A 113786-nucleotide genomic window follows, 5' to 3' on the forward strand; every position below is an offset into this window, starting at 1 on the left:
TTGCCGACAGAAACAGCGTGGCTGGCGTGGTGCGTGCGCATGTGGCGCTGCGTCAGGTGCGGGAGGATGCGGCCGAAGAAGGCGTGGAACTACCACCCTTTCACCTGATCGTCGGCGCGCGCTTGTGTTTTGTGGACGAGATGCCAGATATCATTGCTTATCCGGTAAACCGCAAAGGTTGGGGACGGCTGACGCGGCTGCTTTCCATCGGTAACTTGCGCACGGAGAAAGGCGCCTGCCATCTTATGCTCGGCGACCTTTTGAACCTTCATCAGGACATGCAGTTTATCGCCATGGCTGATGAAGGTGAACTAAAGCTTTTGCAGCCTTTGATGAATGTCGCACATGACCGGTTATGGGTTGGTGTGACAATGCCGCGTGATGGTGCAGATCGCCGCTATCTTGCGAGATTGCAACAAGAGGCGGCACGGCTGGACTTGCCCTTACTGGCCACCAACGCGCCCTTATTCGCGACGGCCGAGCAGCGCCCGTTGAGCGATATCCTGACCTGCATATCCGAAAAAACGACGATCAGCGAAGCCGGCCGCTTGCTTGCCAAAAATGCCGAATCCCATCTGAAACCACCGCAGGAAATGGCGCGGCTATTTGCCGATTGCCCGCAAGCCATAGAGGCAACACAGCGCTTTCTGTCTGGCATCCATTTCTCGCTTGATGAGCTCAGCTATCATTATCCCGATGAGCCCGTACCAGATGGATGGACACCGCAAGGATGGCTGGAGCATCTTACCCGAGAGGCAGCAGCAAAGGCACATCCAGACGGCATTCCTCATAAATTATCGGCCAAACTGAGCGAAGAATTAGAACTGATCAATAAGCTTGAATATGCGCCTTATTTTTTGACGGTTCATGATATTGTTCGCCATGCGCGGTCCAAAGATATACTCTGCCAAGGCCGCGGCAGTGCGGCCAATAGTGTGGTTTGCTATCTGCTTGGCATTACGTCGGTTGATCCGATGAAACATGACCTGTTATTTTCTCGCTTCATTTCGCAAGAGCGCAAGGAACCGCCCGATATCGATGTCGATTTTGAGCATGAGCGCCGGGAGGAAATCATCCAGTATATCTATGACCGCTATGGGCGCAGTCGCGCCGCCATCGCGGCCACGGTTGTGCATTATCGGTCGCGCAGCGCTATTCGGGAAGTGGGTAAGGCGCTGGGTCTGTCAGAAGATATTACCAGCCGCCTTTCCAGCACTGTTTGGGGAAGCTGGTCCACCAAAGACCCGGATAAGCGTTTCGGAGAAACCGGACTTGATCCCGAAAGTCCGGAAATAGCGCGCCTTGGTGCTTTGGTGCAGCAGATACTCGAATTTCCCCGGCATCTGTCCCAACATGTGGGTGGCTTTGTATTGACGCAGGACCGGCTCGACGAAACCGTACCTATCCATAATGCCGCGATGGAAGACCGCACCTTCATCGAATGGGACAAGAATGATATTGATGCGCTTGGCCTGATGAAGGTTGATGTCCTGGCGCTCGGCATGCTCACCTGTATCCGTAAATGTTTTGATATGATGCGGACATATGGCCTTGGCGATTATGCGCTTGCGACTGTCCCGACCGAAGATTCCGTCACCTATGACATGCTGTGCGAGGGGGACAGTGTCGGCGTGTTTCAGGTGGAAAGCCGGGCGCAGATAAATATGTTGCCGCGCCTTCGTCCGCGCGAATTTTATGATCTGGTCATTCAGGTCGCGATTGTGCGGCCCGGCCCGATAGAAGGCGACATGGTCCACCCCTATTTGCGCCGCCGTTCCGGTGTCGAGAAAACCGAATATCCATCACCTGCCCCGCCGCATGATCCTGATGAGCTAAGAGGCGTGTTGGGGCGTACTTTTGGCGTGCCGCTGTTTCAGGAGCAGGCGATGAAGCTTGCCATTGTCGCTGCCGATTTTTCACCTACCGATGCTAACAAGCTGCGCCGTGCGATGGCGACATTTCGCAATGTTGGCACCATCCATCATTTTCAGGCGAAGATGATCGAAGGCATGGTCGCACGCGGCTATGACCGCGAATTTGCCGAACGATGCTATAACCAGATACAGGGATTTGGCAGCTATGGCTTTCCGGAGAGCCATGCCCAGTCTTTTGCAATTCTCGTCTACATATCCTCGTGGATCAAATGTCACCATCCCGCCGTTTTCGCCGCCGCTTTGCTCAATTCACAGCCAATGGGCTTTTATGCGCCCGCACAAATCATCCGCGATGCACGGGAACATGATGTCGAGGTGCGCAGCATCGATATTAACCACAGCCAATGGGATAATATATTGGAAGCGAGCCGTGATGGTAGCCACGCGGTGCGTTTGGGCTTGCGGCAAATTGATGGTTTCCGGGAGGCATGGGCCGAGCAGATGATCGCTTGCCGACCTTTTGCATCGATTGAAGAGCTGTCCCATGGGGCGAAATTGCCGCAACGCGCCATGCAATTGCTGGCCGATGCGGATGCGTGCCGGTCGATCGGATTGGACCGCAGGCAGGCGCTATGGGAGGTCCGCCGCACGCCCAGCGGGACGCTGCCATTATTCGCTGCGGCCGATGCAAGAGAACTGGCTCAGGAGGAGGACGCACAGCTTCCCGACATGACCCGGCGTGAACATGTGATTACGGATTACCAGACAACGCGCCTGTCGCTGAAAGGCCATCCGATGGAATTTTTACGGGAAGCCTTCCATCGCCAGAAAGTGTTGTGCTGCGCTGATGTTGCCCATGCCAAAAACGGATCAATCGCAGAAGTTGCAGGCATCGTGTTAATCCGTCAGCGCCCCGGCAAAGGCAATGCGATTTTTGTGACGCTGGAAGATGAAACGGGGATTGCAAATATCCTCATCTGGGCACGCCTATTCGAACGCTATCGCCGCCCGATAATGGCAGCGCGCCTGATGAAGGTCCGCGGGGAGGTACAGAAAAGCAAAGAAGGCGTGATCCATATCATCGCCAGTCATGTGCAGGATTATACCGATCGTCTCGACCGGGTTGCTGCGGCCAGACCTGGTATCAAAGCCAGCGATACTGAACCCGCAGTCGCCGCCAATCGCGGCCACCCACGTAATGTCCGCATTTTGCCGGGATCACGCGATTTTCATTGAGAATGATTGCTGGGCTGAAGTGACCAACCTTTTGGTAGTGGGTCAGTTTGGAAATTAACGTCCGTTTTGCACCCAAAGCAGACACTAGCGTTGTGACTGGTATATCCCGAAAGCAGATATCAGAAATCTCTTGTAATATTTGAAGCTGGCCTGCGTGACTATTGTGTTGCTCACAAAACCGATTAATAAATGAATTATTCTCAACAGGATGATATACGCCTGAAGGAACAGGAGAGGCCCCGGTCATGTACATCAAACGTGCACTATCATTTACAATATCACTAGCGCTCTTTTCTGGAATCGCATCAGCGGAGGAAATGAGCCAGAAATCGCAAATTACGATGGGTAATGGAGCGGCCAATGCGATCCAGGTTGAAGGCTTAACCCGCCAAAATGAAAAATCCATCGTTTCCGAAGTTCGCGTCGACGGAATGAGCGTATCGACCTTGCGCGCAAACACCACGACGATCAATTTTCCTGAGGTCACGATTGAAAAGGCGGGTTGGCTGGTTCTTCACCCGGTCATCGATGGCCGTCCGGACGGTGATATCGTCTCTGGTTTCTCCTATCTGAACCCGGGTCAGACCAAGAATGTAACAATGAAAATTCAGCACCCCGCTGATGCCGGCGATAAATTTTTGGTCATGTTACACAGCGATGTTGATCAAGACCGCGTGTTTGATTTCGTCTTTGTGGAAGACGGAATCAATGTTGAAGATACTGCCGTTTTTGAAGACACCCGTATGATCGCTCACGTGATCGCTCTGCCCGAATAGGTAGACGAATAGTCATCTGGAAGGTCGCCAAAAACACTGAATAGCGAAAATTTCCATACCCCACGATGCAAGGTTATAGTGGCCAGTAAGCGCCAAGCCAGCGATCTAGAGCATCGGCCACTTTCAGCCATTGCTCGTTGTCCCACATTACCATCGCAGTGAATTGATAGAAGAGTAAAATACCGCAGCCGATTAAGGTGGCTGGAGATATTCTCCCCAGTTGCTTCCAGTCATAAATAAATAGCGGGATCAACATCAGGTCGAGATATATGTACTGCGCGTATATAAAGGTCGCATCGTCCACCAATCCCGGCAGGAAGGTTATCCGGCTGGCCGCTGCTTCGACAAGAAAAAACGTAAGCAGCAGCATATAGCGCATATGTTCCTGTGGAGCACGCCGCCGTTCGCGATAACCAAGCCAATAGAATAATGGTATCAGAACGAAAGTCCACAATTGCAGGAAAAAGATGCTGTCCAGACGCGCCTCAATCGGTTGCGGCAAGTCTTGCAGAAAGTTGGCAACAGAGAGCGTGACGCCGGAAGCCATGATCAATAGGAACAATATGAGGGATGCGGTTCCGAAATATTTGTGCAACCGGCTCGGTCCACCACTGGCAAGCACAGCCTGCACTATGAACAGTCCAAGCCAGCCGAACATAATGATAGCATGAACGAAAACGGCAGGCGGGAAATCAAAATTTCCACTCAAGAGCGGAAAGAGAAAAGACGGGCCGAACCCCGCCACCGAAACTGCTAGAAATAACAGGCCCATGATTGCGAAGAACAAGTAGGGCCGTCTTGAACGCAATGAATTCCCCCTCCGATTAACAAATGCGCTGATGACATTCGTTTCACTCGAAGCCAACTTACCACCTTGCAATATGCATTGTCCAATATGGTCGCTTACGCAGCAGTCACAGCGAAACTGTTTGAGAGAGTGGTACCGGATCGAAAGTGGAGCTACCGCCTTTGATCATTGGACTCCTGAGTTTATTAATCGGAGAATATCGATGTTGGTTTGAGCAGTGAAGATATGAAAGTGTATCTGGCCTTGCAACTTCGCCGCTTCGCCGCCAAATAACCATTATGACAGATGCACCTTTAAAGGCCGTGATCATTCCGGTTACGCCGCTCCAGCAAAATTGCACGCTTCTATGGTGCACCAAAACCAATAAAGCGGCGTTGAGCGACCCCGGGGGAGATCTCTCGCGGCTCAAGGCTGCGGTGGCGGAACATGGTGTGGATCTGGAGAAGATCATCATTACGCACGGCCATCTCGATCATTGCGGGCAGGCTGGTATGCTGGCGGAAGAATTGGGGCTACCGATAGAGGGGCCACATAAAGACGATTTATTCTGGATCGAACAGCTGGACGGCGACGGTGCGCGATACGGGATGGAGGCGAAAAGTTTTGAACCCGACCGGTGGTTGAATGACGGCGATCAGGTCACGGTGGGCGATCTGGTGCTCGATGTCATCCATTGCCCTGGTCACACGCCGGGACATGTGATTTTCTATCATCAACCTTCGAAACTCGCCGTTGTCGGTGACGTGATTTTTCAAGGTTCAATTGGCCGCACTGATTTTCCACGCGGCAATCATCAGGATTTGATTGATGCGATAACGCAAAAGCTCTGGCCGCTGGGCGATGATGTTACCTTCATCCCTGGCCATGGTCCGACCAGCCAATTTGGTTATGAACGCAAGACCAATGCTTTTGTCGCGGATGATGTGCTAGCTGCGCGATAAAGGCCAGTTCGCTAGCCCCTATTCATATACCGGTTATGCCGCCCGCGAGCTTTGTCGGTAGCCGAGATAAACAAATATCAGCGCGATGATGGCGGGAACTGTCTGCACGAACATGATTCTCTGCGACACCGTAACCGCTCCAAAAATCCCGGCAGCGGCAACAAACAGCAAGAAGCAAGTAGCTACCTTGAACCGCCATTCGGCGTTCCTGATAAACAGCGACCATAGCAGTCCGATGGCCAAGAATGCATTATACAAACCCTGATTTGCCGCCATGGATTTTGTCGGTTCGAATAAATCCACTGGAAAGGTCGAAAAAACCTGGGGCCCTCGTGTTGTCCAAGCAAATATTTCAAACCACGCGATATAGAGATGGAGCGCGGCAATCAGGCCGACCAATAGCATTGCAATTCTGTTCATTTACCTGCTCTCCTTATGACGGTGAAGGCTAGCAGCTTTAATGGTGTTTGTTAAACGGCACTTGGGTCTTTGTTCTGGTGATCCGCTGCAAAGATACGATCCTTGCCGGTTCAAGCTGGTTCGTTTCGCCGCCTCCACGTACCATTGGCACAGGATTAGCCGACATGTTGATCAATCAGGATCGCATTGCCGTCGGGATCAAGGACCGTCAAGCTCGCGGGGCCGCTTCCATCGGCATCCGCTTCGGTCGCAAGTTCCACGCCCTTTTCTTTCAATGCCTTTTGGAGGTCTCGAATATCAGTAAAGTTCTCCAGGGGCTCTGCATCGCTATTCCATCCAGGGTTGAAGGTGAGGATGTTGGTTGGAAACATGTCCTGAAACAGCCCAATTACCGTGTCGCCATTTTTCAGGATCAACCAGTTCTGGCTTTTGTCGCCGCCAAAGGATGCAAAGCCGAGCTTTTGGTAAAATTGCTCCGACGCCTCCAGATCCTTGACTGACAGGCTGATCGAGAAAGCGCCTAATTGCATAGATAATTCCTTTCGTTGAAATGGCGCTGGGATCAGTTTTTTGCGGGCAAGAGTTTGGGATTGCGCAAAAGACCAGCTGAAAGCAGGGATATGATCAGGCCAACCGGAAAAATCTCCAGGAAGGTCATTGGCAGGCGGATATAGGGCTTGGCATAATTGGCTTTCATATCCTCCATCTCGACAACCAGCTGATCCAGAGCGGCGCCGCTAAGCCCTTCGGCTTTTTTCGCCTCGACCATTGTCGATGTATATTCTTCAATGAACACATAATCGGTATTGAACAGGTAGATTTCCCAGACGCATACATAGACCATTGCGGCAATTGTAGCGATCGCAAGGCCAAATCCCAGCGCCGGCAGGAATTTGATGACCCCGCCTAATTCGAGATCGCGGTAGCGTTTGATGCCAACAAAAATCATAGACAGGGCAATCAGCATCATCAGATAACCGAAATATTCTGATGCGAAGAAACCCTGTCCTCCGCTGGAGAGCAGTCCGATCATCATTGTGCCGATAACAATTGCTCCGGATATGAGGCCGTAGATTATCGCGATTTTGAATTTGATCATGAAAACTTCCTCCCGTTATGAGAAGGTTATGACGCAAAAACCCCTCTGAGAATATCACCCTGATGGGTGATTGGAACAAAATCACCCGAGAATATTAGGGAATCAGGTGCAATGATTTGGCTTTTTCAATCGCCAATACACGCCGATCGACCGACAGTTTCTCGAACAGATGGGCGATATGGGTTTTGATAGTGTTGGGCGAGATGCCAAGACTACGCGCAATTTCTTTGTTGGATTGCCCCGTTGCCAAAGCCTCCAGCACTTCCAATTCCCGGCTTGAGATGCCGAGTGATCTCAAAGCCGGATCATTGCGTTCAAATGATGTGCTGGTCGTGCGGGCGGTCAATCGGTGTCCAACCCAGATACCAAGCGACACGAAAATAAGGGCGAGCAGAACAATATAGATATCGGTTGGAATAGTTTTGAGGAAAAACCTATATTCCAGCCATTGCAGGACAAAGGCCGCCAGTGCCAAGGCAAGAGCGTATAAAATTATCGTTTTGAAAACAGGTTTTCTCATCCACAGTCATGATCATGGATGACAGTAACCGCGTCAATCCCTTTCAAATACGATCTTGATGTCCGGATCCATCATAGCGTCTGCGGCTTGGGAAAAGGGAACGGAGCGGGTTATGACATCATCTGGATTAATCGTTCCGCAATGCGCGCAATCGAGGATATGGTCTATCTCGGTGCGGGCGTGGACGCGTCCGACGGTGTAGGTGATACCCTTCATATACATGGATCTTAGCGGGACTTTTGCCTGATTGCTCATGCCGGCGGATACACCGCTGCACGTGCCGCAGGGTTCGGTTGAACGGATCGCAAAGGTCAGGGCATCGGGCAGGCCAGCGGCTTCTACGACAATAGGGAATTCTTCTGCGGCTCTGAGATCGGGGCTATATTGGGTTTCGATCACTTCTGCGCCCAGAGCCTTGGCTTTGGCGAGTCGTCCAGCATCATAGTCGCGGTAAACTATCCGGCCAGCGCCCAAAGTGCGGGCTGCCTGAATGGCGAACAAGCCGACACTTTGCGCCAGCCCGCCGACAATCAATATGTCCGCGCCCGGCCGCTGAGCGAGCGGTTCTGCGACTGTGCGATAACCGTCGCCGGCATTGTCGGAAATCGCTGCTGCACCGGTAATGGAAACTCCATCAGGGATTTTGACCAGCATCGCATCGGCAAATGGCACGTTCATCAGATCACTCAATCCGCCGCCCCATTTGCGCTCACCTCTGGGCGCAAAACCATAAGCGGCAAAAGGCTCGACACTGGTGCAAGCATTGGTCCAGCCGCGCTGGCAATTATCGCATGATCCGCAGCTAATCTGGAATGGAACGATAACATGGTCGCCGGGCGCAAAGCCTTTTACACCATCGCCTACCTCAACCACTTCTCCGGCGATTTCATGGCCAAAGGCAAAGGGCCCTTCCATCGGATACATGCCGCTGGCCATATAAAGATCGAGGTCGCACCGGGTGACGGCGAGCGGCCGGACGATGGCTTCACCCGCGTTCTGAAGCGTCGGCGCAGGCACCTCGTGCCATTCAAATTGCTTGGGTTTAATGAAGGTCAGTTGATTGATGCTGGTCATGGTTCATTTTCCTTTGAACCAGATGGTCGGCCAATAGACTCTATATTGGAACTGCCAGATTTGAATAATAATTATTCATTTATGAAAATCATTTACTGATCTAAGGGATAGCTATGACAATCGATTGGGATACGGTGCGCTGCTTCATCGAAGTGGCTGAGAAACGGTCGTTAATGGCTGCTGCTGAGGCGCTTGGCATGTCCAATGCGACATTGGGGCGCAAAATCGATGCGCTGGAAATGGCGACGGGATTGCAGCTTATCCTGCGCGGCCCGGGCGGTGTGATCTTGACCGATCAAGGTACGGAAATGCTGGCCTTGGCCAAAACGGGCGGCGACCATCTGTTTCAGATGGAGCGGCTGGCTTTCTCGCTAAAATCCGATCGCCGGGCTTTGCCCGTTCGGATATCGACCACCGAAACAATGGTCTCTGCTGTACTGGCTCCAAACTTGCCGATGCTGTGGGACAGGCATCCGGGCCTTTTGGTGGACTTGATCATGTCGACGGAGCTCGCAGACCTTAACCGGCGCGAAGCGGATGTTGCAGTGCGGTTGGCACGCCCGAAAAATGAAGGGCTGATCGCCCGCAGGCTGCCCGAGGTAACAGCTGGTCTATATGCTTCGGCTGATTATCTCGACGGACGCGATCCGGGCAATCTCGACTTGGGTCAGGAAAAGCTGGCAGGGCTTGACGAGAAATTTGGCGATATCCCGGAATTGCTCTGGATGAACCAGCATGGCTTGCAGCAGGCTGTATCCGTTCAGACCAGCAGCATCTATGCGCTATTGGCAATAGCCAAATCCGGAGCCGCCATTGCCATGGTGCCTGACTTTCTGGCGCAACGCCAAGGATTGATTCCGATAACTGCACCGCGGGTTCCGGGTCGCAAGCCGTGGATCGTGTTCCACCGTGATAACCGGCGTAACCCTGAGATAAAAGCCGTCCGTGACTGGATTGTTGCGTGCTGCCAAACAAGCTTCGGGGCGATCTAACTCTCTGCCTTTGCTTCATCTGCCTTCATAACCTTGCCGTAGATCCAGCCGATGCCGATTAGTGCGATACCAAGGCCGAGGAAGGACAGGATACGCAATATGCCCTCCAGCTGTGCAGCATCAATTAGGAATACCTTGAACGTCACCAGTGTCAGCAGCAACAGCCCTGCGATCCGCAGCAACGCATTAGTGGTCTGGATGCCCCTTGCGAGCCACGCAATGGCAAGGACAAGCAGTCCGGCACTATAGAGATAAGTCTCGGTCGAGGTGAACGGCGGCGTGGCGATATCGGTGCCGTGGACGGCCTGACGCACGGTCACCATGACAGCGGCGATGGCGGCAAGCAGGCTTCCAATTTCCAATGGCCGAACCAGCTTGGGCAAGCTGGCCGCCAACGTCTCGGTTCGTGCATAAAGCCAAAGCCATAGCATCGCGGCGGTAAAGTGCAGCGTGCCGAGATTGGCAATCGGGGCAGGGCCCATGGCCTGTTTGACGCTCGTTGGGCTGAGCAACAACAGGTCGAAATAGACAAAGCGGAACAGGGCCAGGCCAGCCAATGCAAAGCCGAGAGATTTCAGCGGTGTCGCAAGCTTGTCATTCCAAGTCTGTCTGAGCAACAGCCAGCCAGCGAGGGCCAGTAAATGGGTGAAGACGGCGCGCTCCGCGAAGCCATAAGCAACAAAATCCTGGATCGGACCGATGGCGAGCGGCTGTTTGAGCAGGGAATAGACAAAGCCGCCGACCGCGATAAGGCCAAAGCCCGCGATGATCTTTGATATGACCTTACCGAAGCCATCCCGAAAGAAATAGGTTATGCCGACAATCGCTATGGCGGGAAGTAGCAGCTGGATGACGGACGGGCCCAAGTCCGGCAAATAAGGATAGAGGTCGGTATCACCAGCCAGCGACTCGAACAGACCCTCGATTAGACCAAAACCGTCGGCCAGCATGATCATCCCGCCTAGGGCAATGGCGACGACTGACTGTACGCTAATGGCTTTGCGCGTGATGAAGCGGGCCCAGAAAGCCAGTGCCGCAGCGATCAAGATTGCCACGAGTGCGCCCAAGCTTTGCGGGGTCCATATCCATAGCGCAATAGCGACTAATATCGCGGTTAGGCCACTGGCCAGGGGCGGTGGCAGAAACGCGCTTACAGCGCGCGTTCGCCATGCCATAAAAGCCGTGGTCGCCGCGGTGAGCAAGCAGGCAATAGCCCAACTATTTTGACTCCAGCCCAAATCGCCCAGGCCATAGATAAGCAGCAGCATGCCGGTCGGAGCAGCCAAGCCTACGGCAGCCCACATCCATCCGTCTTTTTCGCGTAAGGCAAAGACATGTCCGGCAGCGCCAAATAGCACAGCCAGGCCAATCGCAGCGGATAGCTGCATCTGATCTGCGCCGGTGTTGGAGAAAGCCGTTGCAACCATCGCCAAAGACAGGCCAAGAGCCCCGGCAACGGCTGGTGTCATATCCTTATCGCGCCAGGCGAGTGCAATGGCAAAGATTGCCAAGACGCCAAAGAACAGCCAGCTGACTAATGAGAACTCGATCAGGGGAGCAAGTGTGACCAGCTGCAACAGGCCGACACCCAGTGGGATGGCCTGCATGACCGGCTTGGGAATTCCAAAGCTGGTGCCGGTGCGCGACAGGGTCAGTACGCCGCCAATGGCCAGCAACACAATGAAGGCGCCTACAAAGGGCACATCACCGCTCAGGTCCATGAACAGAAGGGCTGTGGTCCACAGGACGCTGCCGCCGGTGGCAAGAAGCGCCAGCCAGGCCCATCCGCGATGGATCGCGAGGCCGAACAGGCCAGCGGTAAACACACCGAGATAGATGAGCAGCGGTGCGACCGATTCCGGTCCCAGTCCAGCGACATAAGGGGCCGCGAAACCGCCGAGCAATCCCATGATCGCTGTTGGCGGGCCGTGGCGCTGCGACAGCACGAAGGCCAATATAGTGACCGCTATGACGCCACCGAGGGCAGGATAGAGGCCAAGCAGACCATAGAGTTCGCTCGCCATATAGAGAGTCGCATAGAGAACCGCGATTCCGGCACCCGCAATGCTGTGGCCAATGCGGACATCATCGGTAAAGATCTTTCCGAATTTGGGAATTTTATAGCCAAATTCGGAAAGGCCGATGAGCAGCAATCCGAACAAGGTTGCCGTGACGCAGCGGGCAGCGGGACCGAATAGGCCGGCTTCGATGGAAAAGCGGACCAGGAAGAAGCCGGCAAAGATCAGTGCGATACCGCCAATCCAGATCGGCAGCTTGCCGCCAATGAGGTCTTCAAATCGTTTTGCCGCACTCTGGCGCGGTGGCGGCGGTTCTGTACTGACTGGAGAGGCCGGAGGCGTCGGCGAAGTTGGTTTATAGACTTTCCGAGATGGTTGCGGCGGTGCCGGCGCGGTGACTTTTTCTGGCGTTGCTGCTGCTTTGGCGGCGCGTTTGACTGGCGCTTCCGGTGCGGACTCCGGTTCCTCTGCTGGGGGCTTTACAGTTTCGGCCAACACGGTCTGTTTGGTTGCCGGACTAGCCTGACGGTCACGATTTTCGAGTATATCTATACGGTTGCGGAGCGCGGCAATGGTTTTACGCGAATCCAATACCAGCACCATCAGGACAATGATCCCGGCAAAGATCAGGACTTCCATTCACTTATCTCCGTTAAGCAGATATTTCTGCCAGAATAGCAGCGAGGCCCAGAACTGATAGTCCGCATTTGCCTTCTTGCGGAACCCATGACCTTCATTTTTGGCGAGCAGATGCCAAGCTGGCCGGCCATTTGCGCGCACGGCTTCGACAATCTGATCGGCTTCGCTGGCCGGAACCCGTGGATCATTGGCACCGGTGACAACCATAAGCGGCGTGTCAATTTCGCTGGCGCGCCGCAGCGGGCTGATTTCTTCTAATTTGGCGCGCTGTTCAGATATCCGCTCGTCACCATATTCAACCCGGCGAAGATTACGGCGATAGGGCTGCGTATTTTCCAGAAAAGTGACAAAATTGGAAATGCCGACGACTTCCAGTCCAGCTTTGAGCGTATTGCCATAGCGGAGCATGGACGCCAGCGTCATATAGCCGCCATAGCTGCCGCCGGTGACCGCAATCCGGCGTTTGTTGATAAGTTTATCTTTGCGCAAATGGGAGAGAAACGCGCCGATATCCTTAACGCTATCTTCGCGCCGGAACGGGCCATTGTCGAGCGCGGTAAAGCGCTTTCCAAAGCCGGTAGAGCCGCGTACATTGGGATAGAAAATCGCAATACCCAGCTCATTGATCAGATAATTATTACGACCCAGAAACCGCGGTGTCGCCTGTCCTTCCGGCCCGCCATGAATATTGATGATCAACGGGCGCTTGCCCTTATGTCTTTTGGGATCTGGACGATAGAGAAATCCGGACATCTTCTCGCCATCGAAACTGGTGATCTCGATCAGCTCAGGCGCGACGTTATTGGCGGCGTCCAGTCCACCCGTCTCGCTTTTGGTCCAGCGTGTGATCGCGAGCGTTTCCGGGACAATGCTATAGCTGTCACTGCCCCCTTGGTTGGTGTTGAGTGTGAAACCCAATTCCCCCCATGGTGCAAATTTGAAATTGCCAATTACGCCGGCCGGCAAATCGGACACCGTGCGAACCGCGCCGCTTTGCATATCGTAGATTTTCAGGACAGAGCGGCCAGCCTGATTGACTTCAAAAGCGATCCAGCGGCCGTCTTTGCTGATATCAAAATCGGATATGTCCCAGATTTTTTCGTCAATAATCGGCTCAAAAACCGCCGTCTCAATATTGACCGTACCTATTCGCTGGACATCGCTGCCATCGTCGGAGGCGGCCCATAGCTGGCCATCTGGCGCATATTTCAAGCCATTGTAGGCAACCGGCTGGCTGCTGTTGGTCAGCTTGCGGGCGGTGCCATTGGCGATATCGATCAGGTAGAGCTGGTTGTCGGTGACCGAGACATAGTTGAAAACCAGCAGATGCTTGTCATCCGGAGAGAAATCGATCGGAAACCAACCACCGCCGGTAGACGCGACCAGCATGACCGTGTTGTCCGGGTTGGTCGGGCTCATCAGATAAATATCATTATATAGCCCGGTCCGCTTGTTGGAACCAAAGGCCAGAAAATTGCCGGAGTTGGACCACGGGCCCATGCTGTTCCGGCTTTTGCCGTCCGTCAGCATTTTGGGCACACCGTCTTCCAGCACAAAAATCTGGTTCACTTCATTGCCGCCCATATCTTTTTGAAACAGCAGTGCAGAGCCGTCGGGCGCATAGCTCGCCGAGCGTGCTGGTTCGTCGCCAAAGGTCAGCTGTTCCCGCGTGCTCAGCGGTTTCGCGATCCGGTGCAGCTGGCTGGTATCAGCAAAGCGGGTGCGCACCAGCATCGCCTTGGTTTTCGGGTCCCAGCCAACGAAGCTGGCGGTCCGGAATTCCATATAGGGCCGGGTTTTCTCGACAATAGACATCGGAATGCCCGGTATCTGGTCAGCGACCAATGCTGCAGGTTTGGGCGCAATCGCATCGGCCATTTCTTCTGCCGCAACAGCGGACGGTGCGAAAAGTTGCAATGAAGCAGCCACCAGCGCGCCAACAAATGTCATGCGCATCAGGCGCGTCTCCCTGTTTAGTTTCGCTATGCTTATGGACGAACGGTATAAAAAGCAATTAGGGGAGAGAGATGATCCCTGACAATAGTCCTTTCATATTACTCGACGATGCCCGCGAAGGAGGGGATGCGGTGCCCGCGCGCCTCTACAGCAATCCGGTCGAGATCGTGGAAGCGCGCACAGCGGATGATCTGGGCGCGGCTCTGGACAAGCTCGGCAAAGCAAAGAAACGCGGGCTGCATGCCGCGGGTTATATGTCTTATGAAGCTGGGTTGGCGTTGGAAGGTCGGCTGGTCGGGCATCTGCCCGATGATCGGAATTGTCCGCTGGCGTGGTTTGGTCTGTTTAAAGACTATACGCTTTGGGAACCTGACAAGGTAATCGATCAGCTTCCAGACCCCAAAGGCGCATGGTTAGGGACATTGCGGCCCGGCGTAACACGGGCAGGCTATGATCACGCCTTTGCTCAGGTGAAGGACTATATCATTGCCGGAGATATCTATCAGGCCAATTTGACGTTCCGGGCCCATGCACGCCATGCCGGACATCCGCTAGCGCTCTATGCTGCCATTCGCGACCGCGCGAAGGCGGGCTATGGCGGCGTGGTCTATGATGGTGAAAACTGGATGTTGTCCTTTTCGCCGGAGCTGTTTTTCGCAATGAAAGATGGCCGGATCACCGCAAAGCCAATGAAGGGAACGGCGGCGCGGGTGCAGGATGCAGATGCTGATGCAGCAGTGCGGGCGGAATTGCAGAGCGACCCGAAACAGCGCGCCGAAAATCTGATGATCGTCGATCTTTTGCGCAATGATCTGTCCCGTGTCGCGGAGCCGGGAAGCGTTCAGGTACCGGAATTATTCCATGTCGAAAGCTATCCGACGATTCATCAGATGACATCAACTGTGACCGCCAATTTGGCCGCAGGGCATGATGCCACTGCATTGCTGCGTCAAATCTATCCTTGCGGCTCGATCACTGGCGCACCGAAAATCCGCGCCATGGAGATTATCGACGAGCTGGAGGCTGATCAGCGCGGTATCTATTGCGGTTCGATCGGCCGGATAGATGCTAATGGCGATGCCGCTTTCAATGTCGCCATCCGAACACTCTATCTCGAAATGGACCAAGAAACCCTTTCCATCGGCCTCGGCTCTGGCATAGTGGCAGACTCTGTTGGGGGTGATGAATGGCGGGAATGTCTCGCCAAGGGGAGGTTTGCGGCCGTGGATGTAGGCGTGGATAAAGGCGTGGATCTGATCGAGACGATGGCGTTTGATCCCGAACGCGGTATCCTGCGTCTTGAAGCGCATCTGGAGCGGATGAAGGCCAGCGCCGTCGCGCTGGAATTTGAATTTGACCGCCACGCCGCGCGCAACACGATACAAGCGATCACCTTTCATCAGGACAAACCGGCCAAGGTGCGGCTGATGCTTGCCCGCTCCGGAGCAATCGCGATTGAATTACAGCCCATGCCTGCGCCGTTAAATGAACCGGTTCCGGTTAAGCTCGCTCCCATGACAGCGAACCCGCAAGATTATCGCCGACACCATAAGACCAGCGACCGCAGCATCTATGCTGCCCCGGGTGTGAATGGTTCGGTGCATCCGCTATTCCACGACGCGGAAGGCTATCTGACCGAGGGCGCGATCTGGAACATATTTGTCGAACGTGATGGCAAGCTTCTAACGCCGCCGCTCGTGCGGGGTGTGTTGCCGGGAATATTGCGCCGCGAATTGCTGGAGAGCGGCAAGGCCGTTGAAGCGGATTTGCAGGCTGGAGATTTGAATAGCGGATTCTATGTCGGAAATAGTCTACGCGGTCTGATGAAGGCCCAACTCGCCTAAACTACTTTATATTGCTTTTTGATGGAGATTCTCATGACTGATCGTCTAGAAACCATGGCTGTGCATGCTGGCACCGAACCTGATCCGACAACCAATGCGCGGATCACACCGATTTATCAGACCGCATCCTATGTTTTTGACGATGTCGATCATGCCGCCGATTTGTTCAATCTCGACGCGGTGGGCAATATTTATACCCGCATCATGAACCCGACCAATGGCGCGCTCGAAGGCAAGATTGCTGCTATGGAAGGCGGCGCAGCGGCGCTGGCGGTGGCATCAGGCCACGCCGCACAATTGCTGATTTTCCATGTGTTGATGGACCCAGGCGCGCATATCGTTGCGGCGAAAAAGCTATATGGCGGCTCACTCAACCAGCTTGCGCATAGCTTCAAGAAATTCGGCTGGAATGTGACTTTCGTCGATGCGGATATATTGGATGAGGTCAAAGGCGCGATTACCGATGAGACGCGCTGTGTCTTTATCGAAAGCCTGGCTAATCCCGGTGGTGTGGTCCAGGATATCGCAGGCATTGCCGATATTGCGCATGCGGCAGGCATACCCCTTATCGTCGATAACACCATGGCTTCCCCCGCGCTTTGCCGCCCGATCGAACATGGCGCGGATATTGTTGTCGAAAGCGGTACCAAGTTCCTCGGTGGTCATGGCAACAGCATCGCTGGCCTGATCGTGGACAGCGGCAAGTTTGACTGGAGCAAGAGTGAGAAATTCGCGTTTTTGAACCAGCCCAATCCTTCTTATCACGGGAAGATTTTCACCGAGGCCTTCGGTCCGGTTGCTTTCATTCTCGCCGCCAGAGCGTTGTCCTTGCGCGATTTGGGACCAGCGCTGGCGCCGATGAACGCGTTTAATATCCTGACCGGCATGGAAACACTGACGCTGCGGATGGAGCGGCATTGCGAAAATGCGCTGGCTTTGGCGAAATGGCTGCAGGGCCGTGACGAGGTGAGCTGGGTCTCCTATGCTGGCCTACCTGACAGTGACTATCACGCGCTGGCCCAAAAATATCTTGGCGGCAAAGGTGGCGCGGTTTTCACCTTTGGTTTGAAAGGCGGATATGACGCCGGCACCAAATTGGTCTCTGCCGTGAAGATGTTCAGCCATCTCGCTAACATCGGCGATACCCGTTCGCTGATCATTCATCCGGCCTCGACCACCCATAGCCAATTGTCGGGTGATGAACTGGTTGCTGCTGGTGCTGGCCCCGATGTCGTTCGCGTCTCCGTGGGTATCGAGCATATTGATGATATTATTGCGGATATGGGCCAGGCTTTGGAATCCTTGTGATGGCCGATGGCAACTATGTCTATGATGAAGAATCCGGTGAATGGCTGAGCCCTGAAGAGGCTGCAGCTAAAGCCAAAGGGCCGGAAGTGCTGGACGCCGTTGGCAATCCTTTGGTCGATGGTGACGCGGTCACGCTGATCAAGGATTTGAAGGTCAAAGGGGCAGGGCAGACGCTCAAACGCGGAACGCTGATCAAATCCATCCGGCTCACTGGTGATGCGCAGGAAATTGATTGCAAGCATGAGGGGATTAAAGGCCTCGTCCTGCGCGCGGAATTTGTGAAAAAGCGCAGCTGAACCAATCCTGCTTTCCTACATGGGCCTGTCTCTGGTAGGTTGAGGCCGTGATGGAACCAATTTCGGCCTTTGTGGGTATTGTAACACCCGTTGGGATGGCTCGGCCTGTCGCGCCGGACATTCCGTTCAACCGAATTTGACCCCCGTTTTGCGTATTATTTGTATAATTTCTCAACCGAAGCTGAATTAAAACCATATTAAAATGATGGTACGGGCAATCTCCCTGTTGCAGCAGGCTCTTATTGATATTAGGCATCCCCCGCAAGCCTTCCAGATAGGACGACCCCATGACAAAACTTTCCCAAGCCCTCGGCAGAATTCAACCCTCCGCGACCATGGCCATGTCTGGCCGGGTTACCGAACTTAAAGCGCAGGGCCTTGATATTATTGGCCTGTCCGCTGGTGAACCGGATTTTGATACGCCGGATTTCGTCAAGGAAGCCGCGATCAAGGCTATCCGCGATGGAGACACCAACTACACCACTGTTGATGGTACAGCTGCATTGAAAGAAGCGGTGGCTGCGAAATTCCTGCGCGACAATGATCTAACCTATGCACCTTCTCAAATTTCGATAAATGGCGGCGGCAAACATACCTTGTTCAACGCTTTGGTAGCGACACTGGACGCAGGGGATGAGGTCATCATTCCGGCTCCTTATTGGGTGAGTTATCCTGACATGGTGAATTTTGCTGGCGGCACGCCGGTGATCATCGAGGCGGGTGCGGACCAGAATTACAAGATTACACCGGACCAGCTCACAGCGGCGATCACGCCAAAGACCAAATGGTTGATCCTGAACTCGCCGTCCAACCCTACCGGCGCGGCCTATAGCGGTGAAGAGCTGAAAGCGCTGGGCGAGGCCTTGTTGCCGCATCAGCAAGTGATGGTGATGACCGACGATATGTACGAACATATCTGGTATGCCGATTTCCCGTTCACCACTATCGCGCAGGTCTGTCCCGAACTTTATGATCGTACGTTGACGGTCAATGGTTGTTCCAAGGCTTATGCGATGACTGGATGGCGCATTGGCTATTCCGGTGGTCCGGAGTGGCTGATCAGCGCGATGCGCAAGTTGCAGTCGCAATCAACCTCTAACCCAAGCTCCATTTCGCAGGCGGCTGCGGTCGCTGCGCTCAATGGGCCACAGGACTTTTTGGCAGACCGTAACGCTGCTTTCCTAAAGCGCCGGGATCTGGTCGTATCGATGCTGAATGATACACCGGGTTTGCATTGTCCGACGCCAGAAGGTGCCTTTTATGTCTATCCCGATGCCAGCGAGCTGATGGGCAAGACCACGCCCAAGGGTGAGACGATTGAGAATGATCAGGACTTGATCGGCTATTTCTTGGATGAAGCACAAGTTGCGGCTGTTCATGGCGCGGCCTTTGGTTTGTCGCCAGCGTTCCGGGTGAGCTATGCAACATCGGAAGAGATATTACAGGAAGCGTGCACGCGGATACAGAGGGCTTGTGCTGCGTTAGGATAAGTTTTTATTTAACTCAAGCGCCGGGCGAGCACATCCGTGCCCTTGGCTTTCCTCGCATAAGCTCGGGCGCGCGGTCGCGCTTGCCGACGCGATGCGTCGGATCAGCGCGACCTTGAGGTGATACGACCGAGCGCAGCGAGGCAAGGCCGACCGGCCGCCGCGCCTTATTGGCGCGCAGCCAAGCGGGCGGATGCCCGCGCCCGGCGCTTGAGGTCCAAAAAAAAAGCGGTCAATAAAGAATCCCTTCACCCGCTGAAACTGAATGTCGCCCTGTGACCCCGTTCACAACGAGGAAAGACAACTTATATTAAAGCTGTAACCAAATCAGGGGTCGCTCCGAACACAGGGTAACCACAGCAGGAAAATACAATGCCTAGTTTTTTGAAATCAGATTTGACCTACAGCCTGAGCGGCGGCTTCTTTTTGGGCGCGCTGGCTTTATTCTTCATGCAGCCCGCTGAAGACGAGCAGGATTATAGTGAGAACCTGTCTTCAACGGTTAGCGCATCTGCTGAGGTGATGAGCTAAATCCTATAAGAACACGGGGCGTTTGACATGAGCACGATCTTTCCAAAACTGGCCATTGCTGGCGCAAGTCTAGCTACATTTGGTGTTCTTTGGGGCGGCATGAACGCTTCTTCTCCCAATGAACAGAATAGCTCCAGCTTATTTGTAAGCGAAGCTCATGCCGCCGAAAAAGCAACGATCATCCCCGCTCCTCGTGTTAATGCTGCAGAAAAAGGCAAGCGCTCTGTGGCGATATTCGCCGGTGGCTGTTTCTGGGGCGTTGAAGGCGTTTTTGAACATACCAAAGGCGTTATCTCGGCAGTGTCAGGCTATCATGGCGGCACCAAGCGTAGCGCCAACTACAAGTTGGTCAGTGCAGGCCTTACCAATCATGCTGAGGTCGTTCGAGTAGTTTATGACCCCAGCGTTGTCAGCTATGGCCAGTTGATGCAGGTGTTCTTTTCGGTGGTTGCTGATCCCACGATGTTGAACGCTCAAGGCCCCGATCGCGGAAAGCACTATCGCAGTGCGCTGATTCCTACAAACAAAGCGCAGGCAAAAGCAGCGCGCGCTTATCTGACGCAGCTTGGCAAGGGCAGATATTGGAAAAAGCCGATCGTGACCAAGGTTGAGGCCTATAAAGCCTTCCATCCGGCTGAAACCTATCATCAGGATTTCATGCAGAAAAACCCGCGTCAGGGCTATATTGTGCGCTGGGACAAGCCGAAAATTGCTAATCTCAAGCGGCATTTCCCAAAGCAATATCGCACCAAACCGGTAAGCTAGAACCGGTCCAGAAAAGTTGCGGAGAAAGTCGCGCCCATTTAACTTGATGTTAGTTTTGCCGTGCTATTCATAAAAAGAATCGCACGACAGAACGGACAAGTCCATGGTATCGCAAAATTTCGAATTTGCTATCGCGCTGGCGTCCTTAGTTGTCGGTATGGCTTTTATCTGGGCAGCGCATAAGCATCCCAACTAATCGCCTCACCAGACTACTTAGGGCACAGCACCATTAGCATCTGACGGCCTTCCAGCTTTGGATAGGCTTCAACCTTGGCGGTTTCCTTAGTGTCTTCCTGAACCCGTTGCAGCAATTGCATACCGAGCTGTTGGTGTGACATTTCACGGCCGCGGAAGCGCAAAGTGACTTTCACTTTATCACCATTGTCGATGAACTTGTTCACATTGCGCATCTTCACCTGATAATCATGATCGTCGATATTGGGACGCATCTTGATTTCTTTGACGTCCTGAACCTTTTGGGTCTTGCGTGCTGCATTGGCCTTTTTCTGGGCCTCATATTTGAACTTGCCAACATCCAGGAATTTCGCAACTGGCGGAGAAGCGTTAGGAGAAACTTCTACGAGGTCGAGGCCAACATCCTTGGCTCGCTCAATAGCTTCGCCAGTGTTCATGACGCCGAGATTTTCGCCTCTATCGTCAATGACCCGAACAGTGTCGGAGATGATCAAATTGTTGAAACGCGGACCGCCTTTGACGGGCGGTGTGGGACGGCGTGGTGGTGCAGCTATGTTAAATACTCCTAGATGGTTGAACGATGCGGCCAATAGCGTGAAAACGCAGGGGCCGCAAATTGTTATACATATTTAGTGTGGGATAGCCTGATGATCAATGATTGGATCATTCTTCGGGTTCGGCGGTTGTTACTTTGGGAATATCTATAACCTTTTCCGGGCTGCCGAGCGTTTTTGAACTGTTTTGTGCAGGTGTGGGCGGAAAGTCCTGTTTCCCCAACCACGCTTCAATCGCTGCGATATCCTTGTTTTCGCCGTCAATAATCCGCTGTGCCAAGGCAGTAGCTTCGCTGTCCTTGCTATACTTCACAACCTGCCGGGCAATGTCGAAAGTGCCTTCATCCTGATCAACCATCTGCTGCATGAGGGCGACGATGATGCTGTGATCCACTCCGCCAGAATTGCCTTTCTTTAGCGGTTTGGCCTGATCTTCAGCGATAATAGTCGCCTCTTTTCCGTCGTTCTGCATATTCAGATTTTCCGCACTTGCCATCGTATCGTCAACTCGATTGCATGCGCTAAGCACTAACATCGTGCCGGTTGCCAACATGATTACGCTATATTTCATGCCGCCGGTTCTTTCAAATCCGGCGCTAATGCTTCTTCTTTGAGCATGGCAACGGCTTCGTCGAGCGTCAGGAACATTTGCTCTTTCTGACCCAGTTTCCGCAAGGCGACTTTGCCTTCTTCCGCTTCACGCATGCCAACGACAAGAATATTCGGAACCTTACCAACACTATGCTCACGCACTTTGTAATTGATTTTCTCGTTACGCAAATCGGCTTCCACGCGAATACCAGCAGCTCTCAGTTTTTCGGCAACCTGTTCGGCATATTCGTTCGCATCGGTCACAATGGTCGCGACAACCGCTTGCGTTGGAGCCATCCAGAGTGGCATTTTGCCTGCATAATGCTCGATCAATATACCGATAAAGCGCTCATACGAACCGAATATGGCTCGGTGTAACATGACCGGGCGGTGGCGTGCGCCGTCTTCGGCAATATAACTGGCGTCCAAACGTTCCGGCAACACCCTGTCGGACTGGATCGTGCCGACTTGCCAGGTACGGCCAATCGCATCGGTCAGATGCCATTCCAGTTTGGGGGCGTAGAACGCACCTTCGCCGGGCAGCTCTTCCCAGCCATATTCTTCCGTTGCCATACCGGCGTCGACAACCGCCTGACGCAATTCACCTTCGGCCTTGTCCCAGTCGGCATCAGAGCCGAATCGTTGTTCTGGTCGCAGCGCCAGTTTGATCGAATAGCCTTCAAAACCCATGTCTTTATAGACCCTGTCGGCAAGCGCGCAAAAGGCCCTTACTTCCTCGACAATCTGGTCTTCGCGGCAGAAAATATGGGCATCATCCTGCGTAAACTGCCGCACCCGCATCAAACCGTGGAGCGCGCCATGTGGTTCGTTGCGGTGGCAACAGCCATGTTCAAACAGGCGCAAAGGCAGGTCGCGATAGCTTTTGATTCCCTGCCGGAAGACCAGGACGTGCGCTGGGCAATTCATCGGTTTGATTGCCATCATGTCGGCATCGGATGATACTACAGGCGCGTCGTCTTCGGTGCTTGGAACTTCGTCCGGAACAACGAACATATTCTCGCGATATTTGCCCCAATGGCCCGACTGTTCCCACTGCTTCGCGTCCATGATCTGCGGCGTCTTGATTTCATCATAGCCGGCACCATCAATGGCACGGCGCATATAGGCCTCCAGCTCGCGCCAGATGACAAAACCCTTCGCGTGCCAGAAAATGCTGCCCATGGCTTCGGACTGAATATGGAACAGGTCCATTTCCTGACCAAGCTTGCGGTGATCGCGCTTGGCCGCCTCTTCAAGCCGGACAAGATGGGCTTTGAGCTGTTTCTTGTTCAACCAGCCGGTGCCGTAAATACGCGACAATTGCGGGTTGCGCTGATCGCCACGCCAATACGCACCCGAAACGCGAGTCAATTGGAACGCCTGCGGATCAAGCTTTCCGGTGGAGGGCAGATGCGGACCGCGGCACATGTCCATCCAGTCGTCACCGGACCAATAGACGCTTATCTCATCGCCTTCTGGAAGCTCGGCAGCCCATTCGGCCTTAAATTTTTCGCCATCTTTTTCCCAAAGCGCGATCAGATCATTGCGCTCCCACACTTCGCGGCGCAGCGGTTTGTCTGCCTTGATGATCCGCCGCATTTCCTCCTCGATCTTGGGCAGATCGTCGTCCGTGAACGGGTCACCGGCAGGGGCAAAGTCGTAGTAAAAACCATCGTCGGTCGAGGGGCCAAAGGTGATCTGCGTGCCGGGATAAAGCTTCTGCACAGCCTCTGCTAGCACGTGAGCGAAATCGTGGCGCGCCAGTTCCAGCGCTTCGTCTTCGTCGCGGGACGTAATCAAGGCCAGCTCGGTATCCACCTCCAGCGGCCGCATGATATCGCGTACTTCGCCGTCAATGCGCGCGGCCAATGCGGCCTTGGCAAGACCGGGGCCGATATCAGCTGCAATCTGCGCTGGTGTAGTGCCCGATACCACTTCACGCGCACTGCCGTCGGGAAGGGTGATTTTGATCATCTTGGTCATCGGGTTTTCAATCTTTAAAGTTCACACAGTTCTCACCAAAGAACGCCAGAAAACGGCGATTCATAAGTTTGGCCATAGATTTTATTGCCTTAGTCCATGGTCCCGCCAAGTCAACCACCACGCGCATAGCGGGGTGATGGTATATAGGAAAGCTTTGTTGTCATTATGTCAGGCAGGCTTGACATTTCTTCGAATCATATTCATAAAGTCAAGGTAACATGACATTATGTCAATCAAACTTGAAGGAGTATCATGATGAAACTGAAGCATATTGCATGCTGCCGGACGACGCGAAACGCGGATATTGCCATGTGGGCAAGCTTCTCCATCCTGTTTCTGGCGATGTTCCGATGAATGAGCCATCCACCCGTAACATCTGGCAGCGTATCCAAAGCGCCATCAAACCGGATTGGGCCTTCGCGCTCGTCCTGCCGGTCAGTATTATGATGCTCATTGTCGAAAATCTTGATCCGGAACCGGTCATCGCGGTTGATCCGCTTATGAAAATTTTGATCCTGTCTGGTTTGACCTTGATCATCGCCTTTGTCGCCACTTATGCGGCGGCGATGGACCGGCGTAAGGTCGAGGACTATTATTTCCAACTCATGATCAACGGCGCGATAGTGGGCATAATAACAACTCTGTTCGTTAATCTCGCCTGGGATTTGCTGTACGGACCGTTGACGGGTGATGATGTCATTGCGGTAATGCTTGCAAGTTGGAGCTTGGGCTATTTCATCTATCGGGTAAGGGGGCTAAACACATGAGCGATCATAGCGAGCAGGCCGATAAGATAGCCAAATCGAAAATTCCTCCATCAATGAAACGCTATTTCTGGCGTATAGGGATTTTCATGACCGCCTATATGGTCATCCTGATTTGGGGCTTGTCCCTCAAAAATTCTGTTAGCCCGCCGGAAGGTGTGTTCATCTATGGTCTGGCGATCCTCACCGCTTTGCCAATGTGCGGTGTTTTCTGGACCGTGTTTCGCCTGCTGGTTGAAATGGAAGATGAATATCAGCGCTTTCTAGTTGCCAAGCAGATAATGCTGGCTACGGCGATTACTTTATGTGCTGCAACCATATGGCAGTTCTTGAATGTCTATGATTTGATGACAGAGGGGCCGCAATGGTTCGGCGTCATCTGGCTGGTGACCTTTGGCATCGCAGGCGGCATTGTCCGGTGGCGCGCATGAAGAACCGTCTAAAGGTTCTCCGCGCAGAGCGTGACTGGTCACAAGCGGATTTGGCTGAAAGACTTTCAGTCTCACGCCAAAGTATCAATGCGATTGAGACCGGAAAATATGATCCGTCCCTGCCGCTCGCGTTCAAGATTGCCGATCTGTTTGATATGGCGATTGAAGAGATTTTTCAAAACGATTGAAACCCTTGGCTTTGGAGAATTCTCTACGGAAAGGTTTTTGCAACAATATGGTGTTATACGGCGCTAATTGACTGCAATATATGGATTAATCCGTTATGAGCAATGATTACTCAGTCTGGCACCGCGATGGCAAAGGCGCGCGCAAACGGTCCGTACGGATCGAAACGATTGGCAAGACGTTTCTGTTTTTCGAAAACCAATGGCGCAGTGAAGCCTATTATTTTGGAGATCTCGTCTACCGTGGTTTAACAGGCGGATCCCATGTCTTTGGCCTGAATGATGGGATTAAGGCGCGTCCGCATTGGCAGCTTGGGTTCACTGGTGATCCGCCAGCAGAATTAACAACGTTATTGCCAGAATATAAGCGGCCGATGCTCAGCGGTGTTGGCATGTTGATTATTGCGTTTCTGTGTCTCGGGATTGTTTATTTCGGCTCTGCGCACGTTTGAGTTGATGTCATAACGGCTCCTGCGTAGGCAGTGGCAAAGAACATCAGCGGAAGACACAGATGGAAGACGATATCCTTTATATGCAGCGCCCCGGCGGCGCTGATTTGGCCTATTGCTATCGCCCAGCCAAAGACAGCGTCAAAAGCAGCACTCTGGTTTTTCTTCCAGGCTATATGTCGGATATGGAAGGCGGCAAGGCGCTGGCCCTCGACGCTTGGGCTGCGGATCAGGGACGTGCGATGCTGCGTCTCGACTATGCTGGATGCGGCGCTAGCGGAGGTGAATTCGAAGAGCAGAGCCTGATTGACTGGCGCGATGATGTGTTGTTCCTGATCGAAAAAGTAACTTCTGGCTCAATCACTTTGATAGGCTCCTCCATGGGCGGCTGGCTCATGCTGTTGGTCGCGCTGGCACGGCCGATGCGGGTCAAGGCTATGGTCGGCATTGCCGCCGCGCCTGATTTTACCGATTGGGGCTTCAGCCAAGAACAGAAAATGACGATCCTGCGCGAGGGGAAGCTGGAGGAGCATAGTGACTATAGCGACGACCCCTATGTCACGACGAATGTCTTCTGGCAGTCAGGGGAATCTAATCGCTTGCTCCACAAGGAAATCGCCTTTGATGGCGCGGTGCGGTTGCTTCATGGACAGGAAGACGGGGACGTGCCTTGGGCTTATGCTTTGGAAATTAGCAAAAAATTGCGTTCAGCCGATGTGCAGGTGCATTTGGTAAAGGATGGCGATCATCGCCTGTCGCGCGATCAGGATATCGAGCTTCTGGTTGATGTGGTCTCACGGCTGAGTTGAATGTAGTCATTTGCTGCAATTATAGGGTTCCATGCCGGATATGTTCACGCCACTTTTTCTCGTCCTCGCGCAATCGGCCACACCATTCGGTTCACCAGTTCCGCAAACCATCAATCCTTCGGCCCCCATGACGATGTCAGAGGTTCGCTTTAACGATTGCGTTGACCTCGCCGTAGACGATCCGGCAAGCGGGATTGTCGAAGCGAATAAATGGCGGATCGAAGGCGGCGGTTTTCTCGCTCGTCACTGTCTGGGCTTTGCCTATGCGGAGCAATTTAACTGGGCGGCTGCGACGAGGAGCTTTGCCGAGGCGGCGCAAGAGGCGGAGATCGCCAAATATCCACGTGTCGCCAATTTCTGGGCACAAGCGGGCAATGCTGCGCTGGCCGGGAGCGAACCGACCAAGGCTTTGGAATATTTGAACGCGGCGCTCGTGCAAGGCAGTTTGATCGGGTTGGAAAAAGGTGAAGTACATCTTGACCGCGCCCGAGCGCGTGTTGCGCTTGATAATTATGCAGCAGCGAAGACGGAATTTGTGCAGGTCCATAAACTTGCACCTCAAGATCCTCTAGGCTGGCTCTTATCTGCAACACTGGCGCGGCGAATGAACAATCTGACACTGGCTAAGTCCGATATTGCAGTCGCAGCCAAACTTGCTGCTCAAGATCCGGCGGTAGCGCTTGAAGCGGGCAACATCGCTTATGCGGGCGGTGATTTGGTCCAGGCGAAAGCCAATTGGGAAAAGGCTGTAGCGATGGATGCCGAAAGCAGGCCTGCCAAAGCAGCACAGAAATATCTCACACAGCTTGTGACAAGCGTCGCCGAGTAGGGATTAACACAGCGGGGCTTTTCAATCCTTTTGTCGGGGGATAGGGGTTCTAAATAGCAACAATAGAAAGCACGTCTCCATGACCAATAAATTCCTACTGCCACTCCTGTCCGCTCCCCTCATGCTTGCGGCATGCGGCAGTGGCGGTGATGGCAGTCCGACGGCTGGCCAATATAAGCAGACCGTGAAAATCACCAAACTGGATTTCCCCGGCTTATCGGAAGACGTCAAGAAACGCACCATCACGCAGATGGAACAAGCAGCCGGCGGCGGCACCGGCGGCCTGTTCTGTATGCAGGGAGATGATAACGGCCAGCAATGGAAAGAGGCTGCGAAGCAAATGTCTGGCGCTTTGGGCGGTCAATGCGAAACCACAAAGGACGAAGGATCGGCCACCTCCATCGATCTGCAAATGACCTGCAAAGGTACCGGCAAGGGCGATATCGATATCAAGATGACCGGACAGGCCAATCCCGAAGGCTATGACAGCAAAATGGCGTTCGACATCAAAGATCCAGCCAGCGGCGAAACGGCTACACTAGCAATGGACATAGGTGCGCAGCGGCAAGGCGATTGTCCGGGCTGAGCTAGCCACGCCAAGGAGACGACCTTGGCGTCTTCCCATATTGCAACTGTGATTTTCTGAAATGAAACCTCCTACTCCCAATTGTTGGTTTGTTTTCACAGCGACTTTGATGCTGCTGACACTCGCAGGATGCGCTATGCCGCCTCCATTGGTCAAAGCATCAAACCAGCCTTCAAAAGCACAAGTCTTGGTGGATGATCCAAGTTGTAGTTCTACCATTTCGGAGCAGAAAACCCGTGACAGCCTCAAAAGCGCAATTGTGGCAGCTGTGTCATTTAATCGCGATTCATATGCCGACAGACCGGATTTCTTCACAAAGAATCGGGTTTTGGTTGGTTTGGCCGAACTTAGGCCCAATCACAGCGACGTGATAGCGTATGTGTCAGGGCAAAATTATTGCGGCACAGGCGGCTGTAAAGGCTTTATTTTTAAAGACAAATCTATGGGCTCCGCTAGGCCTGAATATAGCCTGATAGCAAGAATTCGACCGGCGCGGCTGCCTATCGTTTCGCTGAAAACTTTCAAAAATGGATGGGCTGAAATGGGTGTGGCGGTAGCGGGAGGCGGTATATCTAAACCCCATATCGGTACGTTGTCATTTGACGGCGTCAGCTTTGATAGCAATCCGACTTTGTCGAACGCGCGCCATATATCGGAAGACGAAATCAAATCAGTCATTATTGGCGAGCCCGGCGAAGCTTCACGTCAATGTCGTTTGTCGTAAAACTGGAAACATCCGAAATCCCGTTGGTCTGTTTCAGGAGTGTCCCGATTAAGCCACTATCGCTGATCTAATTTCTTATAGGCTTAAGCCAGCCGCGATAGTGCACCATGAGGCCGACAAGAGGCAATTTAATGGGAACGTCGAAGTGGAAACGACCGTCTTCCTCCCATTCGCTTGCTTGTGATTTCGGTGCGAGAAAGAGTGGCAATGGGATAAACCAGAATTTCCAGCCTGCCATTTCCATAGCGAGCCCATTATCCGTGACGGGCAGATGAAATCGAAACTGAAACAACCCGAAATTCTCGGTCAGATGACGATCCGTTTTTTGTAAGCGGCTGGAAAATTTCTTCCCTGAAAAACTGCGTGTCCATGTTTCACCTTTGGAATCCACTTTTATATGTACATGCAGATCATGTTTGCCCGCTGCCGGAAATCCGAAAATTTTTGCGGCCAATCCGGCTAAAGGGTTTTTGCCCCTTGAGACTTCGGCTTCGCCATGAAAACCGGCGTCGCGGATAACAGTGTGTAGTTTCTCTAAGCTGGCCGGCAGCTTTTTGAAATCCTGCCCCATGACTTTTCGGTAAAGCGATGGTTGAGCCGCCACAGTCTGCGTTGCGTGAGCTATGGCATAGCGATCAAATAGTGGTTGAAACTCCGACAGTTCCAAGAGTTTGCTGGCATCATATGCGCCAAATTCTATCTGCCCGAATAGTATTTTTTCGGCCAAAAGAATGGCTGCAAAGGTCGGTATTTGTGGGCCATCGCCGTTTCGTGCAATCAGCGTCCAATCCTTCTGATTGGGTTGATCATTCGTATGGCCGCACAGCTCTACCTTCATTGCTGAAATATCGGATCCCAGTGCACGTGTTATATTCTGAAGCGACAGGAACCCTGGCGCGAACGGTACCAGAGATTTTATCCAACCCCATCGGACTGGCCAGCTTGCAAGCCATAGCACCCGGTTTTGAAACCTGAGTTCGGTACCGGCGCGGAAAATGACAGTAGGCTTGTTGTCAAATTGGGTTGGCACAAGGTGAAGGTCAGGAACATCCGCCAATCCGACCAAACGCGGCCCGACCGCCGACCCATCCGGTAAGGTGAAGCGAACGTCGCGAAGGTCGTGCCAACCGTAACTGGTCTGCCATTGTCCCGCTCGTCTGACCCTGATCGGTTTCCCAACATAGCTCAGAATCGCTTTGCTAACGGACGGTCCAGCGGTCGCTTTGTTCGAAGCGCTGATGGCCATTTCGATTGCCTCAATCTGATCGACCTCAGATGCCAAATGGCGAATGGCGGCTCCGGACAGCGCAGGGACGCTGGATGCGCCGGAAATCACGGATATGCCAGCGGCGGTTGCGGCATCGTTCAGGGTTCCGATGCCGCAAACAAAGTCACGTCCATCGGCGAGATCGAGATAGGGAGTGGCCAAGGCAATGCATTGTTCGACAAGCTTATAATTGCTTCCTTGAAACGGTCCTGCCGCGTCGATCAAGAGATCCGGTTTGTGCCTTTCGATTATTTCCCCGATGTCGCCGTTGCGGTCGGCCTGCAAAGGCTCCGTGTTTTCGATCGTTTCGCAGAAAAGCTTGGCCTTTTGAAAGCCCCGTCCGGCGACAAGAATATGATAGCCGCGGGACGCGAGTTCTTGCGAGAGGCGCGCACCAAATCCCCCATAGCCGCCAAGGATCAGGATTTTCTTCACAGCATGCGATCCCGAAATTCCGGATCGGGAAGCCAGCATGTATCGCGTTTCCCAAAAACCCGATATCGGTTCCGAGCAATGAACAAATAAACCGGGTCACGCAATAATTTTGGCAAGACTTTTGCCGCCGCGACTGTTTTCCAAGGCCAGCCCAGTCCTGCATAAATAGCCAGCACCGCATCGCTGTTGCGCAGCAAATCATCACCTTGAACAACGATCAGGGTTTCAGGATTGGTAGGGTCAATGTCGTGTTTTCTATAAAGTGCACTGCCATATTCGCCTTGCATAGACGCCAGCAAAAAGCGCCTTTGATGATCATGTTTCAATAGAAACTGTGCATTGGCCGAACATAATATGCATTCGGCATCGAAGACGATAATGGCCTGTCCCGCTGACAGCGGCTGTTCAATATTGTCTTGCATCGCCTCCTATATCGCTGGAACTCCGCAAGATATCAACGGATCGCTGTCACGACTTGCCGCTGACTGACATATAATAAAATTCAACATTCGTTACGCCAGATCGAAAATATGGCGCGCTGGCTTTATAATCTTGAGTCTTCTGTACTTTCGCGAAGCCATTGGGCGCGTCCCATTCGACGAACGTCAATTGATTGGGCGCTTTTAACGATGTCGCATGGGCCTCCATCTTGGGGGTTTTCATTTTGTAAATGAACCGCCCGCCCGCTGCATGTACGGCCTTCTCAATTCCGGTGAGATAGCGCTGATAATCCTGCGGTTTATCTGGGTTGGTCCATGCGACGACCAGGCTGTAATATTTATCGGGATCAAAGCTCAAATCCAGATCATCTTGCATCGCAGCGCTATAAATTCTCAACTCATTCCACGCTTTTGGACGTTGCGCCTTGATCGCGGGCCACTCCGGCTGGTTCATCAATTGCTTTTCCGATGCCTGATCTGGGTAGGAGAAAAATATCAGTCCGGAGGGTTTGTAGTTACTGACCACGGCATTATCGATCTTGAGCTGGGCTTCACGCTTCAGGCCGAACTTTTGCCCCAATGGAAGGGCTTGGCGATAATAGGTTTGGCGGGCCGCATCTCCATCCGTTTTTGCTTCCGGCATAATGATGGAGAGATATTGGCCTTTGGCGACGGTCAATCGGGGGGTTGTGGCTGCGGATTCCTGTGCAGACGATGATTGCGCCATGAGGCCGCAGGACGGCACGGCCAGCGCGACGGTGAAGGTTGAAGCTAGTGTCAGGGCAGTGCGATGGATCGTCATGGATAAAGGCCTTTTTGTGATGATTGAAATGCTGTCGAGCTATCTCGTGTTGCGATATTGCACCTCAATACACTCATGAATATTATAATAGTGGATGTATTTTGCCCGATGTTGGTGCAATAATGCACCAATGGAAAATTGGGACGATTATCGATTCATCTTGGCGCTTGATCGGTCAGGCACGGTGCGGGCAGCGGCATCACTTTTGGGCGTGACCCATAGCACCGTGTCGCGGCGGTTGGCCGTGATCAACAAACGCTATGGCAAACCTATTTTTGAACGGGCCGCAGGTGGATATCGAAAAACCCAGCTGGGCGCGGAACTGGTCGAGGCCGCCAGCCAGATCGAGGGTATCAGCTTTTCCGCTGACCGCCGGCGTAAGGCGGGCGAAACAGAATTATCTGGCCCGATCACATTATCCATTCCAGATGCATTGGGACAATATCTGCTGCTTGATTATCTCGCCGATTTTTGCCGGCAGTATCCGGACATAAAATTATCTCTTTTGAGCAGCTACCGTTTTGCGGACCTTGATCGGTCAGAGGCGGATGTCGTGATCAGGAGCGTTGCGACACCGCCAGACCATCTGGTGGGGCGCCGTCTCTTTCCATATGCGCTAAGCTATTTTTGCCGCCGTGACTATCTTGAGAAAACTCAGCCAGCGGATCGGCGGTGGATTGTGGCTGTGACACCTTCAGGGATACCGAGCTGGATTGCAGATAGTCCATTCCCCGATGCATCGATCGGGATGATGAGCGACGATATTACTTTGCGCCATAGGGCGGTTATGAGTGGTTATGGCATGATACGGGGGGCTTGTTATATGAACGATCCAGAGTCCAATTTGATGCGCCTGCCAAATTCGCCGCCGCCATCACCGGCCCCGGATTTTTGGGTACTGACCCACCCTGATCTCAAGAACACGCCTCGTATAAAATTGCTCATGCGTTTTCTGGCGTCGGCATTGCTCGAGAATCAGGATTTGATTGAAGGGCGCTTGGCTAACGCTTGACAGCGAAATATTTGCGATAGGCCGGTTTGAGGGAAGCCATTATAGCCTTTGTGACCGACAGATCGATCTCATAGTCGCCCTCGACATAAGGACCAGCCGCATAAGGACCGACATTGATCTTTATGATGTCGAAACTGTCGACCGTTGTTGATCCCAATATGATCGCATGTTCCGAAGGCGTGATGCATTTGTCAAAACTATCATCGCTATCGGTTGCCACAGGCTGACCCCGTTTCTCAGCACGTTGGTCATTGAGTTGCTCGCAAAATTCTATTTGTAGAGCCTGATTAAAGGCTTCAGCACTGCGAAATAGCGTCAAAGGTTCAACCATTGTTTTGTTGGATTTGTCCCATATCCAGCTTTTGGTGCCATGTATGCCATGCGCACCACCATAAAACCCATACCAGTGCTGGGTTAGGCTGATAAACGCTGGAATATCGGCTTCCTCGCTCCAGTGGACTTGATAGTCATAGGCGAGAAGTCGTGGCCCATTTTCGGTAATTGCCGCCGTATCAGCATGATCGCGATCAGCTTCGGTTGAAAATTTCGTATATTCCTTCTCGCTGTCCTGATCGAGATAATCCGACAATCGGGAATCGCGAGCGAGTGATTTTGGATAGCGATATTCGAACGTGTAATTATCGGTTTTCCGCATCAATTCTTCCATCTCCGGCGGATCGGCAAGCGACGGATCAAGCGTCGCCGAAGCGGGAACTGCTGCCAGTAAAATGGGCAGGGCAGCCGCCGCCAATTGTCGGATCATCATGTCACTGGCTCCCGCGCTCAATCGAGATAGAAGTTGACGGTCGTGACAACGCGGACTTTTTTGTAAGGCGTATCGGTAACCCCATAGCCGCCGCCATCGCCATCGCGCGAATTGATCGAGAAATAGCCTTGCGTGGCGGATTTAATCCCGCCGACATCGGTTCCGCTATCCTCAGCAAATTGTTCCGCCGATTTGCGAGCGTCCTTGGTCGCTTCTGCGACCATTTCCGGCTTGATCTCGTCGAGCTTGGTGAAGGTATAGCTCATCCCGGAACCGTCCTCCAGTACCACGCCGCGCCGCACCAGATCAAATTGCCTGGCAACGGCCGCTTGGGCTTTTTCGATATCATCCGTGCGCAGCGAGAGACGTTGGCGGATGGTATATCGAGGGATGCCGTTGCTGCTATATTGGTTCACATTGGCGCCCGTGGGTTTTAGTGCATCTGCCTCAAATCCGAGCTCTGTGAAAAATTTGCCAATCGCTGCTGTATCGCGATCCATATCAGCCTGCGCCTCAGCAAGGTTCGTGCTTTGCGCACTATAGGCGATGGTCCAGGTTGCAAGATCGGCGGTGACTTCTCTTTCTGCCAAGCCCCGAACCGTGACGCTGCGATCTGCCATTTTGGAACGGAGCAATCCGTCACCCAACAGGTAACCGCCGGCGATCAAGCCGATGGTCAGCAATCCGGCGCTAACCAGCATCACGTTATTTTTTTTGTCCAGAAATTTTGTGCCTTCAACATTATCAGTCATAGCTCTTTCCCTCTCGTTCCAAGCGTTCTAAACTGTTTCCATCGACCCGGTTCGGCTTTGTGGTAGCTGCGATGAACCGTTTCTGAATAGAGATGAATGGAGTTTTTCCGAAATGCCGATTCAATATTTACACACGATGCTGCGCGTCACCGATCCCGATCCCACGATTAAATTTTTCAATCTCCTCGGCCTCGAAGAAGTCCGCCGCTATGATAGTGAAAAGGGCCGCTTCTCGCTAATCTTCCTCGCCGCGCCGGGGCAAAAAGACGTTGCGGAGGTCGAGCTAACCCATAATTGGCCCGCAGAAGATGGCGGCAGTGAAGACTATGATGGCGGGCGCAACTTTGGCCATCTCGCCTATCGAGTGGATAATATCTACGATCTTTGCCAGACACTGATGGATGCCGGTGTGACCATCAACCGCCCGCCGCGTGACGGGCATATGGCCTTTGTCCGGACACCGGATAATATCTCTGTTGAGCTGTTACAGGCCGGCGAAAACCTGCCAGTCCAAGAACCATGGGCGAGTATGGAAAATATCGGTGAGTGGTAAATTCTAAGCTGTCGCAGCATCCGTGTGAGGCTTTGGCAAATCCGAAATATCAAAGCTGACAATCTGATTGCGACCGTTATTCTTGGCATCATAGAGACGCTTATCTGCAACGGCCATGACGGACCGTAGAGATGCTCTTTTGCCAATAGAGGTTACACCAACCGAGAATGTCACAGCACGTTTGATTTGCGGAACATCGCTGTGCACAGCTTTGATTAGGCGCTGGCATATTTCTGATAGCTCAACGGCAGAGCTTGAACCGCGATTGGCCCGATTTTTTGTTTTCATCAATAAAGCGAATTCTTCGCCGCCGATCCGCGCGACGAAATGCCGGGTGTTAGCAAGTTCTTTGCCAACAGCACGTAAGACATCATCACCAGTCTCATGCCCATATTCGTCGTTGACATGCTTGAAGAAATCAATGTCTAATATTGCCAGATGGTCAAATCTGTATTCCGGACTCTTGTCATGAAAGGCCCGTTCAAAAGCCCGCCTATTTCCGATAGCGGTAAGGCCGTCCGTATCGGCGAGCAGAGTTAACTCCACTTGTTTCCTCATCGAATCTTCATGGTGACGACGCAATTGCAGGATTCGATTTGCTACGCCAAAGGCCAATATAATGGTTTCTATAACCAGCGTGAAATAGAGGCCATAGTCCAAGGCCGGTATCCCGATATAGATATCCATGCCGCGCGCGATCCGGTCAAGGCCAAAGAAGATAATGGGTGACCAGGCTGCTACCTGGAACCAGATGGCTCGACTGCCGCGGCGAATGGCGTGCACCATGGTATAAATAATGACGAAAAAATAGGGCAGGAATGACGCATGATATTGGTTGCGTGCATACATGTTATAGCCTTCGTTCCCATGCAATATGATAGCCGTCGCGGCAACGGGAAACAGAGCGGTCACCAAGATAACCGCTTGAAGCCTCCACGATATTTTTCCGCGCTCGAGAAAGCCGATCAGAAAGAAGCCACTGGCTGCAATTCCGAATGCTAACGTCCAATAGTTGAGCAGAAATTTGGTTGTCAGCGTTGTTTCTGGGAAGGCGATGAAAATTAGTCCCGATGAACTGAAAGTATAGATAGTCGTCGCAGCGGCCATAACGCTGTGCCAAAGCATGAAGTTGTAACGCAGCGCACTGTAGAAGAACGCGTTGTAAATGAGCGGCATCACAGCCATCCCGCACAATATCGCAAACATTACCGAAAGTGGCAGCTTGCGATCATCCCAAACTTTTTTGGATGCCAATTGGCTGATTGAGATGGAACTGACAACGCGAGGATGGTCGATGCTGACGTAGACGGTTTTTATGTCGTTCCGTAATTGTGCATTGTCAGAACCGGGAACCGGCAATCCATATTGCCCCTTTGGGCGCCAGTGCTCCCTTACCGCTTTTTCCGAATAATTGGCTGATCGGATGCTTCCGTCTTCCAGAACGGAGTGGACAGACATAGCCGTCAAACCGTTATTATCACCCTGCACTTCGATGGTGCCAGGGGGCAGCGTGTCGGCTTTGAAGGGAATTTTTATCCAGACTTTTGGCCCTTGAACCGAATATTTATTGTCTGAACAGTTGAACTTGTCAGCCTGTTTCAGGGTTTCTGAAATCGAACTGTCTAAGCCGCTGCTAAAAGTACACAGCGCATCCGAAAGGGGCATTGCCGCGTGCGCAGGCATGCTCAAAAAGAACAACGCTAGTAAAAATACTCTTAGTCGCAATGCAACAACCCTTCCCCGGAAACTGCTTTTTCGCTGATTTCAAAGTAACTTACTGTAAAATTCTTATCATGCGGTTAACCATCGACAAGATCGGAATTGAGGGGTAAATTATCTGCATGTTAGAAATAGTCCGCATCCCTGTATTGTCAGACAATTATGTCTGGCTGGTCCATGAACCCAATTCTCAGGAAACGATGGTCGTCGATCCAGCGGTGGCCGAACCAGTGCTTGCGGAAGCGGATAAACGGGGCTGGAAAATCACCCAGATATGGAACACCCACTGGCATCCCGACCATACCGGCGGCAATGCTGCGATTAAGGAAGCGACGGGCTGCCATATTACTGGCCCTGAGGCGGAGCAGGCGCGTATTCCAACGCTGGATGTTATGGTCAAGGAAGGCGATAATGTTCGTCTAGGAGATGTTGTAGCGGACGTCATCGATGTGCCCGCACATACTGCCGGGCATATTGCGTTTCATATTGCTGATGACGCGGTCGTCTTTGTGGGTGATACCCTGTTCGCCATGGGCTGCGGCCGGTTGTTTGAAGGCACGCCAGCGCAGATGTTTGATAATATGCAGAAGCTTTCGAAATTGCCCGGCGATACGAAAGTCTATTGTGCCCATGAATATACGCAGGCCAATGGTGAATATGCGCTTGTTGCGGAACCGGATAATCAAGCACTGAAAGAGCGGATGGATGCTGTGCTGGCTGCGCGAGCCAAGGGCGAAGCGACGGTCCCGACCACCATTGCTCTGGAAGCGGCAACCAATCCCTTCATGCGGGCGGAGTCTGTTGAGCAATTGGCGGAGCGGCGCACTGCCAAGGATAATTTTTAGCGCTTGATTTCAGATTTTTGGCAATCCATGTTATCTTGTATCTTTGATGGGGGACATCGAAGGAGAATCGTCATGCGTAAGATCATTTTCGCATTACCACTGGCACTGATGCTCGCTGCACCCGCAGCGAATAGCGGTACCGCTGAGGTTAAACTCAGTGAGAAAGAGCAGGCCAAGTTTGACAAGAAAATAGCCGGTCGCGAGGCTGGAAAGCCGGTTAGCTGCATCAATCGTATTGATCAGAAGAATATGACAGTCGTTGGTGACAAATATCTGATTTACAGCCGTAGTAGCAATCCAAAGACTATATATGTGAATGAACCATATGGCGGATGCCGGGACGTGGACCGCAATACGCTGGTAACGCGCAGACCTTCTACGCAGCTTTGTCGTGGAGAGATTGCACAAGTGCAAGACCGACCATCGGGTGCCTTTATCGATAGCTGCTCGTTCAGTTCATTCGTACCCTATACCAAAACTGGCGGTTGACTGCTCTGAACTTTGAGCGCGTCTATTTTTTGTAAAGCGCGTTTAGCCGTTCTTCATAGCGCTCACGAATGACGTGACGCCGGATTTTCATGCTCGGCGTCAGTTCTTCATTCTCGATTGCAAAAGGTTCGTCGGCAAATTCAAACCGGCGAACCTTTTCGGTAACGGACAGGTTTTTATTGACCCGATCCACGGCTTTGCTGACAGCCGATTTGAAAGCCGGATTGGCTTGCAGTTTCAGGAAGTCATAAGCCATGCCTTCTGCGCGAGACCATTCCAGCGCCCATTCTGGATCCGGGACGACCAGGCCCACCATATAGGGGCGTTTGTCGCCGATGATCATGGCCTGAAGGATTTCCGGTTGCAGGGTCAGCATGCCTTCAACCTTTTGCGGCGCGACATTTTCGCCCTTGTCATTGACAATCAGGTCTTTCTTGCGATCCGTAATTGCCACCCGTCCAGCCTCGTCGATCAAGCCAATATCACCGGTATGCAACCACCCATCTTTAATGACCCGGTCTGTTTCAGCCTGATTGCGCCAGTAGCCCTTCATCACCAATTCGCCGCGAACCAAAATCTCGCCGTCATCGGCAATTTTTACTTCGGTATCGATCATCGGCGGGCCGACCGTGTCCATCTTCAGACCCGTGCGCGGGCGGTTGCAGGCGACAATCGGACCGGACTCGGTTTGTCCGTAGCCTTGCAGAAGGGTCAGGCCAAGAGATTGGAAAAACACGCCAATATCCGGGTTTAGTGGCGCACCACCTGAAACCATTGCTTTCATACGGCCACCAAAACGCTGCTGCACTTTGGGACGGAGTGTTTTATTCAGGAAGATATCCATCGGCTTATCGCGTTTGCGTTTTTTGCCGTCAGCCTGGCGTTCGCCCATGGCCAAAGCTTTGCCGAGCAAATAACGTGGCATTTTGCCTTGCTTCTCGACCGTTTTGATCAGCCGCGTTCTAAGCACCTCGAACAGACGCGGAACCACGACCATGATGGTTGGACGGACTTCTTCTATATTAGAAGCAAGTTTTTCGAGCCCCTCAGAATAGAAAATCTGCGCGCCGAGACCGATCGGGAAAAACTGGCCAGCGCTATGTTCGTAAGCATGGCTAAGCGGCAGGAAGGAGAGGAATACTTCGTCATCCCAGCCAAAGTCATTCTCGATAACTTCTGCCGGCCCTTTGACATTGTGGAGGATCGCGCCATGTGGCTGCATCACGCCGCGCGGTTTGCCGCCGGTGCCGCTAGTATAGATGATACAGGCCGTATCATCGCGTTTGATGTCAGCAACCTGAGCCGTGACTTCAGCGACATCTTCATCCGTACCCTGGATCAAGCCATTCCATTGATGGATCGCAAAATCGCCCGATTGGCCGATGCGCAGATCCGACATGCCAATGACGATGTCGGCATCTGATGACTTGATAACCGAAGGGATGAGATTTTGTGCCAGCTTCTGGTTGGAAACGATCACCGCCTTTGCCCCGCTATTGTCGAGGATATGTTGATGATCATTGGGCGTGTTGGTGGTGTAAGTGGGGACTGTAATGCATTCCGCCGCCATGATGGCCAGATCGGCAATGCACCATTGCGGGCAATTGTCGGACACCAGCATGACGCGGTCGCCCGGCTTCAGGCCGAGTTTCTTGAAGGATTTTGCGAGCGCCGCAACTTGCCGTGCCGCCTCGGCCCAACTGGTCGCTTGCCATTCACCGTCTATTTTGGCGCTCAAAAACGGTTTGTCACCGCCTTCACTGGCCCGATGGAAAAACATCGAAACCAGATTGGAGAACCCGTCAAATTCCAGATAACGGTCACTTGTTTTTTTTGCCGACACTCTAATCACCCTCTCGTGCAGCCGTGCCTAATCAAAGGCCAGCCCCTGTTATGATGACAGGCTAGCGCGGATAAAAGTTTCGGGCAATGGTTTCCGGCCATTGTATAGGAAATGGCTGTTTTAGGGTAGCTCGCTGACCGCTTCCCCGGTGCTGCGTGGATCAACTGCGCCGACCCAGCCCTTGTCGGTTTTTTGAGCACCGGCGAGTTTCGAAGGCAAGTTGTTGGTTACAACCGTATGGCCAAGGCGAGCGAGATCATTTCGCAGCGCAATCAGATCACTGTCATTTTCAATCAGCAGCCCCGATCCACCAAAATAGATATTTGGCATTGCCATCGCGTCTTTCAGCGGCATTCCATAATCCAGCACACCAATCAAAGTCTTGGTTACATGCATGATAATCCGTTTGCCACCAGCTGAACCTAAAGCGAGGATCGGTTGGCCATTCGCATCATAAACGATGGTCGGTGACATGGAGGACAGCGGACGTTTGCCAGGCTGGACTCGATTGGCCACTTGTGCGCCGTCTTTCTCAGGTGCGAAGGTAAAGTCGGTGAGTTCGTTGTTGAGTACCATCCCGCGTGCCAGCAACTGGCTGCCAAAAGGGCCTTCTACGGTCGAGGTCATATTAGCAATATTGCCTTCGCCATCGACTGCGGTGAAATGAGTCGTCCCGGCCACTTCGGACGAGATGGCAGCGGTCCGTGGTGTGGCCCCCGGAGGATTGCCTGCAGGATAGGTTTCGATATCCGGAAATTGCGGTCGCACGCGTTGCAAGGCAATCATTTGCGAGCGCTTGGCGAGATAGCCCTTATCGATCAAGCCAGCCACGGGGACCGAGACGAAATCCTGGTCCGCCAAATATTTCTCACGATCCGCATAAGCCAGTCGCATTGCTTCGCTAATGACATGCCAGGCGCGGGCCGGTTCTTTTTCGTACAGCGCGCCCATGTCAAAGCGTTCAATGGAGCCGAGGATCTGTAGCACAGTTGTTGCGCCTGATGACGGCGGGCCCATGCCGCAAATCCGATATTCGCGGTAAGTGGAGCAAACAGGATGCCGCAATATCGCACTGTAATTAGCAAAATCCTGTTCGGTCAGTACTGATTGATTTTGCGGCGCATTTGCGACGGCCGCAGAAATTGCTGTCACCGTTTTGCCGGCATAAAATGCATCAGCCCCGCCCGACTGCAAATCGCGCAGCAATTGGCCGAGCTCCGGGTTTTTGATGATGGTGCCACGCGGGGCCGGTGCACCACCCCGCCAATATAGCTTCTGCATGTCCGGGAATTTGACCCAGAGTTTTTCCAGCCGCTTCATCCAGTCATATTGCGGTGGACTGACAGCATAGCCTTGTTCGGCCAGTTTGATGGCCGGTTCAAACAGCTTTTCCCATGGCAGCTTGCCCCATTTCTTGTGAGCCAATTCCATCAACCGCATATTGCCGGGCACACCCACTGATTTGCCGCCGGGGGTCGCATCGCGCCAACCCAAAGGTTTGCCATCCGCACCCAGAAAACGATCAGAAGCGGCAGCAGCAGGTGCCATTTCACGCCCGTCAATTGTCTCCATCCAACCGCTCTTTGCATCATGATGCAATAGGAAACCACCGCCGCCAATGCCGCTCGATTGCGGTTCGACAACGGTCAGCGCAAGCATCATCGCCATGGCCGCATCGGTTGCTGACCCGCCGGCTTGCAACATCTCAAAACCCGCCTTGGTGGCTTCGGGATGCGCGGATGCAGCTGTGCCCGCATTTTGTGCGTTGGCCGGAATTGCCAGCGGTGTGAGCAGTAAAAAAGCGAATAAAGTCAGGAGTTTTTTCATGGCAAAGAGTTTTATGGACGCCTCGCCATTTTGGCAAATCATTTGTCGCCCGATTTTATTCAGTCCCAACAGCGTCGGCGACCGACGTAAATCCGTCCCGTTTCAAAAGCCGCGCAAGTCCGCAACTCATCATCCGGGCCATAGTTGGACCTTCATATATCATCGCGGTATAAAGCTGCACCAGCGAAGCACCAGCCCGGATGCGCTCATAGGCATCTTCTGCATTGGCAATGCCGCCCACACCGATGAGTGGGATTTGACTACCGCTCGCTGCACGGAAATCTTTCAATCGTTGCAGTGCCAAGTCCATCAAGGGCGCGCCAGATAGGCCGCCGGTTTCATCTTGGTTAGAGGATTGCAGATTGGGCCGGGTGATGGTTGTGTTGGAAACAATCAGAGCGTCGATTTTCTGGGTCATGGTGACATCGACTATATCATCTATATCTGCTGGCTCCAGATCGGGAGCGACCTTCAGGAATACCGGCACTTTGCGATCCCCTCTTGCCTCCATGACCGCAGCCAGCAATTCTTCCAGCGCACCTTTATCCTGCAAGGCTCTCAATCCCGGCGTATTGGGCGATGAGATATTGACGGTCAGATAATCTGCGAGCGGTGCCATATTCTCGACGCCGATAACATAATCGGCAATCCGATCGTCACTGTCCTTATTGGCACCAATATTGATGCCCAGAACGCCTTTACCCATGCGTTTGCGCATTCGTTCCAGGCGCGGCGCGGCTTTTTCCTGACCCTGATTATTAAATCCCAAGCGGTTGATGACTGCCTTGTCCTCCGGTAGCCGGAAGATACGCGGTTTGGGATTGCCCGGCTGCGCGCGCGGGGTTAGCGTGCCTACCTCGGCATAACCAAAACCCATGCGGATCAGCGCGTCGGGCACTTCGCCATTTTTATCAAACCCGGGCGCCATGCCGATGGGATTGGGAAAATCGAGACCGGCGACCGTGGTAGCCAACACAGGATCAGATTTGGGTGCTGGCCCCAATGGTAGCGCCTTTAATCCGGCAATGGTCAGGCCATGGGCTCTTTCGGCGTCGAGCGCAAAGATGAATGGTTTAGCGAAGGAATATAGCATGGCCGCGCCTATGGCATTGGGGGTTGTGCCGCGCAATAGTCGGGTTACCCATTACTCTTGGATCACAAGACTGGAAACCGGAATAATATCTGTTAAACAACCGCCAAATAGTCATGAAGGACAGAATATGATTGCGACCCCCGATTTTGACTTCCAGCTTGGCGAAATGGCCGACCAGATCCGCGACACGACCCGGCGCTTTGCCGATGAGAAGATCAGTCCGCTTGCGCAAAAAATGGACCGCGAGGACTGGTTCCCGCGCGAGCTGTGGGAACAGATGGGGGAGCTGGGCCTGCATGGTGTGACGGTCGAGGAAGAGGATGGCGGCCTGGGTCTCGGCTATTTGGAACATGCGATTGCGGTTGAAGAGGTCAGCCGGGGTAGTGCAGCGCTTGGCCTCAGCTACGGCGCGCATAGCAACCTTTGCGTCAACCAAATCCGTCGTTGGGCGACGCCCGAGCAAAAGGCAAAATATTTGCCGAAACTGATTTCCGGCGAACATGTCGGTTCGCTTGCCATGTCGGAGGCGAGCGCGGGTTCCGATGTCGTGAGCATGAAATTGAAGGCCGAGGCTGTGCAGGGTGGCTATATCCTCAACGGCACAAAATTCTGGATTACCAACTCGACCGATGCGGATACTTTAGTGGTCTATGGCAAGACCCGGCCCGATGCCGGTTCCGGTGGGATCACCGCTTTCCTGATCGAGAAGGGCATGAAGGGTTTCTCCATCGGCCAGAAAATCGAGAAGGTTGGCATGAAGGGTAGTCCAACAGCAGAGCTGGTATTCGACGATTGCGAAGTGCCGGAAGAAAATGTCATGGGACCAATCAACGGTGGTGTGGGCGTTTTGATGTCCGGTCTCGACTATGAGCGCGCGGTGCTCGCCGCGATCCCGCTCGGTCTGATGCAAGCCTGCCTCGACACCGTCATCCCCTATGTTCGTGAGCGAAAGCAATTTGGCAAACCGATCGGGACGTTCCAGCTGATGCAGGGCAAGATTGCCGACATGTATGTTCGCCTCAACAGCGCACGGTCCTATGTTTATGCAGTCAACAAAGCTTGTGACGCAGGTCAGACCACGCGTTTCGACGCCGCGGGTGCAGTCATGTATGCGTCGGAAAGCAGCGTTCGTGTCGCCGAAGAATCGGTGCAAGCACTGGGCGGCGCGGGCTATACAACCGATTGGCCGGTGGAGCGTTACTGGCGCGATTCCAAATTGTTGGATATTGGAGCAGGAACTAATGAAATCCGCCGGATGCTGATTGGGCGTGAACTGATTGGTGGTGCCTGATGAAGCTGCTGCTCACCGGCTCATCGGGTTGGTTGGGTAGGTTTCTGGCACCAAAACTTGAGGGCATCGGCCACAAAGTAGTTGGTTTGGACGTCGCGGCTGGGGATCATACCGATGTCATAGGTTCGGTGGCCGATCGGGGATTGATTGATCAGACGTTTAGCGATCATGGCATTGAAGCGGTGATCCATGCGGGTGCGCTGCATAAACCCGACATTGTCCGTTATCCAAACAGTGCTTTTGTCGATGTCAACGTCACCGGAACGCTCAACCTCTTGGAAGCGGCGGTGCAGGCTGGCCATGACCGATTTATTTTTACCTCAACGACCTCTTTGATGATTTCCGAGACCGTTCGTGCCGGCCGAGCGGGCGGAGCGGAACAGGCTTTTTGGCTGGACGAAGAATTCGGCCCGCTCAAACCACGCAACATCTATGGCGTGACCAAGGTAGCGGCGGAGCATTTGTGCCGTCTCTACCACAAGTTGCACGATATTAACGTCGCGGTTTTGCGGACAGGTCGCTTTTTCCCGGAGGATGATGATACGCTGACGGTTCCAAGCGGCCCCAATTTGAAAGCCAATGAACTTTTAAACCGGCGATTGACCGTTGAAGATGCTGCCGATGCACATATTGCGGCGCTGGATCGAATAGTCGATTTGGGGTTTGAGACTTTTATTTTGTCAGCACCGACGCCATTTTTACGTGCAGATTGCAAGCAACTGATGGAAGATGCACCGTCTGTCATCACACGCTATTTTCCCGAAGCCAAAGCCTTATATGAGAAACAGGGCTGGGTATTGCCGGATCATATTGACCGTGTTTACGACGCGGGGAAGGCGGAGCGGCTTTTGGGGTTTCGGGGAAAGACCGATTTTTCCAGTATATTGAAGGCGCTGGCCGAAGGTCGCCCGCTGCCCTTTCAGCATGATCCCAGCTATATCTCTCCCAAGGAGGCTTTATGAGTTACACGCTGATTACCGCAAACCGCAATTATTCTAGCTGGTCCTTGCGCCCTTGGATATTGATGAAGGCGCTGGATATCCCGTTCGAAGATGACATTATCTATTTCGAAGAAGAAAATTACGAACGGTTTCGGGCCTTCGCTCCCAATGCGCAGGTGCCCTGCTTAAAATATAAGGGTCTGAAAGATGATGACCGCACGATCTGGGACTCGCTGGCGATTGTCGAATATCTCGCTGAGCGGCATGGAGGTGTCTGGCCAGAGGATGAAAAAGCCCGGACCTGGGCGCGTTGTGCGGCAGCGGAAATGCATGGCGGTTTCGCGCCGCTGCGCAATATTTGCCCGATGAATGTTGGTGTGCGGGCGAAACTACATGATGTTGATACACCGCTTCAGCGCAATGTGGACCGGATCGGGGAGCTATTTGCCGAAGGTCTTGACAGCTTTGGCGGGCCTTGGCTAGCGGGTGAGAAGTTTACTGCCGTTGATGCTTTTTATGCGCCGGTTGCCTATCGTGTGCGGACATTTGATCTCGATATCGGTGCAAAGGGCCGGGCATGGGTGGATCATATCATCGCCCATCCGGCTATGCAGGCGTGGGAGAAGGAAGCCCTCGCCGAGCCGCACCGCGAAATCAGCCACGAAGAAGAGATCGCCTCAGTGGCCACCATGACCGAAGATTTCCGGATTCCCGTTTGATCGGGAATGGTCGCAAAGAGTGGCGCTTCGCTTGACGGTGGCAAGTCAATAGGCCATGGCCGCGCTCAACGATGGTGCGTTGCAACATTTTAATCTGACATTTCAATCGGTGGGGATCGAATCATGGCAATACACAGCGATTTTAAACGCGACTGGCTATCCAATCCGAAAACCGAGTTTTTGGCTGGTTTGGTTGTTGCGCTTGCCCTGATTCCAGAGGCGATCGGCTTTGCGATTATCGCCGGTGTCGATCCGCGTGTTGGGCTTTATGCCAGTTTTTCTATCGCTGTTATCATCTCAATGATTGGCGGGCGTCCTGGCATGATCAGTGCCGCAACGGCGGCAGTGGCTGTACTAGTGGTGCCGCTGGTACGCGATCATGGTGTCGAATATCTCTTTGCTGCGACCATATTAATGGGGATTTTTCAGGCTATCGCTGCCTTGCTGCGGCTTGATATGCTAATGCGTTTCGTATCGCGGTCGGTCATTACGGGCTTTGTCAACGCGCTCGCAATCCTGATTTTCATGGCGCAGTTGCCGCAGCTGACCGGGGATGCGCTGACATGGCAGACCTATGTCATGGTCGCTGCTGGCCTTGCGATTATTTATGGTCTCCCCAAGCTCACTAGCTGGGTACCATCGCCGCTTGCTGCCATTGTCCTGCTGGCCGGGGTCAGTATCTATTTCAAAGTCGATGTCTCCACCGTCGGCGATATGGGCGAGCTACCTGACAGTCTGCCGTGGTTCCATATTCCGCAAATCCCGATCACTTGGGAAACACTGCAGATCATCGCGCCCTATTCGCTGGCCATGGCCGCTGTCGGTCTATTGGAATCCCTACTTACCGCGTCGATTGTCGATGACATGACCGAAACGCGCAGTGACAAGAAACGCGAAACTTATGGTCAGGGTATTGCCAATTTCGTGACCGGCTGGATCGGCGGCATGGGCGGTTGTGCGATGATTGGTCAGTCGGTGATCAACATTAAATCGGGCGGTCAGCGGCGTCTTTCGACCTTTGTTGCGGGCGTTATGCTATTGGTATTGATCGTAGGCCTTGGGCCACTTGTAGCGCAAATTCCGATGCCTGCTTTGGTCGCTGTTATGATCTTTGTATCAATCAGTACCTTCCGCTGGAAAAGCTTCACCGAAATCACCCATCACCCATGGCCATCCAATGTCGTGATGATCGCAACCGTAGTAATGGTTGTTGCAACCCATGATCTGTCCATCGGTGTTTTAACCGGCGTTTTGCTATCCGGCATATTCTTCGCTTGGAAAGTGCGTCAGCTCGTTACCATTCAGGATTTTGTAGAAGTTACCACCCACCGTTATGTCTTTGGCGGCCAGATATTCTTTGGCTCTGTCGATATGCTTTATGAAGCGATGGAGTTTAACGAGGAAGGCATTGATACCGTGATTATCGATGTTCATGATGCGCATTTCTGGGATATCTCAGCCACTGGCATGCTCGATAAAATCGTCGAGCGCTTGCAGAATGAAGGCAAGACGGTCGAACTTATTGGCTTGAATGAAGCCAGTGCAACGCTGGTTGAAAAATATAGCGACAATGACCGACCGTTTGAAAGTTTGGGCGTCGTCGGTCATTAGTTCTCACACGGGACCGATAAATAGATATAGTGTCGGGGTATAAAACCCTGATTCGTAATTCTATTTAAAGGCACAGCCCATGATCATATTGCATCATCTGGAATATAGCCGTTCGACACGCATCATCTGGCTGCTCGAAGAACTGGGTGTGGAATATGAAATGGTGCGGCATCAGCGGCATCCCGAAACCATGCGGGCGCAGGCCGACTTGGCGGCGATCCATCCGCTCGCCAAGGCGCCGACTGTCATCATCGACAGTCATCTGATGATGGAATCAGGGGCGGTGATTGAATATATTCTGGAGCAATATGGCGATGGAAAATTGGCCCCTGCACCGGGTTCCAAAGATCGTGCCGAATATCTTGAATGGCTGCATTTTGCAGAAGGCACATTAGCCAACCCGGTAATTGTGCAGATGCTCGCGCCGCGTTTTGGCGGATTGGGTGAAGGTTATGCTCCCTTTGTTGAAGGGGAAGTGGTCAAGCTGCTCGATTATGTTGAGCACCATATCGATAATCGTGAATTTCTCGTAGGTGATGATTTTACGGGGGCCGACATTAACATCATGTACGTCATCGAACTGGCCATGGCGGCGGGTATGCTCGCCAATCGCCCGGCGTCGATGGATTATGGCAAACGGATGATGGCCCGTGCGGGCTATAAAAAAGCGATTGAATTGGGCGGCCCGGTCGTTCCTACGCTCGCTGGTTAGTGTCTGCCGCTGATCAGTCATCGGAACATGCTGGCGGGCGCCTTTTAACGGCGCTGTTGTTGATATTGACGCTATGTGCCTTTGCCGGCAACTCTTTGCTCAATCGCGCGGCTTTGGCCGAGAGCACTATTGATTGGGCAAGTTTTACGGCCATCCGGCTGGTGTCAGGGGCGATCATGCTGGCACTGCTTTTGGGCTTTCAATATGGCCGTGCTGTTTTTCCGCGCGGTGATACGTTCGTTCCAGCTATCGCTCTGTTCGTCTATGCAGTCAGCTTCTCCTTCGCTTATGTCTCGCTTGATGCAGCTATTGGGGCATTGATCCTGTTTCCTGCCGGACAACTGAGTTTGCAGATGATTGGGATAGTTCGCGGGATCTATCCAACGGCGATCCAATGGATTGGTCTATTGCTCGCCATTGCCGGTTTGGCTGTTTTTCTGGCGCCGGGTGATACCGCGCCGCCGTTGGTTGGCGGATTGATCATGGCACTCGCTGGCATAGCCTGGGGCTTTTACAGTTGGGCCGGAAAAGGGGCCGCGCGCCCTGCGCTTGCTACAGCCCGGAATTTTGTTGGCGCTGCTTTGCTTTGCCTTCTGCTCATTCCTGTCTTGGGTAGCGCTGATCAAATTCAACCGACCGGGATCGCTCTGGCGATTGTCTCTGGGACCATCACGTCCGGGCTAGGCTATATCACATGGTATGCGGTTCTACCGCGACTATCGGTCAGTACCGCCGCTGCCTCTCAGCTTTCCGTGCCCGCTATTGCCGCGCTCGGCGGTGTATTGCTGCTTGGGGAAACGCTGACCACGCGTTTCTTTATCGGCAGCGCAATGATTTTTGCCGGCATTGGTTTGACGATGTTTAAATGGGGTCAGCTTAAAGCGCGTTAGCACCGACGGAGTCTCTGACGACCGCTTTTCCTGTTTCGCGCTGCACTTTTAATTCTGCCTTTAGCTTCGCAGGGTCACGCGCAAATACAAAACCAAAACTCACGCCGCCTTCTTTGCCGATGGTTGCATGATGCAGCTTATGCGCTTGCACCAGCCGCTTGGCATAGCCGCGTTTCGGGACATATTTAAAGTAACGCTGATGCACCAGACCATCGTGGATCAGCGTGTAGATAATGCCATAGAATAATATTCCGAGTCCGATCCAGGTGCCGGGTTCCCAGGCAGAGTTACCCATGATCATTGGGCTGCCGACAACGAACATCGAAATGCTCATTACGGCTCCAGCAATGCCATAAAGATCATTTTTCTCCAGCGCTTTGTCATGCGGTTCATGATGATCACGATGCCAGTTCCAGCCAAAACCATGCATGATATATTTATGCGCACCCCAGGCGACGAATTCCATTGCGATAACGGAAGCGAGGATGGTGGCTATGATGGCAAAAATGGTCATCTGACGAAGATACGCCTTTCTGATCGGCTTTTGAAGTCACTTCTCACTTGCACCGGCAATTGATCTGGGTAAACGAAACACCATATTGCATAAGAGGATGGTAAAACCCCGGATGACCGAAGCAAAAACCCTGTACGAGAAAATTTGGGATGCCCATGTCGTCGATCAACGCGACGATGGTACGGCGCTGATCTATATCGATCGCCATCTGGTTCATGAGGTCACCAGTCCGCAGGCTTTTGAAGGTCTCCGTAAGGCCGGGCGCAAGGTTCGCCGTCCGGACCTGACACTGGCTGTACCCGATCATAATCTACCGACCACGCCGCGCATCGATGGCAATGGCAACAAGATACCCATTGCCGATCCGCAAAGCGCTGCACAGTTGGCGGCTTTGGAGGTCAACGCGCCCGCTTTCGGGATCAAATATATCGGTGCGAGTGATGCGGAGCAGGGCATTGTCCATGTGATTGGTCCGGAGCAAGGCTTTACATTACCCGGCACAACCTTGGTTTGTGGTGACAGTCATACCGCAGCACATGGCGCCTTGGGTGCACTCGCCTTTGGTATCGGAACCAGTGAAGTCGAGCATGTTCTTGCAACGCAGACGCTGCAGCTCGCGCGGTCCAAGTCGATGGAAATCCGGGTTGAAGGATTGCTGGGGCCGGGCATCAGCCCAAAGGATCTGATCCTTCATATCATTGGCGTAATCGGTACAGCTGGCGGAACCGGCTATGTTATCGAATATCGCGGTGAGGTGTTCGAGCAAATGTCGATCGAAGGCCGCCTGACAGTATCCAACATGTCGATCGAAGGCGGTGCACGGGCCGGTCTGATTGCGCCGGATGAAAAAACCTTCGCCTATCTGAATGGCCGCCCCATGGCTCCGAAGGGCGCAGATTGGGATGCGGCGGTTGCTTATTGGAAAACGCTACCAACTGATGATGGCGCGCAGTTTGACAAAAGCGTGACCATCCAAGCGGCTGATGTCGCACCAACTGTTACCTGGGGCACGAGCCCAGAGGATGTTGTGCCAGTAACCGGCCATGTCCCCGCGCCAGAGAGTTTTGCCGACGCGTCCAAACAGGACGCCGCGCGCAAGTCGCTGGACTATATGGGGCTCGCCTCGGGTCAGGCCATGGGCGATGTTGCGGTGGAAAATATCTTCATTGGCAGTTGTACGAACAGCCGGATCGAAGATTTGCGCGCTGCCGCCGAAGTTCTCGATGGTCGCAAAAAAGCTGATGGCGTGAAATGGGCGATTGTTGTTCCCGGATCGGGGCTTGTTAAAGCGCAGGCGGAGGCCGAGGGGCTGGACAAGATATTCACTGCATCCGGCTTTGAATGGCGGGAGCCAGGCTGTTCTGCCTGTCTCGGTATGAACCCAGACAAGGTTCCGCCAGGAGAGCGGTGTGCATCGACTTCTAACCGCAATTTTGTAGGCCGTCAGGGTCCGGGTGCTCGCACGCATCTTATGTCCCCCGCAATGGCGGCGGCTGCAGCTGTGACAGGAAAGCTTACTGATGTCCGTGAATTGATGGGCGCGAACTGATAGGATAAGGTTTAGATATGGCAGACGATAAAAAACAGCCGGAAGACAATGGCTCCGAAGAAAAGAAAAGCAAATGGTCTACGGGTGCCAAAGTGGGCGCTGCTGTGGGATCAGCTGCGGTTGCAGCGGCGCTGATCTATGCCGGTCGCCACAAGATGCGCAAATTGGATGAATTTAACGCTGACAAACCGAAACCCGGTACGCGCTACGAAAATGAGCCCTTGGATGATACCGATGAAGAGGAGTCAGAATGAAACCGGTTCGCTCGGTTGAAGGACGCGCCATTCCCTTTGGCCAGAAAAATGTCGATACCGATGTGATCATTGCGGCTGAATGGTTGAAAACCATATCACGCGAAGGTCTGGGCAAAGGCGCATTTGAATCCGTCCGCGCGCAAGAGGGGAATGTTTTTGACGACCCGGAATATGCGGGGGCGTCAATCCTTATCGCTGGCGACAATTTTGGCTGTGGTTCTAGCCGCGAGCATGCCGCATGGGCGCTGGATGACATGGGCATAGAAGCGATTATTGCACCGAGTTTCTCAGACATTTTTTCCAGCAATGCATTTAAAAATGGGCTGCTCGCGATAGCCTTGCCGCAAGAAGCGATTGACCGGCTGATGGAGGTTGCCAAAACCGATCTCATCACGATCGATATGGAAAGCATGAGTGTGACCACGCCATTTCAGGATCGCTTCACATTCGAGATGGATCCCTTCCGGCAGCAATGTCTGATGAAAGGAGTTGATGAAATTGACCTGACAATGTCAAAATCTGATGCCATAGAAACGCATGAAAGCAGGGTCGATTCTGCGCAACCGTGGCATAAGCCAGTGGCTGCATAGGGCGCTCAAAAGATACAAGACAAAGAGGAAGAAATAATGAAAGCATTAATGTCCACACAAGTCGGCGGTCCCGATAGCCTGGAAATGCTAGAGGTTGATAACCCGGCGGCTGGCAAGGGGCAGGTGGTCATTGATGTCAAAGCTTGCTCGATCAACTATCCCGATGTCCTGATCATTCAGGATATGTATCAGTTCAAACCGCCCCGGCCTTTTGCGCCCGGCGGAGAAGTATCCGGCGTTATTTCAGAAATTGGTGAAGGCGTGACCGGCTTTAAAGTCGGCGATCGTGTAGCATCCACTACTGGTCATGGCGGTCTGGTGGAAAAAGTCGCGGTGGATCATAACAGTGTATTCAAAATTCCTGACACCGTCAGCTTTGAAGATGCTTCCGCGCTTATCCTGACATACGGCACGTCCATTCACGCATTGGTTGATCGCGGCCATATTAAAGAAGGCGATACGCTTCTGGTATTGGGTGCATCGGGCGGTGTTGGCATTGCTGCGGTTGAGCTAGGCAAAGCCTTTGGCGCGCGCGTTGTTGCTGCTGTTTCGTCTGAAGAGAAAGCCGCTTTTGCCAAAGCCGCTGGCGCTGATGAAACAGTTGTCTATGGCCGGGCACCTTTTGACAAGGATCAGTCCAAGGCGCTCGCAGCGCAGTTTAAAGCCGCCGTCGGTCCCAATGGAGCGGATGTCATTTATGACGCGGTTGGCGGCGATTACAGCGAACCTGCTGTGCGTTCGATTGCATGGGAAGGCCGCTTTTTGGTCGTTGGTTTCCCAGCCGGCATCGCCAAATTGCCGCTCAATCTGACCTTGCTCAAATCCTGCGATGTTTGCGGTGTATTCTGGGGCGCTTATGCGATGCGCGATCCCGCGGGCAATCGGTCTCATATCAACCGGCTATTCAAGCTGTGGGGACAAGGCATGATCCAGCCGCGCGTGTCAGAAGTTTTCGACTTTGCCGATGCCGGAAAAGCGATCCAGAAAATGGCTGATCGCGGAGCGATTGGTAAGCTGGTTGTGAAAGTTTCGGACTAAGCGACCTGGGCCTCTTGTCGCTGATGCGACCAGTGCCTATTTTATTTAGAATGATCCAGCGATGGATAAAGCCAGTAAGGGAAGATTATGGCCGGTTTTGATGATCGTGAAAAAGCGTTTGAAACGAAATTCGCACGCGATGAGGAAATGCAGTTCAAACTGACAGCGCGGCGGAACCGCCTGATCGGTGAATGGGCGGCGGAAAAAATGGGCCTGACTGCCGAAGAAACCGATGCTTATGCCAAGGCAGTGGTGCAGGCCGATTTTGAAGAAGCTGGTGATGAAGATGTTATTCGCAAATTGCTTGGTGATTTGACCTCTGCAGAAGTTGAGATTGATGATGCTGGCATCCGCACCATGTTGACCGAAAAGATGATTGAAGCGCGGCGTCAGTTTATTGAACAGGCCGAATAGGAAAAACTACGATGCCCATGGCGAGTGACGATATTAAGGCGATGATATTGGAAGCCTTTCCCGACGCGATTGTCGAGATACAGGATCTGGCCGGTGATGGTGATCATTATGCGGCCAAAGTATTGGCGCCAGCATTTGCTGGCATGAATAGGGTGAAACAGCATCAGGCTGTTTATGCAGCTTTAAAAGGTAAAATGGGCGGAGGGCTACACGCGTTGCAGCTGACTACCGGAATTCCTGAATAGCGCCCGAAAAGGAGATTGAAGATGAGTGACGCAGTTAACGCAAAAATCGATACCATGGTCACATCCAATGATGTGGTCCTGTTTATGAAAGGGACACCCCTTTTTCCGCAATGCGGCTTTTCCAGCAAAGCAGTAGCGATACTCGAGCATCTTGGCGTTGGTTTTGAATCCGTGGATGTTCTTCAGGACATGGAAGTGCGTCAGGGCATCAAGGAATTTTCCGATTGGCCAACCATCCCGCAGCTCTATGTCAAAGGCGAATTTGTTGGCGGCAGCGACATCATGATGGAAATGTATGAAGCGGGCGAACTGGGCGAGTTGATGGCCGAGAAAAAGGTTGCACCGGCGGCGAGCTAAGCTCCGCACACCATATATAATCGCAGCAAAGCGACCTTGCAGCGTTAGAATCAAAAACGGCCCGGATTAGGAGATCCGAGCCGTTTTTATATGGGTATAGGGTTGTCTAAATTCTTAATGAGAGGGGACGGCGGAGACCAGTACGCTGTCCCCCTCATTTGCGTTTCATGGGTGTGAAACATAGGAACGCTAGTAACCTTGCACCGCACGTGCCAGTTTTTTGCCTATCATATATTCCAAGCACTTAGTTGGTTAAAGCGGTGTTAACTTGTCCGGGAGTGTAAATTTCTTCGACATCATCACCCACAGCACTACCGCTCTAAAGCTTAGCTTTGGAGCGCGCGGTTTATCGCAAATGTAAAATTACACATTTACATTCGTAGTCGATGAAACTACAGCTGTAGTCAATAGCGAGTCTATTCGCATAAATTTGGCAATTTCATTTGGGAGAAATTGGATATGGTCGAACGTATCAGTGATGCCGAACATGAGATTATGGAGGTGCTTTGGCAAAGGGCACCGCTGACCGCTACCGAAGTGGCCGACCGCGTTGCCGATGCAAGAGGCTGGTCGCTGCAAACCGTTAAAACCCTGCTATCTCGTCTCGCTGCAAAAGCCGTTATCGGCACAGAGCGCGATGGCCGGCGTTTTCTATATTCACCACTGGTTGAGCGGGATACTTATCTGGCTGGTGTTTCACGTAAATTTGTGGACCGTCTTTTCGGAGGGAAAGTCACACCGTTGGTTGCCCATCTGGCCGAGGCCGATGAGCTGAGCGATGACGATATAAGGGAAATCGAAGAGCTTTTGAGGGAGTTGAAGGGATGACCAACTGGATGGTGGACACGATGGTGTCGATGACGTTGCTCATGGCACTTGTTCTGATAATCCGTAAGCCGGTGGCCCATTTTTTTGGCGCACATATCGCCTATCTTCTATGGGCTTTGCCATTGGCGCGTCTGTTCATGCCTACACTCACATTGACAGCACCGCCGCCGACCGAAACCGGTGAAGCGGCTGCGGCGGCAACGCCTCTGCTCTCTGAAATCGTAATGGTTGTGCCTTCTGAAACGGCTGCGGCTGGTGCACTTGCTTCCATCGACTGGATGATGATTGCTCTGGTTGTTTGGCTGGGCGGGGCCGGTATGCTTTTTATCAGTAAGCTCGCTGCCTATTTCCAGTTTCGCGAGGATATCGTGTCGGATGGCCGTCTGGTCGGACGCCATGGGCGGATTCAAATTCTTGAAACTGCTGCTGTCGGCGGACCGCTGGCCTTCGGATTGTTTAAAAAATATATTGCGGTCCCAGCCAATTTCTTCCGCGACTATGCGCCGCGCGAACGCGAATTGGCGCTGGAGCATGAAATTGCCCATCATGAATCAGGTGACTTAGCAGCGAACTTCGTCGGTCTTCTCATCTTATCGCTGCACTGGTTCAATCCGGTGGCCTGGTTGGCTTGGATTGCATTCCGTCAGGATCAGGAGACAGCCTGTGATGCGCGCATTCTGAACAATAATGGCCGTGATATGCGCGCCGTTTATGGCCGGACGATTGCGAAGTCGGTATCCGGACACAAGTTAGGTCTTGCCAGTCCGCTGAACCAGAAGAACAAGATCAAGGACCGGCTGAAAATGCTGGGGCAAAAAGAAAAGTCCAATTTCCGAAAACGTGTAGGGGCCTTGATGGTCGGTGCGAGTACGGTCGTTGCTTTGCCCCTGACCGCTACGGTCACCTATGCTGTGGAAGCAGACGCGCATCCACATGAAGAGACTGTGGTCGCTGATAGTGACAATGTTTTCGTTGATACGAGTAGCGAGAGGGAGGGCGTTAAGGTCCGGACCGGAAGCACTAGTGTCGATGTCGGGCGCAATGGTGTTGTCGTGGTTGAGAAAAAGGCAGGCGGTTATAAATATACCGTCGAGAATGAAGACGGCAGTTTTCAGTTTAAGTCCAAACGGAAACTGAAAGAAAAAGAAATTGCCAAAAAACTTCGGAAAATAAGTGCCTCCCGGGGAAATATGGACACGTCTTGGACGCCGATCGCTCCAGTTCCACCTGTACCTCCCGTGGCACCAGTTGCTCCGGCAGATCTGGAATTTATCGCGCATGATAAATCCGATGACACAATCAACATCACGATGCTAAATGGTGAAAAGGATTGGGCTAAAGTCCGCGCTAGCGGAAATGAGCATGTCCACCGGATCAAATATAACGGCCGTACCGTTGTGTTGCGGACTAACAAGCGGTTGAGCAAAAAAGAGATTAAAGAAATGGTCCGGGAGGCTGAGGAGTCTCGTCTGGAAGCCGAAGAAGAAGCACGGGAATATGAACAGGAACGCAAAGAAGCCGCCTGGGAAGTCCGTGAAGCCCAACGCGAGGCGGAACAGGAGCGCCGCGAAGCCAAGCGCGAGGTAGAACGTGAATCGCAGGAGGCTGCTCGGGAAGTACGAGCTGCCGCTAGAGAAGCGCGCAACGAAGCACGACAAGCAGAACGGGAAGCCCGTCAGGCGCAGCGTGAGGCGCGGGCCGCTGTTAGAGAGGCCGAGCGTGAAGCAGGAGAAGCACAGCGCGAAGCCGAGCAAGAAGCTCGCGAAGCGAAAAGCGTGGCAGCAAGAATTTGGGACGTTACCCAAATTGCCTTTAAACCCAGTTTCCGGTCAGCTGTGAGTAGTTCAAGTCGTTCCAGCAGCTCTCGCAGTTCCAGCAGTTCGAAGCTTGATTGTACTGCCATGAACAAGGAAATTGCTTTTGCGGGGCAAGGCACGATGAATGGCCGAGCATGGGCAAGCGTCATTGGTTGTACCGACAAGGCTCAGAAAATCACCTTGCAGGTGACTTTGAAGAAGCTCGAAAAACGACGCGCCAAGGCAGCGGAGTGCAACAATAAAAGCGCCAAAGATATGCTGAAACTCGAAAATTTTGACCGGGAGATCAAGAACATCAAAGCTCAGCTTTCGATGACCTGAAACGCCTTAAAACCTATCGTCACAAGATCGGGAGCGGCCCTTTTTCAGGTTCGCTCCCGATTTTGTGATAATATTCATGGTTGTTTTATGGCCTGAATATGCCACATCTTGACCATGAACGCAGATTTTGATCCGAGTAAATTTCCAACCGGCCTTGCGGAGCAGCTGGAGCCGCTGGTGGTGCGGGTACTTGCGGGCAATCCCAGCCCCTATACCTATACCGGCACACAGACCTATGTTGTAGGCAACAAGACGGATCGGGCGGTGATCGATCCGGGTCCAGCGATTGACGATCATATTGATGCGATATTGGCGGCGGTTGGTGATGCCAAAATCTCCGCGATCATGTGCACCCACACCCACCGCGACCATAGCCCTGCCGCAAAACCCCTCTCTGCGAAAACCGGTGCGCCGATTATCGGCTGTGCACCTTTGGTGCTCGATGACGATGGTCCACGCGCGGACGAGAGTTTTGATAAGAGCTATAATCCCGACCGGGTGCTGGAGGATGGCGAAACCCTGTCCGGCGATGGCTGGACTATCGAAGCCGTCGCAACGCCGGGGCACACATCCAATCACCTCTGCCTTGCTGTGCAGGAATCGGGCGCAATGTTTACTGGCGATCATGTCATGGCCTGGTCAACCAGCGTCATCGTCCCGCCGGATGGCGATATGGCGGACTATATGGCGAGCCTGCAAAAATTATATGACCGTGAAGACAAGGTCTATTATCCGGCCCATGGCAAAAAAGTTGATAAGCCGCGGCAACTGGTTCGGGGCATGATGGGTCACCGCAAACAGCGAGAGCGCCAGATACTCAAACTGCTGGACAGCAGTGCATCAGCCATTCCTGACATGGTGACGCAAATGTACAAGGGCCTCGATCCGCGCTTGAAAGGTGCCGCAGGGCAATCGGTGCGCGCGCATCTGATCGATTTGCAGAATCGCGAGATTGTCGAGGTCGACGGCGAAATCTGGAAAATGTCTTCATGAACCGCCGCTTCGCCATTCCTTTGGCGATTGTAGCTGGCGTTCTGGTGATCCTTGGCGCGTTGTCCTGGTTGCTGCTTTCAAAATTCGAAAGCGGGTTCAGTCCCGATCCGGTGTCGATTGCTAGCGCAAGCCTTGATGGGCTGCGCGAGCAGAACCGGCTGACGGTCTTCTCCGCCAGCTATAACGCCACGGTCACGACCACCGTCAACCGTATGGGTTTTTCAGCGCGCAAGACGCTGATCATGCCGGGATCGGTACGCTATGAGGTCGATCTCGCCAAGCTGGATGCCGACAAGGTCCGTTGGGATGAAACCACCAAGACATTGTCCGTAGAAATGCCGCCCATCGAAATTGCTCGGCCAGAGGTGCAGATTGACCGCATTCAAAGCTATGACGATGGCGGGATATTGATGGCGCTGACCGATGCCGAAAATACACTGGATCAGGCCAATCGCAAAAAGGGCGTGGCGGAACTAGCGAAACAGGCCAAAAACCCACTGCAGATGCGATTGGCGCGGGATGCAGCGCGGCGGGCGGTGGAGAGCAGCTTTGTTCTGCCGCTGCGCGCTGCGGGACTGGATGCGAAAGTGGACGCCTTTTTTGAATTTGAACGTGGTGCGGCTAATACGGACCGCTGGGACGTGTCCCGGTCGATTAAGGATGTGTTGGCGGACAAGGAAAAGCAGGAAGCGGAATGATGAAATTTTGGAGTAAGGCTTCTGCTTTAGGCATGGCTATGGTGATAAGCGCCTGTGGGCAAGAGTCTTCGGAACAACTTGCAACACAGCCGACTTCATCGGCAGCCGAGTTTGAACTGCCCATCCCGATCAGCAACAATGCGGTGGCTTTGGCGGAAGGGCCTGACGGGCCGACGCTCTATAGTTTCAACGGCCTGAAATCTGGCAAAGGCTGGCAAGACACCAGTAATGCTGCTTTCGCCTGCATCATCAGCATCAAAGATTGCGAAGAAATTGCCTCTGTGCCGGTGGATGAAGGACGTCTGGCCAGTTCCGCTGTTACCTTGGCGGGCAAGATCTATCTGTTTGGCGGCTACACCGTGGCGGAAGATGGCGATGAAGTGTCAACGCCGGAGGTCTTCGCTTTTGATCCCGAGACGCAGGAATATCAACGCCTTGCCGATATGCCGACACCGGTCGATGATATGGTCGCGCTGCCCTATCGCGGGCGCTATATCTATCTCGTATCCGGCTGGCATGATGAGGGTAATGTCAGCCTCGTGCAGCTCTATGACGCGGAATTCGATACATGGAGCATCGCAACTGAATTTCCTGGAAAGCCCGTATTCGGCCATGCTGGCGGGATCGCCAATCACAGCATGATCATCACCGATGGCGTGGCTGTGGCAGGTCTGGTCGATGGCAAGCGCAAATTTGCCGCCGCGCCCTTTGCATGGCGCGGTGATATTGATCCCGGTGACCCGGAGCGGATTACATGGCGCGCAATCGACGCCCATCCCGGGGGATCGCAATACCGGATGGCGGCCATGGGCGATGGTGATCGCGGTATGATCCTGTTTGCTGGCGGTGGTGACAATCCGTATAACTTTGACGGCATCGGTTATGATGGTGTCCCCGCGAAGCCAACGGACCGGGTTTTTGGATATGATCTGAAAGCAGATCGGTGGGCGGAATTGGGCAAGCTGGCCGAGCCGAGTATGGATCATCGCGCCCTCGTAAAGTCGGGTGATGATTACTATATCATGGGGGGAATGGATGCGGATCAGGCCGTGACAGCACGGATCATGAAATTCCGTATCGATGATTGATCTTCGCCGCTGCATCGTGGCATAGGCTCGGTAAGTTACTTAAAGGAAAAGACAATGGACGCACGTGGTGGAATTGGTGGCTCGCTGGCCGGCGTAGATGTGGTCGAGGAAATCCATCGCCTGAAAAAAGAGCGTAATGCGATCATCCTCGCCCATTATTATCAGAAGCCGGAAATTCAGGATATTGCTGATTTTGTCGGCGATAGCCTCGAACTATCGCGCAAGGCAGCGGAAACCGATGCCGATGTGATTGCCTTTTGCGGCGTGAAATTCATGGCGGAAACGGCAAAAATCCTGTCTCCGGAGAAGATTGTCGTACTGCCGGATATGGACGCGGGTTGCAGCCTGGAAGACAGCTGTCCACCGGACAAGTTCAAAGCATTTCGCGACGAGCACCCTGACCATATCGCGCTGACCTATATCAACTGCTCGGCAGAGGTGAAGGCGCTCTCCGACATTATCGTGACCAGTTCGTCCGCCGAACATATTCTCTCGCAGATTCCAAAGGACCAGAAGATCATCTTTGGCCCGGACAAGCATCTCGGTGGTTACATCGCCAAGACAACCGGTCGCGACATGCTGCTATGGCCCGGTGTTTGTATCGTCCATGAAGCGTTTAGCGAGACGGAACTGCTGAAACTGAAGACCCAGCATCCTGATGCACCGGTAGCTGCTCATCCGGAATGCCCAGCCTATATTTTGGATCATGCCGATATGGTCGGTTCGACCAGCGCGATCCTGAAATATGCCAAGGAATTTGAAGGCGATACAATCATCATCGCGACCGAGCCGCATATCATCCACCAGATGGAAAAAGCGGTGCCGGAAAAGAATTTCATTGGCGCGCCCGGCGCGGACGGCAACTGCAACTGCAATATCTGCCCCTATATGGCGCTCAACACGATGGAGAAGCTTTACGTCGCCCTTCGTGATCTGGAACCCCGCATCGAAATGGACGAAGAACTGCGCCTGCAGGCCCGCAAGTCGATCGACAAGATGATGGAAATGGCGAGCGCAACAGTGGGGCAGGGTGATTTGGGACCGGCTGATTTAGCGCATGAGGGGTGATGGTTAAACGCGAATGACCTGGTCAGGGAGGGACGGCATGGTAATGCGAAAACCAATCAAGGTCATATTGGCGTCCTTTGTAGTCGCCAGTCTTTGCGTGCCTTCTGTCACTCTTGCGATGGATGATGAAAGCCTCCTATCCTCTACGAATTGTAAGGAGGTATTAGAATCGCCCGATCAATCGGAAATTCAACGGGAGGAACCCGTCACTATTCCGGGCGAATATCGCGATATTGCCAGTTTCACTAAATCTACGATGAGAATCAAGGTGTTAAGTGGTGGCGTTACGTGTTTCGATATCAGGGATTGGAATGTTGTCGAACAGTTTTGGATCAGTGGTGACGGACGCTTCTTTGGTTTCCATACATTTGGTTTGGAAGCAGACGGGCACCATGTAGTTGATCGAATAGCGCCTAACATAATATTGGAAACCGGTCTCAGGCCAGTATTTTCGGATGATGCGACCATGTTCGCTGCTGCCCAGAGAACTGGAGCTGGTTGGGGGAATTTGGAAGGGCTTGGCGTTTGGCGCGTAGGGCCAGATGGTACAGAGTCTGTATATAAGTTTAACAACGGACTGCTCGACGGGCTGGATTGGCGGGTAGACAGCTGGACCGGGAATGATGAAGTGCGCCTATCGACCATCCATGAGTTCGCATTGGGTGAGGACAGCGACTCTTTTGAAGAGATTCTGGCGCAATCCAAACGTTATAACTATCGGTTGATTAAACGCGGAACAGATTGGGAATTGGAAGATATTGATGAGCCATAGTTTATGACCTTCACCCTGGACCGTTTCGAGCTTGATGCCTTTGTGCAATCCACCCTGGCTGAAGACCTTGGCCCGACAGGACGCGATGTCACGTCTGAAGCCGTGATCCCTGAAGACGCTATTTTCACCGGGGTGATGGATAGCCGCCATGACGCGGTTATCGCGGGCTTGCCGATTGCCGAGGCGTTTTTTCGGTCGCTCGATCCTGATGTCGAAATAGAAATCCTCGCAGCGGAAGGCGAGGCGGTAGAAGCGGGCACCGATATCATGCGCCTGAAAGGCAAGGGCCGCGCGATGCTGACGGCGGAGCGCAGCGCACTTAACACGGTGCAGCATCTCACTGGCATTGCATCGATGACCAATGAATATGTCCGGCGCATCGTTGGCACAGGCTGTACCCTGCTCGACACGCGCAAGACGATCCCCGGCCTGCGGGTGCTGGAAAAATATGCCACGCGCATGGGCGGCGCGCAAAACCATCGCATGGGCCTGTGGGACGCGGCGATGATCAAGGATAATCATGTCGCGGTCGCGGGCAATATTAGTGAGGCGGTCAAGCGAGCGGTTGATGCTGGCATCGAACGGATCATTGTCGAGGTCGACCGCGTCGATCAGATTGAACCGGCGCTGGCGGCAGGGGCGACGCACCTATTGCTCGACAATATGGAGCCAGCCACCTTGCGTGGGGCTGTGACCTTGATTGGCGGGCGCGTGGTGACGGAAGCATCGGGCGGCGTCACGCTGGAGACGATTTTCGACAAGGCGGATACCGGTGTCGACTTTATCTCGGTGGGCCGCTTGACCCAGTCCGCTCCTGCAGCGGATATCGGACTGGACTTTGCACAGGTGTGAGTTAGGTTGCCTGCATCATTGCGGGAGACACGATCATGCGGCCAACATCTATTATCCGGTTTGAACAGCTATTTCTGACATCTTTGGCTATCGGCGTGATCAACGTCATCCTGACTTGGGATACCACGATGGCGGCTATTCAAGCGGACCCCAATTCGGCCGCTCTGGGGCCTAATTTCGCTTATATAACAACTGCTTTCGGTTTTGGGATTAATCTGTTGCTCTGGTATCTGGCTGCCCGGAAAGCAGTCGGTGCGGTGAAATGGATCTTGCTTGTGTTGATGGTCATAGGGGTTCTGGCGCTGCCGTCATCTTTTGCGATATTGCCGCCGCTCAATCTCGCCATCGGGCTGGTGTTGACGATCATGCAGGCAATAGCGGTTTACATGCTGTTCCGACCGGATTCCAAAAAATGGTTTGTGGGTGAGAAGACCGTGGATTTGGATAAAACCTTTGAGTGATCGCTTTTGACACATTCGGCCTAAGTTACTGTTAGAATTTGAATTTGATCCGGGTTTTGGCTAGGCCATGCCCGGGAAGCATGGGTTCTAGACAAAGTCCGGAGGCCTTAATGCGACCAAATTCCATCACCAGATTCGAACAGTTTTTTTTAGGCGCGCTTGCGCTCAATGCTCTCAATATCTTTTTGAATTGGGATACTTGGTCGATGGTCATGTCCCGCGGCAGCGGCGGTGACGGCGTGAATGCTTTCGCCACCTATACCATCATCCTCTTTCCTTTTCTCATCAACCTGTGGCTTTGGCAAAAAATAGCGCGCAAAGCGTCCAATATAGGGAAATGGTTGCTGATCATCATGTATGTCATTGGTGTGATCTGGTCGCTCGCGACGGTTGATAATTACCGGACGCTGGGGCTGACGATATTGTTCGCAGTCTTGGCGCTGAAGACAGGGGCAATCTACATGCTGTTCCGACCTGATGCCAAGCAATGGTTCGGCGGTAATACGGTTGTAACGTAAAAGTGCTGGATAACTCCTATAATTTGAGGCTTGGGCTATGGTGTCTATGAATCACTCGAGGCCTCAGTCGATGATCTGGTTCGATTGGCTTTATTGGAGCGCGATCTTGGTCAATTTATTCGGTGAGGTATTTTTTAACGGTCTTGATCCGGAAATTATTTTGACAGATATCATCGTTTTGGGCTTCATGGGCTTTGTCTGGTATATGATAGCTCAACGGGCCAATAATATTTTCAGGTGGATTTTTACTGTTTTGACTTTCATCGGGGTTGGATTTTTTGGCTTGGCATTTCTCGCCTATAATTTTGAACCCGGATTGATCGATGACGTGTCATCGGTTGAACTTTGGTTTAGCGGAATCCCGTGCGCTCTTGAATTATCTGCAGTAATTTGCTTGTTCTTGGAACGCTCCCAAGATTGGTTTGAATCAAAAGAGTAGGTTGTTTTAAGAAGCTGATTATTTCAAAGATATGTTCGAATGAAATCCATAATTCTACCTATTATCTTGTTAGCGGCCCCAACCTTGGCTCACGCCCAAGCCTACCAATGCCGTGCGCCTGCGCTAACTCAACCCGTCGCTCCGGCAAGCAAGTCCTCCAAAGAACCGCGTCGGATCATGCCGGTATCCGGCTATACGCTTGCGATGAGCTGGTCGCCGGAATATTGCCGGCTGCGCAAAGACAGCACGCGTGACAAAAGCCAATGTGGCGGTGATGATGGCAGCTTTGGTTTCATCCTCCACGGGCTGTGGCCGGATGCGCAGGGGGGCAGCTATCCGCAATGGTGCAGAGCGACCAAGGCACTGCCACCGGCGGTTGTGAAGCGCAATTTCTGTATGATGCCTTCGACACGGCTTATGGCCAAGGAGTGGGCGAAACATGGGACGTGCATGACCCGCAGGCCAGAGACCTATTTCCGGATCTCCAAAATCATGTTCGGTGCAGTGGAATTTCCCAATATGGACCGGCTGTCGCGCAAACCGCTAACTGCTGGCGCCCTGCGTCAAGCTTTTGCGGCGGCGAATGACGGGCTCGGCACCGATATGATACGTTTGAAAGTGAACGGGCGCGGCTGGCTGGAGGAAGTCCGGCTATGTCTCGGCAAGAGCTTCCGGCCCCAGCGCTGCCCGAGAAATATGAGGGGCTTGAAGGACGACAGGCCGGTTAAAATCTGGCGCGGAGCTTAATTTGCACCAAGCTGGTCGGCCCATTGACGCGACCAACTATCGAGCGCTGTCATTTGCGCGCCAAGCTCTGCTCCAAGCGGGGTATAGCCATATCCGCCATCACCATGATTGATAATTTCAAGATCTCGCAGTTCACGCAAGCGACTGTTAAGCGTGGTGGGAGAGATGTCACCACATTGTTTTTGCAAGTCTCGGAATGTCATTGGACGGTCTCTTAATTCCCACATGATGCGCAAAGTCCAGCGCTTGCCGAGTATGTCGAGCAACACCATGATCGGCCGACCGGTGGAGGAACCTCTTACTTTATCTACGTTTTTGACGGGCATTACGGGCCTTTCTTGACGCTACAAATAATGTAGCGTATCAATACTACATTATTTGTAGCGTGGAGATTCGCGATGAGCAATATTCTGAAACCCCTGACACCACCGCATGATCCAGGAATCGCAGCGGTGCTCGCCGGATATCCGCAACAAGATGGCTATATCCTCAGCCTGTTCCGAACCTTTGCCAACAGCATGCGGTTTCTCACCAAGGCGGTACCCAACCTGCTGGACAAGGATAGTCCGCTGCCGCTTCGTGAGCGAGAGATTGTCATTTTGCGAACGACGGCCAAGCTGGATTGCGAATATGAGTGGGGCGTCCATGTTGCGATTTTCGCCAAGGCGGCAGGGCTGAGTGATGCACAGGTTGCTGCGACCCGAAATGGATCGGCTGATGACGCGGTATGGAGCGACCCGGAAAGCTTGCTGATCCGCTGCGTCGATGATCTGTGTGATCGGGGAACTATCACGAATGCCCGGTTGGCAGATTTCCAGATGCTATGGTCGTTGGATGCACAGCTCGAGATTATGGCGCTATGTGGGACGTATCATACCGTCAGTTTCGTCGCCAATAGCGCACGTCTAGCCAATGAGAGCTTCGGTGCACAGTTTCCGGGGAGCTAACCCTCAAGTGTGTGCGTTCCCGGATGATGTTTATCCAGATGCTTGCGGATGATACGCAAATTGCGGGTGTTTGAGCGCCATAGGAAGTCGAAAATATCGCCTGCCAAAGGAATTGCACCCAAAGCGGTATCAATGCCGACATTGGTCGCCATGCGGGTTAGTTGCCATTTGGACATGCCGAGATTACGGGCTTCCCAGACGATATAAGCGCCCATGACGGCCGTAACGACATCACCGACAATCGGGATCAGGCCGACCAGAGAATCGACGCCAATCGGCTTGTTAATGCCGGGAATGATAAATGCGCGTTCGAGCACTTTTTCCATGGCTTCAACGCGGTTGCGAACGGCTTGTGGATCGCGGCTGACATCTGGCAATTGTTCGGCCAAGCGTTTCAACTGTTCTTCCGAAATCGCCATATGTCCCCCCACTAAATTCTTCACTGTCATATTTAAGATATAGGAACGCCGACCAGCAAATTCAATGGATGCCAGCCACGTGGATTGACCGCAAGCCCGCGCTGGCTGGGCCTTGCGATGGACCAGCGTACCGGAACGGCGAGCGGAATGAAGCTATAATGACGGACTAGCATGACTTCTGCTTCGGCATAGAGCCTCGCCTTGATCTGCAAGTTGGCGGCAGCATCGGCTTCGGCAATTTTCGCGTCTGCGTCGTTCAGGCAGACTGTCATTGCGGAGCAGGTCAGCCGGTATAAAAACCATTTGGAACTGTCATAGGCGGCAATTTCGTCGATTAAGCGGATATCGGCTTCCTCATCGGGTCCCGCCTGAATCGCATTAAGGCCTACACGCCGCAGATCAGCTTGCACGCGCAGGAACAATATGTCGGCTCCGGCCGCATCGGGCAGGGAAATGGTTAGTGGGCTAACCTGTCCTTCCAATGCTTCCCATCGCGAGACATGTTCTCGGGCAAAGGCCTGGCGGTCTTGCATGGTCATGCTGGACCAGTCCGGCCGTGCATTAAAGCCTTCGACATTAAGCGCCTCCGGGACGATTTTCTGGCGGCTTTGCCAAGCCGTAACGTTGGGGAAAGAGGTCAAAAGAGCGGGCCGGTCGATCGCCATCGACAATATCTCGCGGTTTTTGGGTACGGCCCAGAAACCTTCGGCGCGCAGGAATTGAAAGCCGAATAGACCAGCGACCGGATCGAGCCGTAGATCATTCGTGCTGACGCCCGCTTCCTCTACCAAAGGAAGGTGGTGGAACTTCCCGTTCAATATCACATCGCTATAGCCTGCCGTATAGCGGGCAACCGCTTTGGCTGCTCCTTCGCTTCGCAGGAGAACGCGGCGGGGATCATCTGGCGGATCTTCGGCGGCAATTTGCTCTTCCTCTTCGCCTTCCTCCGCATCACCATCCGGTTCCTGCAGCGGCATGACGCCTAGCGTGTAGGCGTTCCCTTCCTCTAATTTGCGCATCGGGCCTGCGCCAAGTTCGGATCGGAACAGACCCAGTTCGGGCTGCGCGATCAGCTGCAGGAAATTGGGTTGGGCGGATGTAAGACGGATTTCGATGACGCGGCCCGTCATCGGAACGATTTCATCAATGCTCTGCAAATCCGGGCCCAACCGGCTGTTGTCCAATTCGGTGATACGGTCCCGCAGCAAGGTTGCAATCGCCTCAGCTGTCACTGGGCGGCCATCATCCCATTGCGCGTCATTAAGGCGAAAAATATAGCTGAATCCATCGTCCGTCACGATCCAGCGTGCTGCCAGCGACGGAACGACACGGCCCTGCTCATCAAAGCCGACCAGTCCCTTGGCTATGGCCGATCGCGCAATTGCCGACGCGTGATTCAGATTAATGCCAACCGGCTTTATCACCGGTTCCTTGTCTTCGATAACAATGACCCGGGCGCGATCTTCATCTCCGGCCATGCTGCAAGCGGCCAAGCTGAATGATGCCGTTGCCAAGGCAAATAGGGCGAAGAAAGGGGGGTGGCTGGTCATCGTCATTCCGTGCTTATACGCAGAGTGCGGCTGGGATGCACATTGGAAATATTATCCTGCCATCCGTCAATACGATTGCTGACCAAAGACCGCGTGACATAGAAATAAAGCGGCAATATCGGCATGTCCGCGACAAGTGTTTCATCCGCCTGACGCATGAGGCTATTTCTCTGATTGGGATCAGCCGTTGTTATGGCTTTTGCAACGAGTGCGTCATAGTCGGGGTTGTCATATCCGGAATAATTGCCAGCGCCATTGGCGATCTGATGAACGGTGAGGAAATTTTCCGGCACGGGCAAATCGGCAATCCAGCCCGATCGAGCGAGCGCAAAATCATGCTGCCGGAGCGCGGCAAAATGCAGCGCGGCTTCGCTGTTGAACAGGCTGGCTTTGACGTTCAGATCTTTCCACATGGCCGCAAGCGCAACGGAAACGCGACGATGTTCGGCGGAACTGTTAAAGCGAATCTCAAATGTCAAAGGATTGGCTGGCCCATATCCCGCCTCATTCAGCAATTGTCGGGCGGTGGCGAGGCGCCGTTCGCGATCCCAATCGGCCCAAATGGGCTTGGCGCTGATCCCTCCCGTCAGCTCCGGTGGAAGCAGATTCCACGCCGGGATATTGCCAATGCCGATGACCTTTTCCGCAATCCATTGCCGCTCCGCCGCCATCGATAGTGCAGTGCGGACACGGGTATCATCAAACGGGGCTTTGCGGGTATTAAACGCGAAATAATAGCTGCCGAGATAGGGCACGCTATGCGCTAAATCAGGGTGATTATCCATCAGCCATTGGTGCCGGCTCGCGGGATAATCTGCCGCGATATCAGCGCCGCCGGAAAGAAATAGCCGCATGGCAGACAGGCTGTCGTCCATCGGTTTCCAGATAATTGTCGCGGTTGGCGCAGGTCCATCATGCCACTCAGGGTTGCGGGTCATCCGGGCGTGATCGTTGAGCAACCATGCGGCCAGCTGATAGGGACCACTGGCAACCATCGGGCGCTCGCTGGTCCATTTGTCGCCAACATCGTCGATACGGTGGAGTGGCAAAGCAGCCATGGCCGGGTGGGCCAATGAAAAGGCTAGTGATGGTGCGGGTGCCTTCAACGTCAAGACCACGGATCTGGAACCTTCTGCGGTCACCGCCGCAATATTGTCGAACAAAGCCTTGGTGGGTGATGCGGTTTCTGGCGCTTGCAGACGATCCCATATTCGTGGAAAAAGCGCAGAATCAAAGGCTGTTCCGTCGGAGAACTGCAATCCGTCACGCAGCCGGAATGTCCATCGTAATCCGTCTTCCGTGACGCTCCAGCTTTCCGCTAACCCCTTTTCGGCATTTCCGGCGGCATCAAGCCGAGTTAGCCCTTCAAACTGATCGGCGGCAACCCGCAGGGATGACAGGTCGGATATTTTCTGGGGATCGAGACCCTTTATCTCTGAATCCGATAGACGCACGATCTGATCCGGTCCCGGCATGCTGTCCGTATCCGTCTGTTTCCCACAGCCAGCTAGTAAAACAACAAAACCCAAAAGTGCCAATATGCGCATGATATCAATAGTATATGTTTTTGCTGGATCGACAAATAGTAACTCCTATGCTGGCGGACATAAACGGAGATTTTCACATGGCTGGTTTGCAATATGATATTAGCGATATGGGCGGGGAAACCGGCGCAGCGATATCGAAATTGCTTCCGGAAATTGCCGACCGTGCGGCTGAGACGGAGCAAGCGCGCCGCTTGCCGGCCGATCTTGCAGCTAAAATGGCGGAGGCTGGCGCGTTTAACTTGTCGAAGCCATCGGCGCTCGGCGGGCTAGAATTGCCGCCGCTGGATTTCCTGAAAATTATCGAGACAATTGCAGAGGCTGATGCCAGCGCTGGCTGGTGCGCGATGATTGCGGTCACGTCGACATTGGGGGCCGCATATATGGATGAAAGTCCGGCGGCTGAAATTTTTGGCCCGGATGATGTCATTACCGGCGGCGTATTTGCTCCGATGGGCAAGGCCGATGACAAAGGCGACCATTATCTGCTTTCTGGTCAGTGGCAATGGGGTTCCGGTTCGGCCAATTGCAGCTGGCTCGGCGGCGGCGCAATGATTTTCAAAGATGGCGAACTGCAGAAATTTGAAAATGGTGCGCCTTATCATCGGATGCTATTTTTCCCGGCGAGCGACGCGACCTTTATCGACAGCTGGCATGTCGCCGGCATGAAGGGCACCGGGTCAGGTGATTTCAGCGTTAAAGATATCAAGATACCAAAGGATCGTAGTGTTTCCTTTGTCGCCGACCGCCCGCGCGATGCTGGGGCGCTGTATAAATTCCCGCTATTTGGCCTGTTGGCGCTGGGCGTGTCTTCCGTCGCGCTAGGCAATGCCCGTGCCGCATTGGAAGAAATCAAACAGGTCGCGATCACCAAGAAGACACCGGGCGGCGGCCGCAGCATGGCGCAACGCGCAACCATTCAGGTCGATATTGCCCGCGCTACGGCCCAGCTGAACGGCGCATTCGGCTTTCTGGAAAATGCAATTGCCGGGGCCTGGAAAGAAGCGCAAGGCGATGGTGATATCTCAGCGCAAGCCCGCGCAGACCTGCGTTTGGCCTGCGCCCACGCAACCGAAATGTCGGCGGATGTTTGCAAGACCGTCTATACATTAGGCGGTGGCGGTGCGGTTTATTCGAGCAGCAGTCTGCAACGGCGGTTTCGCGATGCCCATGTCGCAACCCAGCATATTGCCACCGCGCCAGCTGTATTCGAGCTGGCGGGGCGTATCTTGCTCGAACAGCCGGTTGATATGGCGATGTTATAACGGATGCCGCAACCGACTCTCCATATTCACGGTACCATCATCTCCACCTATAGCCGGATCGTGCAGACGGTGGCGGAAGAGGCAGGGATTAGTTGGACGATCACGGCAACACCAGCGGGCAGTCCCGAAAACCGCCGACGCCATCCGTTTCGTAAGGTACCGACAGTCGAAATTGATGGTCTCAATCTCTATGAAAGCGTCGCGATCTGCCAATATATTGACAATGCGCATAATGATGGTGCGCTCCAGCCGGATGACCCTGCCACGCGGGCTGAAATGGATCGCTGGATTTCTGTCGCCAATAATTACCTGTTTCCAGTGGCTGAACATGGATTATTGATGCCGCGCCTGGCGCATCGGGTTTTGAAGACGCCATTGCGGTCGGATATTATCGAGGCTGCGCTTCCCGAGATAGCCGAGCATCTTGGGATTGTGTGTCAGCGTGTCGAGGAAACGCCCTGTTTTGCGGGTGCGGAATTTTCGCTGGCCGATATTTTCGTCTATTGCATATTACGGCCCGTCCAGATGACATCCGAAGGCGATAATTTGATCGGACAGCTTTTGCCTCTGCGCCATTGGCTCAACAAAATCGGCAAGCGGCCCAGCCTTGTTGCGACGCGCTGGGAATCAGAAGAGCAGCTATAAAATCCTGTCCTACAGCTGGCTGATTATGATAGTCAGAGCTTGTGAAAGGGAAGTCAGTCGAAACGCAGTAAAATCTTTATTTATCAGAGGTATATTCTTGATGACAGATATTTTATTTCGAAATGAAAAAGCGCCAAAGGACTTTGTGTACTTTGTGAACTTCGTAATAAAATTACAAAGCTACTGATGATGCTCCCTTCCTTGCTGATCATTGATGATTTCCTGTCAGACCCGCTGGCGGCGCGCAACGCGGCTTTGGCGCTGGATTATGATTCCAACTATAAACGCGGCAATTATCCCGGGCATATTTCAACAGCGCCGCTTGATATTCAGGGATTGGACGACCGTGTGTCGGCCATGATCGGTGCGCCGGTTAAGGCTGCCGCTGGCACCAGTCATGGCCATTGCCGTATCACCCTGAAAGGCGACAAGGGGCGTAGCGGGGTGCATATTGATCCAGCCTTCTATTCCGGCATTTTGTATCTCTCGCTACCCGAACATTGCAAAGGCGGGACGGAGTTTTTCCGGCATAAACGCACCGGGCTGGAACGGGTTCCGAGTGATCCGCTTGCCATTACCAAAGCGGGCTATGCCGATATCAATATGCTGATTGAAGATGTCGTGAACCGGGATACGCTGCATAAGGCTAAGTGGGAGCGGACCATGCTGATCCCGATGCGGTTTAATCGTTTGATCCTGTTCAGCCCGTGGCTGTTCCACAATAGCGGCGCGGCTTTCGGGACATCGCCCGAGACGGGACGGCTGGTACATTTGATGTTCTTTGCCAAATCGGAAAGATAGGTTACAAGCCTGTAAATTTTAGGAGAAACCCGATGAAAGCCCTATTGACCAGAACATTGTCGCTTGCCCTTTTGGCGGCTTCCCCACTGGCATTGACCGCGTGTGCCGAGAGCAATGCGCAGGAGGCGGATCGCTTTGCGAAAGTCGAGATCAAGACAGAAAAATTGGGTGATGGTATAGCGGTGCTCTTTGGCGCCGGCGGGAATATTGGCGTCTCTTACGGACCGGATGGTACGGTGTTGATTGACGACCAGTTTGCTCCTTTGACTCCTAAAATTCAGGCCGCGGTGGCGGCTCTGGGTGCAGAGCCGGTCAAATATCTGATCAACACGCATTGGCATTATGATCATACCGGCGGGAACGAGAATTTCGGCAAGGCCGGGGCACTCATCATGGCGCATGACCATGTTCGGGAGCGTATGATGGGCACACAGAAAAGCGGAAATGGCAATGATCCGGCGTCGCCGAAAGAGGCACTGCCGGTGGTGACTTATCATGATGGTTTGAAGCTGCATCTCAACGGTGATGAAGTGCATGTGAAGCATATGAAACATGCCCATACCGACGGCGACAGCATTGTGTTCTGGAAGAAAACCAATGTGCTGCACATGGGCGATCTCTATTTTAACAAAGTCACCTTGCCGTTCATCGACCTGAATAGCGGCGGCAATGCTAGAGGCGTATTGGCGGCGGCCGAAAAGGCGCTGACGATGGTCGATGACAATACCAAGATCATTCCCGGTCACGGCCCGATGGCGACCAAGGCGGACCTGATGGGTTATCGCGATATGATGAAAAGCGTCATTGGTGCGGTCGAAAAAGCACGCGGGGAAGGCAAGACGCTGGAACAGATTCAGGCGATGAAGCCCGCCGCGCAATGGGATACGAACAAAGACGCTTTCATTAAGGGCGATGCCTTTGTTGAGGCCGTTTATAAAAGTCTCGAAACACCGCCTCATAAAGAGGGCGAACACCAGCACTAGTGGGCCTTATTAGGGGGTCGCGCGGCTAATTTCTTTGCGTAGCGAGGTCATTAGCGGTCCGGCCTTGGTCAGCCGCTTTTCTTCCTCATCTATGATCGCTCGGAAGATGGTTTTTTTGAATTCCAGCGTCTTCACCGCATCAGGCCGCTTGGCTTCGGGAAGCGTGGACAGCAGGATATCGACCATCCGTTCCGCGCCATGAAGCCGGCCCCAGAGATAGTCATTTTCGCGATAGGATCGGCTAAAAAAGGCGCCGAAGTTATTGAATTCAATGCCTTTTAATGTCGCTGCGACGCCACCTTGACGTATGGATTTAGCATCTTCGGGAGAAATTCGGTCGACCTTGATGGGGTCAAACTCGTCCAGACCTTCGCCCTGCAAAAGGGGCAGGGTTGCGATGTCGTAAAAGGGGAAGCCGAGGAACGCGAGCAGCATTGAGCGCTTCTCCGCCTTAGGCAAACCGGCCATGGCTTCAGCAAGCTTGGCATCGACCAGAGCATCGGCGGCGGCAAGATCTCGAGCATTGGCCAGACTGTCCAACATCGCTGATGGTTGGGTCTCGGCATGCTCCGCCAGCGCTGCAAAATCATCGCCGAGATATTCGACCGTCTCGCGTTCAATATAAAGGGACAGGCAGTCATAGATGACATCATGCATCTGCTCGATTACAGCATAATCATCCGGATGCGCGCTATCGAGATCTTCGGCAAAGCGCCGCGCCAAAAAGCGCAGCCGGCGGATACGGTAACCCAGATCATGCTGCCGGAAGAAATCGGCGGCCAGCTTTGATGGTCCTGCTCCGCCTTTCTTGCCGATGTTTTCAAAGCCGCGCTGACGCATTTCGGTCCACAATGTTTCGCGCAGCGCCTGATGGTTATGCACATTCGGTTCGGCTTTTGCCCGCCTTACCGTATGGGCAATATCTTCCAGCACGGTTGCGAGTTTGAGGTGACCATATGCGCTGTAAGAGAAACCCGCGAGCTTGCTGGCTTTGTCCCGCGACTTGCGTCGCCACGCGGCCAGACGGGCTGCTGTCGGCCGGTCGAGGAAAAGGGTTCGGCCAAAAATGGCTTCGACATTCTGCTCAACTTCTGCGCGCAAATTGTCGGTAATCTGCCGCATCTGAATGATCCGGCTGGAGCGCCGCGATATGTCATCAAGATTGTCGCGGATCGGTTGTTCCCGGGGGATGTTCGAAATCGCGCCGAAAATGGTCGAGAAAAAGCCGGGGAGGCTCTCGTCTTCTGCTTCCTGTGCCGCTTGAAGCCGCTGCAGCGCGCGATCGCTTTTGGCTACGTCGAGATCAGGACGTGGATCAATATAGACGAACCGCCGATCAACCTCACGCTTGGCTGGCCGGTTTTTCAGCGCTTCAATGGCCTGGGCAAAGGGTGCGTTGGCCAAAACTGAGCCATCAATCAAAACGGTATCATTGGCGGTCCCGGCTCGGCTTTGATTGGGCAAGATGCGCTTTAGAAAATTGCGGCGATTGGCCCAGACATGATCACGGTCGGACAATACACTGTCTAGTTCAGTGACCGTGAAAGGCGGGAATGCACCAGGAAAGCTGGCAGTGGCGCGGCCAGCAAAAACAAGTTCCGCCGGATCGGCGATATCGCCGCCGCCATTGGCTCCCCTCGTCGAAAAGCTGATCGTGATCCGGTGCTCCATCTCCAACGCCTCTGGCGGACTATGCAAATGCAGCTTTTCGGGATGGCCGACAAAATCCGTGACCGTGACAAATAAGTCCAGTGGTTGCCCCGGTGGCAGCAATTTGGGGCCACGCTCCGTCTTCTTCATCGTCGCAAGCGCATCCATGATCAGGCCGGAAAATATCTTGCCGCCGAAAGGAGGTGCAAACCAGCGCGCACGAACAAAGCGGGACAGCTTCATCTTGACCTCTTCGCGTGCTTCTTTGGAAACGGTCTGTTCTACCGCTCCGCCTTTGCGGCCCAAAGCCATCCAGGCAATGGGTTCGGCCCAAAATTTGGAAAAGCGAGACAGCGGTCTGGCGTCCGGGTCCAGCAGCGTATCGACATCTGCCGTTTCCAGCCACATGTCCGTCAGCGGCTCAAGCGATTCCCCCGATATGATCGCTTGCGACAAGAATATACCGTTAATACCGCCCGCGCTAGCGCCTGCAATGATGTCGGGCAGGACGCGCAATTTAACGGTCGTTTCCTGCTCTATCCACTCGAGTATGTCATAATAGGTGCCGCGGCTGCAGCTATGGTCTTTCTGGCCATCATGAAAATCTCGGCTGGCCTTGGCGAGCTTCCAGATTTCCTTGGTAATACCATGCATGTAGATGGCGAGACTGACACCACCATAGCAAATAAGAGCGAGTCTGAGTTCCTTCTGGCGCATCGGCCTAAGAGTGACAGGATGAAGAGAATCGCGCAAGCAGGAAAGCGGTTGAAAAAGCCATGGAAAACTATAATGTTCCTTTTTTGTTCTATTAGAAAGTAGTCATGGCCAAGGCGAAGAAAAAATATGTCTGTCAAAATTGCGGTTCCATCGCGCATCGCTGGGAAGGGCAATGCGGGGATTGTGGCGAATGGAATACGCTGGTCGAGGAAGCAGGCGACACGGTTTTTGCTGCTAAACACAACTTGCAGAGCGGGGGGCGTGAGGTCCGGCTTGTCGGGCTGGACTCTGAGATACAATTACCAGAGCGCAAAAAGACCGGAATAGAAGAATTTGATCGTGCAGTTGGCGGCGGGCTGGTTGCAGGTTCCGCGACGTTGATGGGAGGCGATCCCGGGATTGGGAAATCGACTTTATTGCTGCAAGTCTCGGCGAGGCTCGCCGATGCCGGATGTTCGGTGGCTTATATTTCCGGTGAGGAAGCGGCGGACCAGGTGCGGTTGCGGGCGCGGCGGTTGGGGCTCGGAAAGGCGCCGGTCAAACTGGCCTCAGCAACATCGGTTCGCGACATACTGACCACTCTCGGCAAAGACGCGCCGGATTTTGTGGTGATTGATTCGATCCAGACCATGCACAGCGACCTTATTGAAGGTGCGCCTGGGACGGTGAGTCAGGTAAGGGCATCGTCGCAGGAATTGATAAAATTTGCCAAGGAACATGGCACGATGATCATGTTGGTGGGCCATGTGACCAAGGACGGCAATATCGCTGGCCCGCGTGTATTGGAACATATGGTCGACACAGTGATGAGCTTTGAAGGCGAGCGCAGCCATCAATACCGGATATTGCGGTCGATAAAAAACCGTTTCGGCGGCACCGATGAAATTGGTGTATTCGCGATGGAGGAAATGGGGCTTAGCGAGGTGCAAAACCCGTCAGCGCTGTTCCTGACCGATCGAAGTGAAGAAGTGACTGGTGCGACTGTTTTTCCGGCACTGGAGGGAACACGCCCGGTGCTGGTTGAGATACAGGCCTTGACGGTCCGGCTGGCGAGCGGAGCGACTCCACGCCGTTCTGTTGTCGGTTGGGACAGTTCCCGTTTGGCAATGATATTAGCGGTGCTGGAAGCGCGCTGCGGGCTCAGCTTCTCTGGTGCAGAGGTCTATCTCAATGTCGCTGGCGGATATCGGCTGACCGATCCGGCTGCTGATCTGGCTGTGGCCGCCGCTTTGATCTCTGCCCATGCCGAAAAGCCGATGCCGAGCGATGCTGTGATTTTTGGTGAAATAGCACTCTCAGGCGAAATTCGTCCGGTGTCCAACACCACGCTCCGGCTCAAAGAAGCCTCGAAACTAGGTTTTGGCAGGGCGCTGATTCCGGCCTCCAAAGAGGCCGCTCCGGCAAGTGTGAATAGTGTGAACTTTGCTAAGCTTGCCAATCTCGTTGACCATATGCTTAGCCGCGATTAGCTAGTCTCTATGACTGGTCTCGATATTTTCGTTTTGCTGCTAATGGGCGGTGCCGCCATATTTGGCTTTTTGCGCGGATTTGTGCAGGAAACACTGTCGCTGATCGCCTGGGTATTGATCATCTTTGCGGTCCGTTTTCTGCACGCGCCAGTAACCGATTTTCTAATCTCTCCCATTGGCAGTGAGGGCGGGGCATCTGTGCTGGCCTTCGGTTCTATAGTGATCGTCACTTATGCTTTAGGACGCTGGATCGCTAAGTCTATCGGCAGCAAATCGCGCAAATCCCTTCTGGGCCCGATTGACCGCGTGCTCGGTTTTGGGTTTGGGATGGTCAAGGGCTTGATCGGAGCAACGCTCGCTTATCTGCTGGTGGTGCTAGTTTATGACAGCATTTATGGTGCTGCGGAGCCGCGCCCCGAATGGATCGCGGATTCCCGTACTTATCCGCTGCTCAATGCGAGCGGCGATGCTCTGGTCCAGTTTGTTGAAGAGCGCCGGGAAATGGCCGAGGCAGCAGAATGAGCGAAGCGCTTTATACCCGCGATATCCTGAGGCTGGCTGTGTCCATTCCGCATCAATCAAGGCTCGACAAACCCGATGGAACGGCTGAAGTTCGGTCTCGCACATGTGGCAGCCGCGTGGCTGCTGACGTGATATTGTCTGATGATCGAGCCGTTGCACAATTGGGAATAGAGGTGAACGCCTGTGCATTGGGGCAGGCATCCGCTGCCATCTTGGCGAGTGAAGCGATCGGTAAATCAGAAGATGAGATTGCGGAGACCCGGCAGCAGCTTGCTGGGTTTTTGGATGGTGTGAAAGATAATCCCGGAGATTGGGTATATATGGATCATTTGACGGCCGCTAAAGAGCATAAGGGGCGCCATGCAGCCATCCTTTTACCATATGACGCCATTCTAGCCGCCTTCGCGGCCGCCGCTACCAAAGAAGAGGCCGCGTAGCAGATGGAAGGCACAGAAGCACATATGAGTGATCTGCTCTTCGGTGGTTTCATCATGCTGGGAGCTGCGTTGATATTGGTGCTCCTGTTCCGCAAGTTCGGAATCGGCGCCGTTCTCGGCTATCTGATTGCTGGCATCATGATTGGCCCGCAAGGCTTTGGTCTCATCAGCGAGGGTGAGACGATCCTTGAATTCTCCGAAATCGGCATAATCTTGCTGCTGTTTCTGGTGGGATTGGAACTGGCACCTGCGCGCTTGATGCGATTGCGCAAGGCGATTTTTGGTCTCGGAATGAGCCAAGTTGCTTTTTGTGGGCTGGCGCTATTTTTGCTTATCATGGCAACAACCAATTTCACTTTTGGTGCTGCTATTGCATTGGGGTTGCCGCTGGCGCTCTCGTCCACCGCTCAGGTTCTGCCGATGTTGCAATCCTCTGGACGCCTCAACACACCAACCGGTGAGAAAGCTTTCTCGATCCTGCTGTTTCAGGATTTGTCGATCATCCCCTTGTTGACGATTGTGGCGGTTCTGTCTCGTGCACCGGCAGAGGCGGGTGCTCTGCCTGGGTGGCTAACTGCCATTCTCGGTGTTCTCGCTATTGGCGGCTTGATCCTCGCGGGGCGATATATATTGCAGCCGGCGTTAGAACTGATCGGCAAGATTGCTGAACGCGAATTATTCATTGTCGCAGGATTAGTTGCGGTGTTTGGCAGCGCGGCCTTGATGGAACTAATCGGCCTGTCACCGGCTTTGGGAGCCTTTATTGCTGGCGTAATGTTGGCCAATTCGCCTTATCGCCATGAGCTGGAGGCGGATATTGATCCCTTCCGATCCTTGTTATTGGGTCTCTTCTTCCTTGCTGTCGGTATGATGCTAGATATTGGTGTGATTGCCGAAAATACTGCGTTTGTATTCGGGGCTGCGATGGCGCTTGTGGCTACAAAAATCATCATCATATTTTGCCTCGGTAAGTTATTCGGGATGGACACATTGCCTGCTCTAGGGATGGGGATGCTGCTTAGTCAGGGCGGTGAATTTGGTTTTGTATTATTTGCTGAAGCCGAGAAGGCATTGCTGATTCAGCCAGAAGCCAGCAGCCTATTTGGTGCAGTCATAACGATTTCGATGGCGACGACGCCTTTGCTGATGCTTATTGTCGAGCGGTTTAATGTCGCGCGCACCGAAGGCGATGTTGATCTTGATGATCCGTCGCTGGCAGGCAAATCCTCGGTGATCGTAGTTGGTCATGGCCGGTTCGGACAGACTGTAGCCCAGATGCTTAGCGGGGCCAATATTCCGGTCACCATCATCGATATCAAGCCACAGCAAATTGGCGTTAGCCAGAAATTTGGCCGTAAGGTTTTCTATGGTGATGGAACACGGGTGGACTTGTTGCGCGGAGCGGGTGCTGACCAATGTGCCGCCATTGTTTTCTGCATGGATGGCAAAGAACTTAATGCTGAGTCTCTGGACATGATCAAAATGTCTTTCCCCGAAGCCAAACTATTTGTTCGTGCATATGATCGCGTTCATTTGCTGGAAGTGAAAAAAGCCGGACTCGATGGGGTTAAACGGGAAGTGTTTGAGTCAGCCATTCACTTGGCGCGGCAAACCATGACCGGGATCGATATAGATGAAGTTTTGATTGATGAGGTCGATCGCGAATTCCGACAAATGGACTGTGATCGCCTGGAAGCGCAGCGCAATGCGGGTGATATGATGGCTGGGAAGCATATCGGCTTTGGACTTACTGGGGCCAATAAGGGCGGCGACTAGATAAGCGCTATTCAGCTTGATCGAGAAACGCAGCAACGTCCTGCAGATCGACATCATCGGCAAGAAATGTCTGACCTATGCCATTGGCCAAAAGAAACGGCAGGTTGCCGGCGGTCATTTTCTTGTCATGGAGCATATGCTGTACAAGCTGTTCACCCGAGGCATTGACCGAGGCGCTACTCAAGCTGTGTGGCAATCCTGAAATTTTCAAATGATTGTCTATGCGCTCCGCATCGGCTACATCACAATGACCGCGCCTGACAGAATATTGAAACGCCAGTGCCATTCCGGCTGCCACCGCTTCACCGTGCACAAGTTGACTAGAATATCCGGTTTCTGCTTCCAAGGCATGCCCAAATGTATGACCCAAATTGAGCAATGCTCGGCGACCGCTAAGCTCTTTTTCGTCTTCCGCAACGATGCCTGCTTTCGCTTGGACGCTCTGGGATATGGCGTAGCTCAGGGCGACGGGATCGCGGTTTAACAAAGCGGTTCCGTTCTCTTCACACCATTCAAAAAAGGGAGCATTGTTGATCAGACCATATTTGATGACTTCGGCATAACCTGCACGCAACTCGCGATCCGACAATGTGCTGAGCACCAGTGGATCAATCAAAACGAATTTCGGTTGATTGAATCGCCCGATCAAATTTTTACCCGCACGGCTGTTAATCGCTGTCTTTCCACCGACGCTACTATCGACCTGAGCCAGCAGACTGGTTGGTATTTGAATAAAATGACAGCCGCGTTTCAATATCGACGCAGCAAATCCGGTGAGGTCGCCGATCACGCCGCCGCCCAATGCTATCAGGGTGTCGGACCGTTCCACGCCTTCGTCCAATAGCCAATCGGTTAGTTGCTCGAGGCCCCCCCAGCTCTTGGTCTGTTCGCCAGCGGGAAGCACGTGGCTAATCACTTCGACCCCGGATTTCTTCAAATCGGTTTCCAGCCGCCCTAGCCACTGGGCGGCAACATTCGTGTCCGTTATCACGAAGACCCTATCATTCTGGATATGCGGTTCGAGCCATATTGCTGCTGTATCTAACGTGCCGGATTCAACCAGGATATCATATCCATTGCCGGCAAGGTTGACGGATATTATGCTCATTTACGAAGTGCCTTGATGATATTTTCGACGGTCAAGTCATGCGGCGCGTCATTACCGGTGACATGGTGATGGGCCAATGCATAAACGGGGTTTCTCTTCGCAGCGAGGTCTCTCAATATCGTCTCTGGATCACCTTTTTTTAGCAGCGGCCTTGTATCGCGGCGGGAAACACGATTAACTAATATATCGATATCCGCATCCAGCCATATAGCTGTCGCGTTTGACAATATCAGTTCTCTTGTTTCTTCATTCATAAACGCGCCACCGCCAGTCGCGATCACTTGTCGATCCTCTTCCATAAGCCGTGCAATGACACGCCGTTCACCATCGCGAAAATAGTCCTCGCCAAATCGTTCGAAAATCTCGGCAATCTTGAGATCGGCTGCTTTTTCGATTTCTTCATCGGCATCAACGAAAGGCAAATTCAGCTTCTTTGCCAGTCGGCGCCCCACAGTTGTTTTGCCGACACCCATTAAACCGATCAAAACCAGTGGTTTATCGATCAATATACCACACTCTTCACCGGATTCTTCGGTGGATCGGTCAAAAGGGTCTTTCATGTTTTTGTCCATTGAGGCAAAGGCTATACATAGGAAGCGAACGAGTGCAAAACCCAATGCGCTTGCAGCTGTAATTTTGGTAAAAAGAGAGTTAGTAGAACAAAGATGCCGCGGAACTTGGTTTTTCTGATTGTCTTTCTGGTTATTGTGATCGGTGCGATGTTTCTTTTGGCTTCAATGGATGTGGAGCAGGATATGCAACCCGTTGAAAAGCCCGTCATTGCCGAAGAAACGAACTAAGCTATGCGTTTTCGCCTGAAATATGTCTCTTTGGCAACAGCGGGTGTCGTGGCTCTTGCGTTGTCCTTACCAGTATTGGGCCAAAGTTCACCGGAATCTTTGTTGCCACCTGGTTTTGGAGATCCCGCACCAGCGCCGACTCCTGCGCCTGTTCCGGCACCGACACCAGCTCCAACGCCAGCACCTGGCCCGGTGAGCAGCAGCCCTACGCCGCCGCCGTCCAGTGGTCCTGCTGTTCGCGATTCTGATTCCGGAACAAGTGTCGCAACGTCTTCGCCCTCGTCGATTTTGGACTTGGATGAAGATAGCGATTTGAGCGAACTGGATGATGCGCTGCAACCGCAATATTATCTGCCAGCAGGCGCGCGCCGTTCGCTAGGGCAGATTGGCGTGTTGAGCGAGAATACTGGCGGTATTGCAGCAGATGGGTTTGGCGCAGAGGGCGGTCAGTATCTTACCAACCTTATTAAGAATCTGAATGGCCCAATAATTTCTCGCTGGGCGTCTATTCTGCTTCGCCGGACATTGTTGAGCAAAGTGAACAGTCCGGACAATGTCAAGCCGGCCGATTGGGTTGCAGAGAGGGCATGGCGGTTGCTGCTGATCGGAGAAGCGGAAGCGGCCCGCTCGCTCGTGTTGAAGGTAGATGGTGGCAACTTCACCCCTCGTTTGTATGAAGTTGCCATGCAAGCCCATTTGGCGACGGCTGATCCAGCCGGGATTTGCCCGTATGTTCAAGGCGGAGCCAATGCCAGTGATGCGCCTACTTGGACTATGTTTCAGCCCATTTGCGCTTCTTTTTCGGGTGAACAAAGCCGCGCGTCAGCGCTGTTGAACCGAGCGCAGCAGAATAAAGTCGCCACTGGCATTGATTATCTGCTCGCGGAGAAAACAGTAGGTGCTGGTTTCCAGGGACGGCGTGCTGTTACGATCAAGTGGGACGATATTGAATTTTTCAACAACTGGCGTTTTGGTTTGGGCGCGGCCACTGGCGTTGAACCACCAGATCGGCTGTATGAGCAAGCTGGCCGGCATGTTCAGGGTTGGCGCGCGCGAGCACCGATGTTGTCGCGCAGCTCACGGATGAAGGCTGCAGATACGGCAGCAGCGATTGGTACGCTGTCAAATAAAGCGATGGTTGATCTATATGCCGCGACCTATGATGATCCGGATGTCAGTGATGATTTGAAAGCGCGCACCTCAACTTTGCGGCAAGCTTACACAAATCCGACCGCGACCGGCCGTATTGATGCGATGCGCTCGTTGTGGAGCCGCTCGAACGGGGCATTGACTTCCTATTCAGCAAAAATTCTAACGGCGCGGGCCGCCGCAAGGATCCCGGCATCATCAAATTTAGGTGATGGTAGCGCTGATTTAATCGCATCTATGCTATCGGCTGGGCTGGACAACAATGCTGCGCGCTGGGCCGAGCAGGTTGAGCCCGGGAGCAATGGATGGGCTTTGTTGGCGGTGGGAGCACCCAATCAAGCCGTCACAATCAACAATGAAGCGTTTGATCAGTTTGCGGATAATGATGACAGTTCGGGCCAGTTAAAGAGTAAATTCCTGTTGGCTTCGTTGGCCGGTCTAGGCCGTGAAGATGCGTCAACAGTTGAAAGTTTGAGCAATGACCTTGACGTTAATTTCAACGCAACCACCAAATGGACTAGAGCCATACAGTCCGCCGCACAACGCGGGCAGGCAGGCACTGTTGCTCTGTTGACCGCCGTTGGTATGCAGGGGCGGGATTGGAATGCTATGTCACCGCTCCACTTATACCATATTACTCGCGCATTGAAACGCGTGGGCATGGAAGCGGAAGCGCGGATGATTGCCGCTGAAGCTTTGACGCGGACATAATAGCTACATTTTTATGCTGGGCTTCCCATTGATGTAGGCCATCGCTATCGTGGCATCACCATGAGCAATGATGCTGCCTATATTGATCGGTTTTTGGAGATGATGGCAGCCGAAAGCGGTGCTTCCCAAAATACGCTGTCTGCCTATCGGTCTGATCTCGAACAGGCATCTAGTATCGCGAAGGGCGCGCTTTCGGCTATAGATCAATCTGGGTTACAAGATATCGCTGCCACCTGGAGTGACCTGAAGAATAATAGTGTTGCCCGAAAATCTTCATCTTTACGTCGGTTTTTAGGATTTCTTGTCGAAGAAGGCTTCAGGGAAGATGATCCCTCGGATGCGCTGCCCCGACCTGGCGGGCAGCGTTCGCTGCCAAAAATCTTGTCCCATGAAGAAATTGCAAGGCTTTTTGCTACTATTGAAGCCGGACTAGAATCTGTGAAGGTCAGGGCAAAGGATGTGCGGCTGGCAGCCCTTGTCGAGCTGTTATATGGATCGGGCCTCAGAGCCAGTGAGCTGGTTTCCTTGCCGCGCAAATCGGTCATGGCTGATCGCCCGTTTTTGATCATTAAGGGCAAAGGTGGAAAGGAACGATTGGTTCCCATTTCAGATCGTGCGCGTCATGCTGTCAAGAAATGGGCGGACCATGTCGAGCCGGATGAGAAATATCTCTTTCCATCTCGGACCGGCCATCTCAGCCGCATAAGGCTGTTTCAGATCATCAAGGATTTGGCATCCAAAGCGAGTGTCAATCCGACGAAAATAAGCCCTCATGTCTTGCGCCACGCTTTTGCTACCCATTTATTGGAAGGAGGAGCGGATCTTCGTGCGCTCCAGACGTTACTGGGTCATAGTGATATTAGCACAACCCAGATTTACACGCATGTTGACAGCGCTCGGCTGGTCGAACTGGTGAACAACCGCCATCCCCTTGGTCGTGACCATCTCTCGCGTTGACGTTTTTGTCTAGCGGTTCTAACCGAATATTATGACATCTTTTCTTGATTTTGAAAAACCGATCGCCGCACTTGAATCGCGGATTATTGAACTTCGTGAGACCGCGGATGAAGGTTCGCTCGATATTGAATCTGAAATTGCGAAATTGCAGGCCAAATCGGCAAAAATGCTCAAGGATACATATTCGAATCTAACGCCGTGGCAGAAAACCCAAGTGGCTCGTCATCCTGAACGCCCGCATTTCAAGGATTTCATCGCGGGACTATTTGATGAATTTATCCCGCTTGGCGGCGACAGGAATTTTGGCGATGATCAGGCAATTATTGGTGGTTTCGCAAAAATCGGTGAGCAGCGGCTGGTTGTAATCGGCCATGAAAAGGGTGACGATACCGAAAGTCGGCTACGGCATAATTTCGGGATGGGAAAACCAGAAGGATACCGAAAAGCAATCAGACTAATGGATATCGCGGACCGGTTCTCTTTGCCGGTGGTCACTTTAGTTGATACTTCCGGTGCATTTCCCGGTGTTTCCGCAGAAGAGCGCGGGCAGGCAGAAGCGATTGCACGTTCAACGGAAAAATGTCTGTCGCTTGGCGTGCCTATGGTGGCGGTAATTGTCGGCGAAGGCGGTTCCGGTGGCGCTGTGGCACTGGCTGCAGCAGAACGTGTTTTAATGCTGGAACATGCGGTTTATTCCGTCATATCGCCGGAAGGTTGTGCATCAATATTGTGGCGCACCGGTGACAAGGCCGATGTCGCAGCGGATGCGATGAAAATCACCGCGCAAAACCTTAAAAAACTCGGCGTCATAGATCGTATCGTGAAAGAACCGGTCGGAGGGGCCCATCGCGATCGGGATTTATCCATCGCAACTCTGGGTAAGGCGATTATCGAGGAAATCGAGGTTTTACGAGACTTGGATAGGAAAGAATTACGGGCAATGCGCCGCGAAAAATTCCTCAAAATCGGTACTCTATAACTCTCAACCTATTAGATTAAGCAATGAATTCAGGCCCATCTGGCCTTTGGCTACGCTATTTTACATGCGCCACCCTTCCGCTGGATCAACCTCTCATATACATTGCCATGCAAGGAGAGTCTGATGAGAACAATGTCCAAAAAATTTCTATCAACCGCAGCGATGCTGTCATTAGTAGCATGTGGGGGGTCTGGGGCCGATGCTGGCGCTGTTGAATCGGCTGGTAGTCGCTCGTCCGGGCAGCAGGGTGAAGTAAGGTCGATCTCCGCCAAGGACAAACGCGAGGGGGCCAAAGCCCATCCACAATTGTTGCAGGAATTTGGTGGCGTCTATACAGGTCCGCAGAGCGCATATGTTGTCCGGATTGGTCAAGATATCGCGGTTCAATCAGGGTTGGGAGATGCGCGGAGCGATTTTACCGTTACGCTGCTTAACAGCCCGGTGAACAATGCTTTTGCCATTCCCGGTGGCTATGTTTATTTGACGCGCCAGTTAATGGCTTTGATGAATGATGAGGCCGAGATGGCTGGTGTTCTGGGCCACGAGGTTGGTCATGTTGCGGCTGAGCACGGGAAAAAAAGGCAAAAAGCAGCTAAGCGGAACAGTATTTTAGGGGCTCTGGGGCAAATAGGAGCCGCTGTGCTGCTGGGAGACTCGGCACTAGGGAAGTTAGGGCAGGAAGTTTTCGGCACTGGCAGTCAGTTGTTGACACTCAAATATTCCAGGAAACAAGAATATGAGGCCGATGATCTTGGCATAAACTATCTAGCATCAGCTGGCTATGCGCCAGGGGCACTTTCGACCATGCTAGAATCTCTAGCGGCGCAATCGGCGATTGATGCCCGCGTTGCTGGCCGGGACGCGCGAAGCGTGCCGGAATGGGCTAGTACCCACCCCAATCCTGTACAACGGGTGTCGCGAGCAGCAAAAAATGCCCGAAAATTAGGGATTTCAGGTGGGAATCGCAATCGTGAGGCATTTTTGAAAAACCTGGATGGTGTACTCTATGGGGATGATCCCAAACAGGGCGTGATAGAAGGGAGTAGCTTCCTTCATCCGGATTTGAAGCTGAAATTCAGTGTGCCTAGCGGTTTTGCAATGCAAAATGGGACCAGAGCGGTCACGATCAATGGATCTGGCGGTCAGGGGCAGTTTACTACCGGTGATTATAACGGGAATATGACGACCTACATTGCGTCGGCTTTCAAGGCATTGTCAGGAAAGGGGCAGGATATTTCCTACGGAGATATTCAGCGTACAACGGTCAACGGGATACCGGCATCCTATGCGATTGGCCGCGTGAACAGCCGTAGCGGTCAAGTTGATGTCACGATTTTTGCTTATGAGTTTTCGAAAAGCAGTGCATTCCACTTCGCTACACTAGCTCCAGTCGGAAAAGCTTCGGTTTTTAATCCTATGTATGACAGCGTGAAGCGTCTTACCACAAGAGAAGCAGCAGCCATCAAACCGCGGAAAATCGATGTCGTGACGGTGAAGCGAGGAGATACGATTGATAGTATTTCGCGAAAAATGGCTTATTCGAACTATCAGAAGGATCGGTTTCTGGTTTTGAACCGGATTCGGTCCAATGATGGGCTTCGTATCGGTCAGAAAGTCAAAATCGTTACTTACTGATTTTCGAGCAATTGCGCCGGGCACAAAAAAAGACGGCAGCCTTTTCAGGCTGCCGTCCCAAATTTCTAAATTAATCCGAAGATTAACCAGCCATTTCACTTTCAACTTCGTTGAAGGTGTTGCTGAGGGTGTTACCCAACTGACCCATTGCAACGATAGCTGCAACAGCGATCAGAGCAGCGATCAGGCCATATTCAATAGCCGTTGCGCCTTCTTCGTTCTTAAACATTTTACGTACAAGTTTCATGTCTGGTCTCCTATATTTGACAAACTTCACTTACCCAATCAAACCCAAATTCCGGGCCGATATTGCTCTCACTAATTCAGAAAACTTTATAAATGTTTAATGACATACGGCCGTTTATGAACTTTCGATTACTTCATCAGCAACCATGTTCCACATATTCCCGGTTGAATTTGCCACGCCGCTAATCGCCACAATTGCGGTGATTGCGATCAGTGCCAAAATCAAACCATATTCAACGGCCGTCGCCCCCTGTTCCGAGCGATACAATTTTTTTAGTAGTTCCATTATACCCCTCTCAACACTTTCAAAGTTCTGCTAAGTTGCGAACGATCCGTGTTTCACAGAAAGGGATTAACAAAATCCTTACATCGCAAAAAAAAGTGGAAAATAATCCGACATACTTGTTTGTGGTTGCAGCCGCTCTCGTCGATCAGAATAAGAACATTCTGGTGCAGCAGCGCCCGGAAGGAAAGCCTATGGCAGGCCTCTGGGAGTTTCCCGGGGGCAAGGTTGAAGCTGTTGAAACGCCAGAAGATGCACTTGCCCGTGAATTGAAGGAAGAGCTTGGGTTGGTTGTTGACACGCAGGCTTTAAGTCCGGTCGCATTTGCCAGCGAGCCTCTTGGTAGCAAGCATCTACTGCTACTTCTCTACACGTGCCATGAATGGACAGGGCAACCGGTAAATCTGGAAGCAACGGCTATGCAATGGCTTCCTGTAGAGGAGTTACGTCATCTTGATATGCCGCCTGCTGACCAACCTTTGGTCCAACAGTTGCTTTTGGCCTTATGAATCAGTCGTTGGCTTATTGAGTACCGTTTTAAGCGACGTTTGGCCGCTGCCACGGCGTGCAGGTACAGGTTGATCGGGATGAGGTGCCCAGCCGCATAAATATATCAACTCAATATGTTCGGTTATTTTGCCCTCTGCATCGGCTTGGCCATAAAATAATTCTTTTGCGCGTTCATAAACAGTCCGAGAGAGCGGACGGATAACCCCATTTAATGCATTACTGCCACCCATATCCCTAATATCATTTATCAACTTGTCCCACTCTCTGTAGTGGAGATCTAGGCTATTACTGTCTATGACAGGCAATGTCAGGCCCACACGGGACACAAGATCACCGACCGTTCGTATGTCAATTTGCGGATGAATATGAGGCGCGACGACATCACCTTCGGCCAGCATCAATAGGGATTTCAGCGTCGTAAAACTCTCTGCGCCGATGAATGAGGCGAGCAACAGGCCATCTGGCTTCAGGATACGCCGCGTTAGCGCCAAAGCTCCCGGCAGATCATTCACGCTGTCCAAGGCTCCCACGTTGAGGACAAGGTCAAAGCTGTGATCAGCAAAAGGCAAGCGATCTTCATCGCATTGAATACCCTGAATGGCGGCAACCGAATCAAATCCAGCATCTGCAGCAACGGTTTCGATCTGAATGTCTTCTAGTGCAGGGGCAAGGGAATGTGCTGCTTGTCCCATCAACAGGCAATTTTTAAAATCTCGTTTTACCAGAGAAAGCCGGTCAAATATCTCTTCGGACATGATCTGACCGATGAAATCGGTCCCTTGAGTGCGATGAAAAGCGCGATTACGAAAGCGGCGACGTCGTCCGCGATCAAATAACTCCTTGGGCTCTTCAGCATTTTTCATGCGCTCTTGTGCCTTTGGGACGAACAGGCGACAAGAGTTAATGAGGTTTTTATCGACTCTGCTGAAAACGGTTGTTGATTTCGCGTTACCACCACGCTGCCCGATATGTGGTGTCACTGTTGAGGCCGATAATCGGTTTTGCCTACCATGCTGGCAAAATTTAGATTTTTTGAGCGAGCCATGGTGCGCATCCTGCGGAAAACCCTTTGCCTATGCTCAGGGCGAAGGAGCAGCATGTATATCTTGCCTGAAGAAACCGCCGGAGCACGACGGCGTGCGGGCAGTGGTCGAATATGATGAGAAGAGCAGCTTGCTCGCTATGAGACTGAAATATGGAGCTCGACTGGGCCTGGCAGAACTGATTGGGCAGCATATGGGACGGTTTTTGCACGAGGTTCCAGCGGATACACTGGTTATTCCGGTACCGCTGCACCGCTGGCGCCTATGGTCACGCGGTTTCAATCAGTCAGTGCTGATCGGAAGGGCGCTTTCCAAACGAGGTAGCCTATTGATGAACAACCATATTCTCGTCCGTAAAAGCGCAACGCCACCGCTGCGGTTAATGTCCGCAAAAAAGCGCCGGGCTATCGTCGATAGAGCATTTCAAATGTCATCGGATGCAAGAGATCAAGTCGCTGGAAAGACCGTCATACTGGTCGATGATGTCTACACAACCGGGTCTACCGCCAATGCCTGTGCCAGACTGCTCAAAGAGTCAGGTGCGGTGAAAGTTCTGGTTTTCTGCTGGGCGAGAGTTCTAACAGACTATGATAAACCCTGAATAAAGTTACGATCACCGGCTAGCGGAGTTGATTTACCGTCTGATCGGGGCCATTTGCAGTGCAACCGGATAATATTGGAATGTTTTTATGGCAAAAGTCGAAATTTATACCAAATTCACTTGTGGATATTGTTTCCGAGCGAAAGCTTTGCTCGAGGGTAAGAGCGTTGCGTTTGAGGAAACCGACATCACAATGGGTGGCGCGAAGCGCGAGGAGATGATTCAACGAGCTGGCGGGCGAACAACGGTGCCACAGATATTTATAAACGGCGAACACATAGGTGGTTCTGATGACCTTGCTTTGCTTAATGATGCGGGAAAATTAGACGAACTTTTGGCCGGGTAATTGCCCAAACGTATCGCCTTGGCTCAGATGTGTAGCGGCATCGACCCTGCCGCGAACGCACTGGCGCTGCAAAATCACATAAATGAAGCTGCGGAGCAGGGGGCTGAAATCCTGTTTACGCCGGAAATGACAGGTTTGCTCGATCGCGACCGTGGCCGTGCGGCACTAAATATTCGCCAAGAACAAGATGATCTGGTTCTTCAAGAGGCTCGCGATTCTGCGGCCCGTAATAAAATATGGGTTGCCCTAGGATCACTGGCCATAAGACCTGATGTCGATAATGAGAGCAAATGGGTCAATCGGTCGTTCCTTATAAACCCATCTGGCCAAATAACTGCACGTTACGATAAAATCCATCTTTTCGATGTTGATCTGGATACCGGTGAGACATGGCGCGAATCTGCAGCCTATCAAGGTGGATCTAAAGCGATCACGGCACCTGTTGGCAATGCAACCGTGGGCCTTTCTATTTGTTATGACCTCAGGTTTTCCGCACTCTTTGCGTCGCTAACTGATGCAGGAGCCGATATTCTTTCCATACCGGCAGCCTTTACAGTTCCCACTGGCAAGGCCCATTGGGAGATATTATTGCGGGCCCGCGCGATTGAAGCCGGCGTTTTTGTTGTCGCGGCAACACAATCCGGTGTGCATGAAGATGGTCGCGAGACCTACGGCCATTCCATGGTGATTAGTCCTTGGGGAGACGTTCTGCTGGATATGGGGTCCGATACAGGAGTTGGACTATGTGATATTGACTTGGCCGATATTGCCAAGATACAGCGGCGTATTCCAGCGATTTCCAATCGCCGTGCATTCGCACTTCCAAAGGTTTCTTCATGATAGTATTTGATCTCATCTGCCGAGATGGCGGGCATAAGTTTGAGGGTTGGTTTGGCTCTTCGGGTGACTATGAAGACCAGCAGCTCGCTGGCTTGATTGACTGTCCAACTTGTGGAAGTCGAAGCATTGAGAAGGCGGTGATGGCCCCCAATGTCGGCATGAAAGCGAATCGGCGTTCGGTGGTAAGTAAGCCTTCGGTAAAGGAGGAGGATGCATCTGGTTCAGCTGAGGATGCACAGCCGGTAAGCAAGGCGGTGGAAATTCCAACGGAATATAATGAGTTAGTCGGCAAGCTTGCAGAAGCTCAAGCGAAGATGCTCGAAGAATCAAAATGGGTTGGGGCAGACTTCCCCGAACAGGCTCGGGCTATTCACTATGGTGAAAAAGATGCGACTCCGATTCACGGCACAGCCTCAACCGACGACGTTGTTGAACTGGAAGAGGAAGGGGTCGAGATAATGCCACTCCCTTTGCCGGTTAAGCCACCAAAATCACAAAATTGACGCTGGTCTATCAGTTAAGCAGCAGTTAAAAAGCTCGAACGCGCCCGTAGCTCAGTCGGATAGAGCATCAGATTCCTAATCTGGGGGCCACAGGTTCGATTCCTGTCGGGCGCACCATATTTGCATAGCTGTCAAGAAAACTGGTGCGGACGGCGGGACTCGAACCCGCACACCCATTTCGGATAGCAGATTTTAAGTCTGCTGCGTCTACCATTTCGCCACGTCCGCACCGGTAGATCCAACTTGCGTTGGAATATGCGACAAGCATCATTGCAAGCAGCAGGTCAAGGCCTGAGATGCCTAATTTGGTATTTTTTGATGGACTGTCAGAGATTTGACAGTTTCGGACATATTGTCAGCCCTTGTTGAGCTGTTCCCGAATTTCTTTGCCGGGTTTAAAATAGGGTACCCGCTTTGCCGGAACCTCAACTGATTCACCTGTACGCGGATTGCGACCGATGCGTGGCTTGCGTTCGCGGGTCGAAAAAGCGCCGAAGCCGCGCAATTCGACGCGGCCACCTTCAGCCAGTTTTTGGCTTATCTGATTGAAAAATAAGTCAACAATCTTCTCTATCTCATCCGGCTTTAGGTCTGGATTCTCTTCGGCCAGCTTTTCAAGCAGTTCAGAACGTATCATGCGCATGCCTTTCCGATTGTGGGGTAACCACGGAATATCTGCTATTCGCTTCCTGCCAACACCACCGTGCGACATAACGATAATGGTGAGATACTGACAGAAAATTTACATGTTTTCAATGGGCTTTGGATTTTACATTGCAATACGTCTTGATCTGGGACGGATTGGTCGCACCGGCTCTGGTACGTTTATGAGGCCATTAATGAAAAAGCCCGCCTCGTTCTACCAAGGCGGGCTCTTTCTTGAAACTTGATCGGACGATCGTCCGAAAGTTTAGTCGTCTTTTTTCTTAAGCGCTTCGCCAAGAATGTCGCCGAGGCTCGCACCGGAGTCGGTAGAACCGAACTGCTCGACTGCCTGTTTCTCTTCAGCCAGCTGATGGGCTTTGATTGAGAAGTTTGGCTTCTTGGAACGATCGAAACCGATAACCATGGCATCGGCTTTTTGGCCAACCTGGAAACGATCAGGACGTTGTTCGTCACGGTCACGACCGAGGTCGGTACGCTTGATGAAGCCGGTCGCGCCGTCGTCACCAACCTGCACTTCAAGACCGCCATCGCGAACTTCAAGCACGGTAACGGTGGTAACCGAACCTTTCTTGAGGCCGCCTGTGTCGGTTCCGCCAACGGCTGGAGCACCTTTTTCAAGCTGCTTCATGCCGAGGGAGATGCGCTCTTTCTCAACATCAATGTCGAGAACGATTGCTTTCACTTCTTCACCTTTATGGTGCAGGTTCAAAGCGTCTTCGCCGGAAATGCCCCACGCAATGTCGGACATGTGAACCATGCCGTCAACGTCGCCTTCAAGACCGATGAACAGACCGAATTCGGTCGCGTTCTTGACTTCGCCAGCAACCGTGCTGCCAACTGGGTGAGTATCCGCAAAGTCGGTCCATGGGTTGGATTGAGCCTGTTTTAGACCCAGAGAAATCCGGCGCTTCTCGGTATCGACTTCGAGAACGATAACGTCGACTTCCTGAGAGGTGGAGACAATTTTGCCAGGATGAACATTTTTCTTGGTCCAGCTCATTTCTGAAACGTGGACAAGACCTTCAATGCCAGCTTCCAGTTCAACAAACGCACCATATTCGGTGATGTTGGTAACGGAACCAGACAATTTGGTGCCAACGGCATATTTCTCGGAAGCGGCATCCCATGGATCGCTTTCAAGCTGCTTCATGCCGAGCGAAATACGCTGCGTGTCTTTATTGATCTTGATGATCTGAACTTTCAGCGTGTCGCCGATGTTGATCATCTCATTAGGATGATTAACGCGCTTGTAGCTGAGGTCGGTGACGTGGAGCAGGCCATCAATGCCGCCCAAGTCAACGAAAGCACCGTAGTCGGTGATGTTTTTCACAACACCTTCGGTTACTTGGCCTTCTGCCAGCGATTCGATCAGACCCGAACGCTGTTCAGCGCGGGTTTCTTCGAGGATGGCGCGGCGAGATACAACGATGTTGCCACGCTTACGGTCCATTTTCAGGATCTGGAAAGGCTGTGAAATGTCCATCAACGGGGTCACGTCGCGCACGGGGCGGACATCAACCTGGCTACCGGGCAAGAAGGCTACGGCACCGTCAAGATCGACTGTGAAGCCACCTTTAACGCGTCCGAAGATAATGCCGTCAACACGGTTGCCTTCGTCATATTCTTTTTCAAGCTTGTCCCAGCTGGCTTCGCGGCGGGCGCGGTCGCGGGACAGCATGGCTTCGCCGTTCACATTTTCGATACGGTCGACATAAACTTCGACTTCATCGCCAACATTGAGTTCGGCTTTTTGACCGGGAGCGGCGAATTCGCGTAACGCCACACGGCCTTCTGATTTCAATCCTACATCGATGACAGCCATGTCATTTTCGATGCCGACAACGGTGCCTTTGACCACGCGGCCTTCAAAGCCTTGATCTTCACCGCCAATTGATTCGTTTAAAAGTGCCGCGAAATCGTCGCGACTGGGAAATGCCGTAGAGGCCATATAAGAGTTCCTTAACAGATATTTTTTCGGGCCAAGCGGTTGGTTCCGCTGGTCTTGGACCAAAACATGACTGCCACCGCATGTGACAACCATATCCCCCAGAAAACTGCCATAATCTGGAAACACAAAGGTTAAGCGCAAACAGAAAAAGCTGCGCCATAGCCGGAGCGGTGTTTATCCGTTCCGTCTGGCACATGATTTTTTTGCTATGCCGGATCTTTGTCGCGCCGGCGGCTTATCTTCGCGTTCACCAAGGCAATTGCCTGTTGAACGGCGTCGCCTATAGTCAAATCGGTCGTATCAAGCAAGTCCGCATCTTCCGCGGGCTTAAGCGGCGCGGTGACGCGGCTGCGGTCGCGTTCGTCGCGTTTGAGGATGTCGGCAAGAATATCATCGAAGTTCACCTTCTCGCCGCGGCGCTTCATTTCTTCAAAACGGCGAACGGCGCGGGCTTCGGATGAGGCGGTAACGAACAGCTTCACATCGGCATCCGGTGCGATGACCGTACCGATATCGCGGCCATCCAGAACGGCGCCTGCTGACTGGTAGGCGAAGTCTTTCTGGCGTTTGTCCAGCGCCCGCCGCACTTCGGGGTGGACCGAAACCCGACTGGCGAGGCCGCCGACCGCTTCGCTGCGCAAGCCCGGCTCGTCCAGCAATGCGCCATCGAACATACAAGCCTTCAGTGCATGTTCCGGATTATCAGCATTTCCGCGCTGTTCTCGCAATGTCCATCCGACGGCGCGATAGAGCAGGCCGGTATCGAGAAAGGGCAGGGTGAAATGCTTCGCCAGTTCCTTGGAGATTGTTCCTTTGCCAGAGGCGGTCGGTCCATCCACGGCAATGATCATTTGGCACTGCCTTGCAATGTGGCCAGCATATCGGCAAATCCCGGAAAGCTGGTCTCGGTCGGGCTCATATCGTCAACCGTTGCCCCCTTTTTGGTGACAAGGCCAGCAACCGCAAAGCTCATTGCGATACGGTGATCAAGCGCTGTTTCAATGGCTGTCTTTTTCTTGCTGCCAGGGATCAGGTCGCCGTTTCCGGTGATAACTAGACCATCTTCCTTCTCGGTTACGTCTACGCCCAACAAGCTGAGGCCTTCGGCCATCTGGCTCAATCGGTCGGATTCCTTGACGCGCAACTCAGACAATCCGTTGGTTGTGGTTGTTCCTTCAGCCAGCGCAGCGGCGATAAACAGGATTGGAAATTCATCAATCATGCTTGGCGCGATATCCGCAGGGACATCCATGCCGGAGAGCTTACTATGCTTCACATGAATATCAGCAACCGGCTCGCCACCAACCGTGCGTTTCTTCTTGAAGCTGATATTGCCGCCCATCTGCTGCAATATAGCGAACAGGCCAGAACGTGTTGGATTTATGCCGACATTCTCAACCACGATGTCCGAGCCCGGCACCAGCAATGCGGCCACGACCGGGAAAGCGGCAGAGGAAGGATCTCCTGGCACTTTGATTTTTTGCGGTGACAGTTCGGCTTCACCGGTTAGCGAAATGACCCGGCTGCCATCCTTGTCCGTCTCCACCGTCAGATCTGCGCCAAAGCCTTTCAACATCGTTTCGCTGTGATCGCGCGTCAGGACCGGTTCGATCACGCGGGTGATGCCGGGGGTATTGAGTCCTGCGAGCAGGATCGCTGATTTAACCTGTGCTGATGCCACCGGCAGGCGATATTCCATGGGAACCGCCGGACACAGGCCGCGCACGGTAAGCGGCAGGCACGCTTTGCCGTCAGAGGACATCCGAGCGGTGAATTCTGCACCCATTGCGGACAGCGGATCCATCACCCGGCCCATGGGCCGCTTGGAAAGACTGGCATCACCGGTGAAGGTCACGCTGATATCATGCGAAGCAACCAGGCCCATGAGCAGGCGCGCAGAAGTCCCGCTATTGCCAAGATCAATCGCCGTTTCCGGCCGCATCAAGCCGCCAACACCGACGCCATATACGGTCCAGACATCGCCGCTTTTTTCAATGGTAGCGCCCATTGCCCTTAAAGCAGCAGCGGTGGCCAGAACATCTTCGCCTTCCAGCAATCCGGTAATTTGGCTCTTCCCGACGGCAAGGGCAGAGAGAATCAGAGAGCGGTGTGAAATGGATTTGTCGCCCGGAACCGCTATGCGCCCGGTCAAAGGGCCAGCAGGGGCAAAGGAAGCCGCCTGTGTCCCTGCTGTCGTCTGATTTGTTCGTTTGCTGGTCATTTACGGGCTTTTTATGCGGTCATGCGCGTTGGAATCGCGGATGATTCGTTTCAGGATGTGAAACGGCTTTTGACAGCGCGGCTCAGCTATGGCAAGGCGCGGCCCGATTGATTGATCGATTCCGTAAATCTTGCGAGCGGTCATTATATATTACTGACAAATAAGGATTTGGAACCAGCCATGGTGAAGCCAGAATGGGGCACGAAGAGAACTTGCCCAAAATGCGGAACACGTTTTTACGATTTGGGTAAAGAAGACCCTGTCGCTTGCATCGAATGCGGTGAAACATGGACGCCGGAACCAGGTCTGAAATCCAAACAGCCTATGCCGTTTGAAGAAGCGCCGAAGAAAGACGCGAAAAAAGAAAACGAAGTTGCTGATGATGATCTGGACATCAACATCGACGATGATGAGCCTTCACCGGATAACGAAGTCGATCTCGGCGGTGATGACGATTTGGGCGTCACCAAAGGCAAAGGCGACGACGACGATAACGCCGAAACGTGATTTGATTGCAGCAAGTCTCAATTGGGACTTGCAATAAGCGGCGCGCTTGGATTAAACGCGCCGCATAAGGGGCCTTAGCTCAGCTGGGAGAGCGCTTCGCTGGCAGCGAAGAGGTCAGCGGTTCGATCCCGCTAGGCTCCACCAATTTTCAGGATAAGACCCGATCCGGGGGATCGGCGTCCTGAAAATTCCCGCAGCGCATGCAAGGGCCCGGAGAGGCCGATCGCATTCAGCCTCTTCGAACAATCTCCCGATCTTCAAATATCTTTCATACCATCACGCTTTTTGCGCGACCATGGCGCGTCCAGCATATTTGCAGCGACCCGTGTGTGGCTGCTCGACAAGCTCGCCGCGGATAAATTAAATCAAATGATTTACTTTTCGAAAATTCACTATTAAGAAGCCACTTCTGTTGGCGTGATCGTGAGCCTGAAACCACGATCGCGCCGTTTAATTCTAGGAGATACGAGAATGAGTGAAGTGGCTGAGCAGATCATTGCGGGCATAAAGCCTCACCTTATTGAGGACGCAACAATCGGCGGGACGATCAAGGTCGATATGGGTGATTCCGGTACAATATTTTTCGATGGAACGTCGGCGCCTGCCAGCATCACCCCGGCGGATGAACCTGCAGATGCCACGATGGTATGTTCTGCTGAAACTTTTACCGGGATCATGAAGGGTGAAGTTGACGGCATTCGCGCGGTCATGACCGGCAAGCTGGCCGTGAAAGGCAACATGGTTCTGGCCGGTAAGCTGGGGAAGCTTTTTGCAAAATCGTAAGGGTTAAGTTCACCGCTCAACAATGTTGAATGATCAAGGTCCATTACATCAGCGACGAGGTCGGCCATGGAAAACACCAAGCATTTTGACAATCTGATTATCGGCGCAGGCTTGTCGGGTATTAGCGCAGCTTACTATCTGAAGAAGCGTAGCCCGCGTCGCTCCTTTGCAATATTGGAACGCCGGGATGCTATTGGCGGGACATGGGATTTATTCAAATATCCCGGTATTCGTTCAGACAGCGACATGCATACGCTTGGCTTTGCATTCAAACCTTGGGTTGGAGCCAAAGCGATTGCCGACGGTCCGGATATCTTGGCCTATCTACAAGAGACCGTCGATGAACTGGCTTTGGATGAAAAGATTATATTCCATCATAGTCTGATCTCCGCTGACTATGATAGCGCTAGCGCGATGTGGAAATTGACCATCCAAAAAGCAGGCGCATCTGAAGCTGAAACTTGGACTTGCAGTTTTTTGCACTTGTGTTCGGGCTATTATGACTATGACGAAGGGCATGCGCCCGCATTCGAAGATCAGGAGGCGTTTGAAGGACAGATTGTCCACCAGCAATTCTGGCCAGATGATCTGGACTATGCCGATAAGAGCGTGGTTGTGATTGGGTCTGGCGCTACGGCCATCACAGTCGTTCCGGCTATGGCCAAAACTGCCGGTCATGTTGTCATGTTGCAACGAACGCCGTCCTATGTCGTCAAGCTGCCAGCCAAGGATGCGTTCGCGAACCGCCTACGCAAGTGGCTTCCAAACCGCTTGTCCTACGCTATCACCCGTTGGCGAAATGTGCTTGCAAATCTGATCTCTTATCGTCTGGCACGGCGATATCCTAAGCAGGCGAAAGATCACCTTTTGAAGGATATGCAAAAGCACTTGCCGCGCGAATATGTGGAGCAGCATTTTACGCCGGAATATGATCCCTGGGATCAGCGCGTATGTGTTGTACCTGATGGAGATTTGTTTCAGGCGATCCGAGAGAAGCGTGCCTCGGTGGTCAGTGACCAGATTACCGGCTTCACCAAGGAAGGTATCGCGCTGGCTTCGGGTGAGCTGTTGCGAGCTGATATTATTGTGCTGGCAACGGGTCTGAAGCTGAACGTTTTCGGGGGTGCCAAGCTTTCCCTGAATGGAAAGCCTATCCATTCAGGCGATCTGGTTACCTATAAGGGCATGATGTTTGGCGGCGTTCCAAATCTTGCGGTGACAACGGGCTATACGAACTCATCCTGGACATTGAAGGCGGATCTTGTGTCCGAATATGTCGGGCGGCTGATGACCTATATGGATGACAATCAATATGCCGAATGTGCGCCTGTGCTGGATGATCCAGATATGGGCCGCGAGAATGCCATAAATTTCACGTCCGGCTATGTTCAGCGGGCGAGCCACTTTTTACCGAAACAGGGCGATCGCTGGCCATGGAAACTTGCCCAGAATTATGCACTCGATATCCGGCAATTACGCTTCGGCAAATTGAATGACGGCGTCATGCTATTTCGCCGACACGAAGATTTAGGAAAAGCGGTCACGCAGGAAGGCTGACCAGAAGATCAATCGCCTAGCCCGCCTCTGATATATTTTAGCAGATCGACCAGCGCTTTGGGGCCATCGCTCATCGAGAGATCGCCGAACATGGTCCGATGCAGTCCGCTGTCATTCGCCAGACCGTGCACGATGTTAAGCGTCGAATATATCAGGCGGCGTTTGACGTTGGTCGGATCATGGTCCGGAAAAGCGTCAAAAATCAGTTGTGGATCTACGCCATCACTGCTTCCGAAGACGGGTTCCCAGATGTCCTGAATGTCGGGATCGTGACTTTGCAGGAGTTGTGAAAGAAAGCCGAGCCTCTCTTCACCCTTGGGGCGGAGATAGCGCATGACCAGAACGGGACCGAAAAAACGAGCAATCGCTTCAAGCTGTCTTTCTCCGTCAATCGGCAGGTTGCTAACAATCAGCTCAATTTCTTCTGGCGTTGCGGTGTTGATATGTTCGACCATGGCGCGGATCAGTCCGAGCCTGTTTTTGAAGTGATAATGGGTGGCACCGGAATTTTTCGCCTTGGCGGCTTGATTTACCGCGCGCAGCGAAACACCATCAAGGCCGTTGCGAGCGAACAAGACCATTGCCGCTTCGATTAGGCGCACCCGTGTGCTTTCGGTGGAAGATTGTGCCATGCTTCACTTAATAGGCGGATGGCCGTACGTTCGTAAACCAATTTCCAAGCTGCGTTGCGGCAAATTTATCGGATTGAGCGACCTTGAAAGAAGAGGTTTAAGACCGAATCTATGTGGGTCTCGACCATCTCATCAGTTAGTGTGTCAACGCCATATAGCGCCTTTGCCTCTTGTGCGAGTACGAACGGCATCTGGCACGCCGCGGTGAGGATATAGACGAATGAGATGGGATTCATGTCCGGCATACCCTTTATTCCACCGCTCGTTTCATAACCTTCACTAAGGGCCTGATGCAGGGGACGAATGAAGGTTTCGACAATCCAGTCCAACCTGTCGCCGCCGCGGACAGATTCCATAATCATGATCCGTGCATGTTCAGGATGAGCTGCACTGTAGCGGATGTAGCGCTGCAAATAAGCCTTGAAGCCTTCTAGTCCAGTTGGCGCATTGGATAGGCCATCATCCAATGCCAGAGCTTCGTTCAGGAGTTCGAACATATCTCTGACCGATTCCCGCCACAGCTGATCCTTGGTTCCAAAATGATACCGGATCATGGAGTGCGTGGTCTTTGCTGCTGCGGCAATGTCGCGGACATTCGCGGCATCGCATCCCCGTTCGGCAAAGATGATCCGTGCTTGGTGCAGAATTTCCGACCGTTTCTGTTTTGACCGCGCCTGTACCGGCACGCGATGGTTGGGACGGTCTGTCTTTGTGTCAGTCGAATCCATAGTTGCCGCCTTTGCCTTGCTCATCTGTCGAACAATCCCCGTCTCAATAGAATGCCGCGATCACCTTATGATCCGATGATGTGCATTGTCCCCGATATCGATAAGCTAGTGAGAGTCGCTTATCACGTCAATGCGTCCAATTGGATTAATATTGTTGACCTGCCTAAAGATGAGGCTAATCTGCTCATCCGCCCCGCGTGAAACTTTGGTAAAGGTGAGGATATTATGGCTTGGCGAACCCTTGCCAAATGGTCAGCTATTTTCTTGGGCATATGCATGCTGATATTGGTCGTCTTTGGCTCAAGAATTTTTGAACATGTCATCGAACGGGGTGTAGCACCCTATTTGGGTGACAAGCCTGCCTATACGCACGAAGCGGGTCGAACCCTGAATTTTCGCGTCAAGATGAAGGATGGCATTGCGTTAGCGACCGAAGTATTTTTGCCAGAAGGTGAGGGGCCTTGGCCGACGGTCCTTGTTCGCGATGCCTATAGCTTTAACAAATATCTCTTTTGCCATCCCTTGGTGCGCTATGGTTTTGCCTGTGTGCATCAGGATGTTCGCGGCAGATTTGGTTCCGAAGGCAAATGGCAGCCATTTATCAATGAGGCCGAAGATGGTCAGGCGACACTAGACTGGTTAGTTGATCAAGACTGGCAGGATGGCAATCTCGCCATGATTGGGTTTTCTTATCTCGCTGTATCGCAATGGGCGGTGGCTGATCGGCTGCCGCCAGAAGTGAAGACGATTATTCCGATGCTCGGACATGGGGATGTCTATGATATTGTCTATCGCGGGGGACATTTTGCACAAGGCGTGACCGGGCTATGGTCAACGGAGCTGTTCATGCCAGCGGGCGAACAAGATAATGCGGCGGAAATCTGGCAAACAAAAGTCTTGCCGGCTCGACCGGCGCTGGACGTTGATCCAGCGCTTTTCGGTGCGGCATGGCCCGCCTATCGAGATTTTATCAGCCATCCCTTGCGCAGCGACCTTTATTGGCAAACTCCTGATTACCATCAATTACGGACGGCGCATCACCGCGTTAATGTGCCTGTGCTTTGGGTTGCCGGCTGGCATGATTTTTTTCTTGATGGCACGTTGAAGCGTTTTTCGGAATTGCCAACGCGAGCGCAAAGCACCCTGCTGATCCAGCCCGGAGAGCATGCTGGGCAAACAGGCGACCTCGTTGTTAACGATCAATCTGTGCAATATTTCTCGTCAGCGCTCAGCTGGCTTGATCATCATCTGCGAGGCAAGCCGCTGCCAGACCAGCTGGCTCCCGGTATCTTACATTATCGCAATGGCGTTGATCGTTGGTCCAAGGCTCCCGCTTGGCCACCGGCGAGTGAGCCGATCAAGTTGGAACTTGCCAAGCTGAACAAGTCTTCCAATTGCGGTGGTAAACTTGCAACCTTAGATCAGCCTGACTCTGAGCAGAGCGTGGCAAAATTCATATATGAACCCAGATCGCCCGCTCCGACGCTTGGCGGTGCCTATATGTTAAACGCTTCTGTGGCGCGTTCGGCTGTTGTTTCGCAAGGTCATGCAGCTTGCGAACGCGCGGATATTTTGTCCTTTCTATCTGCGCCTTCGTCAAAGGAGCGACGGCTGGCGGGTTCGATAAATGTTGCGCTTGACGTGTCCAGCGATGCGCGTGACACGGCCTTTTTTGTTCGCGTATCGGAAATACGCGATGATGGGAAAGTCTTGAATATACGGGATGACATTCTGGCTTTGTCTGCCCGTGAAGGAGATGGTTTAGCGACAAAATATGAACCTGGCACACGGGCCGCACTTATGTTCAAAATGGTCCCGATTGATTGGACGCTTAGGGCAGGGAGCCGGATCAGACTTGATATATCATCGTCCAACGCGCCGGCGTTCTCGGCCCATTTCAATCAGACAGGTTTGTGGAGTGCCCATGCTGATCCAATTGTAGCAACGCAGATGGTTTATGGTGGATCATTGGAACTGCCGGTCGTTGCACAGGCGCGCTGACCGCTATCTGGCTTCGTTTGCAACCAAGCGATTATTCAGGCCAGATCAGCATTGTTTGACAAGGCTTCAACAGATTTGATGCCGGACCAACCAAGACTTCGAAAGGTACGGGGTCCAGACGCCAGCATTTATCCCTCTCAACATAATGAGCAAATGCCGAGCGATCGAGCGTAAATTCGGCAACGGCCGTTTCACCAGGCTCTAGTTCCAGACGCTTAAATCCTTTCAGCAATTTTTTCGGCCGGTCGATGACACTGTTGCCAAAGCCGACATAGAGTTGTGCGACCTCTGCGCCTGCCATAGCTCCACGGTTGGTTATCTTAACGCGAACGAGTGCAATGTCGTCGATCATTTCTAGCGTTGGATCACCATATATAAATTGCGTGTAAGACAGGCCAAAACCAAATGGCAGCGCAGGAGTAATGCTTTCCCGATCAAACAAAGTATAGCCGTGATACATATCGTAGGTAATATCATCTGCATGTTTGTCAAAATAAGGCAGATGGCTCTCGTAAGCGGGAATGGAGAAAGGCAGTTTGCCTGACGGGGAAATGTCGCCAAACAAGATACGGGCGAGAGCCGTGCCACCTTCCATTCCAGGATACCAGATCATTAGGATCGCGTCTGCTAGGTCAGACCATTCGTCCATCGTGATTGCTCCGCCACCCATCACGCAGACGACCATCTTGGTTCCTGTCGCAGCAACGGATCGGATGAGGTCAACATCCGCTTGCGGTAGACGCAGCGAACTGCGGTCACCGCCGCGATGTGCATCTTCCTCGCCGCTCACTTCCTCCAGTGCGACATCGCCTGGAATAAATTCGCCTTCATCGAAATAGGTATAGCCAACGATGACAATTGCTATGTCGTTATTTTTGGCAAGAGCGGCCGCTGCGATAGGATCGCCGCTCGTATCTGATTGTAGCGCAATATGCCGGTCGACCAGATTTTTTATGCCAGCGAGAGGCGTGACAGCATAAGGCGGCGTGACGTTGGACGAGCCGTGGTCACCCAAATTCACTTTGTCCGCCAGCCTTCCGAGTACAGCTATGCGAGCGCCATTTCTGGCGAGCGGTAATATGTCATTATTTTTAAGGAGGACCATAGATTTCTCAGCGGCCTCTTGAGCGAGTTCCGCATGTGCGGCGCAGCCGACATCGCTCGTGGAATAGCTTCGAGGGTCAGCTGCTCGTGAGAATCTCAGCTGCATGCGTAATATCCGGCGGACGGCCTCGTCAACAACGGCTTCGTTTGTTTCACCGCTTTTGACTGCATGGACCAGATCCTCGCCAAAGAAGGTCGGTTCGGGATTTTCAATATCGAGTCCGGCCTCGGCCGCGTCTGCGCCGTAAACGCCCTTCACCCAGTCGGAATGAACAAAGCCTTCGAAGCCCCATTCATCTTTCAAAATATCGCGCAGCAAATGTGCATTATGGGCGCAATAATGACCATTGACCTGGTTATATGCTGACATGACTGTTGCACATCCGGCATCGACCACCCGCTTGAAATGCGGCAGATAAACTTCGCGCAATGCGCGTTCGGAGACGGTCACATCTACTTTGAATCGCGCGTTTTCGATGCTGTTCGCCGCGAGATGTTTGGCCGTAGCCATGACGTTTTGAGATTGCGTGCCCTCGACAAGAGCGGCGCCCATCTCGCCAAGATGATAGGGATCTTCCCCATAAGTTTCCTGTGATCGTCCCCAAGCCGGATGCCGCAGCAAGTTGATGCAGACATTACTAAGCAGTGTAAGGCCAAGTGCACGTGCCTCAACACCCATTGCTGAACCTATCCGGTGCTCAAGATCCACATCCCAACTTGCACCACGCGCCATGGAAACGGGAAAGCATGTCGTCCCATTTGGCAAGCGTACACCTCTTGGCCCGTCTGCATAGCTCAACGGCGCCAGATCGATCTCCTCACAACCACCGCCCGCATTATAGGCCCGCACCCCGAACTGCCGATTGTCGACCGAAAAATAATATTTGTAGAAATCCTTTCCAGACATCATCGCGACCTTTTCTTTCAGGCTCAGTGTCGGAATGAGTTCGTCGAGTTCCATCTCTATAGTGTCGTGATCGGCTGAAGCTATTGTCATGATTTCAATTCTATTGTTGCTTTGTGGAATTTGTTGGGGTGTTGAACGACCGCACTAATCGGCGGGACATTGGGATTGGCCTAGCGCATGAATTTGGCGCCGCGCCGCCGAAGGAATAACATTCCCGTCGCGATACGTCTTAAAGACATTCAGGATTGCACATTGATCCGACGGAGACATTCTTTTGTCCTGCTGCAGATCGGCAATCCATAGCTTCATCGAGTCCAGGCCTGGCAGGGTTCCGATTCCATTGTCCCGCTCGCTGTCGAATCGGATAAGCTGATGCGATGAGCCACTGGTATAGCGCGGCCATGCAGGGCCGGATTCAGCCTTGGGCTGCCCGTCACGTGCGAAAGATGTCCAATATTGTCCCATGGCGGCACTCAAAGCGCCGCGACTTGCGGCATGTTTGCTGGGGAAAAGATATTTTGAACCATCAGCAAAGTCATCGAATGTGCCGAAGACGAAAGGAATTTCGAAACCATGTGAAGCGCCAAGTAGCTTGGAAAGATCAGTCATTCCGACGGACCCACTCTCATCCCAGTCGAAACGATAAGCCCATATATCTTTATGACCCGCACGATCCATCATGGCCGCCGGTTCGTCCACTGTGTGGATACGCCATAAGCGGCTGGCATATTCCGATATCAAATCATAGCGATGCTGATTTCGAGCGGCTGGGAACAGGCCAAGTTTCTTTTCAACCAATTTGGGGTCGGATTGAAAGAGAGCTTTGAGCTCATCCCTGTTCGTGCCCATGATCATTGGCACGGCATTAAATGTTTCTTGGTCAGACAACAGTGACCGAAGCGGAGCCTTTGGCAAGCTGACGCCGTCTGAAATTATGGCTGGAATATTAGGAAACTCAGGCGTGCCGTCATTATATCTTATACGCGTTTCCGCTGCTTCTTCCCTAGTTGCGTAGGTTGCGAAAAGGTCCGCGAGCGAGGTTTGCCTCAACGCTGCAGCGGTTTCCTTGTTGTCCAAGTCCTGATGCCCAAGCTTGTTGATGACCACCGATGCCGGATTGAAAAAGTCACTATTTTCAAATTCCGCCTTGTCCAGAGAGACGCTGTCAAAGCCCCCTGACTGCATAATCGCCTGGTGAAACAGGCCTGTCGCTAGTGGAGAGCCGATTAATGCCGCAATATTCTGGCCACCGGCGCTTTCACCAAATATCGTAACATTGCTAGGATCACCACCGAAGACAGAAATTTCATCCCGCACCCAAGTCAGGTTGGCAATCAGATCGAGAAGCGCAAAATTAGCAGCGCGGTCCAAAGGCTGCGTGGCCGTTTTACGAAGCGATTGATGAGCAAAGAAACCAAGCGGGCCAAGCCGATACTGGACGGTGACCAGAATGATGTTCTGCTCGACAGCAAGTTTGGATCCGTCATTGTCGCTTCCGGTTCCCCACACATTGGCGCCTCCATGGATATAGACCATGACGGGCAGGTCACGGCCTTGTGCATTGGGTGGCGTATAGACATTTAAGTACAGACAATCTTCCGACCCGATCAGTTCTCCGGCGTTGGATTTTTCGCGCGAGAATTGCGGGCAAGGCGGACCGAATTTGGTTGCCGACTTTATGTCGCTCCACGCGGAAACAGGGCGCGGTGCGCGCCAGCGGTTTTGACCCGCGGTGGATGCTCCAAAGGGAATTCCGCGCCAGACATGAGCACCGTTGCTTGCTTTGAAGCCGATCAATTGTCCCTGACTCAAGGCGAGCAGGGTGTCGGCATCTTTCACTGGTTCAGCTGCGGCTTCTGAAAGATTTCCGCAAGCTGCCAGGCAAAGTGACAAAGCGATTCCTGCTGCGATGCGACTGATCAATTATCCCTCCCAGAGCTTTTTCTTGCCGCCCTCATCGCCGATCAATTCGCACCGTGCAACAAAAATCGTCCAGATGGACGTAAAATGACAATATGTGGAACGGGGAGCTAATATGGATTGACTGGCTGCCGATAAAATGAAAATAGTCCAAATGGATTAAAAATAAGAGAGGATCGAAATGGCAAAAGCCAAAGGGGGCAGCGTGCGCATATTTTTCAAGGTGCGTGTGTGACTGTAGCAGCGCAGAAAATAGCCGCCGATCCTGGAGCAGCGATCACGACCTTGCGTTCTCGGATCGGGTTCGGTTTTGGCGACTTCGGGGTGTCGATCGGTTGGAATATTACCAATACGTTTGTTCTATTCTACTATACCGATGCTGTCGGGCTGCCCAATGCCGTGGCCGGAACAATTATCATGGCGGCGATGATTTGGGACGGCATTACCGATCCGGTGATCGGCGTTTTAGCCAGTTGGACACGGACGCGCTGGGGTCGATATCGGCCCTATATGTTGTTCGGCTGTATACCACTGGCTTTGTCGCTTGCGCTGATGTTTCACCGGCCCGACCTCGAAGGAACCGAGCTTATCGTCTTTGTTGCGGCGACCCATTTATTGTTTCGCACCTGTTATACTGTCGTGGCAATTCCCTATAGTGCGTTGATCGCCCGACTCTCAAGAAATGCAGACGAGCGCAGTTCTCTTGCGGTCTGGCGGCTGCTCTTCGCGACAATCTCGGGCGCGCTTGTCGCGGGACTAACACTGGATTTGTCCAAGGCACTCGGGGATGGTGATCTGGCTGTAGGTTTCGGCCGAACAGCCATGATCTTTGCAGCATTTTCTGTGGCGGCCATATTGGTATGCGTCGCCGTAACCCGCGAAAGCGAGTCGCAAGCGGACATTGATCAACCTTTGCCCAGCATCGGCAATATCCTTCAGATGCTATCGAAAAATTCCGCCTTCTGGTTGCTGTTTGCGATTCTATTCATTGGTGGGACTGGGTCGACTATAGGCGGAAAATCTGGTCTCTATTTCCTGAAGTATAATCTCGAATCTGAATCCTTATTTGGTTTGTTCGCTGGCGGCTATGCGCTCACCATAGCGCTTTCAGTCCCGTTCTGGGGTTGGATCGCAAAGCGACGAGGAAAGAAATTTGTTCTGCTCAGCGCCTTTTCCATTGCGATTACGGTAAATGGCGCGCTCTTTCTGCTCGCGCATGCCTCACCGTTAATCATTATTCCGTTGATGATATTGGGTGCTGTAGGGGCAGGGGCCGTCTTTCTGTCTATATCTGCCGCCATGCCGGATACGGTTGAATTCGGGGAATTGAAAACCGGTGTACGAGCAGAGGCTGTCATATATGGCTTGATGGCTTTTGCGCAAAAAGTATCGCTGGGTGTGGCGGTCGGCATATTGGGTTTCGGTCTCGATCTGATCGGCTATCGCGCGAATGAAGTGCAAACAGCTGAGGCGACGGAAGGACTGATTTATCTTGTTTCGCTTGTCCCGATGTCATTTTACATTGTTTGTCTTGTGCTCGCCCGACGGTTCGACCTCGACCAGTCTCGACATGCTGAAATCGTCCGGGAAATAGCAGCGAAAAAGCGAATCGCTAGCGATGGCGCAGCTGGAACGAGTAAATCACAAGGCCGATAGACGTCCTTAATGACCCTATCAATCCCAGTCATAACGCCAGCAAGTGAGTTAAAAACCATACAATCGGACGATTTTTAGGACGTGGCTGGATTTGTCGGTTGACAAATAGTCCAAATGGACGAATATCAATTTCGAAAAGTGCTTAAGCACTAAAAATGGGAGGATAAAAAATGGTTCGTCAGCACAGAAATTTGTTATTTGCGTCACCAATTATATGGGGCGCGCTCATCAGCTCCCAGCCTGCATTTTCACAAGTCGATTCCAGCAGTGCTGACAATTTGAGCGGTGAAGAGGAAGTGTCCGGCATCAAGACTATTATAGTGACCGCACAGAAAGTCGAAGAGGACCTGCTGGATGTTCCCATTTCTGCAACGGTGGTTTCGGGCGAGCAATTGCAGGATCGTCAGATCGATAGCTTTGAGCAGCTTCAATATGTTGCTCCGGGAGTCCTCTTTAGCGGCGGGATAAACCCTCGGCAATCTGCGACGACCGTACGCGGTGTGGGCGTGGGGGTATTCAACATAGGCGTTGAGGCGAGCGTGGCTTTATCAATTGATGGCGTCACTATCGGCCGGACAGGGGCTGGAATATTTGACTTTGCCGACGTCGAACGCGTCGAAGTTTTGCGCGGACCGCAAGGCACGCTGTTCGGTAAAAATGCCTCGGGCGGTGTTATTTCGATCATCACCAAGGGTCCGACAAATGATCTTTCGGCCGAAATGAACATTGCTTACGGCTCGTTTGATGAAGTGAATATATCCGGGGCCATATCCGGGCCTCTCACCGAAGGCGTCACCGCACGTCTTTCAGGATATCGCAATACCCGCGACGGTTTTATCGAGAATTTCAACCCTGATGCTCCGCAAAATGATCTCGCGGATCGGGATGAATATGGATTTCGCGCCAAAATTAACTTCGAGCTCAGCGATACAGCCGATCTGCTTATAAGCGCGGATCATTCGCGTCGCGATAATACGCCTGGTGGTTTGACCTACCGGCAGCTTTCGCCGGATGTTCCTGGCTCTGGGCTGGTGCCCGGAATAGGACCTGTCAGGATAAATGCTATCGGAGATGAATCGCTCAGAGCCGGGATAATACCGGGACCAAGAAACAGACAGGTCGCGTCAGACGGAAATTGGATAGCCGAGAGCGAGGTTACCGGTTTTTCTTCAGAATTGACAATGGTTCTCGGGGACCATGACTTTGTCTCGCTGACCGCTTGGCGTGATTGGGATATATTTTCCGAGGAAGACGCAGATCTGATCCCGCAACCCTTTTTGTTGATCAACTCGGGCGACCAGAAACAGTCGCAATTCAGTCAGGAATTTCGCCTATCTTCCCCGCGCGATCAAAAGTTGACCTACACGTTGGGGGTTTATTATTTCACACAGGAAATTGATCAATTCAACCGTCAAGTGGGCACTGGTGGCCTTAATCTCATTTCACTTCTTCCCGGTGTCCTTCCGCCGATCCTGCCGTCTCCCGGTTTGGGTGGGACAGACTTTACGTCCAATTTTGAGGAGCGCAATTATGCGTTTTTCGGACAGGGGGAATATGCGGTAACGCCTAAGCTTTCGCTGATCGGAGGGTTGCGATTGCTACGCTCTAAGCTCGAAGCGAGTCAGTCGTTTGCGCAGACACCGGTATCGGTTTCCCCATTTATCGTCGCGCCGTTTCTGCTTCGTGAACTTGAGGAGGGCGAGTTCACGTTGCAGAATGACGATGATGCATTGACCTGGCGATTGGGTGCAAAATATGACTTCTCGGAGAATTTCAACATATTCGCCACGGCGACCCAGGGATATAAATCTGCGGCATTGGTAACGGGTGAGAATTTGACGGAATCCGGTGCTGATGGCGAAGATCGTTTGCCCATCGCACGTCCTGAAAAGCCGTTACAACTCGAAGCTGGCCTTCGCTATCGCAGCCTCAACAACCGTCTACAGGCCGGTGTTACGGCTTATCATACGACGATCAAGGATTTGCAGGCGCAATCCCTTGTCCGTGGTCCGGACAACACGCTTGTCGTGTCGCTTTCCAATGCCGCGAAAGCCGTCACCAAAGGGTTTGAGGCTGATGTAACCGTCGTACCGGTTGATGGTCTGACTTTGTCGGCAGCGGTCGCTTATAATGACGCGAAATATAAGAAGTTCGAGCAGGCAGCATGTTATGAACTGCAGACAGAAGCACAGGGTTGCTTCGAAGTTCGCGTTGATCCTGACGACCCGGATAATCTGGCGACCACCCCAGCGCAGGATCTTTCCGGGGCTCCGATCGCAAATGCACCGGATTGGATACTCAATGGCTTCGCGCGCTATGATTTTCGCGTGAGCGATGACATTGGGGCCTATGTTCAAGGCGGCTTCCAACATCGTGGCGATACGTTGAGCATCGTTTCGAACGATCCGCAAAGCCGGATCAACGCTTACACGCTGTTCGACGCGCAAGTTGGTTTCAATCTCTGGGATGGTGACGCGACCCTCTCGCTTTTCGGTCGCAATTTGACCAATGAGAAATTTGTCGCGGCCATTGTGCCGATGCCTTTCGATGTCGGCGGTTATGCCCAGTTTACAACGTTCGAATCTCAGCGGACTTGGGGCGTGCGGTTGGCATTGAAATACTAAAAAATGGCGCCTGCAGACTTGCTTATTGATGCTTTTTTCCCGGGTGGTGGAGGCTTTGTGTCTCCACCATTTCGTGCGAATTCTGGCTACTGGCTTGGTCGGCGCGCTCTAGTCTCAAACCTTGTGAAGGACTCTAACGCATCATGCTGAAATCACTTCCGAAGATTGCCGGCACAATATTTGCGCTGATAATCGTGTTGCTTGCCATCGGCTGGTTTAACCGCACTTCGATATTCGTTTGGATGCTCAACAACGAGACTATCTCTACATGGCTTACGACATTCGAGCCATCAGAGGATTATGAATCTTCGGTTGTGGGTTCTTATCCCGTCGCCGCATGTCAGAACAGCCACGTTGATTGGGGAGAAAAAGCGCGTCGGACAATTTCTCTCAATGGTAGCTGGGACGTTGCTCAGGGGGAGAGGACCGACAAGCCGCCTGCAGATTACCGTCATAAGGTGCCCGTACCTGGATTGATTACCGAAGCGCGTCCCGCTTTCACGGAAATGGGTATCGAGAGCGACCAGCGCGATATCTTTTGGTATCGAACCACGTTTACGGCACCAGAGGAGGCTTCAGCTCAAGCCTTTTTGTGCCTTCACAAAGCGAAAAACGGAGTCAAAGTCTGGTTAAATGGTGAGCCCTTAGGAGAGCATTACGGAACGTTCTCACTTTCCGAATATAATGGTTCCAAGGCCATTCGTTATGGGCAAGCTAATGAGCTGGTGGTGCGCCTTGGCGCAGACCGAAGCCAATTGCCAAGTTTTGTCCCGGCAGGTGACGATGACGAAAAGGACCGCTGGTATCCCGGGCTTTGGGACAGTGTGAGTCTGGTTTTGACGGATGAACTGTCCATTGCCAATGTCAAAATCGAGCCGGATATTGATCGAAAGCTTGTCAGGATAAAGACCATCGTCCTGAATGGCGGTGCAAAACCTTATGAGGGGTGGCTCTCACAGAAAGTGACCCCGTGGCTGGACGAGAATGGGGCGGTTGGTCCAGCAGAGATTGAGACAGCCATCACAGTCGCGCCGGGGGAACGCCAGACCATATTACAAACGGTAGATATGCCAACATTTGAACTGTGGTCGCCCGAGACGCCGTTCCTGTACCGCGCGCATACGACGCTGGGCGGCGGAAAAGATGGTATTGTTGGTGCCTCCGATGATCGTGTGAACAGATTTGGTATGCGCAAAGTCGAGTGGCGAAGCGGGACGGACAAGGGGTTTTATCTGAACAACCGTCTCTACTATCTTCGCGGCACCAACATCGGTCTCCACCGTTTTTTCGAGGATGCAGAGCGTGGAGAGCTGCCGTGGGATGAAAAATGGGTGCGGGCTTTGCTCAGCGGACACCCGAAGGACTTTCACTGGAATTCTTTCCGCAATCATACGGGCCGATTGCCGAACTTTTGGTACGATTTGGCCGATGAAATTGGTTTCATTGTCGCAGACGAATATAGTTTTTGGTCAGTGGTCCGCGGGACAGAGTCGGAAGGCTGGTCTATAGTCGAACTGGAAAAGGAATTTCGCGGCTGGATCAGCGAAAATTGGAACCATGCTTCGATCGGTTGGTGGGACGCGGCGAACGAGAATCATAACCCGCTTTCCGATGAAGTAATCAGACGTGTGCGGGCAATGGATCCCACACGCCAGTGGGAAAATGGCGGCTATCGACCTCCAGTCGGTCCGAATGATCCGATTGAGGAGCATCCCTACAAGCTCAACGCAGGCGGCGCACTCAATCTCAATGATCGTCGTTACACGCTCGATGATTTCACCACGATGGAAGGGCAACCGCCTCAGGCCACTTGGGGTCCGTTCGCTACCTATTCGGGAGCGCCCGAGCATCCATTCATAAATAATGAATACGCCTTTCTTTGGGTTACGCATCGGGGGCGGCCGACTGAGCTAGCGAAACTTTCGTTTGAGAATATCGCGGAAGGTAAAGTTTTGACGCCAAAGGAATATCTGGAGGCTTATGCCTATCTGACAGCCGAATTATCAGCCTATTGGCGGGCGATGAGAGGCTATGCCGGGGTTCAGCACTTTGTCTACCTGTCCAAATGTAATGATGAAGCTGACGTGCCGGAAGGATGGGAAGTTCGGACTACCAGCAAGACTTGCGACAATTTTCTCGACGTTAAAAACCTCAAGCTTGAACCACGTTGGGCACGCTATGCCCGAAGCGCTTTTGCGCCGCAGCTCATCTATCTTCGCGCTTGGGATGAGGCGTCCTATCCGCGTGGGAAACGGGCTTCTGTGCCAGTCATATTGTTGAACGACGACTATAATAAGGAGGACGTTGTAGCAGAGATTTTGGCGATAGATGCCAACGGCCGGATCCTGTCACGCTCTGAGCCGGTGGATATGGTTCTCGAACCGGTAAGCAGAAGAGATATTAAAATAGAGCTCGATATCCCTCAGGCTAAGCGCCTTTTATTTGTGGCACGGCTTACCTCTCCGTCGGGTGCCTTTGATCCCGTCTATGGCCGGCGCAAAATTGGTTATGACCATGTCGGCAAGGCCATTCCCGATCCGCCATTCAGATTATTGCAATCCGAAAAGAAATCTATCGCTTTGACAGCGGGAAAAAGGACTGAAAAATGACAGAAATACAGGGCAAGGTTGCTTTCATCACAGGCGGTGCGTCTGGCATCGGGTTGGCATTGGCAAAGACGTTGATGTCTCGAGGTGCGCGGGTTGCGATTGCAGATACTGACGAGCATGCGCTGGCTGCGGTGCAAAGCGAATTCGGCTCACAGGCGACCGCAATTTTATGTGATGTCGCCAATCTCTCCAGCGTTGAACAGGCCGCCGCGACCACTTTGTCAGCCTATGGCGAAGTCCATCTGCTTTTCAACAATGCCGGTGTCGGCGCTGGCGGTGTTGCCGGAGAGATATCCGTTGAAGATTGGCGCTGGGCGATCGACGTTAATCTCATGGGGGTAGTTCATGGTGTTGAGACGTTTGTGCCGATTATTCAGAGTCAGAAGACCGGTGGGCACATCATCAACACCGCATCGATAGCGGGACATATAGCGGCGCCTTACATGTCGCCTTATTCGGCGACAAAATTTGCTGTGGTAGGTTATTCAGAATGCCTCAAGCTGGAATTGGCAATGCACAATATCGGCGTCAGCGTTCTCAGCCCGGCTTTTGTGCGTACCAACATACACAATAGCGGCGCGAACCGTCCTTCGGCTGACAAGGAAGCCGCTGGCGACGAGCCGGATACCTTTAAGACACTTGTCGAAAGCGGCCTGGATCCCGCCGTTGTCGCGGACTGGACAGCGGATTCTATTGAGGCCAATCGTTTCCATATATTCACGCATCCGGAGTTAATGACCGCGGTCGAAGATCGCATGAATGACCTCTTGTCCGACTATGCTGCGAGCGCCGCCAACGATCGATTTGCTGCGTAAGATCCGCGCAATGTTTCCTATATCTCAATCTCTCTTGATGGAGGAGCGTCGATGAAACGTTTGTTGAAATGGGGTGGTTATACCACGCTGGCGCTCGTTGGCTTACTAACGATTGCCGCAATTGGTGGTTACGCATATTTGCAAAGCGCCCTCAGTGATGCGTGGGAACCGCCAATAGCGATGGAAGGCGTCCCTAGTATCAGTACCTATGCTGGCGAACCGGCACCGGCTGATGTTGAATACACGCCGCTCCGCCCCCATCGGCTTGACTTGCAGACCTTAGCGGCAATTGACCCAGCTACCCGCCCCTGGGCTCGATGGTGGTGGCCGGGAGGGGATGTTGACGCCGAGCAAGCGTGCGAGGAACTGCGCTTGATGGATGCTCGCGGAATCGGCGGTGTAGAAATCCAGTCTTTCA

Annotated in this window: 114 protein-coding genes, 3 tRNA genes and 1 pseudogene (2 of these 118 only partly in view); 78 read left to right on the forward strand and 40 right to left on the reverse strand. The window is 52.8% G+C overall.

Features of this window, described 5'->3' with window-relative positions; genetic code table 11:
• Together ABJM21_RS01525 and ABJM21_RS01530 are read left to right on the forward strand one after the other, a co-directional pair.
• A protein-coding gene (locus ABJM21_RS01525) for an error-prone DNA polymerase (RefSeq protein ID WP_348303226.1) crosses the window boundary here: on the forward strand, window positions 1-3110 show its 3' portion. It extends 115 nt beyond the left edge of the window; only the last 3110 of its 3225 coding nucleotides appear in the window; its start codon lies off the left edge, out of view; its stop codon occupies window positions 3108-3110.
• Window positions 3111-3427: 317 nt separating this feature from the next.
• Entirely contained in the window at window positions 3428-3886 is a 459-nt protein-coding gene (locus tag ABJM21_RS01530; protein ID WP_348303225.1) for a hypothetical protein, read from the forward strand.
• Window positions 3887-3959: 73 nt separating this feature from the next.
• On the opposite strand, the gene ABJM21_RS01535 is transcribed toward ABJM21_RS01530, so the two are convergent.
• Entirely contained in the window at window positions 3960-4544 is a 585-nt protein-coding gene (locus ABJM21_RS01535) for a hypothetical protein (RefSeq protein ID WP_348303223.1), read from the reverse strand.
• Window positions 4545-4972: 428 nt separating this feature from the next.
• Here ABJM21_RS01535 and ABJM21_RS01540 point away from each other — a divergent pair, with 428 nt between their 5' ends.
• On the forward strand, window positions 4973-5635 hold the full coding sequence (locus tag ABJM21_RS01540; RefSeq protein ID WP_348303221.1) for an MBL fold metallo-hydrolase: 663 nt from the start codon (window positions 4973-4975) through the stop codon (window positions 5633-5635).
• Between the two features lie 33 nt (window positions 5636-5668).
• Here ABJM21_RS01540 and ABJM21_RS01545 read toward each other — a convergent pair whose 3' ends face one another.
• The 5 genes from ABJM21_RS01545 to ABJM21_RS01565 all read right to left on the reverse strand — a co-directional run bounded on the left by ABJM21_RS01545 (window position 5669) and on the right by ABJM21_RS01565 (window position 8748).
• Window positions 5669-6040 carry a DUF1304 domain-containing protein gene (locus ABJM21_RS01545; RefSeq protein WP_348376550.1) on the reverse strand — a complete coding sequence of 124 codons (372 nt, stop codon included), beginning with the start codon at window positions 6038-6040 and terminating at the stop codon, window positions 5669-5671.
• A 170-nt stretch (window positions 6041-6210) separates the two neighbouring features.
• Window positions 6211-6585 (reverse strand): VOC family protein, encoded by a 375-nt coding sequence (locus ABJM21_RS01550; RefSeq protein WP_348303218.1) that lies wholly within the window; start codon window positions 6583-6585, stop codon window positions 6211-6213.
• A 32-nt stretch (window positions 6586-6617) separates the two neighbouring features.
• Entirely contained in the window at window positions 6618-7154 is a 537-nt protein-coding gene (locus tag ABJM21_RS01555; protein ID WP_348303216.1) for a DUF4199 domain-containing protein, read from the reverse strand.
• A gap of 94 nt (window positions 7155-7248) precedes the next feature.
• Window positions 7249-7674 (reverse strand): LuxR C-terminal-related transcriptional regulator, encoded by a 426-nt coding sequence (locus ABJM21_RS01560; RefSeq protein ID WP_348303214.1) that lies wholly within the window; start codon window positions 7672-7674, stop codon window positions 7249-7251.
• Between the two features lie 33 nt (window positions 7675-7707).
• Complete coding sequence (locus ABJM21_RS01565) at window positions 7708-8748, reverse strand: alcohol dehydrogenase catalytic domain-containing protein (protein WP_348303212.1); 1041 nt, start codon at window positions 8746-8748, stop codon at window positions 7708-7710.
• Between the two features lie 113 nt (window positions 8749-8861).
• On the opposite strand from ABJM21_RS01565, the gene ABJM21_RS01570 reads away from it, so the two are divergent.
• Complete coding sequence (locus ABJM21_RS01570) at window positions 8862-9740, forward strand: LysR family transcriptional regulator (protein WP_348303210.1); 879 nt, start codon at window positions 8862-8864, stop codon at window positions 9738-9740.
• On the opposite strand, the gene ABJM21_RS01575 is transcribed toward ABJM21_RS01570, so the two are convergent.
• Together ABJM21_RS01575 and ABJM21_RS01580 are read right to left on the reverse strand one after the other, a co-directional pair.
• Window positions 9737-12397, reverse strand: a complete 2661-nt coding sequence (locus ABJM21_RS01575) for a DUF2339 domain-containing protein (RefSeq protein WP_348303208.1) — start codon at window positions 12395-12397, stop codon at window positions 9737-9739. The genes ABJM21_RS01570 and ABJM21_RS01575 overlap by 4 nt on opposite strands.
• Window positions 12398-14353 (reverse strand): prolyl oligopeptidase family serine peptidase, encoded by a 1956-nt coding sequence (locus tag ABJM21_RS01580; protein WP_348303206.1) that lies wholly within the window; start codon window positions 14351-14353, stop codon window positions 12398-12400.
• Window positions 14354-14424: 71 nt separating this feature from the next.
• Here ABJM21_RS01580 and pabB point away from each other — a divergent pair, with 71 nt between their 5' ends.
• The 6 genes from pabB to msrA all read left to right on the forward strand — a co-directional run bounded on the left by pabB (window position 14425) and on the right by msrA (window position 20584).
• A complete protein-coding gene (gene pabB, locus ABJM21_RS01585) occupies window positions 14425-16197 on the forward strand; it encodes an aminodeoxychorismate synthase component I (protein ID WP_348303204.1) in 1773 nt (590 codons plus the stop codon).
• Window positions 16198-16230: 33 nt separating this feature from the next.
• Window positions 16231-17505: an O-acetylhomoserine aminocarboxypropyltransferase gene (locus ABJM21_RS01590; RefSeq protein WP_348303202.1), complete on the forward strand. Its 1275-nt coding sequence runs from the start codon at window positions 16231-16233 to the stop codon at window positions 17503-17505.
• Window positions 17505-17801 (forward strand): alkylphosphonate utilization protein, encoded by a 297-nt coding sequence (locus ABJM21_RS01595; RefSeq protein WP_348303200.1) that lies wholly within the window; start codon window positions 17505-17507, stop codon window positions 17799-17801. Before ABJM21_RS01590 ends, ABJM21_RS01595 begins: the two co-directional genes overlap by 1 nt.
• A gap of 287 nt (window positions 17802-18088) precedes the next feature.
• On the forward strand, window positions 18089-19291 hold the full coding sequence (locus tag ABJM21_RS01600; RefSeq protein WP_348303198.1) for a pyridoxal phosphate-dependent aminotransferase: 1203 nt from the start codon (window positions 18089-18091) through the stop codon (window positions 19289-19291).
• Between the two features lie 369 nt (window positions 19292-19660).
• Window positions 19661-19819, forward strand: a complete 159-nt coding sequence (locus ABJM21_RS01605) for a hypothetical protein (protein ID WP_348303196.1) — start codon at window positions 19661-19663, stop codon at window positions 19817-19819.
• Between the two features lie 27 nt (window positions 19820-19846).
• Window positions 19847-20584 carry a peptide-methionine (S)-S-oxide reductase MsrA gene (gene msrA / locus ABJM21_RS01610; protein ID WP_348303195.1) on the forward strand — a complete coding sequence of 246 codons (738 nt, stop codon included), beginning with the start codon at window positions 19847-19849 and terminating at the stop codon, window positions 20582-20584.
• Between the two features lie 209 nt (window positions 20585-20793).
• Here msrA and infC read toward each other — a convergent pair whose 3' ends face one another.
• The 3 genes from infC to thrS form a co-directional block, all read right to left on the reverse strand.
• On the reverse strand, window positions 20794-21333 hold the full coding sequence (gene infC, locus ABJM21_RS01615) for a translation initiation factor IF-3 (protein ID WP_348303387.1): 540 nt from the start codon (window positions 21331-21333) through the stop codon (window positions 20794-20796).
• Window positions 21334-21442: 109 nt separating this feature from the next.
• The gene (locus ABJM21_RS01620; RefSeq protein ID WP_348303193.1) at window positions 21443-21904 is read right to left on the reverse strand and encodes a DUF305 domain-containing protein; all 462 of its coding nucleotides are present in this window, start codon (window positions 21902-21904) and stop codon (window positions 21443-21445) included.
• Complete coding sequence (gene thrS, locus ABJM21_RS01625; RefSeq protein WP_348303191.1) at window positions 21901-23907, reverse strand: threonine--tRNA ligase; 2007 nt, start codon at window positions 23905-23907, stop codon at window positions 21901-21903. The genes ABJM21_RS01620 and thrS overlap by 4 nt, the downstream gene beginning before the upstream one ends.
• 275 nt (window positions 23908-24182) lie before the next feature.
• On the opposite strand from thrS, the gene ABJM21_RS01630 reads away from it, so the two are divergent.
• The 8 genes from ABJM21_RS01630 (at window position 24183) to ABJM21_RS01665 (ending at window position 28684) form a co-directional block, all read left to right on the forward strand.
• Window positions 24183-24674, forward strand: a complete 492-nt coding sequence (locus tag ABJM21_RS01630; protein WP_348303189.1) for a hypothetical protein — start codon at window positions 24183-24185, stop codon at window positions 24672-24674.
• Window positions 24671-25102: a hypothetical protein gene (locus ABJM21_RS01635; protein WP_348303187.1), complete on the forward strand. Its 432-nt coding sequence runs from the start codon at window positions 24671-24673 to the stop codon at window positions 25100-25102. The genes ABJM21_RS01630 and ABJM21_RS01635 overlap by 4 nt, the downstream gene beginning before the upstream one ends.
• Window positions 25099-25290 carry a helix-turn-helix transcriptional regulator gene (locus tag ABJM21_RS01640; protein WP_348303185.1) on the forward strand — a complete coding sequence of 64 codons (192 nt, stop codon included), beginning with the start codon at window positions 25099-25101 and terminating at the stop codon, window positions 25288-25290. The genes ABJM21_RS01635 and ABJM21_RS01640 overlap by 4 nt, the downstream gene beginning before the upstream one ends.
• Window positions 25291-25385: 95 nt before the next feature.
• Window positions 25386-25739 carry a hypothetical protein gene (locus ABJM21_RS01645; RefSeq protein WP_348303183.1) on the forward strand — a complete coding sequence of 118 codons (354 nt, stop codon included), beginning with the start codon at window positions 25386-25388 and terminating at the stop codon, window positions 25737-25739.
• A gap of 59 nt (window positions 25740-25798) precedes the next feature.
• Window positions 25799-26545, forward strand: coding sequence for an alpha/beta hydrolase (locus ABJM21_RS01650; RefSeq protein ID WP_348303181.1), 747 nt, complete (start codon window positions 25799-25801; stop codon window positions 26543-26545).
• A gap of 40 nt (window positions 26546-26585) precedes the next feature.
• A complete protein-coding gene (locus ABJM21_RS01655) occupies window positions 26586-27374 on the forward strand; it encodes a hypothetical protein (protein ID WP_348303180.1) in 789 nt (262 codons plus the stop codon).
• A 79-nt stretch (window positions 27375-27453) separates the two neighbouring features.
• Complete coding sequence (locus tag ABJM21_RS01660; protein WP_348303178.1) at window positions 27454-27960, forward strand: DUF3617 family protein; 507 nt, start codon at window positions 27454-27456, stop codon at window positions 27958-27960.
• A 148-nt stretch (window positions 27961-28108) separates the two neighbouring features.
• Window positions 28109-28684 carry a hypothetical protein gene (locus ABJM21_RS01665; protein ID WP_348303176.1) on the forward strand — a complete coding sequence of 192 codons (576 nt, stop codon included), beginning with the start codon at window positions 28109-28111 and terminating at the stop codon, window positions 28682-28684.
• Between the two features lie 67 nt (window positions 28685-28751).
• Here ABJM21_RS01665 and ABJM21_RS01670 read toward each other — a convergent pair whose 3' ends face one another.
• From ABJM21_RS01670 to ABJM21_RS01680, 3 genes are read right to left on the reverse strand one after another with little or no spacing between them, the layout of a single operon-like run.
• Window positions 28752-30425 (reverse strand): DUF4166 domain-containing protein, encoded by a 1674-nt coding sequence (locus tag ABJM21_RS01670; protein WP_348303174.1) that lies wholly within the window; start codon window positions 30423-30425, stop codon window positions 28752-28754.
• Window positions 30383-30808: a thiol-disulfide oxidoreductase DCC family protein gene (locus tag ABJM21_RS01675; RefSeq protein ID WP_348303172.1), complete on the reverse strand. Its 426-nt coding sequence runs from the start codon at window positions 30806-30808 to the stop codon at window positions 30383-30385. Before ABJM21_RS01675 ends, ABJM21_RS01670 begins: the two co-directional genes overlap by 43 nt.
• 46 nt (window positions 30809-30854) lie before the next feature.
• Entirely contained in the window at window positions 30855-31628 is a 774-nt protein-coding gene (locus ABJM21_RS01680; protein ID WP_348303170.1) for a hypothetical protein, read from the reverse strand.
• Window positions 31629-31758: 130 nt separating this feature from the next.
• On the opposite strand from ABJM21_RS01680, the gene ABJM21_RS01685 reads away from it, so the two are divergent.
• Window positions 31759-32640, forward strand: a complete 882-nt coding sequence (locus tag ABJM21_RS01685; RefSeq protein ID WP_348303168.1) for a LysR family transcriptional regulator — start codon at window positions 31759-31761, stop codon at window positions 32638-32640.
• Here the strand turns inward: ABJM21_RS01685 and ABJM21_RS01690 are convergent.
• Window positions 32630-33406: a DUF4163 domain-containing protein gene (locus ABJM21_RS01690; protein WP_348303166.1), complete on the reverse strand. Its 777-nt coding sequence runs from the start codon at window positions 33404-33406 to the stop codon at window positions 32630-32632. The genes ABJM21_RS01685 and ABJM21_RS01690 overlap by 11 nt on opposite strands.
• 17 nt (window positions 33407-33423) lie before the next feature.
• A complete protein-coding gene (locus ABJM21_RS01695) occupies window positions 33424-34158 on the reverse strand; it encodes an SIMPL domain-containing protein (RefSeq protein ID WP_348303164.1) in 735 nt (244 codons plus the stop codon).
• A 112-nt stretch (window positions 34159-34270) separates the two neighbouring features.
• Here ABJM21_RS01695 and ABJM21_RS01700 point away from each other — a divergent pair, with 112 nt between their 5' ends.
• Complete coding sequence (locus ABJM21_RS01700; RefSeq protein WP_348303162.1) at window positions 34271-34711, forward strand: VOC family protein; 441 nt, start codon at window positions 34271-34273, stop codon at window positions 34709-34711.
• Window positions 34712-34714: 3 nt separating this feature from the next.
• Here ABJM21_RS01700 and ABJM21_RS01705 read toward each other — a convergent pair whose 3' ends face one another.
• A complete protein-coding gene (locus ABJM21_RS01705; protein ID WP_348303160.1) occupies window positions 34715-36376 on the reverse strand; it encodes a diguanylate cyclase in 1662 nt (553 codons plus the stop codon).
• Between the two features lie 176 nt (window positions 36377-36552).
• Here ABJM21_RS01705 and gloB point away from each other — a divergent pair, with 176 nt between their 5' ends.
• Both gloB and ABJM21_RS01715 read left to right on the forward strand, forming a co-directional pair.
• On the forward strand, window positions 36553-37275 hold the full coding sequence (gene gloB, locus ABJM21_RS01710; RefSeq protein WP_348303158.1) for a hydroxyacylglutathione hydrolase: 723 nt from the start codon (window positions 36553-36555) through the stop codon (window positions 37273-37275).
• 72 nt (window positions 37276-37347) lie between these two features.
• A complete protein-coding gene (locus ABJM21_RS01715) occupies window positions 37348-37764 on the forward strand; it encodes a hypothetical protein (RefSeq protein ID WP_348303156.1) in 417 nt (138 codons plus the stop codon).
• A gap of 22 nt (window positions 37765-37786) precedes the next feature.
• Here ABJM21_RS01715 and ABJM21_RS01720 read toward each other — a convergent pair whose 3' ends face one another.
• From ABJM21_RS01720 to ABJM21_RS01730, 3 genes are all read right to left on the reverse strand, one after another.
• Window positions 37787-39544: an AMP-dependent synthetase/ligase gene (locus ABJM21_RS01720; RefSeq protein WP_348303385.1), complete on the reverse strand. Its 1758-nt coding sequence runs from the start codon at window positions 39542-39544 to the stop codon at window positions 37787-37789.
• 183 nt (window positions 39545-39727) lie between these two features.
• Window positions 39728-41434 (reverse strand): gamma-glutamyltransferase, encoded by a 1707-nt coding sequence (ggt, locus tag ABJM21_RS01725; RefSeq protein WP_348303154.1) that lies wholly within the window; start codon window positions 41432-41434, stop codon window positions 39728-39730.
• A 55-nt stretch (window positions 41435-41489) separates the two neighbouring features.
• The gene (locus tag ABJM21_RS01730) at window positions 41490-42527 is read right to left on the reverse strand and encodes a quinone-dependent dihydroorotate dehydrogenase (protein WP_348303152.1); all 1038 of its coding nucleotides are present in this window, start codon (window positions 42525-42527) and stop codon (window positions 41490-41492) included.
• 127 nt (window positions 42528-42654) lie between these two features.
• Here ABJM21_RS01730 and ABJM21_RS01735 point away from each other — a divergent pair, with 127 nt between their 5' ends.
• From ABJM21_RS01735 to ABJM21_RS01760, 6 genes are all read left to right on the forward strand, one after another.
• A complete protein-coding gene (locus ABJM21_RS01735) occupies window positions 42655-43818 on the forward strand; it encodes an isovaleryl-CoA dehydrogenase (RefSeq protein ID WP_348303383.1) in 1164 nt (387 codons plus the stop codon).
• Window positions 43818-44780 (forward strand): NAD(P)-dependent oxidoreductase, encoded by a 963-nt coding sequence (locus ABJM21_RS01740; protein WP_348303150.1) that lies wholly within the window; start codon window positions 43818-43820, stop codon window positions 44778-44780. Before ABJM21_RS01735 ends, ABJM21_RS01740 begins: the two co-directional genes overlap by 1 nt.
• Window positions 44777-45478, forward strand: a complete 702-nt coding sequence (locus ABJM21_RS01745; protein ID WP_348303148.1) for a glutathione S-transferase family protein — start codon at window positions 44777-44779, stop codon at window positions 45476-45478. Before ABJM21_RS01740 ends, ABJM21_RS01745 begins: the two co-directional genes overlap by 4 nt.
• A gap of 123 nt (window positions 45479-45601) precedes the next feature.
• Entirely contained in the window at window positions 45602-47089 is a 1488-nt protein-coding gene (locus ABJM21_RS01750) for a SulP family inorganic anion transporter (RefSeq protein ID WP_348303146.1), read from the forward strand.
• 79 nt (window positions 47090-47168) lie between these two features.
• A complete protein-coding gene (locus tag ABJM21_RS01755) occupies window positions 47169-47801 on the forward strand; it encodes a glutathione S-transferase family protein (RefSeq protein ID WP_348303144.1) in 633 nt (210 codons plus the stop codon).
• A complete protein-coding gene (locus ABJM21_RS01760) occupies window positions 47801-48691 on the forward strand; it encodes a DMT family transporter (protein ID WP_348303142.1) in 891 nt (296 codons plus the stop codon). The genes ABJM21_RS01755 and ABJM21_RS01760 overlap by 1 nt, the downstream gene beginning before the upstream one ends.
• On the opposite strand, the gene ABJM21_RS01765 is transcribed toward ABJM21_RS01760, so the two are convergent.
• The gene (locus ABJM21_RS01765) at window positions 48678-49205 is read right to left on the reverse strand and encodes a sterol desaturase family protein (RefSeq protein ID WP_348303140.1); all 528 of its coding nucleotides are present in this window, start codon (window positions 49203-49205) and stop codon (window positions 48678-48680) included. The genes ABJM21_RS01760 and ABJM21_RS01765 overlap by 14 nt on opposite strands.
• 112 nt (window positions 49206-49317) lie before the next feature.
• Here ABJM21_RS01765 and leuC point away from each other — a divergent pair, with 112 nt between their 5' ends.
• The 19 genes from leuC to ABJM21_RS01860 all read left to right on the forward strand — a co-directional run bounded on the left by leuC (window position 49318) and on the right by ABJM21_RS01860 (window position 64254).
• On the forward strand, window positions 49318-50754 hold the full coding sequence (leuC, locus tag ABJM21_RS01770; protein ID WP_348303138.1) for a 3-isopropylmalate dehydratase large subunit: 1437 nt from the start codon (window positions 49318-49320) through the stop codon (window positions 50752-50754).
• Window positions 50755-50771: 17 nt separating this feature from the next.
• The gene (locus tag ABJM21_RS01775; protein WP_348303136.1) at window positions 50772-51008 is read left to right on the forward strand and encodes a hypothetical protein; all 237 of its coding nucleotides are present in this window, start codon (window positions 50772-50774) and stop codon (window positions 51006-51008) included.
• The gene (leuD, locus tag ABJM21_RS01780; protein WP_348303134.1) at window positions 51005-51598 is read left to right on the forward strand and encodes a 3-isopropylmalate dehydratase small subunit; all 594 of its coding nucleotides are present in this window, start codon (window positions 51005-51007) and stop codon (window positions 51596-51598) included. Before ABJM21_RS01775 ends, leuD begins: the two co-directional genes overlap by 4 nt.
• Before the next feature lie 36 nt (window positions 51599-51634).
• Window positions 51635-52636, forward strand: coding sequence for an NADPH:quinone oxidoreductase family protein (locus ABJM21_RS01785; RefSeq protein WP_348303132.1), 1002 nt, complete (start codon window positions 51635-51637; stop codon window positions 52634-52636).
• Between the two features lie 87 nt (window positions 52637-52723).
• Window positions 52724-53050: a DUF1476 domain-containing protein gene (locus ABJM21_RS01790; protein WP_348303130.1), complete on the forward strand. Its 327-nt coding sequence runs from the start codon at window positions 52724-52726 to the stop codon at window positions 53048-53050.
• Between the two features lie 11 nt (window positions 53051-53061).
• On the forward strand, window positions 53062-53295 hold the full coding sequence (locus ABJM21_RS01795) for a BolA family transcriptional regulator (RefSeq protein WP_348303129.1): 234 nt from the start codon (window positions 53062-53064) through the stop codon (window positions 53293-53295).
• A 21-nt stretch (window positions 53296-53316) separates the two neighbouring features.
• Window positions 53317-53652, forward strand: coding sequence for a Grx4 family monothiol glutaredoxin (gene grxD / locus ABJM21_RS01800; RefSeq protein ID WP_108811034.1), 336 nt, complete (start codon window positions 53317-53319; stop codon window positions 53650-53652).
• A gap of 459 nt (window positions 53653-54111) precedes the next feature.
• Window positions 54112-54480 carry a BlaI/MecI/CopY family transcriptional regulator gene (locus tag ABJM21_RS01805; protein WP_348303128.1) on the forward strand — a complete coding sequence of 123 codons (369 nt, stop codon included), beginning with the start codon at window positions 54112-54114 and terminating at the stop codon, window positions 54478-54480.
• Window positions 54477-56618: a M56 family metallopeptidase gene (locus ABJM21_RS01810; RefSeq protein ID WP_348303126.1), complete on the forward strand. Its 2142-nt coding sequence runs from the start codon at window positions 54477-54479 to the stop codon at window positions 56616-56618. Before ABJM21_RS01805 ends, ABJM21_RS01810 begins: the two co-directional genes overlap by 4 nt.
• A 114-nt stretch (window positions 56619-56732) precedes the next feature.
• Window positions 56733-57611 (forward strand): MBL fold metallo-hydrolase, encoded by an 879-nt coding sequence (locus ABJM21_RS01815; RefSeq protein WP_348303124.1) that lies wholly within the window; start codon window positions 56733-56735, stop codon window positions 57609-57611.
• Complete coding sequence (locus tag ABJM21_RS01820; protein WP_348303122.1) at window positions 57608-58309, forward strand: DUF4230 domain-containing protein; 702 nt, start codon at window positions 57608-57610, stop codon at window positions 58307-58309. Before ABJM21_RS01815 ends, ABJM21_RS01820 begins: the two co-directional genes overlap by 4 nt.
• Entirely contained in the window at window positions 58306-59397 is a 1092-nt protein-coding gene (locus ABJM21_RS01825) for a kelch repeat-containing protein (RefSeq protein WP_348303120.1), read from the forward strand. The genes ABJM21_RS01820 and ABJM21_RS01825 overlap by 4 nt, the downstream gene beginning before the upstream one ends.
• Before the next feature lie 54 nt (window positions 59398-59451).
• Entirely contained in the window at window positions 59452-60465 is a 1014-nt protein-coding gene (gene nadA, locus ABJM21_RS01830; protein WP_348303118.1) for a quinolinate synthase NadA, read from the forward strand.
• 37 nt (window positions 60466-60502) lie between these two features.
• Entirely contained in the window at window positions 60503-61237 is a 735-nt protein-coding gene (locus tag ABJM21_RS01835; RefSeq protein ID WP_348303117.1) for a hypothetical protein, read from the forward strand.
• A 3-nt stretch (window positions 61238-61240) separates the two neighbouring features.
• Window positions 61241-62089 (forward strand): carboxylating nicotinate-nucleotide diphosphorylase, encoded by an 849-nt coding sequence (gene nadC, locus ABJM21_RS01840; RefSeq protein ID WP_348303115.1) that lies wholly within the window; start codon window positions 61241-61243, stop codon window positions 62087-62089.
• Window positions 62090-62124: 35 nt separating this feature from the next.
• Window positions 62125-62550, forward strand: a complete 426-nt coding sequence (locus tag ABJM21_RS01845) for a hypothetical protein (RefSeq protein ID WP_348303114.1) — start codon at window positions 62125-62127, stop codon at window positions 62548-62550.
• A gap of 206 nt (window positions 62551-62756) precedes the next feature.
• Window positions 62757-63068, forward strand: a complete 312-nt coding sequence (locus ABJM21_RS01850; RefSeq protein WP_348371233.1) for a hypothetical protein — start codon at window positions 62757-62759, stop codon at window positions 63066-63068.
• Between the two features lie 70 nt (window positions 63069-63138).
• On the forward strand, window positions 63139-63507 hold the full coding sequence (locus ABJM21_RS01855) for a hypothetical protein (RefSeq protein WP_348303110.1): 369 nt from the start codon (window positions 63139-63141) through the stop codon (window positions 63505-63507).
• A gap of 39 nt (window positions 63508-63546) precedes the next feature.
• Window positions 63547-64254, forward strand: a complete 708-nt coding sequence (locus ABJM21_RS01860; RefSeq protein WP_348303108.1) for a ribonuclease T — start codon at window positions 63547-63549, stop codon at window positions 64252-64254.
• Here the strand turns inward: ABJM21_RS01860 and ABJM21_RS01865 are convergent.
• On the reverse strand, window positions 64251-64580 hold the full coding sequence (locus tag ABJM21_RS01865) for a helix-turn-helix domain-containing protein (protein WP_348303106.1): 330 nt from the start codon (window positions 64578-64580) through the stop codon (window positions 64251-64253). The genes ABJM21_RS01860 and ABJM21_RS01865 overlap by 4 nt on opposite strands.
• Window positions 64581-64652: 72 nt before the next feature.
• Between ABJM21_RS01865 and ABJM21_RS01870 the strand changes: the two genes are divergently transcribed.
• Window positions 64653-65201 (forward strand): carboxymuconolactone decarboxylase family protein, encoded by a 549-nt coding sequence (locus ABJM21_RS01870; RefSeq protein WP_348303104.1) that lies wholly within the window; start codon window positions 64653-64655, stop codon window positions 65199-65201.
• Here the strand turns inward: ABJM21_RS01870 and ABJM21_RS01875 are convergent.
• The 3 genes from ABJM21_RS01875 to ABJM21_RS01885 are packed head-to-tail and all read right to left on the reverse strand — an operon-like array spanning window position 65198 to window position 68645.
• Window positions 65198-65620: a DUF4112 domain-containing protein gene (locus tag ABJM21_RS01875; protein WP_348303103.1), complete on the reverse strand. Its 423-nt coding sequence runs from the start codon at window positions 65618-65620 to the stop codon at window positions 65198-65200. The two genes, ABJM21_RS01870 and ABJM21_RS01875, sit on opposite strands and share 4 nt — an antisense overlap.
• A 32-nt stretch (window positions 65621-65652) precedes the next feature.
• Window positions 65653-67170: an ABC transporter substrate-binding protein gene (locus tag ABJM21_RS01880; RefSeq protein WP_348303101.1), complete on the reverse strand. Its 1518-nt coding sequence runs from the start codon at window positions 67168-67170 to the stop codon at window positions 65653-65655.
• Window positions 67171-67172: 2 nt separating this feature from the next.
• Complete coding sequence (locus ABJM21_RS01885; protein WP_348303099.1) at window positions 67173-68645, reverse strand: peptide ABC transporter substrate-binding protein; 1473 nt, start codon at window positions 68643-68645, stop codon at window positions 67173-67175.
• A 149-nt stretch (window positions 68646-68794) separates the two neighbouring features.
• Here ABJM21_RS01885 and ABJM21_RS01890 point away from each other — a divergent pair, with 149 nt between their 5' ends.
• The 4 genes from ABJM21_RS01890 (at window position 68795) to ABJM21_RS01905 (ending at window position 72408) form a co-directional block, all read left to right on the forward strand.
• Window positions 68795-69979 (forward strand): acyl-CoA dehydrogenase family protein, encoded by a 1185-nt coding sequence (locus tag ABJM21_RS01890; RefSeq protein WP_348303097.1) that lies wholly within the window; start codon window positions 68795-68797, stop codon window positions 69977-69979.
• 3 nt (window positions 69980-69982) lie between these two features.
• Window positions 69983-70624 (forward strand): glutathione S-transferase family protein, encoded by a 642-nt coding sequence (locus ABJM21_RS01895; protein WP_348303095.1) that lies wholly within the window; start codon window positions 69983-69985, stop codon window positions 70622-70624.
• Window positions 70625-70810: 186 nt separating this feature from the next.
• Window positions 70811-71425: a DUF6445 family protein gene (locus tag ABJM21_RS01900; RefSeq protein ID WP_348303093.1), complete on the forward strand. Its 615-nt coding sequence runs from the start codon at window positions 70811-70813 to the stop codon at window positions 71423-71425.
• 32 nt (window positions 71426-71457) lie between these two features.
• Window positions 71458-72408: an MBL fold metallo-hydrolase gene (locus tag ABJM21_RS01905; protein WP_348303091.1), complete on the forward strand. Its 951-nt coding sequence runs from the start codon at window positions 71458-71460 to the stop codon at window positions 72406-72408.
• A 9-nt stretch (window positions 72409-72417) separates the two neighbouring features.
• Here ABJM21_RS01905 and ABJM21_RS01910 read toward each other — a convergent pair whose 3' ends face one another.
• Window positions 72418-74775: a patatin-like protein gene (locus tag ABJM21_RS01910; RefSeq protein WP_348303090.1), complete on the reverse strand. Its 2358-nt coding sequence runs from the start codon at window positions 74773-74775 to the stop codon at window positions 72418-72420.
• Window positions 74776-74879: 104 nt separating this feature from the next.
• On the opposite strand from ABJM21_RS01910, the gene radA reads away from it, so the two are divergent.
• The 4 genes from radA to ABJM21_RS01930 are packed head-to-tail and all read left to right on the forward strand — an operon-like array spanning window position 74880 to window position 78979.
• Window positions 74880-76244, forward strand: coding sequence for a DNA repair protein RadA (gene radA, locus ABJM21_RS01915; RefSeq protein WP_348303088.1), 1365 nt, complete (start codon window positions 74880-74882; stop codon window positions 76242-76244).
• A gap of 9 nt (window positions 76245-76253) precedes the next feature.
• Complete coding sequence (locus ABJM21_RS01920) at window positions 76254-76766, forward strand: CvpA family protein (RefSeq protein WP_348303086.1); 513 nt, start codon at window positions 76254-76256, stop codon at window positions 76764-76766.
• Window positions 76763-77203, forward strand: coding sequence for an iron-sulfur cluster assembly scaffold protein (locus ABJM21_RS01925; protein ID WP_348303084.1), 441 nt, complete (start codon window positions 76763-76765; stop codon window positions 77201-77203). The genes ABJM21_RS01920 and ABJM21_RS01925 overlap by 4 nt, the downstream gene beginning before the upstream one ends.
• A gap of 24 nt (window positions 77204-77227) precedes the next feature.
• The gene (locus ABJM21_RS01930; RefSeq protein WP_348303083.1) at window positions 77228-78979 is read left to right on the forward strand and encodes a monovalent cation:proton antiporter-2 (CPA2) family protein; all 1752 of its coding nucleotides are present in this window, start codon (window positions 77228-77230) and stop codon (window positions 78977-78979) included.
• Between the two features lie 7 nt (window positions 78980-78986).
• On the opposite strand, the gene aroB is transcribed toward ABJM21_RS01930, so the two are convergent.
• Entirely contained in the window at window positions 78987-80087 is a 1101-nt protein-coding gene (gene aroB / locus ABJM21_RS01935; protein WP_348303081.1) for a 3-dehydroquinate synthase, read from the reverse strand.
• Window positions 80084-80647, reverse strand: a complete 564-nt coding sequence (locus tag ABJM21_RS01940) for a shikimate kinase (RefSeq protein ID WP_348303080.1) — start codon at window positions 80645-80647, stop codon at window positions 80084-80086. Before ABJM21_RS01940 ends, aroB begins: the two co-directional genes overlap by 4 nt.
• 105 nt (window positions 80648-80752) lie before the next feature.
• Here ABJM21_RS01940 and ABJM21_RS01945 point away from each other — a divergent pair, with 105 nt between their 5' ends.
• The 5 genes from ABJM21_RS01945 (at window position 80753) to ABJM21_RS01965 (ending at window position 86318) form a co-directional block, all read left to right on the forward strand.
• Window positions 80753-80887, forward strand: coding sequence for a hypothetical protein (locus ABJM21_RS01945; RefSeq protein ID WP_348303078.1), 135 nt, complete (start codon window positions 80753-80755; stop codon window positions 80885-80887).
• 3 nt (window positions 80888-80890) lie between these two features.
• Window positions 80891-82747 (forward strand): hypothetical protein, encoded by a 1857-nt coding sequence (locus ABJM21_RS01950; protein WP_348303076.1) that lies wholly within the window; start codon window positions 80891-80893, stop codon window positions 82745-82747.
• A 60-nt stretch (window positions 82748-82807) separates the two neighbouring features.
• Window positions 82808-83704: a tyrosine recombinase gene (locus tag ABJM21_RS01955; RefSeq protein WP_348303074.1), complete on the forward strand. Its 897-nt coding sequence runs from the start codon at window positions 82808-82810 to the stop codon at window positions 83702-83704.
• Between the two features lie 31 nt (window positions 83705-83735).
• On the forward strand, window positions 83736-84683 hold the full coding sequence (locus ABJM21_RS01960; protein WP_348303073.1) for an acetyl-CoA carboxylase carboxyltransferase subunit alpha: 948 nt from the start codon (window positions 83736-83738) through the stop codon (window positions 84681-84683).
• A 123-nt stretch (window positions 84684-84806) separates the two neighbouring features.
• Window positions 84807-86318 carry a M48 family metalloprotease gene (locus tag ABJM21_RS01965; protein WP_348303071.1) on the forward strand — a complete coding sequence of 504 codons (1512 nt, stop codon included), beginning with the start codon at window positions 84807-84809 and terminating at the stop codon, window positions 86316-86318.
• Between the two features lie 82 nt (window positions 86319-86400).
• Here the strand turns inward: ABJM21_RS01965 and ABJM21_RS01970 are convergent, their stop codons facing one another.
• On the reverse strand, window positions 86401-86565 hold the full coding sequence (locus ABJM21_RS01970; protein WP_108810835.1) for a Flp family type IVb pilin: 165 nt from the start codon (window positions 86563-86565) through the stop codon (window positions 86401-86403).
• 114 nt (window positions 86566-86679) lie between these two features.
• Window positions 86680-86850 carry a Flp family type IVb pilin gene (locus ABJM21_RS01975; RefSeq protein ID WP_348303069.1) on the reverse strand — a complete coding sequence of 57 codons (171 nt, stop codon included), beginning with the start codon at window positions 86848-86850 and terminating at the stop codon, window positions 86680-86682.
• Window positions 86851-86945: 95 nt separating this feature from the next.
• Between ABJM21_RS01975 and ABJM21_RS01980 the strand changes: the two genes are divergently transcribed.
• Entirely contained in the window at window positions 86946-87356 is a 411-nt protein-coding gene (locus tag ABJM21_RS01980; protein WP_348303067.1) for a (deoxy)nucleoside triphosphate pyrophosphohydrolase, read from the forward strand.
• Here ABJM21_RS01980 and ABJM21_RS01985 read toward each other — a convergent pair.
• Complete coding sequence (locus ABJM21_RS01985; protein ID WP_348303065.1) at window positions 87351-88220, reverse strand: methyltransferase domain-containing protein; 870 nt, start codon at window positions 88218-88220, stop codon at window positions 87351-87353. The two genes, ABJM21_RS01980 and ABJM21_RS01985, sit on opposite strands and share 6 nt — an antisense overlap.
• Window positions 88221-88260: 40 nt before the next feature.
• Between ABJM21_RS01985 and ABJM21_RS01990 the strand changes: the two are divergent.
• The 6 genes and pseudogenes from ABJM21_RS01990 to ABJM21_RS02015 form a co-directional block, all read left to right on the forward strand.
• Window positions 88261-88458, forward strand: a pseudogene (locus ABJM21_RS01990) (double zinc ribbon domain-containing protein); the annotation flags it as partial.
• Window positions 88459-88494: 36 nt separating this feature from the next.
• Window positions 88495-89001 (forward strand): ComF family protein, encoded by a 507-nt coding sequence (locus tag ABJM21_RS01995; protein ID WP_348303381.1) that lies wholly within the window; start codon window positions 88495-88497, stop codon window positions 88999-89001.
• A gap of 88 nt (window positions 89002-89089) precedes the next feature.
• Window positions 89090-89347, forward strand: a complete 258-nt coding sequence (gene grxC / locus ABJM21_RS02000; protein ID WP_348303063.1) for a glutaredoxin 3 — start codon at window positions 89090-89092, stop codon at window positions 89345-89347.
• Complete coding sequence (locus tag ABJM21_RS02005; protein ID WP_348303061.1) at window positions 89348-90187, forward strand: carbon-nitrogen hydrolase family protein; 840 nt, start codon at window positions 89348-89350, stop codon at window positions 90185-90187.
• Window positions 90184-90690, forward strand: coding sequence for a DUF1178 family protein (locus ABJM21_RS02010; RefSeq protein WP_348303060.1), 507 nt, complete (start codon window positions 90184-90186; stop codon window positions 90688-90690). The genes ABJM21_RS02005 and ABJM21_RS02010 overlap by 4 nt, the downstream gene beginning before the upstream one ends.
• Window positions 90691-90730: 40 nt before the next feature.
• A tRNA-Arg gene (locus ABJM21_RS02015) sits at window positions 90731-90807 on the forward strand.
• Between the two features lie 24 nt (window positions 90808-90831).
• On the opposite strand, the gene ABJM21_RS02020 is transcribed toward ABJM21_RS02015, so the two are convergent.
• The 5 genes from ABJM21_RS02020 to aroA all read right to left on the reverse strand — a co-directional run bounded on the left by ABJM21_RS02020 (window position 90832) and on the right by aroA (window position 95525).
• Window positions 90832-90918: transfer RNA gene (locus tag ABJM21_RS02020), tRNA-Leu, on the reverse strand.
• A 127-nt stretch (window positions 90919-91045) separates the two neighbouring features.
• Window positions 91046-91327, reverse strand: a complete 282-nt coding sequence (locus ABJM21_RS02025) for an integration host factor subunit beta (RefSeq protein ID WP_348303059.1) — start codon at window positions 91325-91327, stop codon at window positions 91046-91048.
• A 273-nt stretch (window positions 91328-91600) separates the two neighbouring features.
• Window positions 91601-93304 carry a 30S ribosomal protein S1 gene (gene rpsA / locus ABJM21_RS02030; RefSeq protein WP_348303058.1) on the reverse strand — a complete coding sequence of 568 codons (1704 nt, stop codon included), beginning with the start codon at window positions 93302-93304 and terminating at the stop codon, window positions 91601-91603.
• Between the two features lie 206 nt (window positions 93305-93510).
• Window positions 93511-94155 carry a (d)CMP kinase gene (cmk, locus tag ABJM21_RS02035; protein ID WP_348303057.1) on the reverse strand — a complete coding sequence of 215 codons (645 nt, stop codon included), beginning with the start codon at window positions 94153-94155 and terminating at the stop codon, window positions 93511-93513.
• On the reverse strand, window positions 94152-95525 hold the full coding sequence (gene aroA, locus ABJM21_RS02040; RefSeq protein ID WP_348303056.1) for a 3-phosphoshikimate 1-carboxyvinyltransferase: 1374 nt from the start codon (window positions 95523-95525) through the stop codon (window positions 94152-94154). The genes cmk and aroA overlap by 4 nt, the downstream gene beginning before the upstream one ends.
• A 180-nt stretch (window positions 95526-95705) precedes the next feature.
• Here aroA and ABJM21_RS02045 point away from each other — a divergent pair, with 180 nt between their 5' ends.
• The 4 genes from ABJM21_RS02045 (at window position 95706) to ABJM21_RS02060 (ending at window position 98372) form a co-directional block, all read left to right on the forward strand.
• Window positions 95706-96032 (forward strand): TIGR02300 family protein, encoded by a 327-nt coding sequence (locus ABJM21_RS02045; RefSeq protein ID WP_348303379.1) that lies wholly within the window; start codon window positions 95706-95708, stop codon window positions 96030-96032.
• Between the two features lie 68 nt (window positions 96033-96100).
• Window positions 96101-96176, forward strand: a tRNA-Ala gene (locus ABJM21_RS02050).
• 327 nt (window positions 96177-96503) lie between these two features.
• Window positions 96504-96815: an SCP2 sterol-binding domain-containing protein gene (locus tag ABJM21_RS02055; RefSeq protein WP_348303055.1), complete on the forward strand. Its 312-nt coding sequence runs from the start codon at window positions 96504-96506 to the stop codon at window positions 96813-96815.
• Between the two features lie 42 nt (window positions 96816-96857).
• Entirely contained in the window at window positions 96858-98372 is a 1515-nt protein-coding gene (locus ABJM21_RS02060; protein WP_348303377.1) for an NAD(P)/FAD-dependent oxidoreductase, read from the forward strand.
• A gap of 8 nt (window positions 98373-98380) precedes the next feature.
• On the opposite strand, the gene ABJM21_RS02065 is transcribed toward ABJM21_RS02060, so the two are convergent.
• Window positions 98381-99004 carry a TetR/AcrR family transcriptional regulator gene (locus ABJM21_RS02065; protein ID WP_348303054.1) on the reverse strand — a complete coding sequence of 208 codons (624 nt, stop codon included), beginning with the start codon at window positions 99002-99004 and terminating at the stop codon, window positions 98381-98383.
• A gap of 65 nt (window positions 99005-99069) precedes the next feature.
• Window positions 99070-99732: a TetR/AcrR family transcriptional regulator gene (locus ABJM21_RS02070; RefSeq protein WP_348303053.1), complete on the reverse strand. Its 663-nt coding sequence runs from the start codon at window positions 99730-99732 to the stop codon at window positions 99070-99072.
• A 225-nt stretch (window positions 99733-99957) separates the two neighbouring features.
• On the opposite strand from ABJM21_RS02070, the gene ABJM21_RS02075 reads away from it, so the two are divergent.
• Complete coding sequence (locus tag ABJM21_RS02075) at window positions 99958-101733, forward strand: CocE/NonD family hydrolase (RefSeq protein ID WP_348303052.1); 1776 nt, start codon at window positions 99958-99960, stop codon at window positions 101731-101733.
• A gap of 31 nt (window positions 101734-101764) precedes the next feature.
• On the opposite strand, the gene ABJM21_RS02080 is transcribed toward ABJM21_RS02075, so the two are convergent.
• Window positions 101765-103834, reverse strand: a complete 2070-nt coding sequence (locus ABJM21_RS02080; protein ID WP_348303051.1) for a glycoside hydrolase family 3 C-terminal domain-containing protein — start codon at window positions 103832-103834, stop codon at window positions 101765-101767.
• Window positions 103835-103888: 54 nt separating this feature from the next.
• Window positions 103889-105667, reverse strand: coding sequence for a carboxylesterase family protein (locus tag ABJM21_RS02085; RefSeq protein ID WP_348303050.1), 1779 nt, complete (start codon window positions 105665-105667; stop codon window positions 103889-103891).
• A gap of 228 nt (window positions 105668-105895) precedes the next feature.
• Between ABJM21_RS02085 and ABJM21_RS02090 the strand changes: the two genes are divergently transcribed.
• From ABJM21_RS02090 to ABJM21_RS02110, 5 genes are all read left to right on the forward strand, one after another.
• Window positions 105896-107320, forward strand: coding sequence for a glycoside-pentoside-hexuronide (GPH):cation symporter (locus ABJM21_RS02090; protein ID WP_348303049.1), 1425 nt, complete (start codon window positions 105896-105898; stop codon window positions 107318-107320).
• Between the two features lie 170 nt (window positions 107321-107490).
• Complete coding sequence (locus tag ABJM21_RS02095) at window positions 107491-109944, forward strand: TonB-dependent receptor (protein WP_348303048.1); 2454 nt, start codon at window positions 107491-107493, stop codon at window positions 109942-109944.
• 143 nt (window positions 109945-110087) lie between these two features.
• Window positions 110088-112553 (forward strand): glycoside hydrolase family 2 TIM barrel-domain containing protein, encoded by a 2466-nt coding sequence (locus ABJM21_RS02100; protein WP_348303047.1) that lies wholly within the window; start codon window positions 110088-110090, stop codon window positions 112551-112553.
• Window positions 112550-113368 (forward strand): SDR family NAD(P)-dependent oxidoreductase, encoded by an 819-nt coding sequence (locus tag ABJM21_RS02105; RefSeq protein ID WP_348303046.1) that lies wholly within the window; start codon window positions 112550-112552, stop codon window positions 113366-113368. Before ABJM21_RS02100 ends, ABJM21_RS02105 begins: the two co-directional genes overlap by 4 nt.
• 51 nt (window positions 113369-113419) lie before the next feature.
• A protein-coding gene (locus ABJM21_RS02110; RefSeq protein ID WP_348303045.1) for a glycosyl hydrolase crosses the window boundary here: on the forward strand, window positions 113420-113786 show its 5' end (the start). It continues 2786 nt past the right edge of the window; only the first 367 of its 3153 coding nucleotides appear in the window; the start codon lies at window positions 113420-113422; its stop codon lies beyond the right edge, outside the window.

It is taken from the genome of Parasphingorhabdus sp. (assembly GCF_039977335.1).
Classification (GTDB): Bacteria; Pseudomonadota; Alphaproteobacteria; order Sphingomonadales; family Sphingomonadaceae; genus Parasphingorhabdus.

Coding starts and splice junctions, on each gene's coding strand:
- ABJM21_RS01530 (WP_348303225.1), top strand. CDS start 3,428: ATGAGCCAGAAATCGCAAATTACGATGGGTAATGGAGCGGCCAATGCG.
- ABJM21_RS01535 (WP_348303223.1), bottom strand. CDS start 4,544: ATGTTCGGCTGGCTTGGACTGTTCATAGTGCAGGCTGTGCTTGCCAGT.
- ABJM21_RS01540 (WP_348303221.1), top strand. CDS start 4,973: ATGACAGATGCACCTTTAAAGGCCGTGATCATTCCGGTTACGCCGCTC.
- ABJM21_RS01545 (WP_348376550.1), bottom strand. CDS start 6,040: ATGCTATTGGTCGGCCTGATTGCCGCGCTCCATCTCTATATCGCGTGG.
- ABJM21_RS01550 (WP_348303218.1), bottom strand. CDS start 6,585: ATGCAATTAGGCGCTTTCTCGATCAGCCTGTCAGTCAAGGATCTGGAG.
- ABJM21_RS01555 (WP_348303216.1), bottom strand. CDS start 7,154: ATGATCAAATTCAAAATCGCGATAATCTACGGCCTCATATCCGGAGCA.
- ABJM21_RS01560 (WP_348303214.1), bottom strand. CDS start 7,674: ATGAGAAAACCTGTTTTCAAAACGATAATTTTATACGCTCTTGCCTTG.
- ABJM21_RS01565 (WP_348303212.1), bottom strand. CDS start 8,748: ATGACCAGCATCAATCAACTGACCTTCATTAAACCCAAGCAATTTGAA.
- ABJM21_RS01570 (WP_348303210.1), top strand. CDS start 8,862: ATGACAATCGATTGGGATACGGTGCGCTGCTTCATCGAAGTGGCTGAG.
- ABJM21_RS01575 (WP_348303208.1), bottom strand. CDS start 12,397: ATGGAAGTCCTGATCTTTGCCGGGATCATTGTCCTGATGGTGCTGGTA.
- ABJM21_RS01580 (WP_348303206.1), bottom strand. CDS start 14,353: ATGCGCATGACATTTGTTGGCGCGCTGGTGGCTGCTTCATTGCAACTT.
- pabB (WP_348303204.1), top strand. CDS start 14,425: ATGATCCCTGACAATAGTCCTTTCATATTACTCGACGATGCCCGCGAA.
- ABJM21_RS01590 (WP_348303202.1), top strand. CDS start 16,231: ATGACTGATCGTCTAGAAACCATGGCTGTGCATGCTGGCACCGAACCT.
- ABJM21_RS01595 (WP_348303200.1), top strand. CDS start 17,505: ATGGCCGATGGCAACTATGTCTATGATGAAGAATCCGGTGAATGGCTG.
- ABJM21_RS01600 (WP_348303198.1), top strand. CDS start 18,089: ATGACAAAACTTTCCCAAGCCCTCGGCAGAATTCAACCCTCCGCGACC.
- ABJM21_RS01605 (WP_348303196.1), top strand. CDS start 19,661: ATGCCTAGTTTTTTGAAATCAGATTTGACCTACAGCCTGAGCGGCGGC.
- msrA (WP_348303195.1), top strand. CDS start 19,847: ATGAGCACGATCTTTCCAAAACTGGCCATTGCTGGCGCAAGTCTAGCT.
- ABJM21_RS01620 (WP_348303193.1), bottom strand. CDS start 21,904: ATGAAATATAGCGTAATCATGTTGGCAACCGGCACGATGTTAGTGCTT.
- thrS (WP_348303191.1), bottom strand. CDS start 23,907: ATGACCAAGATGATCAAAATCACCCTTCCCGACGGCAGTGCGCGTGAA.
- ABJM21_RS01630 (WP_348303189.1), top strand. CDS start 24,183: ATGCTGCCGGACGACGCGAAACGCGGATATTGCCATGTGGGCAAGCTT.
- ABJM21_RS01635 (WP_348303187.1), top strand. CDS start 24,671: ATGAGCGATCATAGCGAGCAGGCCGATAAGATAGCCAAATCGAAAATT.
- ABJM21_RS01640 (WP_348303185.1), top strand. CDS start 25,099: ATGAAGAACCGTCTAAAGGTTCTCCGCGCAGAGCGTGACTGGTCACAA.
- ABJM21_RS01645 (WP_348303183.1), top strand. CDS start 25,386: ATGAGCAATGATTACTCAGTCTGGCACCGCGATGGCAAAGGCGCGCGC.
- ABJM21_RS01650 (WP_348303181.1), top strand. CDS start 25,799: ATGGAAGACGATATCCTTTATATGCAGCGCCCCGGCGGCGCTGATTTG.
- ABJM21_RS01655 (WP_348303180.1), top strand. CDS start 26,586: ATGTTCACGCCACTTTTTCTCGTCCTCGCGCAATCGGCCACACCATTC.
- ABJM21_RS01660 (WP_348303178.1), top strand. CDS start 27,454: ATGACCAATAAATTCCTACTGCCACTCCTGTCCGCTCCCCTCATGCTT.
- ABJM21_RS01670 (WP_348303174.1), bottom strand. CDS start 30,425: ATGCTGGCTTCCCGATCCGGAATTTCGGGATCGCATGCTGTGAAGAAA.
- ABJM21_RS01675 (WP_348303172.1), bottom strand. CDS start 30,808: ATGCAAGACAATATTGAACAGCCGCTGTCAGCGGGACAGGCCATTATC.
- ABJM21_RS01680 (WP_348303170.1), bottom strand. CDS start 31,628: ATGACGATCCATCGCACTGCCCTGACACTAGCTTCAACCTTCACCGTC.
- ABJM21_RS01685 (WP_348303168.1), top strand. CDS start 31,759: ATGGAAAATTGGGACGATTATCGATTCATCTTGGCGCTTGATCGGTCA.
- ABJM21_RS01690 (WP_348303166.1), bottom strand. CDS start 33,406: ATGATGATCCGACAATTGGCGGCGGCTGCCCTGCCCATTTTACTGGCA.
- ABJM21_RS01695 (WP_348303164.1), bottom strand. CDS start 34,158: ATGACTGATAATGTTGAAGGCACAAAATTTCTGGACAAAAAAAATAAC.
- ABJM21_RS01700 (WP_348303162.1), top strand. CDS start 34,271: ATGCCGATTCAATATTTACACACGATGCTGCGCGTCACCGATCCCGAT.
- ABJM21_RS01705 (WP_348303160.1), bottom strand. CDS start 36,376: ATGCCCCTTTCGGATGCGCTGTGTACTTTTAGCAGCGGCTTAGACAGT.
- gloB (WP_348303158.1), top strand. CDS start 36,553: ATGTTAGAAATAGTCCGCATCCCTGTATTGTCAGACAATTATGTCTGG.
- ABJM21_RS01715 (WP_348303156.1), top strand. CDS start 37,348: ATGCGTAAGATCATTTTCGCATTACCACTGGCACTGATGCTCGCTGCA.
- ABJM21_RS01720 (WP_348303385.1), bottom strand. CDS start 39,544: ATGTTTTTCCATCGGGCCAGTGAAGGCGGTGACAAACCGTTTTTGAGC.
- ggt (WP_348303154.1), bottom strand. CDS start 41,434: ATGAAAAAACTCCTGACTTTATTCGCTTTTTTACTGCTCACACCGCTG.
- ABJM21_RS01730 (WP_348303152.1), bottom strand. CDS start 42,527: ATGCTATATTCCTTCGCTAAACCATTCATCTTTGCGCTCGACGCCGAA.
- ABJM21_RS01735 (WP_348303383.1), top strand. CDS start 42,655: ATGATTGCGACCCCCGATTTTGACTTCCAGCTTGGCGAAATGGCCGAC.
- ABJM21_RS01740 (WP_348303150.1), top strand. CDS start 43,818: ATGAAGCTGCTGCTCACCGGCTCATCGGGTTGGTTGGGTAGGTTTCTG.
- ABJM21_RS01745 (WP_348303148.1), top strand. CDS start 44,777: ATGAGTTACACGCTGATTACCGCAAACCGCAATTATTCTAGCTGGTCC.
- ABJM21_RS01750 (WP_348303146.1), top strand. CDS start 45,602: ATGGCAATACACAGCGATTTTAAACGCGACTGGCTATCCAATCCGAAA.
- ABJM21_RS01755 (WP_348303144.1), top strand. CDS start 47,169: ATGATCATATTGCATCATCTGGAATATAGCCGTTCGACACGCATCATC.
- ABJM21_RS01765 (WP_348303140.1), bottom strand. CDS start 49,205: ATGACCATTTTTGCCATCATAGCCACCATCCTCGCTTCCGTTATCGCA.
- leuC (WP_348303138.1), top strand. CDS start 49,318: ATGACCGAAGCAAAAACCCTGTACGAGAAAATTTGGGATGCCCATGTC.
- ABJM21_RS01775 (WP_348303136.1), top strand. CDS start 50,772: ATGGCAGACGATAAAAAACAGCCGGAAGACAATGGCTCCGAAGAAAAG.
- leuD (WP_348303134.1), top strand. CDS start 51,005: ATGAAACCGGTTCGCTCGGTTGAAGGACGCGCCATTCCCTTTGGCCAG.
- ABJM21_RS01785 (WP_348303132.1), top strand. CDS start 51,635: ATGAAAGCATTAATGTCCACACAAGTCGGCGGTCCCGATAGCCTGGAA.
- ABJM21_RS01790 (WP_348303130.1), top strand. CDS start 52,724: ATGGCCGGTTTTGATGATCGTGAAAAAGCGTTTGAAACGAAATTCGCA.
- ABJM21_RS01795 (WP_348303129.1), top strand. CDS start 53,062: ATGCCCATGGCGAGTGACGATATTAAGGCGATGATATTGGAAGCCTTT.
- grxD (WP_108811034.1), top strand. CDS start 53,317: ATGAGTGACGCAGTTAACGCAAAAATCGATACCATGGTCACATCCAAT.
- ABJM21_RS01805 (WP_348303128.1), top strand. CDS start 54,112: ATGGTCGAACGTATCAGTGATGCCGAACATGAGATTATGGAGGTGCTT.
- ABJM21_RS01810 (WP_348303126.1), top strand. CDS start 54,477: ATGACCAACTGGATGGTGGACACGATGGTGTCGATGACGTTGCTCATG.
- ABJM21_RS01815 (WP_348303124.1), top strand. CDS start 56,733: ATGAACGCAGATTTTGATCCGAGTAAATTTCCAACCGGCCTTGCGGAG.
- ABJM21_RS01820 (WP_348303122.1), top strand. CDS start 57,608: ATGAACCGCCGCTTCGCCATTCCTTTGGCGATTGTAGCTGGCGTTCTG.
- ABJM21_RS01825 (WP_348303120.1), top strand. CDS start 58,306: ATGATGAAATTTTGGAGTAAGGCTTCTGCTTTAGGCATGGCTATGGTG.
- nadA (WP_348303118.1), top strand. CDS start 59,452: ATGGACGCACGTGGTGGAATTGGTGGCTCGCTGGCCGGCGTAGATGTG.
- ABJM21_RS01835 (WP_348303117.1), top strand. CDS start 60,503: ATGGTAATGCGAAAACCAATCAAGGTCATATTGGCGTCCTTTGTAGTC.
- nadC (WP_348303115.1), top strand. CDS start 61,241: ATGACCTTCACCCTGGACCGTTTCGAGCTTGATGCCTTTGTGCAATCC.
- ABJM21_RS01845 (WP_348303114.1), top strand. CDS start 62,125: ATGCGGCCAACATCTATTATCCGGTTTGAACAGCTATTTCTGACATCT.
- ABJM21_RS01850 (WP_348371233.1), top strand. CDS start 62,757: ATGGTCATGTCCCGCGGCAGCGGCGGTGACGGCGTGAATGCTTTCGCC.
- ABJM21_RS01855 (WP_348303110.1), top strand. CDS start 63,139: ATGATCTGGTTCGATTGGCTTTATTGGAGCGCGATCTTGGTCAATTTA.
- ABJM21_RS01860 (WP_348303108.1), top strand. CDS start 63,547: ATGAAATCCATAATTCTACCTATTATCTTGTTAGCGGCCCCAACCTTG.
- ABJM21_RS01865 (WP_348303106.1), bottom strand. CDS start 64,580: ATGCCCGTCAAAAACGTAGATAAAGTAAGAGGTTCCTCCACCGGTCGG.
- ABJM21_RS01870 (WP_348303104.1), top strand. CDS start 64,653: ATGAGCAATATTCTGAAACCCCTGACACCACCGCATGATCCAGGAATC.
- ABJM21_RS01875 (WP_348303103.1), bottom strand. CDS start 65,620: ATGGCGATTTCGGAAGAACAGTTGAAACGCTTGGCCGAACAATTGCCA.
- ABJM21_RS01880 (WP_348303101.1), bottom strand. CDS start 67,170: ATGACCAGCCACCCCCCTTTCTTCGCCCTATTTGCCTTGGCAACGGCA.
- ABJM21_RS01885 (WP_348303099.1), bottom strand. CDS start 68,645: ATGCCGGGACCGGATCAGATCGTGCGTCTATCGGATTCAGAGATAAAG.
- ABJM21_RS01890 (WP_348303097.1), top strand. CDS start 68,795: ATGGCTGGTTTGCAATATGATATTAGCGATATGGGCGGGGAAACCGGC.
- ABJM21_RS01895 (WP_348303095.1), top strand. CDS start 69,983: ATGCCGCAACCGACTCTCCATATTCACGGTACCATCATCTCCACCTAT.
- ABJM21_RS01900 (WP_348303093.1), top strand. CDS start 70,811: ATGATGCTCCCTTCCTTGCTGATCATTGATGATTTCCTGTCAGACCCG.
- ABJM21_RS01905 (WP_348303091.1), top strand. CDS start 71,458: ATGAAAGCCCTATTGACCAGAACATTGTCGCTTGCCCTTTTGGCGGCT.
- ABJM21_RS01910 (WP_348303090.1), bottom strand. CDS start 74,775: ATGCGCCAGAAGGAACTCAGACTCGCTCTTATTTGCTATGGTGGTGTC.
- radA (WP_348303088.1), top strand. CDS start 74,880: ATGGCCAAGGCGAAGAAAAAATATGTCTGTCAAAATTGCGGTTCCATC.
- ABJM21_RS01920 (WP_348303086.1), top strand. CDS start 76,254: ATGACTGGTCTCGATATTTTCGTTTTGCTGCTAATGGGCGGTGCCGCC.
- ABJM21_RS01925 (WP_348303084.1), top strand. CDS start 76,763: ATGAGCGAAGCGCTTTATACCCGCGATATCCTGAGGCTGGCTGTGTCC.
- ABJM21_RS01930 (WP_348303083.1), top strand. CDS start 77,228: ATGAGTGATCTGCTCTTCGGTGGTTTCATCATGCTGGGAGCTGCGTTG.
- aroB (WP_348303081.1), bottom strand. CDS start 80,087: ATGAGCATAATATCCGTCAACCTTGCCGGCAATGGATATGATATCCTG.
- ABJM21_RS01940 (WP_348303080.1), bottom strand. CDS start 80,647: ATGAAAGACCCTTTTGACCGATCCACCGAAGAATCCGGTGAAGAGTGT.
- ABJM21_RS01945 (WP_348303078.1), top strand. CDS start 80,753: ATGCCGCGGAACTTGGTTTTTCTGATTGTCTTTCTGGTTATTGTGATC.
- ABJM21_RS01950 (WP_348303076.1), top strand. CDS start 80,891: ATGCGTTTTCGCCTGAAATATGTCTCTTTGGCAACAGCGGGTGTCGTG.
- ABJM21_RS01955 (WP_348303074.1), top strand. CDS start 82,808: ATGAGCAATGATGCTGCCTATATTGATCGGTTTTTGGAGATGATGGCA.
- ABJM21_RS01960 (WP_348303073.1), top strand. CDS start 83,736: ATGACATCTTTTCTTGATTTTGAAAAACCGATCGCCGCACTTGAATCG.
- ABJM21_RS01965 (WP_348303071.1), top strand. CDS start 84,807: ATGAGAACAATGTCCAAAAAATTTCTATCAACCGCAGCGATGCTGTCA.
- ABJM21_RS01970 (WP_108810835.1), bottom strand. CDS start 86,565: ATGAAACTTGTACGTAAAATGTTTAAGAACGAAGAAGGCGCAACGGCT.
- ABJM21_RS01975 (WP_348303069.1), bottom strand. CDS start 86,850: ATGGAACTACTAAAAAAATTGTATCGCTCGGAACAGGGGGCGACGGCC.
- ABJM21_RS01985 (WP_348303065.1), bottom strand. CDS start 88,220: ATGAAAAATGCTGAAGAGCCCAAGGAGTTATTTGATCGCGGACGACGT.
- grxC (WP_348303063.1), top strand. CDS start 89,090: ATGGCAAAAGTCGAAATTTATACCAAATTCACTTGTGGATATTGTTTC.
- ABJM21_RS02010 (WP_348303060.1), top strand. CDS start 90,184: ATGATAGTATTTGATCTCATCTGCCGAGATGGCGGGCATAAGTTTGAG.
- ABJM21_RS02025 (WP_348303059.1), bottom strand. CDS start 91,327: ATGATACGTTCTGAACTGCTTGAAAAGCTGGCCGAAGAGAATCCAGAC.
- rpsA (WP_348303058.1), bottom strand. CDS start 93,304: ATGGCCTCTACGGCATTTCCCAGTCGCGACGATTTCGCGGCACTTTTA.
- cmk (WP_348303057.1), bottom strand. CDS start 94,155: ATGATCATTGCCGTGGATGGACCGACCGCCTCTGGCAAAGGAACAATC.
- aroA (WP_348303056.1), bottom strand. CDS start 95,525: ATGACCAGCAAACGAACAAATCAGACGACAGCAGGGACACAGGCGGCT.
- ABJM21_RS02045 (WP_348303379.1), top strand. CDS start 95,706: ATGGTGAAGCCAGAATGGGGCACGAAGAGAACTTGCCCAAAATGCGGA.
- ABJM21_RS02055 (WP_348303055.1), top strand. CDS start 96,504: ATGAGTGAAGTGGCTGAGCAGATCATTGCGGGCATAAAGCCTCACCTT.
- ABJM21_RS02065 (WP_348303054.1), bottom strand. CDS start 99,004: ATGGCACAATCTTCCACCGAAAGCACACGGGTGCGCCTAATCGAAGCG.
- ABJM21_RS02070 (WP_348303053.1), bottom strand. CDS start 99,732: ATGGATTCGACTGACACAAAGACAGACCGTCCCAACCATCGCGTGCCG.
- ABJM21_RS02075 (WP_348303052.1), top strand. CDS start 99,958: ATGGCTTGGCGAACCCTTGCCAAATGGTCAGCTATTTTCTTGGGCATA.
- ABJM21_RS02080 (WP_348303051.1), bottom strand. CDS start 103,834: ATGACAATAGCTTCAGCCGATCACGACACTATAGAGATGGAACTCGAC.
- ABJM21_RS02095 (WP_348303048.1), top strand. CDS start 107,491: ATGGTTCGTCAGCACAGAAATTTGTTATTTGCGTCACCAATTATATGG.
- ABJM21_RS02100 (WP_348303047.1), top strand. CDS start 110,088: ATGCTGAAATCACTTCCGAAGATTGCCGGCACAATATTTGCGCTGATA.
- ABJM21_RS02105 (WP_348303046.1), top strand. CDS start 112,550: ATGACAGAAATACAGGGCAAGGTTGCTTTCATCACAGGCGGTGCGTCT.